This window comes from Clostridium sp. LS3 (assembly GCF_055330225.1).
In genome coordinates this window covers 1,963,328-2,078,670 of the sequence record NZ_CM143921.1, presented here as the reverse complement: position 1 = coordinate 2,078,670, position 115,343 = coordinate 1,963,328, and the positions used below count along the sequence as shown (strand labels likewise).

Sequence of the window (115,343 nt, the reverse complement as noted above, 5' to 3'; positions counted from 1 at the left end):
ATAAAGTAAGAGTATGCTGTTTTGTAATTTGTTGAAATATAGAGTAATAGTGGGTATAATGTATATTGTTTGAAATTAGAATAATTTATTCTGAAAAGTTGTAATAGTTTGATGCATAATTAATCTTCAAATATATTGATTTGAGTATGAAATTAAAATTAAATATAGAGGGGACAGTTGGAATGGAAAAAATATTAATCGGTAGTATAGTCATAGTTTTAAGCTTCATTATGAGTTTTATAACTCCGGTAGTTATAGGAACACAAATGAGTGATGAGAAAAGTATGAAAGAGGGGATTTTAGGAAGGATTTTAAATGGTATATTTAAGAAGTTTGATAATTTAGGAAGTATATTTAGCAGAGTACATACTTTTATAAAGGATATTATTAAAAGATTTTATGCGTATAATGATGATGAGAAATCTTTTAAATCATTAATAACTATATTTATTACTATAGGCATATTAACAGGAGTTTATTTTCTAATAGGAAAAATAATGTTTAATGAAATATATGATGAAATTAAGAATATAATATTAGACAATTTAGCTAATAATACTTTATCAATAAAATTACTATTATCAATTATTATTGATGGTTTATCGACGTTCATTGAGCTATTTAAAATAGAATATTGGTATATTAAAATACTTATGTTTATATTTATAAGTATTTTATACGTAGCTATAATTTATTATGGGTTAAACGAAGAGAATCAAATTTACCAGGGGAGGAAAATTTCTAAGTTTAATCTTAAAGTACTTACAATAAAGAATATAATTATATTAAGTCTATTTGTAAGCGTATTTTTCCTAATAACAAGTAATATTCCAGTAATTGATATAATTTCTACTGTGCTATTAGTATTGAGTATATTTAATATTGAAATAAGTATTACAACTACTGCAATTACAGTAGGTACAATATTAACAGAGAGAGCAGTAAAAAAAGTAATTGCTAGTAGAAGAAAAAGTAGTAATCTTAAAGAGTCTCATATATTCAAATAATAATTTTTTTATTATTTATTGAAATTAACAGTATCGTAATTTTAAGGCGTGATAAGGAAGAGAGAGCCTTATAATGTTAGATGAAATAAGATGGATTAAACAGCTTCAGTTAGATAACTATTAGGATCTCAGTAAAAATCTATGGGGGAGTGAATGATAACTAGAAGTAAGATAAATAAAAACAATCACATTTGCAGCCAAAGCTATAAAGCTAACTAAAAATAATACTGTTTCATTATAAGAAGATTTTTATTAAAAAAGTAGGTTTAGTACATGAAATTAATAGTGATGATCCTACATATAATGCTTTTAATAATTCAATATGGAAAAGTAGATTTATTTTACACTTTCCTTACCTTCAGTTTGTATATGGACATATGTAAGTTTACGTTGACTTAGAACAGATCAACGAAATAAGTAAACTTACATATGTCCCTTTTTTATTTCCTAATCAAAGGGAAACAAATAGATATTCTTTAATTCATAAATTAAATATATTATTATATTAAGAAGAACAATAAAGGGGGAAACAAAATGATTAAAGATTTAAAGGTTAAGATTTATGCAGATGGAGCTGATTTAAATTCTATGTTAAATGAGTATAATAAGGGAATTGTTAGTGGGTTTACTACTAATCCATCCTTAATGAAAGCTGCAGGAATTAAAGATTATAAAGAGTTTGGAAAAGAGGTTTTAAGTAATATTAAAGATATGCCAATATCTTTTGAAGTATTTAGTGATGATAAAGAATCTATTATAAATGAAGCAAGGGAACTTTACACCTGGGGTGAAAACGTTTATGTGAAAATTCCTGTTGTAAATACTAAGGGTGATTTTAATGGAGATATAATAAAAGAACTATCAAAAGATAAGGTTAAGTTAAATATTACTGCAATTTTTACTACTAAGCAAGTGAAGGAAGTTTTAGATTGTTTAGAAAAAGATAGTACAGCTATAATATCAATTTTTGCAGGAAGAATTGCTGATGCAGGGGTAAATCCAAGTAGTATTATTGCTGAAGCCATTAACATAGCAAAGGATTATCCAAATGTTGAAATATTATGGGCAAGCTGTAGGGAGTTATACAATATTATTGAAGCAGACAATTTAGGATGTCATATTATCACAGTTCAAAATAGTATTTTAAATAAATCAAATTTATTAGGAAAGGATTTAACTGAGTATTCAATAGATACAGTAAAGGACTTTTTTAAAGATGCAAATAGTTTAGGTTTTTCAATTTTATAGTAGTGAGGTAAAAGACATGATAAAAAAACTATTAACAGAAGATTTAGTTAAATTTAATATTAAGGCTAGCAATTGGGAAGAGGCAGTAAGGGAAGCTGGTGAACTTTTATATATAAATAATAAAGTAGAGAAGTCATATATAGATGCCATGGTTAAAACTGTGGAATCTATGGGACCTTATATTGTTATGGCACCAGGTATAGCTATGCCTCATGCAAGACCAGAGGATGGAGTAAAGGATATTGGATTAGCAATTATATCTCTTGAAAAACCAGTTAATTTTGGTAGTGATGATTTTGATCCTGTTAAGCTAGTTATAGCCTTATGTGCATCTGAAAGTAAGGTTCATATAGAACTACTTAAAGATTTAAGTAATGTTTTAGATGATGAAGATTTAATAAATAAAGTTGATAATTGTAAAACTAATATAGATCTTAGAAATTTAATTATTGAAACTTATATGAAGAACAAATAAAAGGAGGTATTTTTTATGAAGATAATTACTGTTTGTGGAAATGGGATAGGAAGCAGTTTGATGTTAGCTATGAAAATACAAGAAATATGTGATGAGGAGGGGATAAAAGCAGAAGTAGAATCTTGTGATGTAGGTGCAGCAGGCGGAAAAAATTGTGACTTATTTGTTACTGTAAAAGAACTTGCACCAAATTTTGATAAAGATAAAACTCTTATTGTTAGAAGTTACATTAATAAAAAGAAAATTAAAGAAGATGTACTTGATAAGATAAAGAATAAATATGAAGAATTAAATAAATAATTTATTAAGGGAGTGAGGGTATTATGGAAATTATATTATCATTTTTTAAAGATATTTTAAAAGAACCAGCATTATTAATGGGTTTAATGGCATTTGTAGGTTTAATAGCTTTAAGAAGACCAGCTCACAAGGTTATGACAGGAACATTAAAGCCTATACTTGGTTATCTAATGTTAGGGGCTGGGGCAGATTTTATTGTATCTAACTTAAATCCACTAGGAGAAATGATTCAAAAGGGATTTAATATTAGTGGAGTTATACCAAATAATGAGGCTATAGTTTCAGTGGCTCAAAAAGTTCTTGGTGTTGAAACTATGTCAATACTTATTACAGGATTAATTGTAAACCTTTTAATAGCTAGATTTACTAAGTTTAAATATATATTCTTAACTGGTCATCATAGTTTCTTTATGGCATGTTTATTATCTGCAGTATTACAAACTGCTGGATTTGAAAGTTGGACATTAATATTAATAGGTGGAGCATTCTTAGGTTTAGTAAGTTCAATTTTACCAGCAATAGGACAAAAATATACTTTAAAGGTTACAGATGGTGATGACGTTGCAATGGGTCACTTTGGTAGCTTAGCTTATTATATTTCTGCTTGGATAGGTGGAAAAGTAGGTAAGCCAGAAAATAGTACAGAAAAAATGGACATCCCTGAAAAGTGGAGTTTCTTAAGAGATACTACAATATCAACAGCTTTAACAATGATGGTTTTCTATTTAGTTGCAGCTATAGCTTCAGGTTCTGAATTTGTTTCTACTTTATCTGGTGGCCAAAATATGATTTTATTTGCACTTATGTCAGCAATGAAATTTGCAGTAGGGGTTACAATAGTTTACGCAGGTGTTAGAATGATTTTAGGAGATTTATTACCAGCATTCCAAGGTATTGCAACAAAGGTTATACCAGATGCAATTCCTGCAGTTGACTGTGCAGTATTTTTCACATATGCTCCAACAGCAGTAGTTATTGGATTTGTAGCTAGTTTTATAGGTGGAGTAATTGGAATGTTACTTTTAGGAGTAGCAGGTGGAGTTTTAATTATTCCAGGTCTTGTACCTCATTTCTTCTGTGGAGCAACAGCAGGTATATATGGTAATGCAACAGGTGGTAAGAGAGGAGCTGTAGTTGGAGCCTTTGTAAATGGATTATTAATTACATTTATTCCAGCTTTATTACTTCCAGTACTTGGTCAATTAGGATTCCAAAATACTACATTTGGAGACTTTGACTTTGGTGTAATAGGAATTGCTATAGGTAAGTTATACACATGGTTAGGATCTATTGGGGTAATTGCTTTATTAGGGGTTTTAATAATTGCAGTTATAGTTCCAAATTTTATGAAAACTAAAACAAAAGTAATAAACAATGTTACAGATGATGGTGAATCTGTATAGATAAAGAACAATGCTTAAGCAAGGCAACTTAGCCTTGCCTTAGGCATTTTGGAGGAGATTTAGTGAATACAAGGTGTGTGGAAATTTTAAATTTATTTCTAAACTCTAATAATGATATAAAGGTAGATGATTTAGCAAATAGATTTTCTATTTCTAATAGAATGATTAGATATGATATTGATGAAATAAATAGCTTCTTAAGAGGAATAAATTTTAAGGAAATAGATAAGAAGCCTAATTCACCTTTAAGGTTTCCTTTATCAAAAGTGGAAAAGGAAGTTTTAAGAAATCATCTAAATGATATTAATTTAAGTAATTACATTTATTCTACAGAAGAAAGAGTAGCAATTTTGCTATATGAATTATTAAGCTCTAAAGGTGAATGTAATTATAAAATATTGCAGGATAAGTTGTTAATAAGTAAAACTACTTTATTTTCAGATATAAAAAGGGTAAAGCTTTGGCTTGAAGAATATTATATTAAGATAATTAAGGTGTCTAATAAGGGCTTTAAAATTCAGGGTAAAGAAAGCAATATTAGAAGAGCCATGACAGATTTATTAATAGATAGCAATAAGTACAATATTAATACGACTTTAGAAAAAATTTATAATAATAATAGCAAAAATATTTATGATAACTTAACTAGGTTTGATATAAGTATAGAAAATATTGATTATATAAAAGAACTTATTAATGGTCTTGAAGAAGAGTTTGGAGTTTTTTCTGAGGAAGATTATACAAATTTAGTTATTGTAATATTTGTTATTGTAAATAGATCTTATAAAAATGATGAAATAATAGATGAATTGCAAGTTGACTTTAACAAAGCTTATCAAAATGAATATAAAGCAGCTAAGAAATTATCAGAAAACCTTAATGATAAATATGGAGTAGTATTAAATGAGAATGAAATTAACTTAATCACTAGTAAGATTCTATCTGGAAGTAAGAATAAAAAAAATCTATTTGAATCAGCAGATTATTTTAATGCTTGCCATATTACTGATAGGTTAATTAAGAATGTAAAAATTGCTTTAGATAAAGAATTTAAAATGGATAATAATTTACTTGAAAGCTTAATAAATCATATGAAGAGCCTTATTTTTAGATTAAAATATAACATTTTAAGTACAAATCCTATAATAGATACTATTGAAAGTAATTATGCAAAGGAATTTCAAATAGTTAAAGAAGCATCTAAATTTATTGAAGATAAGTTTCAGTGTAAATTACCCATAGATGAAATAGGATATTTAGTAATGTATATAGTAGCTGCAATAGAGCAAGTTAAAAAAGAAGATGAAGAAAAGATTAAAAATGTTTTAATAGTTTGTTCTGCTGGATTTGCAACAGGTAGGTTGTTAGAAACAAAAATTAGAGATAACTTCAATGTTAATATTGTAGCTGTAACATCTATTCATGGAATAAACAAATATTTAAGTAATAATAATATAGATTATATAATTTCTACAATTAATTTAGATGATAATATTGAAGTGCCAGTAGTAAAGATCTCACCAATATTATTTAATAAAGATTTAGATAGATTTAAAAATATATTTCCTAAAAGAATAGTTGAAGAATCAATACCTTCAGTAGATGGGATTATTGAAATAGTTGAGAAATATTCTGAGATAGTTGAATATGACAAATTGAAAGTTGAATTAAGTAATTATATAAAAGGTATAAGAGAAGATTTTAGTAATTTAAATGAATTTATTCCTTTAGAAAATATACAACTAAACTTAGAAGTATCAGATTGGAAGGAAGCAATAAGGTTAAGTGCAAAGCCTCTATTAATAAATAAAGACATAAGTAAAGAGTATATAGATGCAATGATAGAAAATGTTGAAAAGCTAGGAGCATATATAGTAGTTGATGATGGAATTGCAATACCTCATGCTAAACCAGATAAATACGTTAATAACTTTGGAGTAACTATAAATACATTTAAAGATCCAATTACTTTAGGGGAACATAACAATGTACGAATCTTTATAACTATTGCTAGTGTAAATAATGAAAATCATATAAAACTAATAACTCAAATAATGAAGCTAATAGAAAATGAAAGCTTTATTAATGGGCTAATTAATTCTAAAGAAAGAATTGAAGTTAAAGAGTTATTAGATAATGTAAATACTTTATATATGAATATTTAGTGATAAAGTAATCTCCATATGAACTATCATTTTGTGAACTACTCGCACTTATAGAAGTGTGAGCTTCCTGTTTCAAAGACCTCGTAACCTACTATCTCCACAGGCTTGAATTTGGATTGTTCCAATCCTATTTTTAATATATTTAATGCAGCATTTATATCTCTGTCATTGTGTATATAATGACAACTTGGACATTCCCATGTTCTAACATTTAGATTCTTAGTATCTTCATTTTTGAATCCACATTTAGAGCATATTTGACTTGATGGGTAGTAAGTATCTATTATTGATATTTCCCTACCATACCAGTTAGCTTTATATTCTAGGAATTGTCTAAGTTTATACCAGCTTGCATCACTAATTAATTTTGATAATTTATTGTTTTTAAGCATACTTTCTACTTTAAGATTTTCAAGACATATTACTTGGTTTTCGTTAATTAGTCTTGAACTTAACTTATGAAGAAAGTTACTTCTACAGTTAGCTATTTTCTCATGGATCTTAGCTAACTTAATTCTAGCTTTATAATAATTACTACTACCTTTAGTTTTGCTTGATAATCTCCTTTGAGCTTTAATAAGTTTTTTATAATATTTATTAAGAAATTTAGGATTATCAATTACTTCACTATTGGAAGTAACACAAAATGATTTTATTCCTACATCTAAACCAATAGCAGTATTAAGCTTTGGAAGTTTTTTAATTTCATCAACTTCACAACATAGAGAAACATAGAATTTATTTGTATTAGTCTTACTTATAGTAGCATTTAGAATTATACCTTTATGTTGTCTATGGTACTTAATACTTACTGTACCTACCTTTGGAAGTTTGATTTTATTATCTACTATCTCAATATTGCTATTAACCATTTGAGTTCTATAACTATGAAAGTGGTTGCGCTTACTTTTAAATTTAGGAAATCCGTAACCTTTAAAGAAAGTCTTATATGCTCTATCTAAATCTCTTAAGGTTTGTTGCAATGATATACTATCTATTTCTTTAAGCCATTCATAACTAGACTTTAGGCTAGTTAATAAGCTTGAACATTCTTTATAAGAAACTGATTTTTTAGTTTCTTTATATTCTTCAATTTTATGGTTTAAGAAATAATTAAAAATATATCTATTACACCCGAAGGTTTTATTTAGCATTATAGTTTGTTCTTTATTTGGATATATCCTATATTTGAAAGCCATCTGCAAATTTATCACTTCCTTTCAATTATAGTATTTACTAAAGTTAAGTAAATTATAACCATATAGAATGATTATAATTTATTGCTATCCATCACCACCTTATAGAAGGTGGTGTATTTCGCAATATTTAGATAAAATAATAAAGCAAAAGGTTAGTAAAATCGCTGACCTTTTTTATTTTTGGCCATGCTTTAAATTGATGTTGAAGTATCAGATTGGAAAGAAGCAATAAGGTTAAGTGGAAAGCCTATACTAGTAAATAAAGACATAAGTAAAAGCAGAAAATGGCTAATGATAGTCTTAAATAATATACTCGTAAATGATTATAAACTAATAAAAAATATATGAAAGTATTTATTTAAAGAATCTATAGGAGTATAAAAAATTAAAAATTTCAGAACATAAGTTCGCATATAAGTTTTGTTAAGGGATATAATATTAATATAGTTGCAACTAAAAATATAAAGTGGATTTTTGCAGTTTACTTTATTATAATAGAGGTGTAAAGTTGAGAAAAAATATGAATAATATTCATGATAAAGGCTACAAAGATTTGTATTCTAATAAATATGTTTTTGTAAATCTTGTTAAAGATACATTGAAATTTTCTTGGGCAAGTGAGATAAAACCAGAAGATTTAATACTAGTAGATAAGTCATACATATTGCCAAATTATCATGACAAAGAATCAGATATAGTTTATAGAGCAAAGATTGAAGATGAAGAGGTAATATTTTTTACTTTACTTGAATTTCAATCTACTGTAGATTACAGCATGCCTATAAGATTATTTTTCTATATTAGTGAAATATTAAGACGAGAAATTGATCCTAAAGAAATTAAAGCCAAAAAGAAAAATATAAGTGTTCCAGCAGTAGTGCCAATTGTATTATACAATGGTAAAAGAACTTGGGATGCTAAGGTATCTTTTAGAAATATGATATCTAAAGAAGAGATATTTTCTAAAGGATTAATTGATTTCACATATGATTTAATAGACGTTAATAATGGTTATTCAAAAGAACAGTTGCTTAATTTAAAGAATATAACTGGTGCTATATTTTTACTAGATCAAAAGGTAAACGAAGAAGAATTTTTAGAGAGAATAAAACTTATTGCTCTAACCTTTGATAAAATTTCTAACAGGGAACGTAAAGCATTAATACATTGGATAACACAAACCACAGAAGATACAATTGCAAAAAGTTCAAAAGAAGTTTTACTAGCAAATAAAGAGGAGGTTATTGAAGTGGTTGCTAACAATTCTAATCTTATAAAAGAAATGAAAGAAAAAGCAGAAAATAAGGGAAAAGTAGACATTATTATAAAATTGCTTTCCAAAAAATTTAATAAAATACCAGATTATTATAAGGAAAAATTATTACAGTTAGACGAGTCTGTTATAGATACAATTGCAATTGAAATCTTTGACATGAATTCAATTGAAGATTTAAATAAATATATTAGTAATTAATATAATATAATTTTAAAGGATGTCCAGTGGGCATCCTTTTGCTTATCCTTATTTACACATTAGTTTTTAAAAAAGCTAAAATATATTATTTTTATAAATTTATCTTCTACATATAAGAAAGTTGTAGGAGATGATAACATGGCATTTTGCCACTTACAGAATAATTAATTTTAAAATTTATACTTCGAGCCCATAAAAATATATGACAGACATCGATTATTTTCTGTTTCGTAATGGTTTAGTAATTATTGTGAGAATTGCAAATATAAATATTAATTTATATGTAAAGAGATATGAAAATGATAGTTATTTTATAATGCTTTTTATAGCTATTTAGTTAGATTAAATTAGCATATTTAATGATGTTTATATTATATAAAATGTAACCAAAGAAAGTAATAAGTAATATATTATTATTAATAGTAATATAAAGGAAAGTTTTATGAGGTATATAGGTGATATAGATTTAAATATTGGACAATCATACTTATCTGACTGGAACGAAGTTTTGGCTGTTAAAGAGCTGATTGCAAATGCAATTGATGAAACGGAAACGGGAGATAAAGATATACTCATTGAAGAAATTTCTAAGGACACATGGAGTATTACAAACTATGGGAGCGAAATAATACCTGATAATTTTCTTATGAATGAAGGAAAGAAATCAATAAAGAAAGGTAAAATAGGAAAGTTTGGAATTGGTTTAAAGGATGCTATAGCTGTTTTGACAACAAGAAATATAAATATTGAAATTGTTACAAGCCAATATATATTTAAGCCTATATATAAAAGTAAATGTAATTTAGTAAAAGAGGTATCCCTTTTTATAGAAGTATATGCTAACAATGGAAGTGTTAAAGGAACACAGATCATTCTAAGTGGATGTAGTAAGGATATTATAAATAAGGCTAAGCATAATTTTTTAAAATATAGATATGGACACTATAACGTTATAGAATTCACAGAATATGGAGAGGTAATATTAGAAGATTCTAAAGTTAATAATGGAACAATTTATTTAAATGGTATGAAAATTGCAAATGATAGTAAGTTGCTATTTTCATATAATATTTTAGTAGAAGATAGGATTCTAAAGAAAAATCTTATTAGAGAAAGGAAAAACATTAGTAAAGAAGTTTATAGTAGTAGTTTGCAACAGATAATAAAGGCAATTAATGGCAATGTAGTTCAAGATAAGTACTTAGATAGATTATTGACGTCAAAACATGGAAGTATGCGGGGGGAACTTATATATAAGGAGACAATAATAAAAACAGTACGTTATGCTTTGAATAATAATTTTAAATTAGTATTTTTCACAAAATCAGATCGTCAAAAATATTACGGACTATATAGTGATTTATCTAAAATAGATAAAATCAAATTGATAATACTAAATGAAAAATACTATAAATATATTAAAGATGATGATGAATTAATGAAAAAGAACATATTTGCTGATTCATATAAATTAAGTTATAGAGAAATATCAGTGGAAGAGCTAAATGATGGTGAAAAGAATGTATTTGATTTAGTTAAAGAACTAATCGTATTTCATAGTGGAAAAATAGGAGCATTTAATATAGTAATTAGTGAAAATAAAGATGTGGCTTATGAGCCTGAAAAAGATAAAATTATTATATCTAGGAAGTCATTGCGTTATGTTCATAAATGTTTCTTAGAAGTAATTAATGCAATAAGAGATTCATGTGAAAATGGAGAAGATTTTAAAGATTATATTTTTATGAAATTTGTTAATAATGAAGTAAATAACATAAAATTTAAAAATAAAGTAATTGATAAAAACAAAAAATAAGTCTAAAGAAAGAATTGAAGTTAAAGAACTATTGAAAATATTGTGTTAGGACAAATCATAAAGAAAAAGGTCAGCAAAACTGCTGACCTTTTTTGTGAGTTTTTAGAATAAAATTTGTATAAATTACATAAAGATTAAAGTAATTGCTTTGAATCAATTGGTAAAAAATGGTACAATTAAAGATGAAATACAAAATATCCTATTTGATTTTATAGTAGATGATTTCTTATCAAACGTTTACAAAAAAAGACTGGGGGAGTTGGTAACAGAATTAAAGTTATATAAACAACTTAATAAAAATAAAGTGAGAATTTTGGGGGAAATATGAAAAGAAGAAATAGTATTATTTCATTAGTATTGGCAAGTACAATAGTATTATCTTTAGTTGATTTAAATGGAGTAACAATTGCATTTGCAGCAGACTCTCAATTTGCTGGAGAAGAATGGTATGATCAAATCAGTACTGTTAAAGTGAATCGTGAAGCTGCAAGATCTATGTTTTTTCCATATGAAACAGCTGAAAAAGCATTAGGAAGTGAAAAGTCAGTATTAGATGATATTGATGAAACAAATTCTAAGTGGTATAAAACTTTAAATGGAACATGGGATTTTAAATGGGCTGAAAAACCTGCAGATCGTGAAAACGCTTTAAGAGGAAGTGGAGCTAAAGATTATGAAGAAAATTGGGATACAAAGGATTGGGATAAAATAGAGGTTCCAAGTAATATTCAAACTCAAAGAGATGAAAATGGGAACTTTAAATATGATAAACCAATTTATACAAATCAAACTTATCCATGGGCAAATTATGAAAATGTAAATTATAATACAAATGGAACAAATAAGCCTGTTGCACCGACAGTAAAAAATAGTGTTGGACAATATAAAAGAAGCTTTACTTTACCTGAAGATTGGGATGGAAGAGAAACTTTTGTATCTTTTCAGGGAGTAGAATCAGCTTTTTATTTATATGTTAACGGAGAAAGAGTTGGTTATGGAGAGGATAGTTATACTGCTGATGAATTTAATATTACTAAATATCTTAAACCAGGAGAAAATACAATTGCAGTTGAAGTTTATAGATGGTCAACAGGAAGTTATTTAGAAAATCAGGATTTTATCCGTTTAAGTGGTATATTTAGAGATGTATTTTTATATTCAAAAGCAGATGTTGAAATACGTGATATTTTTGTAAAAACAGATTTAGATGAAGAGTATAAAGATGCAGTACTTACATTAGATGCAGATATAAGGAGTTTAAATCCAGAAAAGTCAGGTAAGTACACAGTAAAGGCTGATTTATATGAAATAGATAGTGATACAAAGATTTGGAATGAACCACTCTCTTTTGATGTAAAAGTAAATGCAGGGAAATCAACAGTTGAAGAAAGTGCAGAAGATACAGGACGAAGAGGAACAGGTTCTAAAGAAGTTGTAAACCCTAAAAAGTGGTTTGCTGATACACCAAATCTTTATAGGCTATTAATTCAATTAGAAGATGAAGATGGAAATATAATTGAAGTTACCTCTCAAAGAGTAGGGTTTAGAGAAATTGATAAAGTAGATATAAATGAGGCTGGGCAAGAACAAGCACAAATCAATGGGAAAAAGATAATGTTTAGAGGAGTAAATAGGCATGAGTCAGATCTTATTGATGGACGTGCTATTACAAAAGATGATATTAAAGAAGATTTAACAATAATGAAGCAATTTAATGTAAACGCAATTAGAACTTCACACTATCCAAATAATCCATATACTTATGCATTGGCAGATGAATTAGGATTATATATATGTGATGAAGCAAATATTGAATCTCATAAGGGTGCAACAGAGGCAGGAATTCCATCTGCTGAAGCTGAGTGGAATAATTCAGTTATGGACAGAACAATAAATATGGTAGAAAGAGACAAAAACCATCCATCTGTTGTTATTTGGTCATTGGGAAATGAAGCAACTTATAGAACCTATCCTATGGATGAAAATTATCCTTTCTATAATTCTACACAATGGATTTTAAAGAGAGATCCATCAAGATTGAGAAAATATGAAAGAGATAATCGTTATACTAAAGGAAATCCTGAAAAATCTATTGTTGATATTTACTCATCTCAATATTGGTCAGTATCAGGAGTACTTGGTCATGTAACGAATACTGCAAATAAGGCACCATATATTCAATCTGAATATGCACATTCAATGGGAAATGCTCTTGGTAACTTTAAAGAATACTGGGATGTATTTAGGAATTATGAAAATGCGCAAGGTGGATTTATTTGGGATTGGATTGACCAATCTATTTCAACAAAAATTGAAAATGTTACAAAATATTATTTAAAAAATTCTAATGGCTCTGAATCTGAAATAAAGGGAACTTTAGAAGAAGGTAGAGAAGAAGGTGAAAAAGCATTAAGGGGAAGAGCTTTTGTTCCAAGTGTAAATGCTAATAGCAACGAATTAACTTTATCTGCATGGGTAAAGCTTGATGGAATGACAGGAAGCGATCAGGCAATTATTTCAAAAGGCGATAGTGGTTACAATTTAAAAGTTAGCAAATCTGGCAATAAAATTGAATTTTTTGTAGATGGTTGGAGCGCTGGAACACTAACAGTTGATTTCCCAAAAGAAAATATAGGTAAATGGACTAATATTGTTGGGACATATGCAAATGGTAAATATTCTATATATATAGATGGAAAGAAAGCTGGAGAAAAGAATATTTCAAAGCAAAATCCAGTGGATAGCAAAAGTTATAATATTGGAATTGGGGATGATCCAGAATATAATGGTCGTGTTTTCAATGGTTTAATTGATAGTGTACAAGTTTTAAATAAAGCACTTACAGAAAAAGAAATTAGTGAAAATTATAAAGCTCCAAAGGAAAATATAGTATATTCTATGAGCTTTGCAGATAATGAAGTTAGAAAAGAATCAACTAACTATCCAGAGGGAGAGTATTTCTTTGGATATGGTGGTGACTGGGGAGAAAAGGTTACTGATAATGATTTTTGTGGAAATGGTCTAATGAATGCAGATAGGACTCCATCTGCTGAATTATATGAAGTTAAAAAGGTACATCAAGAGGTATCTTTTTATGATGATGGAGAAGCAAAGAATGGAAAAGTAAGAATTGTAAATGAGTTTTTAAATTCAAATTTAAATGAATATGATGTTAATTGGAAGCTATTAATAGATAATGGTATTGAAGCAGAAGGAAAGATTTCAGAAGAAGAAAAAAATATTTTAGCTGGTGAGGAAAAAACAATTCAATTAAAATTACCAGAAATTAAAGTAATAGAAGGTTCTGATTATACATTAGAATTTAATGTTACATTAAAAGAAGATAAACCTTGGGCTGGAGATTATTATGGCCATAAGGGAGATGAAGTAGCATTTGAACAATTAACATTAAATTATACACCTGAAATAGCACGTCCTGCTATTGATGTAAGTGATTATAATGCAATAAATGTAGAAGAAACAGAAAAAGAAACAGTTATTACTGGTGGAAAAGATAAAGAATCCTTTTCGGTTACAATTGATAAAACAACTGGTTATATAACAAACTATGTTGTTAATGGAGATGTACTACTAAAAGAAGGTCCAAAGCCAAATTATTGGAGAGCAAGAGTAAGTAATGATCCTGATTTCACTGACGGTATGAAAAATGCAGCAGATAACTTTAAAGTTGAAAATTATACAATAGATGCTAAGGAAAAAGTAGTATCAGTACGTATAGATGGAAATATTGAAGGTATAGACTCTCCGAATAGCATTGATTATATGATTTATGCAAATGGTGATATTGTAGTAAGTAATAGCTTTACCCCTTCAAACTCAAGTTCTATTGGAGAAATTGCAAGAATTGGTATGAAGATGGTTGTTCCTAAAGGATATGAAAATCTAGTGTATTATGGAAGAGGGCCTCAAGAAAACTATATAGATAGAAAAACAGGTGCTAAGCTTGGTATTTATAAAGATACAGTTACAAATGCCTTTTCTAGTAAATATACTAGACCTCAAGAGAATGGAAATAAAACAGATGTTAGATGGACAGCTTTAACAAATGGAGAAAATGGAAAAGGTATAATGGTAGTTGCTGATGATAAGATGGAAACAAGTGCATTACATTATAGGGCAGAAGATATAAATAATGTATGGAAGAGTTTCGGACATCCATTCCAAGTGCCAACTATTGAAGATACAGTTTTAACAGTAGATTATGCACAAAGAGGTCTTGGTAATGCAAGTTGTGGACCTGGACCTTTAGGGGAATATATACTAAACAAGGGACAAACTTATACACATTCATTTAGAATTACACCTATTGCTACTGAAGCTACTAATGAAGATGAATTTGTAAAAGAAAGAATGGGAAATAGTAAATTAAATGTAAACTCAACAATGCCGATTACTGGAGTTACATTAGATGGCATTAAGTTAGATGAGTTTGACCCTATAAGGACAACTTACAATTATGAGTTAATTAATAAAAAGGATATTGCACTTCCAAAGGTAGAGGCTATTAAAACAGCTGAAAATGTAGATGTAAAAATAACACAACCAACCATTGAAAATCCAGTTGCAGTAATTGAAGCAGTTTCTTCATTTGGTATAAAAAAGGAATATAAAATTCAATTTAATATTGTTGATGAAATTCATGTAAGTGATATGAATTGGATAGTGGATAAGAGTGGATACAGCTCAAATAAAAGGGATTTCTGTACATGCGGTAGCCCACTTGGAGTTTGGATAGATGGAGTAAAAACTCCGTTTACAAAAGGAGTTGGATCTCATGCACCTTCAGAAGTAAAGATTAACGTTAAGGGTAAGAATGCTACAAACTTTACAGCAATTGCAGGAATTGGCATGGAGCAAGGTGGAAATGGTAATGTGAATTATGTAGTTAAAGTAGATGGCAAGGAAGTATTCCGTAAAGATGGTGTAATGTTCAAAACATCTATTCCAGTAAATGTAGATATTCGTGGAGCTGAAACAGCATCTCTTATTACAGAAACTAATGGAGCAGATTCTAATGACCATGCTGTATGGGCTGATGCAAAGTTAATTTATGAAGTTTCAAAGATAGGCTTAGAAGAAGCGATAAGAGAGTATAAAGTAATTGAAGAAAATAAGGAAGATTATACAAAGGGAAGTTTTGAGTTATATACAAATGCATATAATGTAGCAACAGAAATATTTAAAGCAGAAGATGTAACTCAAGACGAAATTGATAATGCAGTTAATGCTTTAGCGTCTGCTAAGAAAGGTCTTGTTTATATTAAGGATTTAAAAGTAACAGTAGGAGAATATAAGGCATTAGATTATACATTATTTGTAGAAGATAGCTTTAATAAATTTAATGATGTATTAGCAAGAGGAGAGGTTTTACTAGCAAATCCACTAGCAACAACAGAAGAAGTAACATCATTAATAAATGAATTAAGAAATGCATTTAAGAATTTAATTCCATTAGATGAAAGTAGAAAATCTTTAATTAATATTATTAATGAATTTAATGAAAAAGATAAAGATTCTTATACAAAATCATCTTGGAGTGCTTATGAACTTAGTATTAAGGAAGCTATTGAAATATTAAATGATGTTAAAGCAACTGATGCAGACATTCAATTAGTAATAGCGAAAACAGACGAAAAGGTAAAATCATTAGTTGATTTGACAATATTAAAAGAAAAAATTAAAAACTTACCTAATTATGATCAGGTAAATTACACTATAAATTCATGGAATGAGTATATGAGTGTAGTTGAAGAAGCAAAGGCTGTTTTAAATAAATCTGATTCAAGTAAGGAAGAAGTTAATAAGGCAGTAGAAGATTTAAGAGATATAGATAATAAATTAGTAGATGTATCAAAATTAAAGCAATTAATTGTGGAAGCAGAAAAGCTTGAAGAAAAATATTATGAAAAAGATGCTTGGAAGTCATTACAAGAAGCAATTAAAAAGGCTAAAGATACATTGATTTCAGGTACAAAGGAAGAGGTTGCTAATATTATAGAAATCTTAAATAACAAAATGAATGATATAAAAACACCAGAAAAACCAGATCCAAAACCACCAGTTGTAACACCAGATCCAAAACCAATTGAAACTCCAAAGCCAGGAACTGGAGGCAATAATGGTAATAGCAATATAAATGGTTCTGATAATAATGGTGGAAAGTTACCAAGCACAGGAGGAACATCATCTTCTGCTGTAGGAGTTATTGGAGTACTAACTTCAATTGCTGGAATATTTATGATGAAGAGAAAAAATAAATAATTAGTATTGAGACAATAGGCGAATTTGTGTAAATTAAAGAGCTTTATTTTAGAATTTTTATTCTAAAATAGAGCTCTTTTTTCTGTTGTATCTAAGATATTACTAAATATAAAATCAGAAGCTGGAGACTTAACAGAAAAGGTTTCAGCTGAAGTAGTTACTAAAAAAACAAATAAAGTAACTACTTAGTAATAAATTAATTTTGGAATAAAGCTGTTGTGGACCATAAAAAATGTGGTTTACAATAGCTTTTATTATTTCAGTAAATACATGCGATTTGTAGTGAAATTCTTTAAAAGAATATTTGGATATGAATGGGAAATGGTTTATTATAATATTAAGAAAATAATATTTATCTATATTAAATTATTTAGTGATTTATATTTAACTAATATATAAATAAGAATTTAGCAATTAGATTAAGAAAAATTGTATCATATTACGAGTTAAGTAGATATATTTTTTTCATTTTATGATAAGTTAATAACATTTATTTATGCCCTACTTGGTATTCTATTTTGCTTTTACTTTGCATATTAATTAGAATGTATATTTATATTCAAAGGAGGTAAGATGAGGGGGAAAAAATATATTGGTATATTAACTGTTGTTTTATTTCTACTTGCTATTATAACTGTGAATATTTTCGGTCAAAATTCTGAAATATTTACAGTTGAAAATATTGTTTCTTATTTATGCTCTGATGAGATTAAAGATAGAGAGTATAAATCTAAGGGAAACGAAAAGGCTACAAATTATATAAATGATTTATATGATAAGTTGAATTTAGAATTTGTTTTTGATGATTCGTATCTAAATGAATTTTCCTGCGATGTATTTAAAGTAAATAATGTTATAGGAAAAATTAGTGGAACCGATAATAAAACAGCAATTGTATTATCAGCTCATTTTGATGCCTGGTACAATGGAGCGGTTGATAATGCATCAGGTGTTGCTACTATTCTTGAAATAGCTAAATTATTAAAAGATACATCCCAAAAAGAAATTCTTAATTGTGATGTTATTTTTCTTATGACTAATGGAGAAATGGCTCTTTTTAGTGGTAGTAGAGATTTTGTAACCAAACTTAAACAACTACAATATCAAAGCGTTTTTAACATAAACGTTGATTGTGTTGGAATGAAAGATTCATATAATTCTAATCCTTTAGGTTTAAAAAACTTAAGTAGAGTCAGTGAGTCACAAATATTATATACAGGCATTAAAGAAGTTTTTAATAATAATAATATAAATTTTGTTGATGATTATCCTACCGAAAAGTCTAAAATAGTCTACGAGCAAAATGGAGGAGTAAGTGATTATTTTGCATTTGAAGAAAATAATTATGCAAATATTCATATATGCCAACAAGGTATTTCAGAGTTTATTTTAAATGAAGAAGATACTCCTAAATTGATAGATTATAAGAAAATAGAGAATCTCGCTTATGCATTATCACTATATATTAAAAATACAAAATTATAAAAGGTTAAAGATTTAATTTTATACGAGTTAGTTATTATAGAGCTCATAGATAGTATTGTGAATATGTTAAGGTAATAATATTAAAATATTGTGCCCGACAAATTCCAGTTTATCGATTAGAATGTTGAAGATATAAAGGGAATAGAACTAAAAATATAATTAAAATACTGTATTATTCAAAAATGAATATGCAGTATTTTTTAGTTTGCAATTCAGAAATATTATGAACAATTTGAAATTATTGCGAACTAACTAAGAGAATTTGTTCTTTGAAAATTGAATAGTACGGCATTTACAAAATATGCAAAAACTAACTCGTAATTGTATTATATTGTGAAATTATATTTATAACAAAGTGTAACTATAAAAACACTCCTTGTTTATAATTGAATTTTTGTGAATAAAATCCATAAATATATTGACAGTCGATAGTAACAAGTGTTATTATTCTAATATAATAACACTTGTTACTATTAAGGAGGACAATATGAATAAGGTAAAATTATCAGATAGTGAATGGTTTATTATGAACGCCTTATGGAATAGACCAGGATTAGAGTTAAAAGACATAACAGCTAATTTAGAAAAAGATACAGGATGGACTAGTGGAAGAATAAGGACAATGCTACTAAGGCTGATTGATAAAGAAGCAGTTTATGTAGATAAGGCTACAGGAGTACATAAGTATTTTCCTGCCATTGCAAAGGAAAGCTGCTTAAAGGAAGAAAGTAGATCATTTTTGAAGAGGATTTATTCAGGCTCTATAAGCGAGTTCATAGCTTCTTTTGCAAAGAGTGGAGAAATTTCAGTTAAGGAACAGCAAGAAATATTAGAAATAATAGCTAATATTAATAATGGTGACAATGATGAGTAGCTATGATTGGCTTATAGATGCCACAATAACATCAACAATAGTAGCTATAATAATTGTCTTAGTAAGACTATTATTAAAAGAAAAATTAACAGGAAAATTAAAGTATTATCTTTGGATAATTTTCTTAGTAAGGCTTATGGTAATTCCACTTCCAGAAAGCCCGATAAGCATTTATAATCTTATACCAGAGAAAAACACAATTCAAGAACAAGATAAAGTTAATAATATATCAACTACAAATGATACTATATCAAGCAATGCAAAATCACCCAATAACAATAATATAAGCAATTCTAGTGATTATAATAATCTAAGCATAGAAGGACAAAAATTAAATATAGAGGATATACTTTTTGGAATATATATGTCAATGTTAATCTTATTTCTTTTAGTTCCTGTAACGAACTATACAATCTTTGTTTGTAAGTCAAAGAGAAATTCTAAAGAAGTTAAAATTGAATATTTAAAAAGGTTAAGTGAAATTAAGAGAAGATTAAAGATTAGAAGGAAAATTACTCTTATTTATGGTGATACAGCTTTTATTTATGGTTTTTTTAAGGTTAAATTAGTAATTCCAGAAGGGATAACATTAGATGACCTTGATGCAGTATTAGTACATGAACTTATTCATTATAAATATGGGGATTTATTAATTAATTGGCTATTAGTGATTTTAAAAGCTATATATTGGTTTAATCCGATAGTATGGTTAGTATTTAAGCAAATAAGAAAAGACTGTGAAGTAGCTTGTGATGAAAGAGTTATTGAAAGTAAATTTGTTGATAAAAAGTCTTATGCTACTGTCTTATTCAAAAATGCTTTAAAGGGAAATAGATATTTAGTAGGAACTTCATCTTTTAGTAAAGAGGGAAGCGATATAAAGGGGAGAATTAAAATGATACAAAAATTTAATAAGAAAAGCACTATATTTGTTATTTTTGGAATGGTAATGTTTTTAGTAGTTGGAGCTATATGTCTAACTGATAGCGTCAGTGCATCAAATAATAGGCCTAATATTTCAGTCAATGAAAAAGATAAATTAGATGAAAAAGATAAATTAGATGAAAAAGATACTGAAAAAACTAATGATAACAGTAATAATATCTCTTCAGAAAATAAGCAAACAGAAGTAAATTTGAATACCGAAGTAAGTTCAAGTAATGTAGAAATTCAAAATAATGATATACCTTCAAATTCTGATAAAAAATTAAATGATATAGCGATAAATGTTAACGATTATATTCTTAATGGTCAAGGTGATAAACCAGAAGCACTAAAGTTAAAATGGAGTAATACATTCTTAGAACAAGTAGATTTTAAAACAATGTATGATAATTATTTAGCAGAGGGTGGCACTTCTGATGATGTTGAAGCGTTTGCTAAGTATATTACTTTATACGCTCCTATTCAAAGTAATTGGGAAGAGTTATTTAAGAAAGACTTATATGATATCTACGGGAAAAAATTAGTTAAAGTAGAACATCTAGAAGGTGATCTATATCAAGCTTATATAAATGTAGATGGGAAAGAAGTTCCATATGTTGTAATTTCATCAAGAACAGGATATTTCCACGGATAGTAAACTAGAATAAAAAACAAGTAGGTTAATGAAAATACAATGTGAAAAATGTGATTATAAGGATGATGCACAAAAATTTTTAATATCAAAAGAAAATAAAATTATAGAAGGTAGAAGGTATACTAAAGAAAAGTACCAATTTCCTAATTGTAATAGCAAAGAGGTAACTAACTGGTTAATAGATGAATAAATGATACATTTTATTAGATAATTTGATACTATTGCGAATTAATTAAGAAAATTTGATCTTTGAAAATTGAATAGCACGGTATTTACAAAATATGTTATAATTAACTCCTAATTGTAAAAAATTCCGACATAATGACATAACAAATTTTCGGGGAGGGATATTATGTATCAATATTATAAGGGTTTGATTATTAGAGAAGGAGCAGATGGGCTTAAATCGGATATGATTAAAAAAATGTACACAGAGGTTGGTTGGGTGGCTTCAAACCAACCACAATGGCAAGATGAAAAGTATGAAATCTGCTTTAAAAATTCATCATGGGTTTTCACTGTATGGGATAAGGAAGACATGATAGCAATGGTAAGGGTTGTATCAGATAGAGTTATGACTGCAACTATACAAGATCTTGCTGTTAAAGAGGCATATAGAGGAAAAGGCATTGGTAAAAAGCTGGTGAACTTATGCTTACAAAAGTTACCTCATGGAAATTGGTGGGCACATACAACTCCTGAAAATTATGATTTCTATAAAAAATGCGGATTTGAGATTCCTCAAATATCTGAAAGTTCAACACTGACATATATGGGGTTCATAAAGGCACGATTAGAAGGACATAGATAATACTTCGTATTTTTCTTATATTACGAAAAATAAATTAAATATTAAATTCTTTAAAACACCGTATTATTCAAAATGAATATGCGGTATTTTTTATTTCGCAATTCAAATAAAGTACGTAAATTGCAGATATTGAGAATTAGATAAATAGCAATTTATCTGATATATTAGATAGAAATATACAGTAATAATATTAAATTAATTAAAATTATATACCAAAAGGATTAAAAACACTTTCGTAGTTAATACTAATTAAGGAGGTGTTAGTATGTCTGAGTTAGATGAATTATTAAAAGATATAGATATATTAAGGGAACAACTAGAGCGTTTAATAAACGAAAAACAGGGGAATTTAGTTGATCAGGAAGTAGTAACAGCGAGCAAGGTATTAAATGCAGCATTAAATCAGTATAATAAGTTTATTGATGAAAAGTTAAATAAGAAATGAGCTCTTAACAGGGCTCTTTTTTAATATATAAAATTAAGGATGGTGAAATTCAATTTTTCTATCTCTTTGAATGCCTAAATCTAATTCACCAAAAGAACTCCTTAAGTTCTTTCCACTATTTTTGTACTAATAGTTATTTCAAATCATTTATCTTTAGTTTCATTGTGGGAGCAAATTAAAACAAATTTTTCACTATTACTGGTCTGATGGCCTAAAATAAAAAAGATAATAAAAATTCTATATGAAAATATTAACAAAACATTTTATAATAAATATGTAAATATTTAAAACTATTTGTAAATTTTTTCGTATAAAGTTATGTACCGGTATTAATAAGAGAGGAGAGCACTAATGATTGATAACGAATTGAAGCTTATTGATAGTATACAGAAAAAGAGAAATAGAGAAGCAGCAAATACTATAATTAAATCATACTACAAGGAAATTTATGTGTATATTTTTAAGCAGCTCTCCGATAAAGAATTATCTTTAGATATAACTCAAGAAGTATTTATAAATATGATGAAGTCAATTGATACTTATGATAAGAAAAAGTGTTCTTTTAGAACCTGGCTATATAAAATAGCTAGCAACAAAATTATAGATTATTATAGATCAAAATGTTATAAGCAATTTATTAAATCGCAATCTATTGATGAATTTGATATGAAATCAGACTTTAGTATAGAAGAGGATTTTATAAAGGGAGAAAGAATTAGAGAAATTTTGAACATAGTTAATGGATTTGAAGCAAATTTACAGCAAATATTTAGATTAAAGATTTTTTCAGATATGACATTTAAAGAAATAGGAAATCTTGTAGAGTTAAGTGAATCTACAGTTAAAACAAGATATTATTCCTTAATGAAAAAAATAAAATCTATAGTTAAGGAGGACAAGGCATATGAGTAAAGAGCGTGATTATATTGAAAGTGATGAAAATTTAATAGAAGATATCATAATTGATGAAAGTTTTCTTGGAAATATTGACGAAAATATTGAAGGAATCTTAGATAAGGGGTTAAAAGAAAAGCCAGGATTTTTTAAATTTTTAATGTCTGCTAATAAGGAATTAGGATTTAACAATATCTTTAATGATAAAAGTGAATTAATATTTATTGGGTTAATATTTGCCATAACAGTAATTTTCTTTGGTTTACATTTTAACAAAAGTAATAGTAGTGCTGTTGACTTTATGTATAAATTTAAAGCGTATAACTTTACTGTGTCGCCTATAATATATTTTATCATTTGTTCTTATAGTTTTATAAATAGTAAACTTAATGGAACTTATGAAATACAAGCCACATGTAAATATAGCTTTTATAATATAACAGCTATAAGAATGTTTGTATTTAGTATTGTATCCGTACTTATAAATATGAGTATTATCTTATCTATGTATTTATTAAAAAGAAATTTTTATGTTATTGATATGTTTATAGTATCTGCAGCTTCATTATTTATTTTTTCAGTGCTATACATTTTAATATTAATATATTTCAAAAAGAGTATGTATAAGTATTTTGCTTTATTAGGATGGTTTCTAGTTTCAATGATTACTATTTTTAAAGTAAATAATTATTGGGTTAAACTTTTCTTAGATATGCCATTATATATACACTTGTTAATTACTATAACTTTCATAGTAGTTTATATGAAAAATATAACTAAGCTTATGAAAGTAAAGAGAGGGGATATTTAAATGCTAATAGTTAACAATTTAAGTAAAAGCTTTGGAAGCTTTTCAGTTTTAGAAGATATAAATTTAGAATTTAAAAATGGAGTTTATGGGTTACTAGCACCAAATGGGGCTGGTAAAACGACTTTAATAAAACTACTTACTACACTAATATTTCCAACTAAAGGAGAAATCATTTTTGATGGAGTTGATATTGTTGCTTTAGATGAGGGGTATAGAGAGATTTTAGGGTATTTACCTCAAGACTTTGGTTATTATAAAAATTATTCACCAAAGCAATTTCTATTATATTTATCAGCTTTAAAAGGTATCGAAAAGTCAAAGGCAAATGAAACTATTGATGAGCTTTTAGAATTAGTAGCATTAAAGGATGTTGCTAATAAGAAAATGAGAAAATTCTCAGGTGGCATGATTCAAAGAGTTGGTATTGCACAAGCTTTATTAAATAATCCTAGAGTACTTATATTAGATGAGCCTACAGCAGGTTTAGATCCAAAAGAAAGAGTTAGATTTAGAAATATAATAAGTGAGCTAAGTAGAGATAGGATAATAATAATTTCTACACATATAGTTAGTGATATTGAATTCATTGCAAATGAAGTAATTATGATTAAGGATAAAAAAATATTATACAAAGATACTATAGAGAATATATGCAAAACCTTAGAGGGAAAAGTTTATGAAACTGAAATAGATTATTCTTTTGCAAAGGAGTTTAGAAGCAACCATATATCTCTTTCTGAGAAACAAGAAGATGGAAAAATGAAAATAAGATTTATAGATGAATCAGAACAAAGTGAAGCTTGGAGGGCTGTTAGTCCTAATTTAGAAGATATCTTCTTATATGAATATAATGAGGGGATATAAATGGATAATAATAATGAAATAGTTCTTTATGAGATAAAGAAAATTATAAAATCACCAATAGTATTATTTTTAATTATAAGCTTTTTAATTTTTGATTTGTTTATAGTATTTAGTAAGTATTATGTTAAAGATGATTTAAAGGTATTAAATAATATAATTGATGAAGTTGGTCATAAAATTAATGATAATATGATGGTTAGCTTTAAAGCCTATTATGAGGAAAATCTTAAAAGTGTAAATGATCTCATATACAAAAATGAAGGTAAAAGATATTCATCAGTAGCAGAGTATTTAAGTACATCTAATATTGGTATTTATGAAAATAAATATTCTGAAGAGGAGAAGAAAGTAATTCATAATACAGCCGTAATTGAATCCTATTACTTATCTATTCCAGAGTTAAAAAAGGAATATGAAAAAATTAATTTTATAAATATGATTGAGCCAACTATAAAATCTATGAGAGCTTCAGGGGGAGCTGCTGAGCTAGTTGAAGATGGGTTAATAAAGTTTGATAAGAGATTTAAATCGTTATTAGAAAATAAGGAACATATGGAGTTATCCTTTAATGGAAAAGCTTATAGAATGCATAAGTTTTTATATAAAGAAATATTAGGAACAATATTATTTCAAATAATGATATTAATAGCTGTAATAGTTAGTTTTCTAGTAAATTATGAAATAGAGAATAGTACAAGCTTAGTAGTGTATTCGTCACGTAGAGGGCGAAAGCTATTATTAGACAAGTTAAAAGCTATAACATATATAGTGATACCAATAAGTACAGGGTTACTAATTATAGTTTTAGCAACTTATTTTAGTATTTATGATTATAGTAGAGTTTTTAACACCTCAATAAGTAGTTTTTTCAATTGGGAAGCGACCTTTCCTAATATAAGTTGGTTTAGCCTTACAGTAAAAGAGTATTTAATATGGATTATAGTATTAATTTATATAGCTATTTTAATATTTATTGGAATTGCCTTTGTTGTCGCTAGGTTTATAAAGAATAGTTACGTATCATTTGTAGTTTGTTGTATATTAAATGGTTTAGGGTTAATTTTACCTTCCTTAATGCCAGCAAGTAATAAGCTATTTATTTATACTACATTCACACCATTTACATTAGTTTATAATTTATCTGGCAGATTCATGCAAAACTCATTCACTAACTTTAAATATTATGAGTTAATGACATTAAGCATTTGGTTAATAATTTCAGGTTATAGTATTTTTTATGCGATTAAAAGTTTTAAAAAATGTAGTATAAGTTAGGAGGATTTTATGAGAATTATACAAAATGAGTTGAAAAAGATATTCAACATTAAAAGTTTATTAGTTCTATGTGTTATTAGTTTTATTATATTTAAAATGTTTATTAGTTTTCATATAAAATATTTCCCCAATGGAAGACCTACAGGTGATATTTATGACATCGCAAAAAGGCTTGTAGAAGAAAAAGGGATTAATGCTTCAGAGGTTAAGCTTGATTATTTTTTAAATTTGAAAAAGGAATATGGGGATGAAGTAAACGATCATCTTAAGGCAAATCCAACAGCACAGGAACTTGGGGTAACAACTTATGAAGAATTTCAAGAAGCTAGTAGAATAGATAAGACCAAAAATGATGAGGATGAAAATGATAGAAAGATGGCTGAACTGCATAATAATATAATGTTTGATGAACAGGTTGACTGCTTTTGGAAATTACAAACAGTTGATCACTTTATTAATAGGTATAATTATAGTAATATAAGTCAGGATAGTAGTTCTCTTTCACAAAAACAAAAAGATAGAATTAATGTAATAAAGAGTAGGAGAGACTATAGAGATATATTACCTGAATTAGCATTTGAAAATTATAATGGATTTATTTTTAACAGTACAGCTTTAATAGTAATTTCTATAATATTTTTATTGGCACCAATTTTTATAAAGGATGAACATAGAAATTTAGAACAAATTCAATACACTACTAAAAGAGGAAGGAAATTATATAAAGATAAAATAGTAACTACACTAATAGCTTCAGTAATAATAGTAACAATTGAACTAGGTATATTATTTTTCTTATATTTAACAAGAGAAAATACAGTAGAGATGTTTTATAATGCAAGTATAAATTCATGGTATTGTATAGGGCTTTACTGGTTTGATTTAACATTTAAACAATATATAATTGCTACTATTGCGCTAGTTTATATATTCTCTTTAGCATTATCATTGATTATTGCATTTATTTCAAGAAAGTGTAGCAGATATATAACTTTAATTGGCATATGTCTTCTTTTAACAATTGCATTATTTAAATTAGTTACTTTAGAGTTCTTACTTTGGTTCGGAATTGGTTGGATTTATAAACCTAAATTTTTAATTCTAGGATTTTTAAGTTTTATGGCTATACTGGGAATTTCACTAGTATCCATAAGAAATAAAAATGAGAAAAAAAGAAGTATTCTAAACTAATAGGATATTATAAGATAATAAATAAAGTGCTCATAGCAATTAATAGATCTATTTACTATGAGCAATATTTCTTTTTTCCATCTCTAATCTTTTAAAATGGAGGTTTATAAATGCCTCATTGACTAGTTTCATAAACTCTATGAAATTTGCAAAAAGTCAATATAACATGTACTTCTAATTATGAGAATGGTATAATTTAATACAGAAGTAAATTAAAGGTTAGTTTTCATGATTTATGAATTTAGTACACTACTAATCAAATCACGGAAGATAAAAAGTTTTCAGTATTATTTCCTAGATTAAAAGAAATAAATTATTATTGAGAGGTCAAATCAGATGAAGAAGTTTAGTAATAGTATAAGTAAGTGTTTTAATTGTATACGCTGGAAGGGGATAGGTATTATAGCCGTAGTATTAAAACCTACTATAAAATATTTAGAGTCTAAAGGTACGCAAGGTTATCCTATATTGGGCATTGTAGGTAATATCTTATTAGCAATACCTAGTATAATATTTTTTATAGTAGCATGCTTGTGTTTAAAATGGGACCTATTCATAGATATACATAGTCATAAAAGAAAGAATAGAAATAAATCAGAGTTTGTAGATGATTCTAAATTTATCAATAATGTTTTACCAGATTTGATAGGATTTATGTTATTTATGGAACTTCTAGATAGAGAGAAAATAGAAAATATAATTAAAGAAAAAGAGGATAAATCTATCTACAACTTTGGGATGGATACCTTTTAAAACAATGTTATTAGAAAATAGGAAATGATAATGAAAGCTTTATTACAAACATTTAGATGTAAAATGATTTAAAATATATTTTATGGAGGCAAATTATGAGAAAAATCTACGTTTTATTTATAGCTTTAATTGTAAGTATAGGCCTTATTTCATGTAGTGATAAAACAAATAACGAGGTCCCAAAGGAAAGTGATACTAAGGTCAGCGATGTAAAAAAAGAATCTACAAATGAAAAGTCTTTAGATGGATTAAAGTACACAGTATTAAAAGTTTCTAAAGAAGCACCTATAGGTGATATGAATGCAGATATGTCATATAATGAAAAGGGAGAATATTTTCAAACAGGATTAACTGCTAAAAAAGTAGCTGATTATGATTATGTTGTTATTGACTTAAAAGTTGAAAATACTACTGATAAAGCTGTAAAGTTATTTCAAACTGGATGGTATGCAACAGCAGCAGATGGTTATGAATTTAAAGACATAATAGTTACAGATAAACTAAACAATGAGCAGGTGCCATCTAAATATTCTTTTGAGGCAAAAGTTAAGATTCCAGTAGAAAAGAGCTTGAATTTAGATAAAATAAATTTAAAATATAATCTTAAAGATTACAGTGATTTAGGAGCTGCAATGGAAGATGCTACAAAAGGTATGTCTAAAAGTGATATACAAAAAAAATATCCACATCTTTATAAAGACAATTTTATAGAGTTTGGTACTTTGGAAATTAAATAATATTTATATAAAACACTTACTCAGGTAGGTGTTTTTAATTTTTATTAAAAATAATTTTTAGCAATTCAATGTTAAAAAGTAGATTTTTTTTATACTGTCCTTACATTTAGTTTATAAGATGACATATATAAGTTTGCGTTGACTTGGGTGGGGCGATAGAATAAGTAAACTTACATATGTCCACTTTTTTATTAGTTATCTATACTTTTTAAAAAATCTTTACTTTTCTTTGCAATATTTTCAGGAGAATATAAATATATAGAATGTTTAGCTTCATAAGTAATTAATTCTCCTTTTTCAAATTTAGATATATAATCATTGTAATATTTAAATCTTCCTTCTATAAAATCCTTCTTTTCTAATCTCTCTTCTTCTGTTAAAGGAGTAGCAAGAAAAATGCAAATAGGCGTTTTGCTAGGTAAATCTAGACTATTGGATTTATTTGAGTTATCTATTAATAAAGCAAATTCATTAATTATATCATTAGAAGATAAATTTTTATATGTTAGAGCTTTATATATTTCTTTATCATCTTCTGAAATAAGATTTGAATTTAAAACGCTCTCATCAAGACTAAGAGAAGGTAAAAACCTATGAACTCCAAGTTTAGCAAAAAGAGATTGGACTTTCATCATAGATAAGTTTGATTTCATTCTTTCACTTTCCATTAAATACCCTTCTGGGAATCCAATATCAAGTCCAATTATAGCCTTAACTTCACTTGGGTATTTTTGTGCCCAATATATTGCTTCTAATCCAGATATAGAATGAGGAAATAAAACATATGGAGGTTTTTCACCAGCTAAGGTTAAAGATTTTCTTGTTTCATCTAAAATAGTATCAATATCTCGAGGACTATTTGAACTTTCGCTAAAGCCATAACCCGATCTATCTACAATAGCTATTCTATAATCTCTAGACATTTCTTTATATAAGGGCTTTAAGTCTATTGCTGGGGCAACGTTACCTAATCCAGACATAAATACACAGGTTAAATCACCTACGCCTTCAGAGTATACATGGATATTTTTATTATTTACTTCTACAAGTTTGCCAGGAGGGTTTAAAATCTTAGATTCTTTCTTTAATTGTATTTTATTATTTATAACAGATACAGAAATAAAAATTATAAAAAGAGCTATAGTAGCAATTATGCTAAACTTAGTAAATTTTAATATCTTTTTTAATATTTTTTTCATTTACTTCACCATCCCAAATATATTAATTTAAATTTTTAATTTAGTCTATCAATAGAATGTTAAGATAAGCTATATACTACCTTAAGGCAATCTTAAATTTCATATAAGCTTAAGTTGTATAAAATTAATATGATATAATGAGAAATATTAAAAAGGGAGATAAGAATTATGTATTCAATTAAGAAAAAAAAGATATTAATTGTAGATGATGAGCCTCAATTGTTAGAAATGCTAGAAACCATATTTAAAAAAGATGGTTTTAATGATATATATACAGCTAAATCCTGTGAAGAAGCAATGAATAAATTAATTAATAATAATCCTGATATTGCAATTCTTGATGTTATCTTGCCAGATGGAGATGGATTTTCACTTTTTAATGAATTTAAGAAGTACTGTGAAATACCAGTATTATTCCTTACTGCAAGAGGAGAAGCAGAGGACAAGCTTTTAGGCTTAGGACTTGGAGCTGATGATTATATAGTAAAGCCATTTTTACCAAGAGAACTTACTTTAAGGTTAAATGCAATATTAAAAAGAACATATTCTAAGAATTTAAAAGAAGAATTGCCAATTATATATCTTAATTCATCAACAATTGATTTAGGAAAAGCTGAAGTAGTAAAAGATAATGAAAAGTTTTATTTAACTGCTAAGGAGCACGCTATTTTAACTGTTTTATATGAAAATACAAATAAAATAGTAACTAGTAATGTGCTTTGTGAAAAGGCTTGGGAAGATGATTCATATGGCTATGAAAATACACTGATGGTACATATAAGACATATTCGTAAAAAGATAGAAGAAAATCCTTCTAAACCTAAAGCTCTTATTACCGTTAAAGGCCTTGGATACAGCTTAATAATAAATAACAGGTGATTATTATGAAAAATAGTTCATTAAAGTTTATTTTAAGATATATAGCTACAATTGTTTTAGTTGTCTCAATAGTAATTGCATTAAATTATGGTAGTATTATTTATTTTACTCGTTATAGTTCATATATAAAAGAGCCCACTAAATTAGTAGAAGATATTGCAAAGGAATTAAGTGAGAACAAAAATGAGTTATCTGATAAAACTTCAGAAATAATAAAAAACAATGATATGTGGGTACAACTTATAAGTGCAAGTGGTGAAGTTATTTATAGCAATAATAAACCAAAAGATATAGGAAATTATTATTCGATAAAAGATATTGCAGTACTATCTAAGAGCTATCTAAATGATTATCCAGTTTTTTTGTGGGAAAGTGATGAGAATTTAGTTATACTAGGATATCCTAAAAATTCTATAGAAAAATATAATTTTTTTATACCATCAAATTTTAAAGACTCTAAATTAACTAGTTTTTTATATATAATTTTACTTAATATAGGGGTTACTGTTATCTTATCTATAGTTTTAGTTAAGGTATTAAATAAGCCACTAACTAAATTAATAAAAGCAGTATTTTCATTAAAGGAAGAAAAAGAAGTATTATTAAATGAAAAAGGAATGTATAAGGATTTAGCAAAAAGTATAAATGAAACATCAAAAATAATCATGGATAAAAATAATAAAATAAAACTTCGAAATAATGCTATTGAAAGCTGGATTGCATCAATTTCACATGATGTTAGAACACCTTTATCTATGATTTTAGGCTATTCAGTAATGATTGAAGAAGACAATGAGCTGTCTAAAGAAACAAGGGAACAAGCAAAAATCATAACTGAAAACTCTATAAGAATAAAAGAACTTGTTACAAACTTAAATCTTGCAACATCATTACAATACAATATGCAGCCATTAAAGATAGAGGAATTAAGAGTAGGCAATTTAGTAAGAGAAGCAATAGCTAATTGTATAAATAGTAATGTTATTAAAAGTTCTAGTATTGATATATTTATAGAAGATGAAGGTGCTACTATTCTTGCAGATAAAGATTTGATTTTAAGAGCCATAATAAATTTAATAATAAATAGTGTAAAGCATAATAAAGAAGGCTGTAATATAACAGTTACTGTTCCAAAGGTAGATAAAGATCATTATGTTACTATAATAATTTCAGATAATGGATGTGGTATCTCAGAGGAAAAAATCAATAAGATAAATAATGAAAATACTTTATATAATAAAGAAAAGAAGAATCATGGATTAGGATTAATTATTGTTAAAAGCATATTAGAGGCTCATAATGGAAGCTTTTTAATTGAAAATGGAAAGGAAAACGGAGCAGTTGTGACATTGAAGATTCCTCAAAAAAGAGATACCTATGCTTAAAAGTTAGTATTTTCAATACGTTAGACATAAAATTAATATTATCTTAATTAGGTTTACCATTATAGAGATAAATGTTAAAATACACATATATAAATTGAAATAAGGTGATAAAATGTTAGATTTTGATTTAATGAATGTATTTAATGGGTTTATAAAAAATTATATAAATTTTAATTTAAAAAAGGATAGTATTAAGTTTTATATAGTCAAGCAAGAAACGAGATATTTTATAATGTTAGGGCAATTATTAGGTTATTCAGTTATTTATAAGGGACTAAATGAAAATGACAAAATAGCTTCTAATAAAATTGAACTTTCATGGAAAGATAATGATTTTAATAAGATGGCATCTGGAGTAACTAAGTTACAGTTATTTAGAGAGAACGATTTAGAAAATGATTTATCTGCAATACAAAATTTATTAAATAAAGTAAAAGAAAATCCAAATTGTGTGTATATACAAATAATAGAAACATCTTCCAAGACAAGAATAGATTATCTTAATAATATAATTGCTACATCAACTACAGGCATAAAAAAAGATATTTTAGCAATTTATATAATTAGGGATATATTAAATGATACAAGTTATTACAATGCATATTTATTTGAAAAAGGGAAAATTACTAAAGATAAGGTAGGTATTTGTTATAGTGATGCAGTTGGAAATATGAAAGGTATCTTTAAAGTTTAATTTATAACAAGTCTTTATAAGGAGATAAGCTATGGAAATACAAAAGGGAAAAATAATAGAGGTATGGAATGATAATCATAATAAGGTATTAAAATATAGGCAAGTAATAAGAAATAATACTTTGAATGAAGTTGCAGAAATAGAAACTAAAAGTCTGAATTCCTTAATGAGTAAAGTAAGACAGCAGCTTAATGAATGGGATAAAATAACTTAATTAGTGAGGGAAATATGGGAATCAAAGCAATAAAAAAGAACGAATTTAACATGGTTATAAAGTTAAAATTTCAAAATATTTTAGAGGGTTTTGATAATTATAAATATGTTGAGCTTTATCCTAGGAAGAATAAAAGCCAAATCAATATAGAAAATGATTTTATTAATACATTAGAAGATTTTTTTCATTTAAATTCTGATAAAGATAAATTAATAATTGATTTTTATAAAAGCAAGTTAAATTCAGATAGTATTAAATATATAGAATCTTATCTTAATTATGATGAAAAGGAGCTATTTCATAATATCTTAAAGGAAGGTAGTGAAGAAGATATATTTTTTGAAATAACTGATAAGAGATATATAAAATTATTAACGAAGCTTTGTATTAAGGAATTGTTTTTTATAACTTTCTACTTTACTAAAGGACCAATAACATTATGGGGAAATTATAATTTAAAATTCCCTTTATTTTATTGTAATGAATATTCAATACAAGAATACTTAAAAATCGCAAGAGATAATGACTTACTATAATTAATTAAAATATTCATTCATAAAAAATGCTTATATATCATAATAATTACTATTATATTATATAAGTGAGGAATCATAATGAATCTCTTAAGGGAATTAATAGAGAAAATTAACATTGAAGATTTTGAAGAGGAAAATACTAATGAGTTATTAGCAAACTGTATATATTGTAATAGTGATATTAATATTAAAGTTGCATATATAAATAAAGATAATTTAAATATATATTGTTGTAAGGAATGTTTTTTAAGGGATTTAAGCTCTAAATATTATTAAGGGTAAATAGATATTTACCCTTAATTTTTTTTGCTTTTTAGGAAATTATATTTCTAAATTTATTATTGATAACTATTTTAAGATATTTAGCTATTAAAGTTATCTCCTAAAGAGTAAAAAATATGAATATAGTGCTGGTGCAAGATTTTTCTCAGGCAAGCTTTGGGCACTGAGTAGTGTAACTTCCACTATTTGGACTCTTAGTTAAATGCATATGTCCACTTTTAATTATTAAAAGCCTTATATAATCACATTTTTAAAGCTTTAAACTTTTATAATTTCTAGGCATTAAAAAATGCTGATTATTTCATCAGCATTTCTATCATTATATCTAAAGTAGATTTAGTTTTATTTAAATTATCAATGTAGTCAGAAATATGATATTTGTAATATTCAATTCCACTATCTGTTATTGAATATATCTTTTTACTTCTTTTATTTAGAAATTCATCTCCTGTCCAATTACTTTTAACATATCCTTTTAACTCTAAATCATAGAGTGTTTCATATATGGTACTTGATGAAACTGGAAATGGCAACGAGGTTTCAGAAAATCTATTTCTAAACTCTTCAAGGACTCTATTACCAAATATAACATTTCCTTTTGATAACTCCTTTAATATATAAAAACTATAAAGCATTTTTGTATTTACTACATTTCTAGGTGCCACAAGTCTATTTCTTTTTTCCATAAAACAACCTCCTAATATGTATTTTATCATAAAAACTATTAAGTGTACATTTAAATAATATACTCGTAAATGATAATAAAAAATATAAAAAATATAACAGAACATAAGCAATATATAATGAATAGAATGTAATAAACCAAAGAGTAGGAGTTGATAAACATGTCAAGAAGATCTTGTTGTACTAGCTGTTGTAGGAGTAATTGTTGTAGTAGAAGAAATTGTTGCTGCGTTAGAAGAAATTGCTGCTGTGACGGATTTGGCGGTGGATTCGGTGGTGGATTCGGCGGTGGATTCGGCGGTGGATTTGGATGTGGCGGCTGTTTCCCATTATTATGGATATTATTGCTAGGCGGCTGTTGGTAGTAAAATAATAATAAAAGGGTGCATTATGCATCCTTTTATTATTATTTGTAAATTGTAACGATACATTTGACTTATTGTGTTAATAAATTTACCATAAATATGAAAGATAAATTAATTCTATTAGGTTATTATAAAAAATAGTTTAAAGTTAGGAGATTTAAATATGAGATTTAATACAAAAAGATTAATAGTAATTTCTTTATTAGCTGCATTATGTTACGTAGGTACATTTATTAATATAAGGATACCTATAGGAACTAGCACATCAATGATTCACTTAGGAACTACAGCCATATTTATAGCTGCAGTGTTAGTTGGAAAAGATGCTGGATTAGCAGGGGGGATTGGATGTGCATTATTTGACTTGTTAAGTGATTTTGCTGTATGGACAATCCCAACATTTATAATAAAGGGTTTAACTGGATATGTAGCAGGTAAAATATCATTTTCAAAGAAAAGAAATGGTGAAAGTTTAAAATGTAATATAATTGCATTTATATCTGGTGGCATAATATCATTAGTGGGATACTTTTTAGCTAATTTATTTATTTTTGGAATGACATTAGGAAATGCAATAGCTTCTTTAGTTACATCAATAACAACAACGACTATAGCAATAATTATAGCAGTACCTTTAGCTACAGCCATAAAAAAAATTGTCTCAAAGACTAATATAATCTAAGATAGGAGGTTTTATTATGAATAAACCTATAAAGAGAGTAGCTGTTATTCATGATTTATGTGTTTTAGGTAAGGCAGCTTTAACTAATATAGTTCCTATTTTAAGTGTTTCAGGTTTAGAAGTATGTCCAATACCAACATTAACTCTTTCTACTCACACTGGTGGGTTTGGAGCACCTGCAATACAAAATATGAATAACTTTTTTTATGAATTAATAAATCATTATAAAAGTTTAGATATAAAATTTAATGGAATATTCATTGGTTATTTAGGAAATGAAGATAACCTACATAATAGTATTAATTTTATAAAGAACTTTGGATATAAAAATGATATTCCGATTTTATTTGATCCAATTTGTGGAGATGATGGCAAATTGTATTCTAATTTTGACAATAGTTATGTAGATAATATAAGAACTTTTATTAAATTTGCTAATATTATAACACCAAATTATACTGAAGCATGTTTATTATCAAGAAATCAATACAGAAATAAAGTAAGTGATAATGATATTTATAAAATTTGTATTGAACTAGCGTCATTAGGTGCAAAAACTATAATAATTACCAGTGTTCCAGTTAATGAAGATAAATTAGGAGTTGCTGTTTATGACTCAGAAAAAAATAAATTTAAATTAATAGTTCATAATAAAGAAACATATAGCTATCCAGGTACAGGTGATATTTTTTCATCCGTTTTGTTTTCTAATATTGTTAATAAAAAAGATATTTTTGAATCAGTAAAATCTTCAATAAATTTTACAAGAAATTGCATAATTGAAAGTTCGAAATACGACTATCCTAGAAGGGAAGGAGTATTACTAGAAAAGTTTTTAAAAGATCTAATATAAGAGTTATATTTTTATTTAACTCTTATATTAGAATTTTTTTTTTATATAAGCTAATAATAATCTAGAAATAATAACATAAGTAAGGTGATACATATGAAAAAATTATATTTAAAAGATATAAAACAAAATCAAACTGTTGAAAGTACTTTTATGATTATAAAAATACTTTCATATGATTTAGAGAATTTAATTGCAGTAATTGGAGATAGCTCTGGAGAAGTAAAAGCATATATAAAAAATATAGGCACTGAACTTAAAGTAGGCGATGTTATTTTAATAAAAGGTAAATTAACTTCAAAGTTTAAGGTTAATTTTATTAAAAAAATTTCAGACATAGATATATCTGATTATTTACCTTCAGTAAAACGTCCAATAAATGAAATAATGAAAGAATTAAATGGGATAAGTGAAAAAGAATTTAAAAGTTTAGAAGCAAAAGCTATAAATGAATATTTTTTCAATAATGAAGACTTTTTAAATAAGTTCACTAGAGCAATTGGAGGAGTTTTTAATCATCATAATTATATTGGAGGGTTAGCAGAACATACTTTAGCTGTAACTTCTCTTGCAAGAGATTTTGCTTATAAATACAATTGTAAAAATAAAGAAATAGCTATATTAGGTGCAAAACTTCATGATATAGGAAAAATAAGAGAAATGAATTATGATGGACCATTTTCATATACTTTAGAAGGAGAACTTCAAGGTCATATAGTTATTGGATTAAATATGCTAGATGATGCCTTTAATAGCAATAAAGAAATTTATTCAGAAAATTTTATAAATAGATTAAAAGCTATAGTAGTTCAACATCATGGTAAAGCAGAATTTGGTTCACCTAAAGAACCTAACACATTAGAGTCTTATATAGTACATTATGCAGATTATGTAGATGCTACATTAAATAAAATAAGCATAATATCAGAAGGATTAGAATCAGGTGAATGGACTGAGTTCGATAGAAGAATTAATGGGAAAATATACATTTAAGAATACTTATAATATAAGAAAATTTCACTTGAATTTTGAGAATCATAGTTTAGTTTATATTATGTTTATCAAATAAAATACAATATAAAGATTATATAATCAGTACTTTCATATGGTACAATATAATAGAGGTGAAATTATGCTAGAAAATAGATGTTTTTGTGAAAAATGTAATAAGATTCAACCAATTGAAGTGAATAGTTATATGGAAACTAAGGATTTTAATATAGGAAAAATAACTTATGAAAAATTATATGGAAATTGTTCAGTTTGTGGAAGTGAAGTTTATTCATCAGATTTATCTAAAAAGAATAAAGATAAATTGAATAAAAAAATAAAGGAATTAGAAGATGAAGTAACAATATTGAAGATACTAGAATCTAACAAAAATGGAGAGTTAAAATTAAAAAAAGGTGATAAAGAACTCCTTAATGAAATAGAAAATATTTTATCAAATAAAAATAAAAAGTAATTTCTTAAGTTATTAAAAATAGTTTAGTCTAATATAATATGGTGTAAAAGTATATAATTGCTTTAGGAGGACGCTAATGTTAGACTTACTAGTATATTTAGATGAAGCACTAATAAAAAATTTGAATTCACTAACATTAAATGGATATATTGATATAAGAACTTTTAGGAGAATTAAAGATAGAACATTTGGAGGAAATGTTAGAATAGGTGATAGAGAGTCCAATGGTTCAGAGTTTAGGTATCAAAAAGATAAAATATTAGGATATAAAAGTAAACATAAAACTTGTGAAGATAATTATGAAAATGCAAGAGATCGAAGCCTAGGATTTGAAGGAAGAGATTTTGATAGAAGTGAGCAAGAAGTAAAGAAGATAAGTACTGTATTTACACTGCATAATGATTTATTGAATAAAATGCATAAGAGTAAAGATGTGAAAAAATTTGGATCCAGGTCCATAGTAAATGGTGAAATTAAAGAGGGAGATTATATACAAATAAATGGGTGTGTTCAAGAAACTTCCATGCCAATATATATAGATACTTTACTTGATAGTATTAACTGTTATGGAGTAGATTTTTTAAATACTTTTTTAGAAAAAAAAGAATTAAAAAATTTAAATTTCGGTATAATTTGTAAACTTTTAGAAGGGCTAAGAAAATCTATAACAGCAAATGGAGCTCATGATTTGTTAATTCAAAATGATAGTGCATCTTTAATACTTACAATAAATGAAAATAACTTTTTAAGTAATCACTCCCATATGTTTGATTTAGTGCATTGTTCTTGTAAAGTATTTGGGAAGGTCATGATGATAAAGGAAGATAATGATAAATGTATAAGTTTATTAAGAAAATCAGCGCAAGAAGAGTACTATCAACAAATAATAGATTCTATTGATCCATATTTAGAAGTATTAAAAGAAAATAATATAATTCTTCCTAAAAAACCTGAATGTAATATAAAAGGAAAAATAATAATGATATTACCTATAAGCATATGCATATGAATAAAAATATGCATATGTTTTTTATATAATTTAATATAGAAAGAAAAAAATTTTTGATGTATAATTAATACTTAATGAAAAACATAAAGAAAATAAAGAAAAGAGGCAATAGGATGAAAGTAGGATTTGACCATAAGAAATATTTAGAAGAACAATCTAAGTATATTTTAGAAAGAGTAAATAACTATGATAAACTATACTTAGAATTCGGTGGAAAACTTATGTTCGATTTACATGCAAAAAGAGTTTTACCTGGATTTGATGAGAATGCTAAGATAAAGCTTCTTCAAAAGTTAAAAGAAAAGGTTGAAGTAGTAATTTGTGTTTATGCAGGAGATATAGAGAGAAACAAAATAAGAGGAGACTTTGGTATTACATATGATTTAGAAGTTCTAAGATTAATAGATGACTTAAGAACTTATGAGTTAGATGTAAATAGTGTTGTTATAACAAGATATGATGGACAACCGGCTACAACTGTTTTTATAAATAAATTAGAACGTAGAGGAATAAAAGTATATAAGCATGAAGCTACCAAAGGTTATCCAACAGATGTTGACACTATAGTAAGTGATGAAGGATATGGAAAAAATCCGTACATAGAAACTACTAAGCCTATAGTAGTTGTTACTGCGCCAGGACCAGGAAGTGGGAAGCTTGCAACATGTTTAAGTCAATTATATCATGAACATAAAAGAGGAAATGTTGCAGGATATTCTAAATTTGAAACATTCCCTGTTTGGAACGTTCCACTAAAGCACCCACTAAATATAGCTTATGAAGCTGCAACTGTAGATTTAAAAGATGTAAATATGATAGATTCATTTCATTTTGATGCCTATAATAAAGTAGCTGTAAATTATAACAGGGATATAGAGAGCTTCCCTGTACTTAAAAGAATAATTGAAAAAATTACTGGAGAAGAATCAATTTATAAATCACCTACTGATATGGGAGTAAATAGAGTAGGTTATGGAATAGTAGATGATGAAGTTGTTAAAGAAGCATCAAGACAAGAAATAATAAGAAGATATTTTAAAACTGTTTGTGAATATAAAAAAGGTTATGTAGATAAAGAAACTTCTGATAGATCAAAATTAATAATGGAAGAACTAAATTTAAAGGAAACTGATAGAAGTGTAGTAATACCAGCTAGAGAATATTTATTAAAACAAAGAAGTTTAAAAAAGAAAAGTGAAGGATATTCATCAGTTGCTTTAGAATTAGAAGATGGAAAAATTGTTACAGGAAAAAGTTCAGATGTAATGGATGCTTCTGCAGCAGTTATTTTAAATTCTATTAAATATCTTGCAAATATATCAGATGATATGCATTTATTATCTCCTGTTATATTAGAACCTATTAAAAATCTAAAATTAAAAACTTTAGGAATAAAAAATACAGTTTTAAATTGCGAGGAAATATTAATAGCTTTAAGTATATGTGCAGCAACTAATCCAACAGCTCAAGTTGCACTTGAAAAATTAACTATGCTAAAAGGATGTCAAGCACACTCGACAACAATAATACCTACGAATGATGAACAAACATTTAGAAGACTTGGAATAGATATAACTTGTGATCCTGAATATCAAAGTGAAAATCTATATTATAATAATTAATACTAATTTAAACTATCTTTAGATTATTCTAAAGATAGTTTTTTTACTCTATAGGAAATTATATTTTTGAAATCTGTAGATAAATTATTTATAGCATATAAGTTATTAAAATTTAATCTTATACTATAATTTAAAATTAATATTTTGGAAATACTATTCTTAATTAGAATAGGAGGTTTTTTAAAATGAGTGAAGATTTATCTGTTAAGATTATTCCTTTAGGTGGAGTTGGAGAAATAGGAAAAAATATTACAGTAATTGAGGTTGAAGATGAAATAATAGTAGTAGACTGTGGTATTGGTTTTCCAGATGAAGAAATGTACGGAGTTGATTTAATCATACCTGATATAAGTTATTTAATGCAAAATAAAGAAAAGGTTAAGGGTATTTTTATTACTCATGGACATGAGGATCATATTGGCGCTATTCCATATATATTAAAGCAATTTAATATGCCTATATATGGAACAAAAATAGCACTTGCAATTATTAAAAATAAACTTATAGAGCATGACTTACTAGAAAAAAGTAACTTAATAAGTGTTGATCCAGGCCAAACAATTCATTTAGAAAAAGTAAGCGTTGAATTTATTCAAAGTACACACAGTATTGCTGAATCATGCTGTTTAGCAATAAGAACTCCAATTGGAGTAATATTTCACACTGGTGACTTTAAAATCGATTTAACTCCTATAGATAATAAAGTTATAGATATTGATAGAATTTCTACTATAGGAAAAGAAGGTGTTATCCTATTATTGGCTGATAGTACTAATGTAGAAAGATCTGGACATACGATGTCAGAAAAATCAATAGGTAATACATTTAAAAGAATTTTTACAGGAGCAAAGGGAAGGATAATTGTAGCAACATTTGCATCTAATATTCATAGAATGCAACAAATTATAAATGCTTCTTTGGATAATAACAGAAGAGTTGCATTTTCAGGAAGAAGTATGGAAAGTATTTCAAAGCTTGCAGTGGAACTTGGATATCTTCATATTCCAGAGGATATGTTGATAGAAATTGATGATATAAAGAATTATTCTAATGAAAATATAACTATTATTACTACAGGAAGCCAAGGGGAGCCTATGGCAGCTTTAGCGCGAATAGCTTTTGAAAATCATAGAAAAATAAAGATAGAGAAAGATGATTTATTTATTATTTCTGCTGCCCCAATACCTGGTAATGATAAATTAATATCTAAGGTTATAAATCAGTTATTTAAAAAAGGAGCAAATGTCATATATGAAGATTTAGAAGAGGTTCATGTTTCAGGTCATGCATATAGTGAAGAACTTAAACTTATGCATAGATTAGTAAAACCAAAATACTTTATGCCTGTTCATGGAGAGTATAGGCATTTAAAACACCATAAGGATTTAGCTTTAAGACTTGGAATGGACTCAAAAGATGTCTTTATAGTTGAACGTGGAGAAGTGTTAGAGATAAATAATGATTGTGCTACGATATCAGGTAAAGTTGATAGCGGAGTTGTTTTAGTTGATGGCTTAGGTATTGGAGATGTAGGAACATTAGTTTTAAGAGACAGAAAACATTTAGCACAAGATGGATTAGTAAATATAGTTGTTACAATAGAAAGAGAAAGCTATAGTATAATTGCAGGGCCTGATATAATAACTAGAGGCTTTGTATATGTGAAAGAATCAGAAGAACTAATACATGAGTTAAAGGAAATAGCTACTGAAGAACTTCAAAATTGTTTAGATAAGAATATTTTAGAATGGTATTTAATAAAAACTAATGTCAAAAAGTCTTTAGAAAGATATATATATGATAAAACAAAAAGAAGACCAACAATAATACCAATAATTATGGAAATTTAGAAAAAATACGATATAATAGATATAAAAATAAAATGGAGGGGTTTCATGAAAAACGTAGCAGCATTTTTTGATATTGATGGAACAATATATAGAGAGGGACTAATTACTGAAGTATTTAAAAAAATAATAAAATATGAATTAGTTAGTGAAAACAAGTGGTATAAAGATGTAAGACCAGCATATATAAAGTGGGATAAAAGACAAGGGGATTATGATACATACTTATTAAAAATGGTTGATGTGTATTTAGAAGCAATAAAAGGAATAGATAAATATCATATTGATTATATTGCTAAAAAAGTAATAGAACAAAAAGGTGATAGAGTATATACATTTAGTAGAGAGAGAATTAAATGGCATAAAGAGCAAGGGCACATAGTAATTGCCATATCAGGGTCACCTAGTGAGTTAGTTAGGGAAATGTCTATGAAATATAATATGGACGATTATAAAGGAACAATATACAAGTTAGATGAAAATAATAAGTATAGTGGAGAAGTTATACCTATGTGGGACCACGAAAGTAAACTAAGTTCTATAAATGAATTACAACAAAAATATAATATAGATTTAAGCAAAAGTTATGCATATGGAGATACATCTGGTGATATCACGATGTTTAAGTCAGTTGGTATCCCTTATGCAATAAACCCAACAAAAGAACTTTTAGATAAGGTTATGAATGATAAAGAAATAAGAGAAAAAATAAAGGTTATAGTAGAGAGAAAAGATGTAACATATAATTTAGATATAAATTATATCAATATATTATAGTGATTTTTACTCTTTAGGAAATTATATTCTTAATTTAATAATACATAGACAATGGAGTTTCTAGGTTATATAATAATTAATGGATTACAAAGGAGAAGTATTTAATTTAAGGAGAAGGTATGTTAACTATTGATAATAAAACTTTAGAAGAAAAAATAAAACAACTTAGAAAAGCTATTGAAATAGTTGGAGGAAATGAATTATTAGCAAATATAAAAAATGATAATGAATTAGCACTTTTTATATTACAAAGTTCTTTTCAAGATGAATATGCTTCAATAGAAGTTTTAGAAAGAAAGTATTCTATTTCAGAACTTCTTAAAATAAAATTAGAATATGAAAAAAATTATATAAAAAATAAGAAGAAATATATTGAAAAAATAGTATATAAAATAAAAGAATATAATACTTATTTAGATTCTCTTACTAGAAAATATAAAAAAGATGGTGGCATTGAGTCATTTAGGGCTATTAAAAGTGAAATAGAAACTAGATATTCTAATGATATAGACGCTTTTATACTATCAAAATTAAATGAGTTAAATATAGAAAATTGTAATGACTTTTATGGAAATTACTTAAATTCAAAAAAAGAAGATTTTATAAATTCTATAATTAATGCAATAATGTAATTAATTTATAATAAATTTTTATCTTAAGGGAAAGCTATAGAATGTATAGTATAATCTTAGGAGGTATTACAAATGAATAAACTTACAAAAAGATTTCAAAAGAATTCTAAAAGAAGGAAGATTAAAGGTAATTTATTGCTAGAAATGGCAGATGATTTTATGGACATAATTCACAATGCAAGACTATACAAGAGAATTAATAAAAATAAAAAATAATATAAAAAATAATGCCTAATATTATTGAAATATTGGGTATTATTTTTTATATTGTCAATAATTATCATTTATATATAGAATGTATATTATATAATTATATTTAATTTGAGGGAGGTGTATTAATGCAAGAAGAAATAAAAAATATCGTAGATGAAATAAAAGAAGAATTGATTAATATTAGAAGGAAACTACATTCTAATCCTGAATTATCTTTAAAGGAATATGAAACTAGTAAATATATATATGAAAAATTAAGAGAGTTTGGAATAGAGGAAATTAGTAATAATATTTATAAAACCACTATTTTAGCAATAATAAGAGGAAAAAATCCTGGGAAAACTATACTTTTAAGAGCTGATATGGATGCATTGCCAATTGAAGAAATGAATAATTGTGATTATAAGTCATTAAAAAGAGGAGTCATGCATGCTTGTGGACATGATGGTCATGTAACATGGATGTTAGGAGTTGCATATGTATTAAATAAGTTAAAAGATAAAATAAGTGGTAATATAAAAATATTATTTCAACCAGCAGAAGAAGAAGTTGGTGGAGCAGAGGAATTACTAAAAACTATAGATATATTAAATTTACCGCCAAAAGTAGATTTCGCAATTGCAGGTCATATATGGCCAGAGTTAAATTCAGGAGAATATGGAATTGTAAATGGAAGTGCAATGGCTGCAGCTAACAAGTTCATTTTAGAAATAGAAGGAAAAGGTGGACATGGAGCAGAGCCGCATAAAACTATTGATCCAATAGCAATAGCAAATCAAATTTATATGACTAGTCAGCAAATAATAAGTAGACATACATCACCATTTAGTAATGCAGTTTTAACTATAGGTAAGTTTATAGGGGAAGGAGCTTATAATGTAATCCCAGATAAAGTTTTAATGGAAGGAACAATTAGAGCAGAAAGTTATGATAAGGTTATAGAGATGACTAAATTATTAGAAGATTTAACAGAAGGAATAACGTTAAGTCAAGGAGCAAAGTATAAATTGACATCTTTAAAACCAATTAAAGCAGTTATAAATGATGAAAATTTAATTTATAAAGCTAATGAAATATTAAATAAAACAAATTATAAAGTTAATATTTTAAAGCATGGATCAATGACAGGTGAGGATTTTTGCTATATTAGTTCAAGGGTGCCATCATTATTTATATACGTTGGAACTAGAAATATATCTAAAAATATAATTTATCCACTTCATAGTCCTAAGTTTAATTTTGATGAGGATATATTAGGAAATACAGTAAATGTTTTTTCCTATTTAGCAATAAATTTAATTAGCGAATAAAATAAAAATAACTTAGAGTACCAATTTAAGTATCTAAGTTATTTTTATTTTTTGAAGATGCCTTAATACATTTGATTTATTTTAAAACCCATATTTGTAAAGTATTCTTTAATTAAATTTATATGTTCAAATCCATTAGTTTCAACAGTAACTTCTACTAATACATTTTTTATTCTATTTAGAGCTTTAAAGTGATTATGTTCAAGTTGAACAACATTTGCATTTAATTCAGAAAGTATTCTAGATATCTCAACTAATTGACCTGGAGTATCTGGAAGCTCTACTGAAAAGCAAAATAACCTTCCTCTTTCAACTAATCCATCATTAATTAAAGATGAAATAGTTAGCATATCTATATTTCCACCACTAATTATAGAGACTACTTTTTTATTTTCAATATTAAGTTTTTTTAGTGCAGCAAGAGAAGCGGCACCAGAAGCTTCAGCCAATAATTTATGCCTTTCGCACAATATTAAAAAAGCCTCTGCTATGTCCTGATCTGAAACTGTAATAATATCATCAACATATTCTTTTATTATGTTATAAGTTAAATCTCCAGGACTTTTAACTGCTATTCCATCTGCAATTGTATTAACTGAATTTAATGAAATTAGAGAGCCGCTTTTAAAGCTTAATTCCATTGCATTTGCACCTTCAGCTTGAACGCCTATTACTTTTATTGATGGATTAATTTCTTTTGCAGCTAATGATATACCACTTATTAATCCACCTCCACCAATAGGACATAATATTATATCAACATCTTTAATTTCTTCCAGTATTTCTAAAGCTATAGTTCCTTGACCGTATATTACTTTCATATCATTAAAAGGATGAATAAATACTGAATTATTGTTTTCTTCAATACTTTTAGCTTTTATAAAAGCATCATCATAGCAAGAACCATGGAGTACAACTTTACCACCTAAATCTCTTGTAGATTGAACTTTTAAGTAAGGAGTAGTTTCTGGCATAACTATAGTAGAGTTAACACCTAAAAGTTTAGCAGCATAGGCTACACCTTGAGCATGGTTTCCAGCAGATGAGCATACAACTCCTTTATTTTTTTCATCTTCATTTAATGAACGTATTTTATTAAGGGCTCCTCTTATTTTGTAAGCTCCTGTAATTTGTAAGTTTTCACATTTCATATAAACAGAACAATTTGAAATTTTTGAGAAAATTGGACTGTATAAAATTGGAGTCTTATTAATTACGTCTTTGATATTTTCTTTAGCCTTCTCAATTTCTTTTAAATGCATACGTTTCCACCTCTAGTATTTTTTATTCTTTAGGAAATTATAAAAATATTATATCACTGCTTAATAAATATATGAAGATTTTAAATTTAATAAAAAGTATATTTTATATTAAATAACAAAAAATATAGATATATATTCACTGAAAGGAGTAATTAATATGGAAAAAACTTATGGAAATATGCATAAAGTTGGTAACTTTACTAAAAATGCTGTTGAAAATTTCGAAGAAAATATAGTTAATAAAACTAACTTTTTAGAAAGTGTAGATAATGCTAAGGCTGAAAATAATAATTTTAATACTAAGGAGAAGTCAAATGAATAATAATTTTCCTAAGGAGTTTCCTCCTCAACATCAAATTGTTCAACCTGGAATAGAAGGAAATATGAATCCTAAACCAATATACAAAGCAGAGGGATATAGTACAGGATCTAATAGATTAAAAGATAAAGTAGCAATAATAACAGGTGGAGATAGTGGAATAGGAAGAGCTGTGGCATTAGCTTATGCTACAGAAGGTGCAAAAATAGCTATAATTTATTTAAATGAAGATAATGATGCAAACGAAACAAAAAAATTAATTGAAGATAGTAATGGAGAATGTCTATTGATAAAGGGTGATATAGGAGATGAAGCTTTCTGCATATCAGCTGTAAATTCTGTAATAAGCAAATTTAATACTATTAATATATTAGTTAATAATTCAGCAGAGCAACATGTATGTAATACTTTAAATGAAATTACTAAAGATCAGCTTGAAAGAACATTTAAAACAAATGTATTTGGAGCTTTTTATATAACAAAAGAAGTTTTAAATCACTTAAAGGCTGGAGATTGCATTATTAATACTACGTCAGTTACTGCTTATCATGGACATAAGACTTTAATAGATTACTCAATGACTAAAGGTGCTTTAACAACATTTACAAGATCATTAGCATTAAACTTAGCAGATAAAGGAATTAGAGTAAATGCAGTTGCACCAGGTCCAGTATGGACACCTCTTATTCCATCTTCTTTCGGTATAAATGAAGTTTCAAATTTTGGCAGTAAAACACCGATGAAAAGAGCTGCACAACCAGTGGAATTAGCAGAAAGTTATGTCTTTTTGGCATGCAATGGAGCATCATATATAACAGGAGAAACTATTCATGTTAATGGAGGAGAAGTAGTAAACTCATAAAAATAAAAAAGATATTATTTCGCATCGCTAGATACGAAATAATATCTTTTTTTATTGTTTACATCAGCTTAATATATTTATTATATCCTATAACTGCAGCACCAATTGCCCCTGCATACTGACTTAATGGGTGAGTTATAACATTTTTATTTAAGTACCCTTTTAAAATTTCTTTAAAGGCTTTTGAATTTGCAAGTCCACCAGTAAAAAAGATATTTTCTTGCAAATTTAGCTTTCTAGAGAAATTAGCAGTTCTTTGTGCAATGGAGTGAAGTATCCCCAATGCGATATCTCCTCTATCAACATCTTTTGAAAGAAGGCTAATAATTTCACTTTCAGCAAAAACAGTACACATACTAGAAATGTTAACTTTATTCTTTCCTTTTATAAAGGAATCTATGTTGTTTATATTTTCTTCAAGAATTCTCATCATAACCTCAATAAACCTACCAGTTCCTGCAGCACACTTGTCATTCATTATAAAGTCCACTATATTTAAAGAATTATCTAGTTGTATAGCTTTACAATCCTGCCCACCTAAATCTATAACAGATCTAGTTGTACTATTTAAAAAGGCAGCTCCTCTAGCATGGCATGTTATTTCAGTGACTTTTTTGTCAGCTTCAGATAACAAATCTCTACCATAACCTGTAGTTATGACATATTTAACATTACTTGAGTATAATTCATTATAAACTTTATAAATGCTGTCTTTAGGCTTTGCTGAAGTTCTTATTTTATACTTAGCGACTATATTATCTCCGTCAAATAAAACTCCCTTTGTATATGTTGATCCTGAATCTATTCCTAATGTATATATATTCATTAATAACCTCTTTATGAAATTAAAGCATTTCTATAAAGGCAGCCATTCTTGTATTCAATTGACCAATATCACTAGTAGAAAAATCAGTTTCAACACTCATATATGGAATTTTCTTTTCGTTATTTGTGAACCTCTTTATAGAAAGTGTCTCAATATTATAAGTATGGCAAGCTGTTAAAATAACATCTACAACAGCATCAACTTTATAATCTTCAATCATCCTGTCAAGAAGCTTTATGCGATTTGGATTAGGAGTCATGCAAGAACATCCAATAGATAAATATTTACGAGCTAGTGCATCATAAACATCAGGATTTTCTTCATCAACTAGGTCCTCAACAGCTTTAGCTCCAGTACAATTTTCAAAAGCTACAACATATGCACCATTATCTTCAATAGCTTTTATAACTTTTTCAGTTGCAGCTCCTAAAGGGCAACCAGTAATTAGTATTCTAGGTTTAGATTCATATTTTTCATTGCTATCATATTCAGATTTAATTTTTTCTATTAAACCATATAATTGATTTGGAATAGCTTCTTTATCAAAAGAGAAGGTTGTCCCATTTAAAACTTTAAATATATCTTGTCCCTTTAAAGGTACAGGATCTAACTTTCCTAATTCATAAAACTCCTTAAGAGCTTTTCTTTCATTATTTTTTATTTTTATAGCTTTTCTTATGTTTTCTTCACTAATAGTTGTTTTAAATTGATTTTCTAAGGTATCTTTCAATCTTATAATTTCATTTTTCCAAAGTTTAAGGCCATCTTCACTTTGAGAGTTTGGTAATTCCATAACATGAACAGGTTTAAACTCTGAAAGATATTCATACATTTTCTTTTTTCCATCACAAGTAGTTTCTCCAACAACTAAATCTGAAAAATAGAAAAATGGACATTTATCTGTCTTTCCAAAACCATAGCTAGATTTAATCAATGGGCATAGATTACGAGGTAAATCCTGTTCAGCATCTGGGATGGTTTCATCAGAAGAAGCACATAGTGAAACTGTTGAAGCTCCCATAGCTAAAGCTATTTCTTGAGGAAAGTATGTGCAAAATACACCGATTAAAGGAATATCTTTTTCTTTAAGTTCTTTGGCTGTAAGAAATGAGTTTCTTCTTATTTCTCCAAAGGTCTCGAAAATTTCTGGTAATTCTTTTTGTAGTTTCATAAATCTCAATCTCCTTTTGAGTTAGTCAATTATATAAAAACAAGAAATAAAAAACTTGTTTATATATCTAAAGAGTTAAAACCATAGTAGAATTTAAAATATTAAAAATGTAATATGTATTTTTAATTAACATATTTTATTTATAGTAATATTTTACCATAAAATTACTAAGATAGTAAATTATTTTACATTATATACAAATTTAAACAAAAAAATCGCAATGATAAATAGAAATAATAGTATGAAATTACAATTTAATAAAGGATTCAGAGATGAATTTCGAGATAAAATGGCGATGACAATAGCATATTTAAAAAAGAAATTTTGTTATTATTTCTGCTTTTCATCTAGATTTGATATTAGTAATAAAAAATAATATTTTATTAATCTTAACAATAAATTTTAAGTTATTAAAATTTTTTACTATATAATAGTAACAAAGTCAATGTTAGATCATATCATATAGATATATATCAATATAATGTTTTATAATATAAGTAATAACAAGCTATATATTGACAATATATAGATAATCTTCTATATTGATATATAGAAGGTTATCTATATAAGGAGGATTAGTATGAATAATAATTATGAAGTAAATGCAAAAATTTTTAAAGCACTAGGAGATCCTAATAGATTAAAAATACTAGATATTTTATCTTGTGGTGAAAAATGTGCTTGTGATTTACTAGAAAACTTTAATTTCACTCAACCTACATTATCTCATCATATAAAAGTTTTAACTGAATGTGGGTTAGTATTATCGAGGAAAGAAGGAATATGGAATTATTATAAATTACATACCACTAATGCTAACAGATTAATATTAAATTTAATGAATATAGTTACTGATACAGAAGAATGTATTTGTAAGCAAAAGGAATGCGTATGTAAAAATGATTAAAAATTTAAAGGAGTGTGTATTATTATGAAAAAAATGATTATCTTTGATCCAGCAATGTGTTGTTCCACAGGAGTTTGTGGACCATCTGTAAATCCAGAACTTTTAAGGGTTTCTACAATAATAAATAACTTAAACAGTAAGGGAATATTAGTTGAGAGGTATAACTTAACAAATAATCCTCAAATATTTGTTGATAACAAAACAATAAATGAAGTTTTAATGAAAAAGGGAGTTGATGTGCTTCCAGTAACAATGGTTGATGGTGAGATTGTAAAAGTAGGTAGTTATCCTACTAACGATGAATTTTATACTCTATTAGGAATATCTGCGGAGCTATTAAAAGCAGAATCTAAAAAAACTAACAATTGCTGTTGTAAAGGTGGATGCTGTTAAATTTAAAAGGAGTGATATAGGTGTACAAAGCATTTGATATAAAAGAGATAAACTTAACTAAATATTTATTCTTCACTGGAAAAGGTGGAGTAGGTAAGACTTCAACAGCTTGTGCAACAGCAGTATCTTTAGCTGATGAAGGTAAGAAGATAATGTTGATTAGTACAGATCCAGCATCTAATCTTCAAGATGTTTTTAATACAAAGTTAAATAATAAAGGAGTTCAAATAAAGGATGTTCCTAATCTAGTAGTTGCTAATTTTGATCCTGAAGTAGCAGCAGAAGAATATAAAGAAAGTGTTATAGCGCCATATAGAGGAAAATTACCAGAAGCTGTGTTAAATAATATGGAAGAACAACTTTCGGGTTCTTGTATTGTAGAAATTGCTGCTTTTAATGAGTTTTCTTCATTTATTACTGATGAAAAAGCAGCTAATGAGTTTGATCATATAATTTTTGATACTGCTCCAACTGGCCATACATTAAGAATGCTTCAGTTACCATCAGCTTGGAGCAATTTTATAAGTGAAAATACTCATGGAGCATCATGTTTAGGACAATTATCAGGACTTGAAAGTAAAAAAGAAGTTTATAAAAATGCAGTTTCTAATTTAGCTGATGACAAGAAGACTACACTTATTCTAGTCTCAAGACCAGAACCATCACCATTAAAAGAAGCCGAAAGAGCATCAAATGAACTTAAAGATATTGGTGTTAAAAATCAAATATTAGTTATAAATGGAGTTTTACAAAATTATGATGACTCTTTATCTACCTCTTTATATAATAAACAAAAAAGTGCATTAGAAGAAATTCCAAAAGGATTAAAAAATCTTATAACTTATGAAATACCATTAAGACCTTATAATATAACAGGGCTTAAAAACGTAAGATCATTATTGAAAGATAATAATATTAAGGTAAGCACAGATTTAGTAAATGCAACATCTATTCCAAGATTAAATAATGTTATAGATAATTTATTCAATACTAATAAAAAAGTTATTTTTACAATGGGAAAAGGCGGAGTAGGTAAAACAACTATTGCAGCAGCTATAGCAATTGGATTAGCTAAAAAGGGGAAGAAGGTTCACTTAACGACAACAGATCCAGCAGCTCATTTAAACTTTGTTATAGATGAAGGTTATGGAATAACTTTGAGTAGTATTGATGAAAAAGAAGAACTAGAAAAGTATAAGGAAGAAGTTTTAAGTAAAGCAAGAGAAACAATGAGTGACGCTGATATTGAGTATATTGAAGAAGATTTAAGATCACCTTGTACTCAAGAAATTGCAGTTTTTAGAGCCTTTGCTGAGATAGTTGAAAAGTCAGAAAATGAAGTTGTAGTTATAGATACTGCACCTACTGGTCATACCTTATTACTTCTAGATTCAACACAAAGCTATCATAGAGAGATTCAAAGATCAGAAGGGGATATACCAGAATCAGTTAAAAAGCTTTTACCTAAACTAAGAAATGAAAAAGATACAGAAGTTATAATTGTAACTTTAGCTGAAACAACTCCTGTTTATGAGGCTATGAGATTACAGAAAGATTTAAACAGAGCAGGTATAAATAGTAATTGGTGGGTTATAAACTCAAGCCTTTATGCAACTAATACAAGTAATGATATATTAAAAGCTAAAGCTAGCAATGAAATAAAGTGGATTAACAAAGTAGATGAAATATCAAATGGAAACTTTGCAGTAATAGAATGGAAAGCAGAAGAAGTAAAAGGAGACAAATTGTTAGAAATAATTAAATAGAAGGAGATATTAAAGATGAAAAAGAAGGTAGCATTTATATGTGTTCATAATTCATGTAGATCACAAATGGCAGAAGCATTAGGTAAACTATATGGAAGCGAGGTTTTTGAAAGTTATTCAGCTGGAACTGAAACTAAACCTGAAATTAATCAAGATGCAGTAAGAATAATAAAAGATTTATATAAATTAGATATGAATGAAACTCAAAAATCTAAATTACTTACTGATATACCAGATGTGGATATTGTTATAAAAATGGGATGTAATGTTGTATGTCCTGTTATATCAGCTAGCCATGTTGAAGATTGGGGATTAGAAGATCCTACTGGTAAGAGTGATAAAGAATTTATTAAAGTCGCAAAAATTATAGAGGAAAAAGTAAAAGATTTAGCAAGAAGATTTAAAGATAATGAAATATAGGAGGTAATTATGGGAGAAGAAAATAAAGGAAAGGGACTGGGAGTCTTCGAAAAGTACCTAACATTATGGGTTGCTGCTTGCATAGTTGTAGGAATATTAGTTGGTCAATTTTTACCTATTATTCCTGAAACATTAAACAAGTTTGAATATTACAATGTATCAATACCAGTAGCTATTTTGATATGGCTTATGATATATCCAATGATGTTAAAAATAGATTTCTCAAGTATTTTAAATGCTACAAAAAAGCCAAAAGGACTTATTGTGACTTGCGTGACAAATTGGTTAATAAAGCCATTTACAATGTATGCAATAGGAGCATTTTTCTTATTTGTAGTATTTAAGGGAATTATTGCACCTGAGTTAGCTAAGGAGTACTTATCAGGAGCAGTTTTATTAGGAGCAGCACCTTGTACAGCTATGGTATTTGTATGGAGTCACTTAACTAAAGGAGATCCAGCTTATACTCTAGTTCAAGTAGCAGTAAATGACTTAATTATTTTAGTAGCTTTTGCACCTATAGTAGCATTTTTACTAGGTGTAAGTGATGTATCGATACCATTTGAAACTCTAATAGTATCAACTGTATTATTTGTTGTAATTCCTTTAGTACTAGGTTTTGGTACAAGAACTTTAGTAATTAAAAGCAAGGGGAAGGACTATTTTGAAAGTATATTTTTAAAAAAGTTTGATAATGTAACTATAGTAGGATTACTTTTAACTTTAATAATAATATTTTCATTCCAAGGGGATACTATATTAAACAATCCAATTCACATATTATTAATTGCAATTCCGCTTACAATTCAAACTTTTTTAATTTTCGGATTTGCATATGTTTGGGCAAAACTTTGGAAGTTACCTCATAGTATTGCAGCACCAGCAGGAATGATAGGAGCAAGTAATTTCTTTGAACTCGCAGTAGCAGTAGCAATTTCACTTTTTGGCTTACAATCAGGAGCTGCACTTGCAACGGTAGTTGGGGTTTTAGTTGAAGTTCCGGTAATGTTAACTTTAGTTAAAATTGCAAACAAAACAAGAAAGTGGTTTCCTATTGAAAAGTAGAATAATATTTTATGTATTAATATTAATAATAGAAAGGAGGTCATATGATTTATGAAGTGGGAATACAAAGTTATTGAAATAAACTCCATAAAAGGATTAGGTGATTCAGAAGAATTACAAAAAGAGCTTAACAATTATGGAGAAGCAGGATGGGAATTAGTAGGGGGATTAACAAAGCCTCATGAAGGTGTAGGCTGGATTCCAAAGTCAGATGAAGGTTCAGTAATATTTAAAAGGGAAATTGTTTAATCATTAAAAATGTTCTTAAATTGATTAATAAAATAGAGAATTACGTAATAAAGGTGAGTATATGATTTTAAATATAAAAATAGCCAGTATAGAAATTAATTAATTAATGGTCCGCTAAAACACATAAATTAAATTTTATATACCAGCTAGTTTGATTATATAATATATAAAGGAATAGAGTAAAGTATTATCTTTACTCTATTTTTATGAAATAGAAGTATAAAAATAATAGATGAATCATAAAAAAGTGGTTCCTGAATTTCAATAAATGATAATCTTTTTATTAAATTATTTTATGGTATGCTTTAAATAGTAATATTTATATAAAGTGATATAATTATATTATTTGGAGGGATACGATATGGATGAAAAAACAAATGTAATGAGAATTTTAGATAAAAAGAAAAGTAATTATAATAGTTATTGTTATGTAGACACTGATGCTATAAGTGGATTGGAAGTTGCTAATGCATTAGGACAAGATCCTAAGCAGGTCTTTAAAACACTTGTAACAGTTGGAAAATCAAAGAATTACTATGTTTTTGTAATACCAGTAGAAAAAGAATTAAATTTAAAAAAAGCAGCCAAAAGTGTTGGTGAGAAATCTATTGAAATGATAAAATCAAAAGAATTATTACCATTAACAGGATACATTCATGGAGGATGTTCACCTATTGGAATGAAGAAATCTTTCGTTACTACAATTGATGTATCTGTTGAGGAGCTTGAAACATTTATTTTTAGTGCTGGTAAAATAGGATATCAAGTGGAACTAAGTTTAGATGAATTAAGTAAAGTTATCAGATTTCAGCTAGCTGACCTAGTATAAGGAATCTGAATATATAAGCTTCATTTATAATATAAGTATAACTTACTATTATACACTAGGTGTAATTTTCTTTATAGAATTCAGGGAAAGCTTTAGACTTTACATATGAAGATGTAATAAAATAAAAAACTCCACAAAGGGAGTTTTTTATTTACTGATTAAGTTTTCTATCCAACCAAAAATTTCAGAAAAAAAGTTACCTATTGCATCAAAAAGACCTTGAAAGAATCCACTATCTTGAATATCCTTGCCAGACTTTTTAAGTGCGTCTGATATCTGATTACCTATATTTTTCAAAGTATCTTTAACATTATCATAATCTATATCTAAGTCATTTATATTAACCATTAAAGCTTTTATTTCTTCTTTTTGTTCATCTGATATTTGAACTGTATAATTCTTTGTAACATTATCAACTATTTTAGAAATTTCTTCACTGTTTTTTGGTGCTTCTTTTATAACTTTTGTTTTTACATCATTTATAACTTTAGCAGCTTCGTCATATCCAATTTCTTCTCCAAGCTCTGAAGTAGTTTCTATTTCTTCTTGTGCTGTCTTTTTATTTTTTAATGATAACTCTTCACCTTTAGCACTTTCAAAACCCTTTAATATTCCTGATAAAGCAGAGGTTCCTGTAACAGGAAATGGTGAACTTGCTTTAATTTCAGCATTAGTTACTCCAGATGTAACTAGAGCATTTGAAAGCATAAGGGATGTTACTTCAGTTAAATTATTAGATTTTACTTGTATTCCACCATTATTAGTAAGTTTAACGTAAGAAGAAGAGTAGCATCCTCCTTGATAATTTGATTTATCATTAGCATCTAGACCTAATTGTTTGATTATATCATCATTAGTTATTCTATCTATACTAACTTGATTTTCTGAAACTCCAAACTCTTTTAACATTTGAGCTTCCTGAGCATCTGTTAAGTCAATACCAAAAGTTACTCTTTCCTTATTTTGAGCTTGTACAGTAAAACTAAATAAAGAAAGAGCAACAGTACAAGCTGTAATTAGCTTTAGTATATTTTTTTTCATAATAAAACTCCTTTTTAAAATATAATATTACTTTACTTTAATATTATTAAAGAAACTACAAAAATAGAAGGCTTTTAAGATTTATTTAAGAATTTACTAACAAAAATTTAAAATATAAAAGGAAGTCTAATAAAATAGACCTCCTTGATTGATATTAAAAAGCACCAGAATCTCCGCCACCACCACCAGAGAAACCTCCTCCAGATGAAAAATCATTAAAACTATTGTTACTAAAATCCATGCTATTATTAAAGTTTGAATTATTGTTGTAATTATTATTTGTTGAATTGTGTATTTCATTAAATAAAAATGCATTAGTCATATAATAACTATAAAAAGAAGTATTAAAATTATTATCAAAAAGAGAGTTTTCCTTAATGTCTTTTGGATCTATCTCCAAATCATAATAACTTATTCCTAATGCAGAAGCATATATAATTGATTCTTTTATATTAGATATATTTTTACTATTTATTAGCGACAATAAATATTTTTTATAAGCAAACCACTTAAGATATTCGTTATAAGCATCGTTAGTCAATACTTCTTTATCTTTAATATTTATATAATAATTGTTAGATCTTCCATTTAATCTAATTTCGTTTATAAAGTCCCAATAGGAGTTATGAAAGTTTTTAGCTATATTTTTACTGACATCAATTTTTGTTTTTATAGAGTTTAATGAAAATTCATTATTACTATCTTCATACGTCTTAAACCAATCCATTAAAACCTTTAAATGCGAATATTCACATTTTGAACTATCCTTTATTCTTTTAAACTTAACATTAACAAGTTCATTTTCATCTGATAGATCACTGCTTAACTCATAAAAACCTTTATTTGCAAGGTACATAAGTGTAGAAGGAACTATAGACCATTGAATATTATTCTTATCATATAAATATGCAACTAAAGTAGGACTTAAATTAGAAGGAGGAGAAGTTAATACATTCTCTTCTATAAAAACAAAATTTGATCTATATTCATTTAAAGCTTCATTGAAGATCTTTTTTGAGCGTTTGCTTGAAAGATAGAAAGTTAAAACTATTAATAAAATTAATGAAGATGGAATTAGTATAGGTACTAACATATTAGAAGAATTTTTTGCTACATGTTTATTCATATTGTTGTCTATAATATTTGTATTACTATGTTTGTCTACTGATGGTGTTGTAAGAAATTCTGGTTGAAATCTTAAATCAATACCTAAATCAGAAGTTAAGTTTTCTCCATTAATTTTAATTTTATTTTCTGTAGTTTCCGTAATAAAGCTACCATCACCATAAACTGTATAATACAGATTATTAGCATTAAAATTAGCTGAATTTAAATTTATATTTAGTTCAATATCATTAACTGGATGTTCTTTTGAGGCAGTGTAAAAGCTCCAGTTTAATGAACTAAAATCTTCATACTTTACAGCAGCAGAGTTTACTAAATACTGAATTTTAAATTTCTTTTTTTCATTGCTACTTTTAGAATAAATTTTTACTTGAACTTTATCACCAGTATTTATAATTTCATAGCTATTATTTGATTTATCATCTTTGTTTTCTAAATTATATAATCCATCATTATCTTCTATTGTTACATTGTAAATTGAATATCCTTTAGAACCATTTAAATTTAAGTTCAAATAAATACCATTAAAATCTCCATTAAAAGTATAAGTAAATTCATCATTTACTAAAATATCTCCATTGCTTTGTATCTCTGCATTTACCAATAAATTATCAATTGAATAATATTTATTGTCTGCATATACAATAACAGGAATTGTTAATGAAAATAATAAAGTTAAAAAGAAAATTAGTTTTTTCATTATTTTTTACCCCCTTATATTTATTAGGATAGCATATAATATGTATTTTCTCCATATTGCTAAATAGTATTTAGATAGAATTAATGTTCCTTTTGATTAATGTTTTTATTTAAAAACAAAATACTGTATAATAGAATATATGGGAATTATTAGGAGGGTAGATTGATGAAAAGAATATTTGAATTAACAACAAGTGACATTGAAGGGCTAAATAAAAATACGCTTAAGGATATAATAAAGAACTCAGAGGGTAGAACTGTTATGTCAGAAACTATTATTAGTTATACTCCATATATAAGAGAAGTATCTAATTTAGAACTTGCTGCAAGTTTTGGAGCCGATATGATAACATTAAATACATTTAACTTTGAAAAACCATTTATTTTTGGAATTGATGGTGGAGCTAATTTACTTTTAAGTATTGATAACTTAGCTACTAAAATAGGAGATAAAATTAAGTATAATTTAACTAACAAAGATTATATAAAGAATGTAAGAAAGCTTGTTGGTAGAATGATAGGCGTAAATTTAGAACCTGTACCAGAAGGAAGTACTTATGAAAGAGGATATAGATTAAATAAAGAAAATCTTGAAAAAGTTAAGGAATATGGATTTGATTATATAGTTATAACTGGAAATCCAAATACAGGTGTTAATGAAAATACTATTTGTGAAGGAATAAAGCTTGCTAAGGAAATATTAGGGGATAGTACTTTAATAATAGCGGGAAAAATGCATGGAGCTGGTAGTGGGAATATATATGATGAAAATGCTATAAAAAGGTTTATAGATTGTGGTGCAGATGTTATATTAATTCCAGCACCAGGAACTGTTCCAGGGTATGATTTAGATTTAGCAAAGAAAATAATAACTCTTATTCATGAAAATGAAGCTCTTGCAATGACTACAATAGGAACTTCACAAGAAGGTTCAAGTAAAAGCATAATAGAACAAATAGCTTTAAACTCTAAGATGGCGGGAGCTGATATTCAACATATTGGAGATTGTGGAACTTTTGGAATAGCATTACCTGAAAACATAATGGCACTTTCAGTTACAATAAGGGGAGTTAGACATACTTATAGAAGAATGGCACAATCAATATTAAGATAAAAATATTAATTATTTACAATAAAGCTTTAATGATATTTTATATTGCTAAAGCTTTATTTCTTATCAAAATAATAATTAATTCTCAAAATGATATTAAATTAGACTAGAAATTTAGTCAGTATAACCAAATATCATTTGGCATATTCATTGCTAATATATAATAAGTAATGTAAGCGGTATTGTATATTATAAATTCATGTAAGAAAGAGAAGTGAATCCAATGTCATTACTAATAAAAAACGGGACAATTGTGACAGCTAGTGATACATATATAGGAGATATATATATTGAGGATGGTATTATAAAAGAAATTGGAATAAATATAAATAGATTTAGTGAAGAAATAATAGATGCTAAAGGCAAGTATGTTTTACCAGGCGGGGTAGATGTTCATACTCATTTAAATTTAGATGTAGGAATTGCTATTGCTAATGATGATTTTTACACTGGAACAGTAGCAGCAGCTTGTGGAGGGACAACTACCATAATTGATCATATGGGTTTTGGACCAAAGGGATGTAATTTAAAGCATCAAGTTGATGTATATCATGGATATGCTAATAAAAATGCAGTAATAGATTACAGTTTTCATGGAGTTATACAGCATGTAAATGAAGAAATACTTAATGAAATGGAAGAGATAGTTAACGAAGAAGGGATACCAAGTTTTAAAGTTTATTTAACATATGATTATATGGTTAATGATGAAGAAGTTTTAAAGGTATTAAACAGACTTAAAGACCTTGGAGGAATTACAACTGTTCATTGTGAAAACCATGGAAGTATAAAACTCTTAAGAGAGTATTATGTGAAAAATGGATTAAAGACTCCTAAGTATCATCCATTAAGTAGACCTGTAGAAGCGGAAGGTGAGGCTGTAAATAGAATGATCAACTTAGCATCTATTGCGCAGGATGCCCCCCTTTATATAGTTCATCTATCATCAGCTTTAGGGTTAAGTTATATAAAAATGGCAAGAGATAGAGGGCAGAATATATATGCTGAGACATGTCCTCAATATCTAGTTTTAGAAAATAGCAAATACGATTTAGAAAATAATGAAGGGTTAAAATACATTATGAGTCCTCCATTAAGGAAAGAAGATGATATAAACTCTTTATGGAGAGGTATTAATGATGCGTATATACAAACTATAGCAACAGATCATTGTCCATTTTCATTTAGCAAGGATAAACAACTTGGAAAAGATGATTTTACAAAATGTCCAAATGGAGCTCCAGGAATAGAAGAAAGAATGCCTTTAATTTTTTCAGAGGGAGTAATGAAAGGAAAAATCACTATAAATAAATTTGTTGAAGTATGCTGTACAAATCCAGCTAAAGTATTTGGATTGTATCCTAAAAAGGGATCAATACAAGTAGGAGCAGACGGAGATATAGTTATAATTGATCCTAATATAGAAAAAATCATAACAAATAGCGATTTACATTCAAATGTTGATTATACGGCTTATGAAGGAATTAAAGTAAAAGGATATCCTATATACACTATATTAAGAGGTGAAATTATAGCCAAAGATAATAAGTTTATAGGAAAAAAAGGATTTGGAAAATTTATAAAGAGAAAAGATTTATTTAAATCTTTATAATAGAAATAGGAGATAATTATTCTTATCTCCTATTTCTATTATAGAGGTATTATTTAAAATAGTGTGTCTAATACATAAATATATAAATATAATAGCTATTATTAATAAATTTTTGAGAGGCTATATGAAAAGAAAAAAACATAAAAAAGAAAATAAAAAGAAAAATATTAAAAATAGGGACTTTTACTTGTATCCAGCTCTTACTAATACTATAAATGGTAAGAGATATGGATATATAAATAAAGATAAAAATATTATAATTCCATTTAAATTCAATAGCGCATACGATTTTAATAATTATGGGGTAGCAATAGTTTCAGAGGATAGTATTTTTAGGCTAATTGATACAAAAGGAAATTATATATCTACTGAGAAATATGAAAGTATAAATCCTTATAAAGAAAATAGAGCAGTTTATGTACAAAATTCAAAAATGGGAGTATTAGATGAAAAAGGATATAAAATAACAGAAGCAAAGTACGACTATATAGGAAATTATAATAATGGACGTGCTGTAATAGAGAAAAAAATTGATAACAATTATAAATACGGATATATAGATTTAGATGGGAATGAGATAGTCGAATATAAGTATATGGAAGCTTCTGATTTTAATGATGGATTTGCCATAGTGAAAGTTAAGGATGAAGAATTCGCTTTAATAGATTTAAATGGAAATGTGGTTAACACTTACAATTATCAGTACGTTGGCCCATATGGGGAAGGCTTAATGACATTTTCCAGACTTCTAGGTGGACCTTATGGATATATAAATAAAGATGGTGAAATAGTTATATCACCTAAATATGCATATGCTGATAAATTTAATGATGGAGCAGCTATAGTTAGTTTAGAATTTAAAGCAAATGGGACATTTGGAGTTATTGATAAATTAGGTAAACCTATTTATGGTGAAATATATAATGACATCAAATACTTAGGAGAAGAAAAATTAGCATTAGGCTTGCCAATAGGAAAAGATAAACTCGTAACTAGAAGCATTTATGCTATTGCAGATACAAGTGGAACACTTTTAACAAAATTTATATATAGAGAAGTAGGCAGTTTTTTTAATGGTTTATCCTATTCATCAGATGAGAAAAAAACATTTTTTATAGATAAAAATGGGGTAGTAGTTAAGGACTTACCAATAGTTGAAGGTAGTGGAGAATTAAGACTAAAGGGAGATTTAATATATGCAGATATAGATTATTCACCATATTATTTAGATAAAAATAAAAATATAGTATATGAACCAAATAAAGAAATTAAATTAAGTAAAGATTACTCAATTTTTATTAATAAATATAAACCTAATATTAATTATTTAATATATATACCTAGTGTAACTGGATTGAAAAGTAAAGAGGTAGAAGAGAACATAAACTTAAAATTAAAAGAGATGTCTTTATTTAGACCTTATGATGAAGATAAAAAAGTAGAAAATATAATTATAACTAGTGAAGATGTATTAACTTATGATTACTATGGAAATTTTACTATTCTATTCTATAAAAATAATATATTAACACTAGATTTAGTTGGATACTATTATCCATTAGGTGCAGCTCATGGAATGCCTACAAGGAAAACACCTACTATAAATTTAATTACAGGTAATTTTTATAAATTAGAAGATTTATTTAAAGTAAGTTCAAATTGGAAAGATGAATTAAATAAAATAATAGATGAAATGATAAAAAAAGATCCTAATTATGAATATGTATTTAAGGATGCATTTAAAGGTATAACAGAAAATCAAGATTTTTATATAGACGAAAACAATTTATATATTTACTATCCTCCATATGAAATAGGACCTTATTCTGCTGGATTTATTACATTCAAGATACCTTTTAGCAATATTGATATGCTTTTAAATAAAGAAGGGGATTTTTATAAATATTTAAAATAATAATTATGGAATCTATTACTAAAATTATTTATAATAGTTATAAATAAGATGATATATTTATTAGTTATACTAAATATTATATAATTAAAGAAAATATATATTAAGTAAGGTGATAAAAATGATAATAGAGGTTAGCAATGAGTTGTTTGAGAAGCTTACCCCTACAGAAAAATCTGTAGTTGATTATATAAATTCAAATACAAATAAGTTATCTAATATGTCTATTGTAGACGTAGCAGAAGAATCCTTTACTTCACCAGCAACTGTATCAAGAACAATTAAAAAGTGTGGGTTTGAGGGATTTTCAGAGTTAAGATATAAGATTTCAGCTAAGGAAGAGCATAATTATGATTCTAAAAAAGTAAATGAAATACTAGGGAAATCTTTAATAGAAGTAACTAAAACTATTGAAAATATCTCCATAACAAATGTTTTAAATATAGTTAAAATAATAAAAGAATCTAAACGTATTTACATATTAGCAAGAGGTCTTACAGAGCTAGTGGCACAGGAGTTTAATTTAAAGCTTCAACTTTTAGGTTATAATACCTTTCTAATTGTAGATCCTAATATAATGATGAAAATTTGTAAAACAATAGATAGAGAAGATGTAGTTATTGCTTTTTCATTAAGATCAGAAACAAAAGAAATATTAGAATCAGTTAAAAGTGCAAAGAAATCAGGGGCAAGGGTGGTTACATGTTGCTGTGTAAGAAAAGGTATTTTAGAAGAGTATTCAGATGTAACATTAATTGGATACAAGCAATCTAGAACATCAATTAAAGAATTTGAAGTAACATCAAGGCTACCACTATCTATTATTTCAAGAGCAATAATAGATTATTTAATAATATAGATAAAAAAGTATTTTGAAAATCAGATTAAAGCAATTTTCAAAATACTTTTTTTATTATAATCAAGTAAAATAGCCAAACTTGCAGAGTAGCTTGAAAAATAACTTTGATTTTTGTGAAAACATTTTCTTAATATAAGTGATAAAATTAAATCATAGAAAAGAAAATTGGAGGTACATTATGAAAAGTATAATATCAACAAGAGAAATGTTAAAGAAAGCTCAAAGAGAAGGATATGCTATACCAGCATTTAATATTCATAACTTAGAAACATTACAAGTAGTGGTAGATACAGCAGCTGAATTAAAATCACCAGTGATTTTAGCAGGTACACCATCAACAATAGCTTATGCAGGTGGAGAGTATATAGTAGCTATGGCAGAAGTTGCAGCTAAAATGCATAACATTCCAATAGCAATACATTTAGATCATTATGAAGTAGTTGAGGAAATTAAGCATTTCGTAGACTTAGGCTTTAAATCAACAATGATAGATGCATCACATTCAGATTTTGAAAACAATGTAAAAACAGTAAAAGAAGTAGTTGGATATGCACATAAATTTGACGCAACAGTAGAAGCTGAACTTGGAAGACTAGGTGGACAAGAAGATGACTTAGTAGTAGATGAAAAAGATGCTATGTACACTAATCCAAAACAAGCAAAAGAATTTGTAGAAAGAACAGGAATAGATTCATTGGCAGTAGCTATTGGAACAGCTCATGGATTATATAAAGGTGAAGCAAAGCTTGACTTTGATAGATTAAAGGAAATAAGAGATATGGTAGATGTACCACTAGTTTTACATGGAGCATCAGATGTACCAGATGAATTAGTTAAAAAGGCTATTTCACTTGGAATATGCAAAGTTAATGTAGCAACAGATTTAAAAATACCATTTTCTGATGCAGTAAAGAAATACTTTATTGAAAATCCAGATGCTAATGACCCAAGAAAGTATATGGCTCCTGGTAAAGAAGCTATGAAGAAAATAGTTGCTCATAAGATAATGGTTTGTGGAAGTAATGGACGAGCTTAATAGGAAAGGGGGAGAGTTTAATGATATATACACTAACAACTAATCCAGCAATAGATATGAATTTTACAGCAGAAAGTTACGAACCATTTAAGGTTAATAGAACAACTAACTTAAATTACTCTCCAAATGGTAAAGGAGTAAATGTATCTCTTGTATTAAATCATTATGGAGTAGAAAGTAAAGCTTTAGGATTCTTTGGGGGATTTACAGGTAAGTTCATAGTAGATGAACTTGAGAAATTAGATATACAAGTAGGATCATTTTGGATTGATGAAGCAACTAGAATCAATGTTTTTATAGATACAGTAGATAGTAAAGAATTTAAATATGTTAATAAAGGGCCTTTTGTACCAAGAGAGATTCAAGAGAATCTATTAAGCTATTTAGAAAAATCTGATGATTGTAGTTATTTGATTATAAGCGGAAGCTTACCTTTGAGTATAAATGAAGATTATTATGATGAGTTGCTACAGATATGTAGCAAAAGAAAAATTGATTTGATTTTAGATATAAGTTCAAAAAAATTAAAAGATTTACTAAAATATAATCCTTTATTAATTAAGCCAAATGATGAGGAAGTTAAAGATATATTTGGATTAGATATAAATAATGAAAAAGATGCTTTAGATGTATTAAAGTATTTAAAAAATGAAGGAGCTCAAAATATTCTTTTAACTTTAGGAGAAAAGGGAATGTATTTTTATAATGGTGAGAAAGCATATTATTGTACAGCACCTAAAATAAAACTTTTAAGCTCTGCTTGTGCAGGTGACTCATCATTAGCAGCATTTCTAAGTGAGTGGCTAAAAGGTAATAACATCGAATATGCATTAAAGAAATCTTCAGCAACAGGAGCAAATGTTGCTGAATCAAGTGGACTTGGGACTTTAAGCAAAGTTAATGAATATATAAATTTATTAGAGGTTAGGGAGGTAATTTAAATGAAAAAAATTATTGCTGTTACAGGATGTCCAACTGGTATTGCTCATACTTTTATGGCAGAGGAATCATTAAAAAAAGCAGCTAGAGAAATGGGTGTTGAAATTAAAGTTGAAACTAATGGTGCCATTGGTGTTGAAAATGAGTTAACCAAAAAAGATATAAAAGAAGCTGATGGTGTAATAATAGCTTCAGATAAAGATGCTAGAGTTGATAGATTTGTAGGGAAACCAATTATAGAAACTTCAGTGCAAGATGGAATACGTAAACCAAAAGAGCTTATTCAGGCTATATTAGATGGAAAGGCTCCTATAAAAAAGTCAATGATAGATGAAAATAAAAATAGTAATCAAAAAATAGAAAAGAAAGATGAAGTTATAGGGAAAGAATCATTTGGTAGAAGTATATATAAGCACTTAATGAATGGCGTTTCTCATATGTTACCATTTGTTGTTGCTGGTGGAGTATTAATTGCAATATCTTTTTTATGGGGAATATATTCAGCAGATCCAGCTTCAGATCAATATAATAAAATTGCAGCAATGCTTAAAGGAATAGGTGGAACAGCATTTTCCATGATAGTTCCAATATTTACTGCCTTTATAGCATCATCAATAGCAGGTAGGCCAGGTATGGTTGCAGGTTTTGTAGGTGGATTGATAGCAGCTTCAACAGGAGCTGGATTCTTAGGGGGAATAATTGCTGGTTTCTTTGCAGGATACTTAATGCTTGGATTAATTAAATTGTTAAAGGGACTTCCAAGACAATTCGAAGGTTTAAAATCAATTTTTTTATTACCTATACTTGGAATACTTGCAACAGGTATTTTAATGACTTTACTTGGTGAACCAGTAGCATATTTAAATAACTCAGTTATGAGTTGGCTTGCATCATTAGAATCTGCAAATCCAATACTCTTAGGACTAGTTATTGGTTGTATGGCAGCGTTTGATTTTGGTGGACCTGTAAATAAAGCAGCATATATTACTGGAACAATGCTTTTAGCACAAGGAAATTATTACTTTATGGCTGGTGTTTCAGCAGCGTGTATAACTCCTCCATTAGTAATAGCATTAGCGACAACAATATTTAAAAAACAATTTAATGAAGAAGATAGAGCAGCAGGTTTAGTTAACTATATCTTAGGGTTCACACATATAACAGAAGGAGCAATACCTTTTGCAGCTAAGGATCCATTGAGAGTTATTCCTATATTAATGGCAGGATCATCTGTATCAGCTATATTAACTTATTTAATGAAAGTTCAAGTTCCTGCACCACATGGTGGATTCTTAATACTTCCAATAGTAGAAAAACCATTTGTTTGGGTAGGATGTATTTTAATTGGTTCATTAGTTGGAGCTATATTATATGGATTATATAAAACAAACTTAAATAAAAAATTATCATAAATAAAAAGCTTTAAAGGAGATTTTTACTATGGAATTAAAAGATTTAATTAAAGAAAGTACAATAAAACTAGAACTTGTTTCTACAGATAAAAATTCAGTTTTAGATGAAATGATTGAACTATTAGAAGATGATAAAGTAGTTACTGATAAGAATAAGTTTAAAGAAGATATATTGGCAAGGGAAGAATTAAGTAATACAGGCATTGGTTTTGAAATAGCTATTCCTCACGCAAAATCAAAAGTAGTAAAAGAACCAAGAATAGCAATTGGATTAGCTAAAAATGGGATAGATTATGGTTCAATAGATGGACAAGATATAAAAATGATTTTTATGATTGCAGTTAATGAAGAACAAAGTGATTTACATTTAAGGGCTTTAGCAAATCTCTCAAGAAAGTTAATGCATGCGGAATTTAGAGAAGGTATATTAAATTGTAAATCTAAAAAAGAAATAATTGATATGTTATAGAGTGAAAAGGGGCTATTTTAAATAGTCCCTTTTCATAATAAATTATATAAAGATAATTTATTATAGATATGTTTTATTTAGGTTATTTTATTTATTTAATCTTTTTTAGATAGTAATTGCTTCCCATTTAAATACAAATTCATCAAGTATCTTACGAATTGTTTTGCCTATAATAGAATAGTCTTCATCTCTTAAATTTGCTAATGAAATTCTTATAGACCATTCTGGTCCGTCAAATCCAGCTCCGCTTAATAGTACTATTGATGACTCTTGTGCTAATCTATAGAGTACTTCAACAGGCTTATAATTATCTTCAAGATATTTTGCAAATTTTTTACCGTAATTAGAATTTGCCCATTCTAATAAATCAAATTCTGTGTAGTATGATGCATCATAGATGTCTTTTCTTAAATCTAAACCAAGTCCATCAAATAATAATTTTTGACGCCTATGACAAATTTCTATAGTTTGATTTTTATATTTATTTTTATCATCCAACAAGGAAAAAGCACAAAAAAATGCCATTTGAACTTGTTGAGGTGTAGAAAGTCCAGCTGTATGATTTAAAGCAACTTGCCTACTATCAGCAACAATTCTATCTATAAAAAGAATATTTTCTGGATTTAATTGCATGGCACTATATCTTCTATTTAAGATCTCCTTGTTATCTTTAGATAGATTATTAAGAAGTTTATCAAATACATTTTCTTCATGAATTGCTATTGTACCTAACCTCCACCCAGTAACTCCAAAATATTTAGAAAATGAATAGACCCCTATAGTATTATAAGGTAAATCTGCCATTAGTGATCTAAATTGAGGAAGAAAGGTTCCATAAACATCATCAGATATTATCATTAAATTCTTATTATATTTTGTTACAATAGAAACTAAATTTTTTCTACATTCATTACTTAAAGAAACAGAAGGTGGATTACTTGGATTAACTATAAATAATGCTTTTATAGAAGTATCTTTAAGTTTTTCAAGCTCTGATAAAGGATATTGCCAAGTATGTGTTCCATTAGCTGTTATCTCAGAGGCTTTTATTGGAATTATTTCTAAATCATATCTAGGTAAATGAGGTATTTCTAAATATGGAGTAAAAATAGGCACCATTATAGCTATTTTATCTTTAGGATTTAATAGCATATTTGAATTTAAAGTGTCAAATATATAGCACATTGCAGCAGTAGCACCCTCTACCGCAAAGATATTAAATCTACCAGCTGGAGGTTTATTGTAGCACATTTCTTGAACTAAGTAGTCATGGACTATTTGTTCTATATGAAATAGAATTCTATCTGGAAATGGGTAGTTATCTCCAATAATGGCATCTGTTAATTCATATAAATAATTATCAGCATCAAATTTTTTTTCTTTTACACCATATTCAATTATACTTTGTAGTAATTCAATTCCAGGTAAGCTTTTATTTTTAATTGCGAATTTATTGAATCTATCATAAATTCCCTGTTTTTTAGGTATTCCTGCTAAATCATTATGTCTAAAATCTCTTTTTGTTTCTTCAACGGCAAAAAGTCCAAAGGTAAAAAATGACTCTCTAGGAGTAGAAGCGGTCCAATTTGGATTCCCCCTACCAGCATCTAAAAGTGCACGAGTTGTTTTTTTATTTTCCCCCTTAGCTAACTCTATTAATTTATTTTTAAACTCAAATGGACTTATTTTACCATAGATTTTTTCAATTTCTTTACGTTGTAAATTTTTGTCCATATATTTTCTCCTTAATAAAAAATTTTATTTTAGTTTTTGTAGATAAGATAAATATTATTCCTTAAACATAATAATTTATTGAAAAATATTTACAATAAATAATAAAAAATATATATGATTCTAATTCACTATTAAACTTGCATTTTGACTTTTAACTATTGATTTTAATTTAAACATAGATAATGTAGAATATTAATTAGAACATATATAATAGCTTAAACTTTATTTTAAGTAAGAAAAATAGCAGAGTAAAAGGGGAGTATATAATGAATCTGAATTTTGAAATAGTTAAGGATTTAGAAAAAAGAATATTAGTTATTGATGGGGCAATGGGAACTAATATTCAAAAATTTATGTTAAAAGAAGAAGATTATAGAGGAGAACTTTTAAAGAACTTTAAATTTAATCAAAAGGGTAATAATGATTTATTAAGTATAACTAATCCTAAGATTATTGATTCAATACATAGAAAATTTTTAGATGTTGGTGCAGATATAATTGAAACTAATACACTAAATTCCAATAAAATATCACAAAAGGACTTTGGTCTTCAACACTTAGTTTATGATTTGAATTATAGGAGTGCTAAACTAGCAAAAAAAGCTTGTGATGATTACCTAAAAAAGGACGGTAAGAAAAGATATGTTGCAGGCGCAGTAGGACCAACAAATAAAATGGTTTCTTTATCTTTAGATATTGAAAATTCTAAGGGTAGTAATATTTCTTTTAATGAATTGAAAGATGCTTATAAAGAACAAATAGGCGCTTTAATGGATGGAGGAGTAGATTTAATTTTAATAGAAACTATTTTTTCTTCATTAAATGCTAAAGCTGCCGTTATTGCGTCTAATGAAGTTTTTAGATTTAAAAATAGAGATCTTCCTATAATGATATCAGGAACAATATCAAATGAATCTGGAAAACTCTTCTCTGGAGAAAAATTTTCAGACTTTGCTAAGTCTATAAAAGATGAAAATGTAATTTCAGTGGGATTAAATTGTTCATTTGGATCAAAAAATTTAAATCCCTTTATAAAGGAATTATCAGAAATACAGGATTTCTTTGTATCTGTATATCCAAATGCAGGATTACCAGACAAATTAGGACTTTATGAAGAATCTCCAGAGATAACATTAAAATATATTGAAGAAATGCTAAAGGAGTGCTACTTAAATATGGTAGGTGGTTGCTGTGGTACTACTTATGAACATATAAGATTAATTTCAAATGTATCTAAAAAATACAAGCCAAGAATTATAAGAAAATTTTCAAGTTCAAATATATAATAAATTAAAACGATTAAATTTAAAAATAAGAGGGATAAAAATTTCAGTAAAATAGAGAAAAGTGCTAAATACATAACCTTGTTTAGTTTTATTATAAATTTTTATAGAAAAAAGGATAATCAATGAATTTGAATATATAGATTTTTAGTGTATTATATAATTAATGAAACAAATGAATGTGAGGGAGATTATTTATGAAAACTTTAGTAATCAATTGTGGAAGTTCATCTTTAAAGTATCAATTAATTGATATGAGTACAGAAGAATCATTAGTTCAAGGACTTGTAGAGAGAATTGGAATTGATGGCTCTATATTAACTCAAAAAGTAGAAGGAAAAGATAAATACATAATTAAAGAATCAATGCCAAATCATAAAGCAGCTATTAAATTAGTTTTAGAAGCTTTAGTAAATAAAGAACATGGTGTTATTAAATCTATGGATGAGATATCTTCTGTTGGACATAGAGTTGTTCATGGTGGAGAAAAATATTCAGAATCTGTAGTTATAGATGATAAAGTTTTAGATTCAATTAGAGACTGCATATCTCTTGCACCACTTCATAATCCACCAAATATAGTTGGGATTGAAGCTTGTAGAGAGCTTATGCCGAATACTCCTATGGTAGCAGTATTTGATACGGCTTTCCATCAAACTATGCCAAAGGAAGCATATATTTGCCCATTACCATATGAACTTTATGAAAAATACGGAATAAGAAAGTATGGTTTCCATGGTACATCCCATAAATACGTTTCTGAAAAAGTTGCAGAGGTTATGGGGAAAGACATAAAGGATTTAAAAATAATAACATGTCATTTAGGAAATGGTTGTTCTTTAGCAGCTGTAAAGGGAGGAAAATCAATAGATACATCTATGGGATTCACACCTTTAGCTGGAGTTATGATGGGAACCAGATCAGGAAACATAGATCCATCTGTAATCAGTTTTCTTGTTGAAAATCAAGGATATACTATTAAGGAGATAGGTGACTTATTAAATAAAAAGTCAGGTGTCTTAGGAATATCAGGAGTATCTTCAGATTTTAGAGATGTTATCTCAGCAGCTGAAAATGGTAATGAAAGAGCAAAACTTGCTTTAGATATATTCCATTATAAAGTGAGAGCACAAATTGCTTCTTACGCTGGAATAATGGGTGGGGTTGATGTTATAGTATTTACAGCTGGTATAGGTGAAAATTCATCATTAACAAGAAAAGAATGTTTAAGAGGATTAGAATTCCTAGGATTTACTATAAATGATGAAAAAAATTCAATTAGAGGTGAAATTCAAGAAATTTCAAATGAAGAATCAAAAGTTAAGGTTTATGAAATTCCTACAAATGAAGAATTAATGATTGCAAGAGATACTTTTAAATTAGTAAATAATAAATAATATAAAAAATAGTCTATATGTAGCAAAAGCATATAGACTATTTTTATACTTATATTAGCTATAAATATGCTTTATATAGAAGAAATATTAATTGTACTTAGATTTTTCTTTTAAAAACAATTTATACTTTAGAAAAATTTATTGTATATTGAGACTAGGAAAATGACTTTGGATTAGATGTATATACTAATAGACTATAGGATACAATTACATATAAAATTCATATAAGTTCTTATTAAAAACGATTGATGAAAATTTAATTTTATAAAACCATAAAAATTCATATATTATTTAGAAATTTGAAGATTTTAAAAGATAAATAAATCTTATTTAAATAATTAGAAGTTGTAAATAATAATCATTATTTGTATAATTACATTATAAGAAATTTAAATATAAAGGAGAAAAGTTATGATATCAGTTTGTCCAACATGTTCAGGAATAGAAATAGAAAAGTTAGAAGAAAAGTTTGGAAAAGATAATATAGAAGTAAGTTGTATTGGAGAATGTGGAGGTAGAGATGGGTTAATCATTGCTTATGCAAATGGAAAATATATCGAAGCTGAAACAGAAGAAGAGTTTATAAAACAAATAGAAGAATAGAATGCTTAACACCTTAGGGTAATATAACTCTAGGGTGTTAAATTTTTATAATTAAAATAGTATATAATGTATTAATAAAGGAGTGATAATAGTGAATAACTTAAGTAACAGGAATAAGGGGATAATATTTTTAATATTCTCAGCCTTTGGATTTGCAGCAATGTCTGCCTTTGTAAAGCTATCAGGAGATTTACCATCCTTTCAGAAGACTTTCTTTAGAAATATAGTATCCTGTGTTATAGCATTAGTGTTTATTATAAAAAATAAAGAAAGTTTTTTTGGAAAGAAAGAAAGTCAAAAGTTATTAATATTAAGATCTGTATTAGGAACTATCGGTATAGTTTTAAACTTTTATTCAATAGATAAGCTTGTTTTATCAGATGCAAATATGTTGAATAAGTTAAGTCCTTTTTTTATAATAATATTTTCAGCTTTATTTTTAAAAGAAAAAATTAACTTAAAGCAAATTTTGGCTATAATTATAGCTTTTATAGGAGCTCTTTTTATAATAAAGCCAAGCTTCAATTTAGATATGATTCCATCAATTATGGGATTTTTAGGAGCAATTTTTGCAGCTGGTGCATATACTTGTCTTAGAGTTTTGGGGGGAAAGGAAAAACATTATACAGTAGTATTCTATTTTTCATTATTTTCATCAATAGTAATTCTTCCATTTATGATGGCTGTATATACTCCTATGACTATAGAGCAACTAGCTTATTTAATAATGGCAGGGGTTTTTGCAAGTATAGGACAATTTGGAATAACTATTGCATATAAATATGCTCCAGCAAGGGAGATATCAATATTTGATTATTCAAATATAATATTCTCAGCTATAATAAGCTTTTTTGTTTTTGGAACATTACCAGATTATTTAAGCTTTATTGGTTATTTCATAATTTTTTTAGCCTCTTACTATATTTTTAGTTATAATAAAAGATTAGACAAGCTTGAGAGAAAATAATTTGCAAAAAGTTAAATTATTTTAATTATATTATATATATAAACATAGAATAGTATTATATATTATAATTAAGAGGGTTGGTGATTAATAATTGATAGGTTTTATTATTGTTGGTCATGGAAAATTTGCAACAGGGCTATATAGTGCTTGTAAGCTTTTTGATAAAACTTATTCAAATGTTAAAGCAGTTGATTTCCTTGATGGTGATACTTTGTATGAATTAGATAATAAAATTAAAGTAGCATTAAATGATTTAGAAGTATATGAGGATATAATAGTGTTTTGTGATTTGTTTGCAGGAAGTCCATTTAAGATGGCTTTAATGAATTCTATATATGATTATAATAGATTCACTGTTTTATCTGGTGTAAACTTACCAATAGTTTTAGAGGGGATTATGATAGGACAGAACTCCACTTGTGATCCAATAAAACTTATTAAAACACTAAAAAATGAATTCCCAAGTACATTGGTTCATACAGTAGATGAAAAGAAGGTAAAATAACCCCTCCCATTAGTTGAGAGGGGTTTTATTTAGCCTAATATTTTCTTTACCATAGGATTTATTTTTGATCTATCGAACTTTCCATTAACTTTTGGCATAATTTCTTTCATTATTTTTCCCATATCTGAAACTCCATAGTTGCCATTTGTAATTATATCTTTAAGCATAGACTCAACTTCTTCTTCACTTAATTGTGCTGGAAGATATGGTGTTAATAAATTAATTGCGAAATTTCCTTCAGCAATTTTATCATTGTCATTTAATTGAATAGCATATTGAAGAGCTTCTTTAATTTGTTTAATTTGTTTTTCTATGATTCTTATAACATCTTCATCAGAAATATCTTTTCTTTCATTAACTTCAAAAGCTTTAATTTCTGAATTTACTAATCTTAAAACATTAACTGTTTGCTTATCTCTAGCTTTCATTGCAGCTATTTCGTTCTTTTTTAATTCTTCTTTTAACATATTTACTCACCTCACTGGTAATACTTACAATAAACCATATAGTTTATCCCTGTTAAAATTATATACTTTAAGGAATATTATTGCAAGGAATCTAACTAAGAGTAGTTTATTAATCTAAATTTATATATCTGCCAATAGGTAAACATTTTGAATTTGCTCCATGACCAATCTCACTGGTTTTAGCTATTGGAATATTAGTATCTTTAAGTTTTTTAATTATAATATCCTCAACTCTAATAGAGTTTTGAGATTTTTCTAATTCTGTAAAGCTACCTAATAAAATACCATTAAGGTTATTAAATGCACCAATTTGTTGATATTGCGTTATAAATGTAGAAATTTTATTAATATCTCCACTTAGAGCTTCAAGAAAAAGTATCTTATTATTAAAATCTGGCATATATTCTGTTCCAGCTAATTTTAAGAAACATCTGATATTACCACCAATAACTACTCCATTCATAGAATTGCCTTGAATCCATTTATAATTAAAGTCATATAAATTGTTTTCTCCATCTATGATACTATTTTTAAAATTAGAAATTTGGTTTATGCTATCTTCTCTTATAAGATTTCTAAGTTGGTAGTTGTAATTTATAGTTTTAGACTTTTTATATAGTGCATTTAAAATCACTGTTAAGTCACTATACCCAAAAAAAGGTTTGTTAGCTTCAGATATATTATCGTAGTCTAAGTAATCTAAAATTTCATTACACAAGTCTCCACCAGATAAATCAAAAATAGCTTTTATATCTTTATTTAGATAAAAGTTCATAAGCTCTTTTGCTCTAATCTCAGCATCATAAGAAATACTCTTATCATTTTTATATAGTACATTGGAACATATAACATTTATTCCAATGGAAGATAAAATATTAATTAAATTTTCTATATTAACTTTCATATTCTTATCTAGTCCATTTGAACAAGAAATTAACCCTATTGTGTCATTAACATTCAATATATTTTCCATAAAAATCCTCCATAAATATTTATTAATTTAATTTTAAGTATAAGAAAGAAGAAGAAAAAAATCAAATAAACTAAAAATTTAGCTTGTTAAAGTTTTATATTATGTATATTTAATAAAGAATATTAACATTATAGGATGAATATTTTTATAGTATAGAAGTTTATAAGTGGAGGATATATGAAGTATAGACTTTATGTAAATGGGAGATGTAAAAATTCAAGAAACTTTCAAAGTGATATTGGTATTGGTGGAGTAATTTTAAGTGATGAAGGGAAAGAAATATCATTTTCAAGAAACATAGGGATTGGAACTTGCTGTGAAGCTCAAATTTATGCTATATTTTATGGAATCGATGAAATATTAAAGCAAAATAATGCAACTAGTATAACAGTTTATTTATCTAATTTGATGCTTGTTAATTATTTAAACGGTAATAAATTATATCTAAACCCTAGTACAGAAATTTTAGTAAACAAATTAATTAACTTTATAGAAACGTTAGAGATTTGCATATATTTTAAGTATTTTGAAGTAAATGAGTATAATTATGTTAGAACATTGGCTGAAGATGCAATAAATTTATAGAGAGCCTTTGTAAATAATACCAATGTATAGTAAGATATAATTGTAATGTAGTAAATAAATAAAAGGGAGTGATTTTATGGTTAAGAAATTACAAGTTTATAAATGTGAAATATGTGGCTCTATGGTTGAAGTTTTAAATGAAGCAAAAGGAACTTTAGTATGTTGTGGTAAACCAATGACACTTTTAAATGAAAATACTGTAGATGCAGCTGTAGAAAAACATATTCCAGTAGCAGAAGAAAAAGATGGACAACTTTTGGTAAAAGTTGGAGAAGTTGAACATCCTATGATAAATGAGCACTTCATTCAATGGATAGAAGTTATAACTAAGGATGGAGAAGTTGTAAGAAAAGATTTAAATCCAAATGAAAAACCAGAGGCCAAATTTACAATAAATGGAGAAGTGGATAGAATTAGAGAATATTGTAATTTACATGGATTATGGAGTACTAAATAATATAAAAATAAAATGCTATCTTAGAAATCTAGGATAGCATTATTTTTTATTTACTTTATTATATACAGGTGATAGAATTACACATGGTAATAAAAAAATGGAGGTAATACAGATGAAAAAGTATTATAGTATCACTACTTTTTTGACTTTTGGTATTTTTAGTATATTGACTACATTCTATTTTCCTTATTTAAACCAACAAATTGGTTTGAATTTATTAGAAGTTGGACGAGTAGTATCTATAGGAGCGTTATTTACATTAATTGCGCAACCTATATTATCAAATAAATTTTCAAAGGCAAAAAATAAAAATAGATTTATATTAATTTACTTAGCCATTGTATTTATAGCTATAGTAGGATTAATGTTTATAAATAAGGATTTGTCTATAATATTTGCTCCAATATATGGTTCAGTTTTAGGCTCTGTAGCTGGAATATTTGAAATATATATAGAGGAGTTATCAATAAAAAATGGATATGAATTTTCAGATATAAGAAAATGGGGATCTATTGGATATGCATGTATAGTATTTATAGCAGGAGGAATTATTACTACCTTTGGTTATAGAATATTACATTTGCTTGCACTAGCTATGATTATTGCTATGATGCTTACTATTGTATTTAAACTTAATGATAATGTAGAAATTAAAGAAGTTGCGAACAATACAAAAATAACAGATTTATTTAAGAATAGAAATATTATTTTGCTTGTAATAGTAGTTTTCTTAGGTATGGGCAGCTACATGGGGCTAGATTTTGCTTATTCATCATATTTAGTTGATATAGTTGGAGATGTAGATAAAGCAAATAAAATTTATAGTACCTCAATAAGCTTTAGAGTAGTAATTGAGTTTTTCTCATTTATGCTAGTTGCTAAGTATATAAGTAACGCAAATAGTAAAAAATGTCTTACTATAGCATTATCAATAGCAGCAATTAAGGTACTAATGTTTTCAAGTAGCAGCGTAGTACTTATAGTCCTTGGAGATCAGCTTCATGGAATAATGTATGGATTATATTTAAGCTTTTTATTTAAATATTTAAGAGAAATATTAGATGAAAGTTTAGTTGCAACTTCCTTTGCAGTTCTTTCTGTTTTAAGCACAGGAGGCTCTAACTTTATATATCCATCTATATATAGTTTAGTCCAAGGGAAATTTGGATATAGTGGAATGTATATAGTTGGATTCATATTATTAGTTTTATCTGTAATAATATTTTTTACTTTTCTACCTAATTCAAAAAGTAAGATTAAATTGAACGCATAAACTATTTTGAGGTATTTATGAAAAGAAAAGTAAATATTAATAATTTAGAAATTGAATATAATTTAATATTTAAAAACAAGAAAAATATTTCAATAAAAATAGATGGTGAAGGAGAGATACACGTATTTTCACCAAAAGGCATTAGCTATGAATATATTAATAAAGTTATTATAGAAAAAAGTAATTGGATATTAAAAACCCTAAAAAAAATAAATAAAACTAATCTAATAAAAGAAAATAAGATATTATTTTTAGGTGAATACTATAATTTGGTTATAAAAGAATCAAAGCTTCATAATATTTATATAGATAATAAAAATTTAGTAATAAATAGTTTATGCTTAGAGGATGAATATATAAGAAATGAAATAATGAATTGGTATAGAAAATTAGCAACAGATATTATTGGTAATAGAGTAATGGAAATTTCTAATAAAATTTTGTTAAAGCCATCTAAAATTATTATTAAAAATCAAAAAAGTTTATGGGGGAGTTGCAACTATAAAAAAGAAATTAGGTTAAATTGGAGATTAGTGTTAATGCCTTATTTCGTAATTGATTATATTATAATCCACGAGTTATGTCATATTATACATATGAATCACTCAAAAGATTTCTGGGACTTAGTTAAACAGTATTGTCCTAATTACAAAGAAAGTAAAAATTGGCTAAAAGAAAATGGAGCTATGCTAATGAATTTAGTATAGCTCCATTTATATTATTTAAAATTATAAATAGTTATTTTATAACATTTATAACATTATTTTTATAAAATTAGTATTTCATATTTTTTAATATAATTATATAATGGTAATTAATCATCTAAATCTGTGTCATAACAAAAGGATAAAATCAGTTATTTAAAGTTTATTTTTATCTTTCTTTATTTTAATATATAATTTCCTTAAAAATTAGTATTTTAAATTTATTAATTCAATTTATCATAAGATTCACTTTGAAAATTATCATTTCAATAATTATCAAAATATTTCTTATATTTATTTAAAGTCTTAATAATTTTCTTTTTAAAATTCAATTGTTTATTAAATTTTATAGATAAAAAAGTTATTATGTATTTAAAATAATATTTAATATATAGCAATTTTTGGGAAATAGTTTAAAGTTTATCTTAGAAATATAGATTTTGAATTTGTTTCAGTAATTTAAATTATAATTTTTATATAATTTATAAGTTTTTTATAATGAAGATTTGGAATACTAATTTTATCAATAAAACTTAGGAGAAAACATATGAAAAAAGTTATTATTTTATTACTACCAGCAATTTTAATTCTTTATGCTTGTACAAATACAAGTAAAACAGATATTAATGAAGAAGAAACTAAGAAACAAGAACAAAGTGATTCAAATGAAAGAAGGATAGAAAATAAAGATGATACTATTATTTTTAGAGCCACATCTAAAGAAAGCAATGTAGATATAAAGTCTCTTATAAAAAAGGTAGAGAAGGATCTTAACTCTAAAGGATTTTCATCAAAAGTAATTACTAGAGATGGAAACTCATTATATATAATGACTACTGGCTTGGAAGTAAAAGATATAAGAGTTCATAAACTTAATATAGAAAATAAAAGTAAATTTAATGTTCATGAATATATAACTAAATATAGAAATGAAAATTATGAAGCTTTATCTAAATCATTAGAAAATGAAGAATATTTAATTATTCCAATTAATATAAAAAAGGATTTTGAGGAAGAAGCAATATCATGGATTACTAGTGATGGAACTATTAAAGTATATGAAATAACTGAAAGCGAAACTTATGAAGAATAAATATTTTAATTAGGAGGGGTGTTATGAAGAGAATTATAAAATATTTATTAAAAGAAAAAAAAGCCTTAACTATTGGTACAATTTCTATGATATTAATTATATCTATAGATCAAATAACACCTATGTTGCAAAAAATAATAGTTGATAATGGAATAATAAATAAGAATTATTCTATTATTTTACCAATATTATTTGGATTTTTAATATTAACATTGATAAAGGCAATATTAGGTTATTTAAAAGAATATTTATACGATTATATAGGTGCAAAAGTTCATTTTGATTTAAGAACAGAATTATTTTCGCATATACAAAGCTTTGAATTTAATTACTTTGATAATACTAATACAGGAGAATTAATGTCCAGAATAGGGGAAGATATTGAGAATATATGGCAAACTATTGGATTTGGACTTAGACTTTTTGTTGAAAATATATTATATTTTATATTTAGTACAATAATATTATTTTATTTAAACTGGAAACTAACATTAATTTGTTTAATTATATTAGCACCTATAGGAATTATAGCTTATAATTTAGAGAAAAAATTAAATAAAGGATACGAAGAAATTAGTGATAAAACGGCAGAAATAAACACAATGGCACAAGAAAATATAGCTGGAGTTAGATTAGTTAAAGCATTTAGTAGAGAAAAGTATGAAATAAAGAGATTTTTATCATTAAATAAGGATTATTATGATCTTAATATGAAACAAGCAAAAACAATTTCTAAAAACTTTCCTTTTGTGGAGTTTTTGACTAATATAAGTCTGGTTGTAATGATAATATTAGGAGGATATTTTGTATTAATAAATGAAATATCATTAGGAACTCTTATTGCATTTTCAGGATATATATGGAATCTTATTTGGCCTATGAGAATGATAGGATGGCTTATGGATATACTATCAAAAAATAAAGCTTCTGCCTTTAAAATATTCAATATACTAGATAGGAATACTAAAATAGATACTGAAATAGGGGAGAAAGTTCAAAATATAAAAGGTGATATTGAGTTTAAAAATGTATCTTTTAAATATAATGATGACCTAGTATTAAAAGATATAAACTTAAGTATAAAGTCAGGAAGTACAGTTGCTATTATGGGAGCTACAGGATCAGGAAAGTCTACTTTATTATCTCTTATAGGAAGGTATTATGATGCAACTAATGGAGAAATAAAGATAGATGGAATAAATGTAAAAGATATTAACTTAGGTGCTCTTAGAAATAACATGGCAGTTGTACAACAAGATACATTCTTATTTTCAGATACAATTAAAAATAATTTAACATTTGGAAATAGTAGTGCATCAACTGATGAAGTAAAAGATGGAGCAAAAAAAGCTTGTGCTTTAAATTTTATTGAAAATTTAGAAAGTGATTTTAAAACTGAAGTTGGGGAAAGAGGAGTAGGGCTTTCTGGAGGACAAAAACAAAGACTATCGATTGCAAGAGCAATAATTAGACAAGCTCCAATACTAATATTAGATGATTCAACTTCGGCATTAGATATGGATACTGAGCATGAATTATTAAAAAATCTTAATTATATTAAGAAAAATAAAACAACTTTATTAGTTGCTCATAGGATATCAGCTGTTAAAAATGCAGATTTAATAATATTTATGAAAGATGGTTGCATAATAGAAAAGGGAAATCATAATGAGCTTTTAAAGAGAAAGGGATACTATTACAAAGTGTATCAAGAGCAATTTAAAGATTTCAATAATTTGGAGGTTATTTAAAATGCCTAAAGATAATGAAATGATTAGAAGCAAAAAAGAAGTTATTTTCAGGCTATTTTCATATTTAAAAAAGTATAGGCGAGAAACTATAATTTCAACAATACTTATGGGATTGATTACTATTTCAAATAATTTAAATCCTTATTTAATGAAAATAGCTATAGATGACAACATAAAAAATAAAGATATAAAAGGATTAGTTATAATTGGAATATTTTTGATTATACTAAATGTATTTACTCTTATTTTTTCTAAAATAAAATGGAAAATAGTTAGTTATGTGACAAATAATATATTAGTTAATATAAGGATGGAATTATATACTCATATTCAAAAGTTACCATTTACCTTTTTTGATAGTAGACCTGTTGGAAAAATATTAGCTAGGGTAATGGGAGATGTTAATTCATTAAAAAATTTATTTGATCAAAGCATACAATCAGTTATACCAGAATTGATTAATTTGTTATCAGTAATTATTTTCATGTTAATGTTAGATGTAAAGCTTGCAATAGCATGTATTTTATTACTTCCTATTTTAGGTTTAGGAATGTTTTTCATAGAAATAAACTCAAGAAAAAGATGGAGTGAATATAGAAGTAAAAGATCTATATTAAATGGTTTTACACATGAAGATATCTCTGGAATTAAAGTAGTTCAATCATATGCCAAAGAAAATTCTACGGATTTAAAATTTAAAGATTTAGTTTGGGATCACTTAGAAAGTTTTTTAAAGGCTGTAAAAATAAATGATTTTATTTGGCCATTAGTAGAACTTTCATGGGGAGCAGGAACTATTGTAGTTTTTTTTGTAGGTTATAGGTTAATAAAAACCGGTAGTATAGAAGTAGGAACATTAATTGCCTTTACAATGTATATAGGTATGTTCTGGAGACCTATAATGAATTTATCTAACTTTTATAATACATTAATAACAAATTTATCAGCAGGAGATAGAATCTTTGAAATTTTGGATATAGAACCATTTATAAAGGATGATTTAAATAAACCTGACATTGGATCTATTAATGGTGAAGTAAAATTTAGAAATGTATCTTTTGGATATGAAGATAGCTTAGTTTTAAAGAATATATCTTTTAATGTTAAGAAAGGGGAAAAGATAGCACTAGTAGGTGAAACTGGCGCAGGTAAAACAACAATAGTATCATTATTAAGCAGATTTTATAATCCTAATGATGGAGAAATATTAATAGATGATAAAAATGTAATGGATTATAATTTACATTCATTGAGAAGTCAAATGGGAATTATGCTTCAAGATACCTTCTTGTTTTCTACTACAATAAAAGAAAATATTAGATATGGAAAGTTAGACGCTACAGATGAGGAAATAATTGAGGCAGCAAGAGCTGTGAATGCTCATGAATTTATATTATCTTTAGAAAATGGATATAATACAGAAGTAAATGAAAGAGGTTCAAGGCTTTCATTAGGCCAAAGGCAACTTATATCTTTTGCTAGAGCATTATTAGCAAATCCTAGGATATTAATATTAGATGAAGCTACATCTAATATAGATACTCAAACTGAAATAATAGTTCAAAAAGGTATAGAGAAACTTTTAGATAATAGAACATCTTTTGTTATAGCTCATAGACTTTCTACAATTAGGGATTGTGATAGGATAATTGTAATAGAAAATGGTGAAATTCAAGAAGTTGGTTCTCACGATGATTTAATTAAAATTAAAGGAATATATTATAATTTATTTAAAGCACAATATAGCTTTTTAAATGAAGGTGCATAAAACAAGGTATATTTTTAAAATAATACTAGAAAAATATCAATATAGTATTTATAATAAATTTATAAAACTTTTAGAAAAGTAATAAGGAGAAAAACATGAGAGCTGTATATAGAAACCCAAAGGAATTAGCAACTTGCTTAAAAGATTTAGTCGATAATTATTTAGAAGGTTTATTAACTTATGATGACTTAGAAAGTAAAGTAAAAAAAATAGTTTCTGCAAATGGAGATAGAGTTTATAAGGAAGGTAAAATTTCATTGAAAATCTATCCTTATCTTGGTGATGAAAGAGTTGAAATAATTGATAAAATAATTAAAAGCTAAAACAAATAAAAGCCTCCATAGTTAACTATGGAGGCTTAATTTTAAATATAATTATATATTAAGAATATTGAGTTTCTTTTCTTCGTATTGAATTTTATCAAGCGAATGTTTTAGCGTTAAAAATTCCATTTCAACTTTATCAATTTTTTTGGATATAATTTCTCTATCTTTTTCTGAAGTAGAGTTTTGATTTTGATCTAATAATAGACTTAGCTCTTCAGAAAGTTCAAACATTCTTAGCGCTGCTTCATAGCAACTATTTATTTTCATTGAATCACCTCAAAACAATAATAACAATATTATACAATAAATGTAATAAATAGTCAAATGTTATAAATGTTTTAATATTATATATTTAAAAAATATAATATTATTAAAGATAATATATTAAAATATATTTAAATGCTTATAGTATAAATGTGTTAAATTACGAGGAGTATGCTTATGATAAATAAAATTATTAAAGACTTTAAAGAATATAGACCTTATATAAATGGTTGGAAGGAGATGAAAAGGGCGTCTGTTGTTATTTTGCTTGCAGAAATAAATAATAAATTAAATATAGTTTTTGAGGTAAGAGCTAAACACATGAGAAGTCAACCAGGAGATATAGCATTTCCTGGAGGAAAAATAGATGATAATGAAAATGAAAAGGAAGCAGCTATAAGAGAAGTATGTGAAGAGCTAGGGTTAAATAAAGAAGATTTTGAGATAATATCTCCACTTAACTTATTAATAACACATTATGATCTATTAATACATCCATTCTTAGGATATATAAAAAATTTTGAAAATATTGAAATTAATAAAGATGAAGTAGACCATATATTTCTAGTTCCACTAGAGTACTTAATAAATACAGAACCTCGTGAAGAGATTAATAAAATATTAGTTGATAGAACCAGTGATTTTCCATTCCACTTAATTAATGGTGGCGAAAGATATAAATTTAAAGAAGGTAAATATAAATCTTTATTCTATGTATATAATGATTATGTTATTTGGGGAATTACCGCTAGAATTCTTCAAGACTTTTTATATTGTCTAAAAAATAAAGGCTAGAAAAATTTTTCTAGCCTTTTATTTAAATACTATGAAGTATAAAATACACTATAAATATAAATGAAATTATGTACATAGTAATTGAAAGTTGATCTTTCTTTTTAGTTATAAATTTCATTATCGTATATGAAATAAAACCAAATGCTATACCGTCTACTATGCTAAAAGTTAATGGAATTAATACTATAATTAAAAATGCAGGTATAGCCTCTGAAATATCATTAAAATCAATATGAACTATTCCTTTAATCATTAAGCTTCCTATGATTATTAAAATTGGTGCAATTACTTCATTAGGAATTAAGCTAATAAATGGAATAAATAATAATGAAATTAAAAGAAGTAGTCCTGATATAAATGATGTTAATCCAGTTTTTCCACCAGCAGCAATACCAGCAGCTCCTTCAACTGTAGAAACTGAGGGACTAGTTCCCAATAAACCACAAGCTATTGTAGAAATAGCTATTGCATTTAAAGCTTTATTTTGTTTTTCAGGAGATTTCAGCAATCCATTAATTTGTCCATGTAGTAATCCTATATTTTCAAAAATTAATACTAGTGTTAAAGAAAATGTAGAAATCCAAAATGGAATAGTGAAAAAGGCACTTAAATCTATATTAAATAAAATTCCTTTATATTCACTAAAGTTAGGAAGAGTAAATCTTAATCCAGTTGTATCAATAAAATTTAATGCTATAGCTGCTATTGTTCCTATAACTATGCTTATTAAAAAACCTCCAGGGATATTTTTTGCAAATAGTATTACTGTTATTAAAAACATAACTATAAAAAATATTACTCTAGGATCTGAAAGAGATCCTATTTTAACCATAGTAGAAGGATCAGAAACTATTAGTCCTCCTTTTTGAAAACCTAAAAATGTAATAAATAAACCTATTCCTATGGTTATTGATTCCTTTAAAGAGTTTGGTATAGATGTATCTAATATTTTAGCTAGTGGAGTAATAGCGACAATCAAAAATAATACTCCTGCAACAACTACACTTGCTAATGCTTGGTTGAATGAAAGTCCCATACTTAAAACTATTGTATAAGTAAATAATGCATTAATTCCCATACCAGGCATAATTACAAGGGGCGCATTGCTCATTAAAGATACTAATAAGCATCCAATAAATGAAGCAAGCACTGTTGCTATTATGAGGGGCTCTTGTGATATTCCTCCATCGCTTAAAATACTAGCATTAACTACAATAATATATACTGCAGCAAAAAAAGAAGTTAACCCAGCAACGAGCTCGGTTTTAAAATTTGTTTTGTGTTCTTTGAGTTTAAATATTTTGTCCATCCTTTCGTTAAAAACCTCTTTTCTTCATCCCTCGCCCGCCCACATCCATCGATGCCTAGATTATTATACCATTTAATTTTTAATATTAAAGAGTTTAAACAAATCAAAGTCAAATTTTATACATAAAAAGACAAAATTTTACCTTTAAATATACTTTTATAAAATTACAGTAGATTTATTCATTAAAGCATATTATATAAAATTAAACATGTTGACAAATATCTTTTTAATATTATAATTAAATTATAGTACACCCCTAGAGGGTGGGGGAGGTATAACATGAACGATGAAAGAAAAAAATCATTACAATCTTTAAAAACTGCTAAGGGACAAATTGAAGGAATTATTAAAATGATTGAAGAGGATAGGTATTGTATTGATATTTCTAACCAGATTTTTGCAGCACAATCATTATTAAAAAAGGCTAATTTAATAATATTAGAAAATCATTTGTCTCACTGTGTTAAAGATGCATGTATAAATGGTCAAGGTGATGAAAAAATTGATGAGATAATGAAAATTTTAGATAAGATTATAACAAGATAAAATATATTATTAGGAGGACAATGATATGAAAAAGAAAATAAATATTGAAGGAATGAGTTGTGGTCATTGTGTCGCTCACGTAAAAGAAGCTTTACAGGAATTAAAAGGAGTTTCTTCAGTTGAGGTAAGCTTAGAAGAAAAAAATGCTACAATAGAAACAACATTAGATAATAATACATTAATTTCAGCTATAGATGAGGCTGGATATGATGTTATCTCTATAGAAGAAATATAGTATTAATATAAAAAGATAAATGTTTACATAGAAACATTTATCTTTTTATATTTTATTTTAATTTAGATATTATCTCATTCATATCTTTAATTGATAGATTTAAATTTTCTAAATCGTCTACATCCAATGAGGATATTTTATTATATAAGTTTGCCTTAATATTTTTTTCTCTTTCCTTTATAAAATCATATGCTTTATCTGTTAGTTTTACTTTTATTTTTCTTCTGTCATCAGGATCAGTATACCTGCAAACAAAATCTTCAACGATAAGTTTATCAATTATAGGTGTCATATTCGGCTTTGAAATACACAAATGTTCTGCTATTTCAGAAACAGATGAGGATTCTTTTCTAGAAAGAAAATAAATAACTTTAGCATGGGAAGGGGGGATATGAAGCCCTTTAACCATTTGATTTGCATTAAAAAGTTTATTATGTATGTGCATTAATAAACCAAATAAATTATTTGATACCTCCTCAATATTATTATTAGTATTATTACTCATGGATATCCTCCTTTATTATTACTTATTATAAGTATAAACTATTTTTTTTAGTTATACAATAATAAAAGTTATTGACATATAATAGTTATGAAAATATAATTAATATATATTCATAATTAACCATACATACAATGAAATTTGAAAGGAGAAAAATTAAATGATAAAACTGACAAAATACTTAAAACCATTTATCGGTTCTATCCTTGTTGTGATAGCTTTATTATTCATTCAAGCTGTTTGTGAATTATCACTTCCAGATTATATGTCTAATATAGTAAATGTAGGTATTCAACAAGGTGGGGTAGATAATGCAGCCCCTAATATAATACGTAAAAGTGAATTAGATAAGCTTTCTATCTTTATAAATGGGGATGACCTTAAATATATAGAAGAAAGCTACACATTAATAGATAAAGATAATCTTTCAAATGACGAGCTTAGTAAATATTTAAAAAAATATCCAATATTAGATGAGGAGCCTTTATATGAGCTTAATACAAAAGATAAAGACTCAATATCTAGATTAAATAGTATATTAGCAAAGCCTGAGCTTATAGTTTATGGAATTGAAACGGGATCTTCTGATACAAATATGATGGGGGATATGTCAAATAATATGAATATTCCTGCAGGTACAGATCCATTTTTAGTTTTAAAAAATATTCCAAAAGAACAGTTAAATAGTCTTTTAGGTCAAATAAATGAAAAATTTGATGAAATGCCTGATAGTATGATAGAACAAGCAGCAGTTTCATATGTAAAAAGTGAATACCAACAAATAGGAATTGATACAGATAAGCTTCAATCAAATTTTATTATTTTTGCTGGTCTTAAAATGTTAGGTATCGCACTTATTAGTATGGCAGCTGCAGTTATTGTTGGACTTATATCAGCTAGAATTGCAGCTGGTTTAGGTAAGACATTAAGAGGAGATGTATTTAGAAAAGTAAGTGAATTCTCAAACGCTGAATTTGATAAATTTTCTACTGCGTCCTTAATTACCCGTAGTACAAACGATATTCAACAAATACAAATGCTTATGGTAATGTTGTTTAGAATAGTCTTTTATGCACCAATATTAGGTATAGGTGGAGTTTTAAAAGTAATAAAAACTGATACTTCAATGACTTGGATTATAGCTGTAGCTGTAGTGTTAATTTCATTACTTGTAAGTATTTTATTTGGATTGGCTATTCCAAAATTTAAGTCAGTTCAAAAGCTTATTGATAAACTTAATTTAGTTACAAGAGAAAGTTTAACTGGTATGTTAGTTATTAGAGCTTTTAGCACTCAAAAGCATGAAGAAGTTAAATTTGATAATGCGAATAAAGATTTGACTAAAACAAATTTATTTGTAAATAGAATAATGTCTTCAATGATGCCTGCTATGATGCTTATAATGAATGTAATAACATTATTAATCGTATGGGTTGGGTCTCATCAAGTAGATATTGGTACAATGCAAGTTGGAGATATGATGGCATTTATGCAATATGCTATGCAAATTATAATGGCATTCTTAATGATATCTATGATTTCTATAATGTTACCACGTGCTTCAGTATCAGCTCAACGTATTAGTGAAGTATTATATACTGATATAAGTATAGAAGATAAAAAACAAACAAAGAAATTTATAGAATCAAAAAAAGGTTATGTAGAATATAAAAATGTAAGCTTTAAATATCCAGGTGCAGAAGATTATGTTTTAAACAATATTAGTTTTACAGCAAAACCAGGTGAAACAACCGCAATAATAGGAAGTACTGGTAGTGGTAAATCTACGTTAATTAATTTGATTCCTAGATTTTATGATATTTCAAAAGGTGAATTACTTGTTGATGGAATAGATATAAGAGAATCAAATCAAAAAGATTTAAGGGAAAAAATAGGATATGTTCCTCAAAAGGGAGTACTTTTCTCTGGAACCATAGAAAGTAATTTAAAATATGGTTATCCAAATGCTACAGAAGATAATTTAGTAAAATCTTCTGAAATAGCACAAGCTTTAGAGTTTATAGAAACAAAACCAGATAGATTTAATACAGAAATCTCTCAAGGTGGTACAAATGTTTCAGGTGGACAAAAACAAAGGTTATCTATAGCAAGAGCTTTAGTTAAAAAACCAGAAATATATATTTTTGATGATAGTTTTTCTGCTTTAGATTTTAAAACAGACGCTGCTCTTAGAAAATCACTAAAGAAAAATATTAATGACGCAACTATGATTATTGTTGCTCAAAGAATAAGTACTATTAAGGATGCAAATCAAATTATAGTACTAGATGAGGGAAGCGTTGTAGGAATTGGAACTCATAAAGAGCTTTTAGATAATTGTGATGTTTATAAACAAATAGCCTTATCACAGCTTTCAAAGGAGGAACTTATGTCATGAGCAATAATGTAAAAGATAGAAGATCTGGTGGCTTTGGTGGCCCAATGGGTGGAATGCACGCAGGAGGGAAGGCTAAGGATTTTAAAGGAACTATTAAAAAATTAATGAAATATTTAAAACCTTATAGTCTTTCAATTATTATAGTTTTAATATTTGCAATTGGTAGTGCAGCTTTTTCAATTATAGGTCCTAAGGTATTAGGTAAGGCTACTACTAAATTGTTTGAAGGATTAGTAAGCAAAGTATCTGGTGAAGCAGGTGCAGCAATTGATTTTTCGTATATAGGAAATATTATTGCGATACTGCTAGTATTATATATAATTAGTGCAGTATTTGCATTTATACAAGGATTTATAATGTCTGGAGTGGCTCAAAAGGTTTCATATAACCTTAGAAAGGAGATTTCAGAAAAAATAAATCGTATGCCATTAAAATACTTCGATAAAATGACTCATGGAGAAGTTTTATCAAGAGTAACTAATGATGTTGATACAGTAAGTAATACTTTAAATCAAAGTATGTCTCAAATTTTAACATCTATAACAACAATAATAGGTGTTTTAATAATGATGTTATCAATAAGTATAACTATGACACTAGCATCACTATTAATAATCCCTTTATCAGGAATATTAATTACATTAGTAGTAAAAAAATCTCAAAAATACTTTAAAGAACAACAATCATTTTTAGGTCATGTAAATGGTCATGTTGAAGAAGTTTATAGTGGTCATAATATAATGAAAGCTTTTAATGGTGAAGAAAAAGCTGTAGAAGAATTTGATAAGTTAAATAGTACTTTATATAATTCTGCATGGAAATCTCAATTTCTATCAGGTATGATGATGCCTATAATGACCTTTATAGGAAATATAGGATATGTTATAGTATCTATTTTAGGTGGATGGCTTGCTATTAGAAAAGCTATAGAAGTTGGAGATATTCTTTCTTTCGTTCAATATACTAGATCCTTTACTCAACCTATAGCACAAACAGCTCAAATTGCTAATGTATTGCAATCTACAGCAGCATCAGCAGAAAGAGTTTTTGAATTCTTAGAGGAAGAAGAACAAGTATTAGATGTTGAAAATCCTTTAAGTATTGATGCTATTAAAGGTGAAGTTGCATTTAAAAATGTTCACTTTGGATATAATGAAGATAAAACAATAATTAATGATTTTTCTAGTAAAATAAAACCTGGCCAAAGGGTTGCTATTGTGGGACCTACTGGTGCAGGTAAAACAACAATCGTTAAACTATTAATGAGATTTTATGAGTTAAATAGTGGAGAAATTTTATTAGATAATCATAATATAAATGATTTTAAAAGAAATGATTTAAGGAAAGTTTTCGGAATGGTATTACAAGATACTTGGTTATTTAACGGAAGTATAATGGAAAATATTCGTTATGGTAATTTAAATTCTAGTGATGAAGAAGTAATAGAAGCAGCAAAAGCAGCTCATGTTCACCACTTTGTAAAAACTTTACCAGATGGATATAATATGGAATTAAATGAAGATGCAAGTAATGTATCTCAAGGTCAAAAGCAGTTATTAACAATTGCTCGTGCAATATTAGCTGATCCTAAAATATTAATACTAGATGAAGCTACAAGTTCAGTTGATACAAGAACTGAAGTACTTATACAAAAAGCTATGGATAACTTAATGAAAGATAGAACTAGCTTTATAATTGCTCATAGATTATCAACTATAAAAGATGCTGATTTAATATTAGTAATGAAAGATGGAGATATTGTAGAGCAAGGTAGCCACACAGAATTACTTGGAAAGAAAGGATTCTATGCAAGTTTATACAACAGTCAATTTGAAAATAATGAAGTATCTTAGATAGTTCACAGTTCACAATCTACAGTTGTGAAATAGTTGATAGGTTATAGTTATTTATTAAACTATTATAAAAGCTCTAATTGGGTTTTTATAATAGTTTTTTTATTTATTAGTAATTTTAAATAACATGGAATATATTGACAATAGCGATGCTCGATATTAGAATTAGAGTATAAATAACGATAAACGATATTGGAGGAAAAATAATTGCCTAGAGAACAGTTTCAAAATTTGACAGAGCCTATGTATTATATTTTAATGTCCTTAATAGAGGAGAGATGCGGAGTAGATATTATGACTGCTGTAGATGAGATTTCAAAAGGAAGAGTAAAAGTAGGTCCAGGAACTTTATATGCATTGCTTGGAAAATTTCAAAAGGAGAATATGATAAAGGAAACTGAGGTAGAGGGTAGGCGAAGAAGTTATATAATTACTGAAAAGGGTATGAATAGTTTAAAAGAAGAATATGAGAGAATAATGATTATTCTTAGAGATGGAGAGAAAATTTTAGGAGGAATGGTTAATGATAATAGGTAATACTAAATGGGTATATTTAGGCTTTATGCCCTATGAATTTAGGGCAATAGAAGAATATCTAGACAAAGAAGCACTTAGAGGATGGAAGCTTGAAAAGATAAAGGGTAATTTTTTAAAGCTTAAGAAGACTGAACCTAAAAGTTTAAAATATACAGTAGATGTATTAGATGAAATAGCTTTTATAGATGGCGAGAATACTGAAAAGTCTATGGAGTACAGAGAGTTTTGCAATATGGCTGGGTGGGAGTTTATCTGTGAAAAAGATAAGTTTCAAATATACTGTAGTGAAGACCCTAATGAAAGCATACCTATACACACAGACGAAGGAGAAAGGTTTGAAATAGTTAAAAAAGCTACTACTAAGTATGAATTTTCAGTATTGATAATAAATTTATTTCTTTTATATATTGCATATACCTGTATCACTAATGGAAACTTTTTAGCTGATAATTTAATCTTATTATATTTAGGTTGCATAAGTGTAAGAGTTGTCCTTGAGGTGATTCAGTTTATAGATTTCATGAGGTGGAAAATTAAAGCTCAAAAGAGCTTGGAAAAAGGAGAAGAAGTTTCTTATAATGGACGAAAAAATGTAGCTATAAAGAGTTTCCTACAAAAAGTAATAGAAGCTACATTAGTAGCCTTAATTATTCTTATGGGTATAGATATGGGGAGATCTTTTGTTAAAATAATGGTACTTTACTTAATAGTAGGAGTTATACCCTACATTATCAAATATTTCATAAATAAAACTGATGGAAATAATATAAAGAGGAGAAATTTATATGGTTCTAGTGTATTTTATTTATTACTAGTAGAAATTGTAGTAATAATTCTTTTATTTGAAAGTGGAATTATGAATTATGATTATAAATCAAAAGATGTAATAAGTAATAAAGTAAATACAATAACTATTGAGGATTTAGGATATGAAATTAAAAATGAAGAAAACACTTATATAAAAGAAAAGAATGGGTTATTTGCAGATAATATTAATTATCATGTAGAATCAAATGCAGGATATATGAGTTATGAACTTTTTACAAGTAAGTATAAGTGGGCAATAGATTATAAGCTTAAAAGTGAATTTAAGAGGTTAAGAAAGCTTGATATAAAATATGAGGAAATAGAATCAAGTTTGTCTGAAGAAGGTATAAAAATATATTCTAATAAGTATGGAAATGAAATAGTTATTGTTTCTGATAAAGTATATTTAGATATTTCATGTTGGGATAAAGAACTAAGAAACAGTGAAATTTTAAATAAGGTCTTAGAGAAAATATTTGAAGTTAAGAAATAAATTTTTTCAATAAAAATGCAAGTAATAATTTTTGAGGTAAAGTTTGTATTTAGCTTTAATAATATTATATAAAAACTTTAGTAAAATAATTAGTAAAATAATTAGTAAAAAATAGTAAAAAATATTGAAAAAGTTTTACTGGTATGATAGTATTAAATTATAAATAAAACAAATTTATAATGATTGGGAGTGTTATTATGAAAAATGAAATTAACGCTACTTTTAAAAAAGTATTTGGAGAAAAGGAAAATTGCAGAACATTTTTTTCACCTGGTAGAGTAAACTTAATTGGTGAGCATACTGATTATAATGGAGGAAATGTATTTCCTTGTGCTTTAAGTTTTGGAACTTATGGAGTTATAAGTTTAAGAAGTGATAAAAAAGTAAGAATGTATTCAAGCAACTTTGAAAATATAGGCATAATAGAATTTGATTTAGAAAATATAAAATATGAAAAATCACATGATTGGGTTAATTATCCTAAAGGTGTAATCGATGTAATGATTAAACATGGATATAATATAAATAAAGGATTCGATGTTGCTATTTATGGAAATATACCAAATGGTGCTGGACTTTCCTCTTCTGCATCATTAGAACTCTTAACTGCAGTGATGATGGACAGCTTATTTAATTTTAATATTGATAGAGTTGACTTAGTAAAATTTTCTCAAGAAGCGGAAAATAAGTTTGTTGGAGTTAACTGTGGTATAATGGATCAGTTTGCAATTGGCATGGGAAAGGAAAATAATGCTATACTTTTAGATTGTAACACTTTAAAATATAATTATTGTCCTATAGAATTAAAGGATGAAGTTATAGTTATATCAAATACAAATAAAAGAAGAGGTTTAGCAGATTCTAAGTATAATGAACGTAGAAGTGAATGCGAAAAGGCTTTAGAGGAATTAAAAACAAAATTAAATATAAACTCTTTAGGAGAATTATCAATAAATAAATTTGAAGAAAATAAGAGTTTAATTAAAGATGATATTAGAATAAAAAGAGCTAAACATGCTGTCTATGAAAATCAAAGGACTTTAATGGCTAAAGATGCCTTAGTTAAAAATGATTTAGTTACATTTGGTAAGCTTATGAATGAATCTCATATTTCTTTAAGAGATGATTATGAAGTAACAGGAATAGAGTTAGACACATTAGTTGAACTTGCATGGAATCATGAAGCTACAATTGGAGCAAGAATGACAGGTGCAGGCTTTGGTGGATGCACAGTTGCACTAGTAAAAAAAGATAAAGTTGATGACTTTATTAAAAATGTAGGACAAGGATATAAAGAAAGAATAGGATACGAAGCTAGTTTCTATATAGCAAATATAGGAGATGGCACTAGAGAAATTTAGGAGGAAGATATAAATGATATTAGTTTGTGGTGGAGCAGGTTATATTGGGAGTCATACTGTTTATCAATTAATTGAAAAGGGTGAAGAGGTTATAATTGTAGATAACTTAGAAACTGGACATATAGAAGCAGTTAACCCTAAAGCAAAATTTTATAATGTTGATATAAGAAATGAAAAAGAGCTTGATAAAGTATTTAAAGAAAATAATATAAGTGAAGTAATTCACTTTGCAGCAAATTCTTTAGTGGGAGAAAGTATGACAAATCCACTAAAATACTATAATAACAATGTTCATGGAACAGAAGTTCTTTTAAAAGTAATGATTGCAAATAATGTTAAGAAAATAGTATTTTCTTCTACAGCAGCAACTTATGGAGAAGCTACTAAAATGCCTATAGTTGAAACAGATAGAACTGAACCAACTAATGCATATGGAGAAACTAAACTTGCTATGGAGAAGATGATGAAATGGGCAGATATAGCTCATGGAGTTAAGTATGTGTCTCTTAGATACTTCAATGTAGCTGGAGCTCATATAAGTGGAAGTATAGGGGAAGATCATAGCCCTGAAACTCATTTAATTCCTTTAATCCTACAAGTTCCTTTAGGTAAAAGAGAATTTATATCAATTTTTGGAGAGGATTATGATACAGAAGATGGCACTTGTATTAGAGACTATATTCATGTAATAGATTTAGCAAATGCTCATATTCTTGCTGTTGAATATCTTAGAAAAGAAAATGATAGTGATATATTTAATTTAGGAAATGGTAGTGGATTTTCAGTTAAAGAAATGATTGAAGCTGCAAGAAAAGTTACTGGACATGAAATACCAGCAAAAATTTGCGAAAGAAGATCTGGAGACCCAGCAAGATTAATTGCATCAGCTGAAAAGGCAAGAAATACTTTAAATTGGAAACCAAATTATACTAATGTTGAAGATATAATTGCTTCAGCTTGGAATTGGCATAAAAATAATCCAACAGGTTTTAATAAGTAGGTGAATATATGATAATTTATGGGGAAATAAAAAGGCTTATTCAATATGGGTTAAAACATGAGCTTTTTACTAAAGGTGATGAAATATTTATAAGAAACAATTTATTAGATGTTTTAAATCTTGATGAGTATGAAGATTGCAAAATAGAGGATGAGAACTTAAATACTCCAACAGATATATTAAATAATATATTAGATTACGCTTTTGAAAATGGAATTTTAGAATCTAATTCCCCTATATATAGAGATTTATTAGATACTAAAATTATGGGGTTATTAATTCCAAGGCCATCAGAGTTTATAAGGGAATTTAATAATCGTTATTCTAAATCAAAAGAAAGTGCTACAGATTATTTTTATAATATAAGCAAATCATGTGATTATGTAAGAACAGATAGAATATCGCAAAATGTTATTTGGAAATCTCCTACAGAATATGGAGAATTAGATATAACAATAAATTTATCAAAGCCTGAAAAAGATCCTAAGGCTATAGCTGCAGCAAAGAATTTGCCACCATCAAAATATCCTAAGTGTTTATTATGTAAAGAAAATGAGGGGTATAGAGGTAGGTTAAATCATCCTGCAAGGCAAAATTTAAGGACAATCCCTATTAGTTTAAAATCAGAGCATTGGTATTTACAGTATTCACCATATGCCTATTATAATGAACACTGTATTATCTTCTCTGGAGAGCATGTTCCAATGAAAATTACTAAAGATACCTTTGATAGAATACTAGAATTTGTAGAAAAGTTCCCTCATTATTTTGCAGGTTCTAATGCAGACTTGCCTATTGTTGGAGGATCTATTCTTACACATGATCACTATCAAGGTGGTAACTATGAATTTGCAATGGATAAAGCAGAGGATGTTTATAAATTTGAACTAGATAATTATGAAAATATCGAATTATCTATTATAAAATGGCCTTTAACTGTATTAAGATTAAAGGGAATGGATAGATTAAAGCTAAGTGAACTATCAGATAAAATTTTATCTCATTGGAGATCTTATACTGATAAAGCTGTAGAAGTTTACTCTCATTCTAATGAAATTTCTCATAATACAATAACACCAATAGCCAGAAGAAAGGGCGAATTATACGTATTAGATTTAGTTCTTAGAAATAATAGAACTAATGAAGAATACCCAGATGGAATTTTTCATCCGCATAAAGAACTTCATAATATTAAAAAAGAGAATATAGGGCTAATAGAAGTTCTTGGTTTAGCTGTTCTTCCTGCCAGACTAAAAGATGAATTGGAGATTATAAAATCCTATTTACTTGGTGAAAAAAATGATATATATAGTGATGAATCTATGAAGATTCATTTAAATTGGTATGAAGAAATAAAAAGGAAAAGCTCTTTAATATCTAAAGAAAATATTGATACAGTTATAGAAAAGGAAGTTGGAGAAGTATTTTCTAAGGTATTAGAACATTGTGGTGTATTTAAATGGAATGAAGAAGGTAAAGAAGCTGTGGGAAGATATATAAATAGCTTAAAGACAACAATTAATTAAACTATACAAGGTGAGGCATTATTAAGTATGTCTCATCTTTAGTTATTATTTATATAAATAATTGAGGTGATTATAAATGGCAACTATAAAGGATATAGCAAGTGAAGCTTCAGTGTCTATATCAACAGTTTCTAGAATTTTAAACTTTGATAAAACTCTAAATGTTTCAGAGGAAACAAGAAAAAGAGTTTTAAGTATAGCTGAAGAAATGAACTATGTAACTATAAAAGAAAGAAAAAATAAATTGAAAAAATATACTGTGGGAATAATTTGTTCTTTTACAGAAACTAAAGAATTAAATGATCCATACTTTCTATCAATTAGAATGGCCATAGAAAAAAAATGTGTTGAAGAAAATATTGACTTTAAATCACTATATCTTACAAAGATATTAACCGATGATAATTCTAACTATAAAGAACTTGATGGGATAATTGCCATAGGAATATTTGAAAATAATGAAATTCAAAGACTTAAAGAAATATCTCCTAATATAGTTTTTATAGATTCATCTCCAGAAGAATGGGAATTTGATTCTATTGTTGTGGATTTAAAATATGGAGCTAGAAAAGCATTGGAATATTTACATAGCCTAGGTCATAAAGATATAGGCTACATAGGAGCAAAGGTAGTTCCTCATAATAATACTGAAAGTATAGAGCTTATTAATTATAGAGAAGCGACCTATAAAGATTTTATGTTGGAAACAAATAATTTTAAGGAAGAATGGATATTTAAAGGCGATTTTACTCCAGAAGATGGCTATAATCTTATGAATAAAGCATTAAAGTTAACTAAAGTTCCATCTGCTTTCTTTATAGCCAGTGATCCAATGGCTATAGGAGCGTATAAGGCTATTCAGGAAAATGGATATAAAATTCCAGAGGATATAAGTATAGTTGGATTTGATGATATAGCTACAGCTCAATATTTATCTCCATCTTTAACTACAGTTAAGGTCTTTACTGACTTTATGGGAGAAACTGCATTAGACACTTTAATGGAAAGAATAAAGAATGATAGAGTATTAAGTAAAAAAATTGTTTTACCTGTAAAATTAATCATAAGAGATAGCTGCACCTTAGCATAATTTAATTACCCTATAAGTAATATATTACTTATAGGGATTATTTTTTATATGGGGAGAGGTAGTTAAAATGATATATAAACTTGGAATAGATTCAGGTTCCACTACAGTAAAATTAGTTATATTAGATGAATATGATAAAGTTATATACAAGGCTTACAAAAGACATCTTACTAAAGTAAGGGAAATGATTTTAGAAGAAATCCAGCATGCAAAGAATATACTGAAAAATAATGATTTTAAAGTTTCTATAACTGGATCATCAGGTTATGGAGTTGCTAAGGAATCAAATATTCCATTTGTTCAAGAAGTTTTTGCTACAACTATAGGGGTTAAGAAAACATTTGATAATATTGATGTAGTTATTGAACTTGGTGGTGAAGATGCTAAAATAATATACTTAACTAATGGATTAGAGGAAAGAATGAATTCAAGTTGTGCTGGTGGAACTGGTGCATTTATAGATCAAATGGCAAGTCTAATGGGAATAACAGTAGAGGAATTAGATAAAATTAGTTTAGAATATAAAAACATGTATCCCATAGCATCTAGATGTGGAGTTTTTGCAAAATCTGATATACAACCATTACTAAATCAAGGTGCAAATAAGTCTGATATTGCTGCTAGTATTTATGAAGCAGTTGTAAATCAAACTATTGGTGGTTTAGCTCAAGGTAGAGAAATAAAAGGTAACATACTATTTTTAGGTGGTCCTCTTTATTTTTATAAGGGGCTTAGAGAAAGATTTATTAAAGATTTAAATTTGTCTAGCAAAACTGCTATTGTGCCAGAAGATGCTGAAGTTTTTGTAGCAAAGGGAGCTGCGTTATTTGCTATAAATGAAGAAAAAACATATACATACAACAAACTAATTTCAATATTATTATCTTCAAATAATACAAACTTAGAAATAAGAAAAGAAATTCCTCCCTTATTTAAAAATAAGACAGACTATAATAAATTTATTGAAAGACATAATAGAGCAAAAGTACTTCATAATGATATAAATAATTTTACTGGTAATGTTTATTTAGGAATAGATGCTGGTAGTACAACTACAAAACTAGTTCTTATTGATGAATGTGATAACATACTATATAAATACTATGGACATAATGAAGGGAATCCTATAGAGGTTATAAAAAAACAATTAGACTATATCTATTCTAATTTGGGAAATAAAATAAAAGTTAAAGGAAGTTCTGTAACTGGGTATGGAGAAGAATTAATAAAAAAAGGGTTTTCCATAGATTTTGGAATAGTGGAAACACTGGCTCACTATATAGCAGCAAGTAGATTTAACCCTAATGTTGATTTTATACTTGATATTGGTGGACAAGATATAAAATGTTTTGAAATAGAGAATAAGGCTATAAAGAGTATAATCTTAAATGAAGCGTGTTCTTCTGGGTGTGGTTCTTTTATAGAAAGTTTTGGAAAAGCTATGGGATATGATGTTGAAAGTTTCTCAAAGCTTGGATTATTTGCAAAACATCCAGCCGATTTGGGATCCAGATGTACTGTTTTTATGAACTCATCAGTGAAACAAGCCCAAAGAGATGGTGCTACAATTGAAGATGTTTCTGCTGGTTTATCTATAAGTGTTGTAAAAAATGCACTATATAAAGTTATTCGAACTAAAAATATAGGTAAAAATGTTATAGTTCAAGGTGGAACTTTATGCAATAATGCCATTTTGAGAAGCTTAGAACTTGAATTAAATCAAAATGTAATAAGATCAAATATATCTGGATTAATGGGAGCATATGGGGCTGCCTTATATGCTAAAAGTAAGAATCCAACTACATCTAAAATTATAAATAAAGATGACCTTATAAATTTTAAGCACGAATCTAAAGGGGTTAAGTGTAGACTATGTACTAATAAATGTAATCTAACTATAAATACATTTTCAGGTGGTAAAAAATATATATCAGGTAATAGGTGTTCAAAACCAACAGGAAAATATACTGATAATACTATTCCTAATATGTATGAATATAAAAATAGTAAATTAATTAGTTATGCTAATAATGAGGGAGAAAAAGGTACTATTGGTATTCCAATGGTTTTAAATATGTATGAAAATTTACCTTTCTTCGTTAAATTTTTCAATGAATTAGGAATTAAAGTTGTTTTATCAGAAACTTCATCAAAGAAACTATATTTGAGAGGACAACACACAATTCCATCTGACACTGTATGCTATCCTGCTAAATTAAGCCATGGTCATATAGAGAGCCTTATAAATAAGAATATTAAAAATATATTTTATCCATGTATGACATATAACTTTAATGAAGAAATATCTGACAATTTCTTCAATTGTCCAGTTGTAGCTTATTATCCTGAAGTTATAAAAAATAATATATCAAAACTAAAAGATTCTAATTTTATAAGTCCTTATTTAGATTTAAATTCTGATAAAAGTACAATAGAAAATTTATATAATTCTTTAAAGAATCATTATAGTTGGATAAGCAAAAAGCATATAAAGATAGCTTATTATAAAGCTATTGAAGAATATAAAAAATATAAACAAGAAATTTTAAATAAAGGTCAATTAGCTATTGATTACGCTAGAGAAAATAATTTGCTAATGGTTGTTCTAGCCGGAAGGCCTTATCATGTTGATAAAGAAATAAATCACGGAATAGATAAAATGATAAATTCTCTAAATATAGTAATTCTAACAGAAGACTCTATACCTATAAATAAAGATAATTATAATATAAAAATGTTAAATCAATGGACATATCAAGCTAGATTATTTAATGCAGCAAACTTTGTGTTAGAAAATGATGGTATGCAATTAGTTCAACTAGTTTCTTTTGGATGTGGGACTGATGCCATAATTGCTGATGAAACCAAAAGAATCTTAGAGAATAATGGAAAGCTATATACCCAATTAAAAATAGATGAGACTAATAATTTAGGTGCAGCAAAAATTAGAATAAGAAGTATGGTTGAAGCAGTTAAAAGTAGGTGATTATATATGAATTATGATTATAAAGTATTTACAAAAGAAATGAAAAAAAATTATAAAATATTAATACCTAATATGCTACCAATTCATTTTAGAATATTAGATAAGATTTTAAAGGATTATGGATTTGACATTGAATTTTTAGAGGATGATGTTCATGAGATAATAGAAGATGGACTAAAATATTCTAATAATGATATCTGTTATCCAGCAATGATAGTAATAGGGCAATTTATTTCTACACTGAAAAGTGGTAAATATGATATAGATAAGACAGCACTTCTCATGACACAAACAGGTGGTGGATGCAGAGCATCAAATTATATACACCTTATACGAAATGCATTAGAAAATAGTGGTTTTTCAGAAGTACCTGCCATAGGTTTAAGTTTAACAGGAATAGAAAAGCATCCAGGATTAAAATTAAAGCCATCAATTATAATAAAAGCCTTTTATGCAATTATTTATGGGGATTTAGTAATGTACCTATATAATAAAGTTAAACCATATGAAATTAACCAAGGTGAAGTAGATAAAGTTTTAGATAATTTAATTGAGAGTTTAAATAATAAATTTTCTAGTAAAAGATATCTTAGAGTAAATGAAATATCTAAAATGATTGTACAAGCATTTGATAATATAAAAATTATTGATGAGAAGAAGATAAAGGTTGGAATAGTAGGGGAAATATATATGAAATATTCTAGAATTGGTAATAATCACCTTGAGGAATTTTTAATAAAAGAAGATGTAGAAGTGGTTCAATCAGGGCTTATGGACTTTATGAATTATTGTATTCTAAATTCTATAATAGACCACAAATTATATAAAAGGGGATATTTAAAATCTAAACTTGCTAAAATAGCCTATAAATTTATTTTGAAAATACAAAGAAAAGTTAACTTAAATATAAAAAAATACTCTAAATTTAAAGAGCCTACAGATTTTGATGAAGTTAGAAAAATGGTAGATGGCTATATAGGCCATGGAGTAAAAATGGGGGAAGGTTGGCTTTTAGTTGCTAATATGCTTGATCTTATCCATACTGGAACTAATAACATTATATGCGCTCAACCTTTTGGGTGTTTACCAAACCATATAGTCGGAAGGGGAGCTATTAGAAAAATACTAGATAAAAATCACAATGCTAATATAGTTGTTATAGATTATGATCCTTCTCAGTCAGAAATAAATCAGGAAAATAGAATTAAATTGATGCTTTCAAATGCTAAATTAAATGTCTATTTATAATTAAATACTCTAAAAAAATAAGCTATATATATATAATTTATTTCTAAATATGATATAAAAAAGATGATAAATATAAGCTTATATAGTATACTTATTTTAAATAAAGGCTGTGTTAGATGAAAATATCTAACAGAGCCTAAATAATTTTAAAATTACCATCAGGGGATAGAGAGGGTAAAATAATGACAACAACTAAACATTTTTTTGTGATAAATCCTGAAGCAGGGAAAGTTAATATTTCTGAAAAAATAAGTAAGGATATAAATGAAATATTTAAGAATTCAACAGATCAATATAAAATTTATATAACAAAAGGGAAAAATGATGCTACTAATTTTACAAAAAAGATATGTGAAAGTGAAGACGGAAATTTAAGGTTCTATGCTTGTGGAGGAGATGGAACTTTAAATGAGGTTATAAATGGAGTAATTGGCTATGAGAATGCAAGTGTATCAGTTATTCCTTATGGAACTGGAAATGATTTTGTTAGAAACTTTGAGTCAACTATAAATTTTTATGATATAAAAAAACAAATAAACTCTAATATAGAAGAGGTAGATTTACTTAATGTAAATGGATTATACTCAGTGAACCTATGTAATATAGGTTTTGATGCAAAAGTTGCTGAAAATATGGTGAAATTCAAAAAATTTCCTTTTATAAATGGACAAGGTGCTTATACTCTTTCTGTATTTTATTCATTAATTCACAAGATGCATAACACTCTAGATATATTAATAGATGATAAAGAGTTGATTCATGGTGATTTTTTATTATGTGTAATAGCTAACGGTTCATCTTATGGAGGAGGATATGTTGGGGCTCCTTTAGCTGAGATAAATGATGGGCTAGTTGACTTATGTATAATAAAAAAAGTGTCTCGCCTAAAGTTAGTAAAATTAATAAATCTATATAAGGAAGGTAAACATCTAGATAGTAAGGAATTGGAGGGATATGTTATTTATAAAAAGTGTAAGAAAATCAACATAAAATCCAATGAAAATTTTACTGCCTGCGTAGATGGAGAAATATTTATTGATAATAATTTAGATATTTCTTTAGAAAATAAAGCAATTAAGTTTTTAATACCACACAAACATATAGAAGAATAAATAAAAAGAGAGGGATAATTTTGAGTAGCTTTATAGAATTTAAAGATGTGAAAAAAACATATAAAATGGGTGAAGTAAATATAGATGCTTTAAGAGGAGTTTCCTTTCAAATTGAGAAAGGTGAATTTGTAATAGTAGCAGGGGCCAGTGGTGCAGGTAAAAGTACAATTTTAAACATATTAGGTGGAATGGATACTTCAAGTAGTGGAGAAATATATGTAGATGGAAATTTAGTTAGCAAATATTCTGATAAAGATCTTATAACATATAGACGTCACGATATAGGCTTTGTATTTCAATTCTATAATTTAGTGCAAAACCTTACAGCCTTAGAAAATGTTGAACTTGCTACTCAAATATGTAAGAAGCCTTTAGATCCATATGAAATTTTAAATGCTGTTGGATTAGAAGAAAGAAAAGATAATTTTCCAGCTCAGCTCTCAGGGGGGGAGCAGCAACGTGTGGCAATTGCAAGAGCACTAGCTAAGAATCCTAAATTACTTTTATGTGATGAGCCAACAGGGGCTTTAGATTATAATACTGGTAAAGCAATACTTAAGTTATTACAAGATACTTGTAAAAAATATAATATGACAGTAGTTATAATAACACATAATTTAGCATTAACACCTATGGGAGATAAGGTTATTAAAGTAAAAAATGGAACGATTGAGAGTATAACATTTAATGAAAACCCTCTTCCAGTTGAAAGGATTGAATGGTAATGTTAAAAAATGCTTTTATAAAGGATGTATTTAGAGATATAAAAAAGTCAAAGGGAAGGTTTTTTTCTATATTTGCAATAATAGCTTTAGGAGTTGCTTTTTTTTCTGGTATTAAAATATCACTAATTGATATGAAAAAAACTGCTGATAAATATTATGACGATTATAACTTTATGGATTTAACACTATATTCTACATTAGGCTTTACAAATGAAGATATAGATGAAGTAAAGGAAATAGATGGAGTATTAGATGTGTTTCCCACATATTCCTTAGATGTCATAAGTAAGCAGGAGCTTTGGCATTTGTTGTATTATACAATTTAACTAATGTAAATATTAGTGAAAGAATCAGAGAAATTGCTACTATAAAAGTTCTAGGATTTTATGATAATGAGGTATCAGCTTATATTTATAGAGAGAATATAATATTAACTTTAATTGGGATTCTCTTCGGGGAATTTTTAGGTATATTTCTTCATAGATTTATAATGATAACAGTAGAAATTGATAGTAGGATGTTTGGAAGAAGTATAGATTTAATGAGCTTTATAATATCTGCCCTATTAACTATAATATTTGCAGTGTTAGTTAATCTTGCTATGTATTATAAATTAAGAAAAATTCATATGGTTGAATCATTAAAATCAATTGATTAATAAAAATAGGATGGAAAACTAAGGTTTCTATCCTATTTTTAATGTGTAGCCTTGACTTTTTTATTAGAATACCTAATAGAACAAATTTTATAGTTAAGTATATAATATAAGATGTATATAAATCCTTAGGAGAAATATTTATGTCATACAATGAGTTTTATGAAAAATTTGGTTTTAAAAGGGAAATTGAAAGGCTAGAAAAACAAGCATATTTAGGATATGAAAAAGAAATAAGAATGATTAAATTAATGGGAATTGATGGTAATAGTGAAATTTTAGAAGTTGGTAGTGGACCAGGTTTTTTCACTAAAATTTTGTTAGATAACTTTAATGAATGTGAAATAACATCATTAGATAATGATGATAAGTTTCTTGAGTTTGCATATAACAATTTAAAGACTAAATATGGTGATAGAGTCACCTTCGTTAAAGATGATATCACTAAAACATCTATACCCGATAATTATTATGACTGTATAATTGCTCGTTTTGTCTTTCAGCATTTAAGCGATCCACTTTCTGCAGCAAAAGAGATATTTAGAATACTTAAGCCTGGAGGGAAGGTAATTATAATAGATGTTGATAGTGAACTTTGGGGGTTAACCTATCCTAAAAACAATTTAATTAAATTTTTAAATGACAGTTTATCTAAAGTACAATCAAACTTAAAAGGTAATAGAGAAATCGGAAGAGTCTTAATAACACTATTAAAATCAATTGGATTTATTAATTTAGATATTGAAGCAGTAGTTAATCATAGTGATATTTTAGGTAAGGATAATTTTAGATACAAAATAAGTAGTGATATGATAAAAGATCCTAGATTGTCAAAGTTGATAACTGAATATAATAATTTCTTTGATTTAAAGTATTCATCAATAATGCTTCTAAAATTATTCTTTTATGCTGAAAAACCATTATATAACTAATATAAAATTAGGCTTTGTTAGAAGCAAATGTTGATATGAAAGTGACTTCATTACTAATTAGCTAGTTTAAGAATTTCTATTATTTCTTTCGTAAATATTAATGGCAATGTTCCCAGTATATACTCCTTTTATATTACACTTTTATCATAGTATAATTACTTAAAGATAAATTTGTATTCTTAGGAGGAGAAATGCTTTGAACTACGCTGAAAATTTAGCAGTATTAGGCTGTGGAGATATAGGTAATTACATTGCAAGATTTGAAGACAACAAAATATACTCTAGCTTTTACTTAAAAGAAAATATTAATAATTTAAAATATATACTAGATAAATCAAAAGTAGAAATGAAAGCATCTCAGATGAGTGTTGGTGGACAATCTTCTATTCTATTACTTTTTAGATTTGCTGAAAGTAATAAATTTATTTATGGACGAATATATAATTTAGAAATCGATTTTCACAGAGAGCATATGGAAATGCTTATGTTTCAAGAGGAATTGCCAATTTGCTTTGTTGATTCTAACAATATCATTATCTCTACTACATTAGTCAAAAATGACTTCAAAAATGATATTAAAAAATATATTATAAAGAGGAAATTTAAATATAAACCTTCCTATGACTTTAAAGATGATGGATGTAAAATAGAAGATTTATGGATGTATATATAGAGAAGTGGAAAAAACCACTTCTTTTTGTTATAATAAAGAGATAATTAATTTTCAAGGTGACGAATATGATAAAACAAATTTTAGTAGAAAAATTTAATAAAGATACTTGTGGCAAAAATGATTTAGGCGGAAAAAGGATATTAGAAAATGAATTAATATCTGATTTAAAGGTAAAATGTGATGATGATTTAATTTATATAGATTCTAAAATTATATCTGAAAATTATTTTAGTGAATATAATTCTAAAATAGAAGTGGATATAAAAAGTAAAGATATATTATCTACTTTTTGTAGCTGTGATGATTATGAAAGAAATGAGCTTCGTAAACATAATTATTGTTGTAAGCATTTGTTTGCAACTTTTTATAAATTCTTAAATGAATTAGATGAATATAATGAAATTAAATCTAAATTAAATAATGATTTTATCCATAAATCTATTTTCAAAAATAAAAAAGACAATATATTAGATTTATTATTAGAAGATGAAAATAAAACAGAAATTAAAATTGAAGTTTATATAAATAAACAAGGTTTTAAAAATAGATTAGCAGCTGAATTTAAAATAGGATTAAAGGGATTATCATCTAATAAGCTATATGTTGTAAAAGATATAAATCAGCTTTTAATAGCTTATTATAATAAAATTCCAGTTAAGTATGGAAAGGATTTTACTTTAGACTTAAAATATCAAAGACTTGGCCTAAAAGAAAAGAAAATACTAGATTTTATAGAAAAAATAAAAGATATGGAATCAGCATCCTCAAATTTTATAAGAAGACAGGATAAATATATAGATGGTAAAACACTTATAATTCCAGATTTTCTTACTAGAGAATTCTTTAATATAATATCAAAGAATAGAGTTTACTTAAATGAGGGCTTTTTTTATAGACCTGTAGAAACTGAAATTATTTTTGATAAACCAAATATAAAAATTTCTTTAAAAGCATTAGAAAATGAATATATTTTAAGCTTAGATGATGGAATTCCTGAAAAGATTGATAAAAAGGGTACAGTATTTTTATATGGAAGTAGTATTTATGTACCTAATTTTGAGTACTGTTATGATATTTCCACTTATTTAAATATTTTTAATAATACTAAAGCTATAGCTATTGATAAAGATGATGAAATTAGAGTTCTATCCAAGCTTTTGCCTAAATTATATACTCTATCAGATGATATAACTATTAATAAAGCTATAAAAAATAAAATTGTAAAAGAAAAGGTTGAGTTTAAATTTTATTTTGACAAAATTAATAAAGATACAACATTAACATTAAAAGTTAAATATGGAGAGCACGAATTTAACATTTTTCACGAATACACAAATAAAATTATATATAGAGATTTAAATAAAGAAAATGAAATATTATCTTGCTTAAGGGCACTTGGTTTTGAATCATCTGGGGATAAATTTTATTTATTACTTGGAGATGAATATTTATTTAAATTCTTTAAATATGATATAGAGAAATTACAAGATATTGGTGAAGTTTTTTATTCAGAGAATTTTAAAATTATAAAACATATAAATAATAAAAATATAGTAGGTCAAATAAAAAGTGGTAAGCTAGATTATTTTGAGTTAAAGTTTAAAATTGATAATATACCAGAAACTGAAGTTAAGGATATTATACTAGCTCTTAGAGATAATCTTAAATACTATAAGCTTAAAAGTGGAGAGTTTTTAGATCTTGAAGAAATTGAACTTAAGAACTTTTTAAAGCTTTTAGATGTACTATCTTTAGAAAATGATATAGATGGAGATACCGTATTATTTAGTAAGAGTAAGAGTCTTTATATAGATAACTTTATTAAAGATAATTCTATTAGATATATTAAGGGTAAAAAAGAATTATCACAAATTCAGAAAAAGATAAAAGACATTAACAAGTTAACTTTTAAAGAACCATTAAATTTAATGGCGGATCTTAGGCCTTATCAAAAGGAAGGGTATAATTGGCTTAAAACTATGGATTACTTAGGATTTGGAGGTATTTTAGGTGATGAAATGGGACTTGGTAAAACAATTCAAGCTATTTCATTTATATTATCTAATTTACCAGCTAAGACACTTATAGTTGCACCAACATCATTAATATATAATTGGAGCAGTGAGATTGAAAAATTTGCCCCAACTATAAAATATGCCATTATAAATGGATCTAAAGATGAGAGAATTAATATATTAGGAAATATTGAAAATTATGATGTATTAATTACTACCTATAATCTAATAAAAAGAGATATAGAAGAATATGAAAAAATACAATTTGATTATTGCTTTATAGATGAAGCTCAATATATTAAAAACTGTTCTTCTCAAAATGCAGTAGCTATGAAAAAAATTAAAGCTATTAGAAAGTTTGCATTAACAGGTACTCCTGTAGAAAATTCATTAATGGAGCTATGGTCAATTTTTGATTTTATAATGCCAGGATACTTATTTGATGAAAAGCGATTTAGTGTAAGATATCATAAAAAGCTAAATGAATCTGAAGAAGTATTAAAAGAATTAAATATGCTTACAAAACCTTTTATATTGAGAAGATATAAAAAAGATGTAATAAAAGAACTTCCTCTAAAAATAGAGAAAAAACTTTTAGTATCTATGTCAGAGGAGCAAGAAAAGATATATTCTATTTATGCTAATCATGCTAAAAGCTTAATTGAAAAGAAAGTTAAGGGTGATGACTTGAAAACCAGCAAAATAGAAATTCTATCCTATATAACTAAGTTAAGACAAATATGTCTTGATCCATCTGTTTTAATTAATGATTATCTTGGTACTAGTGGTAAAATAGATGCACTTATTGAAATTTTAAATCAAGGAATAGAAGAGGGGCATAAAATATTAGTCTTTTCACAATTTACATCAGTCTTAAAAAATATTGCTACTAGGTTTAATTCTGAAAACATATTGTATAGCTATTTAGATGGATCTATACCAGCAGAAAAGAGATTAGAATTAGTAAATGAATTTAATGAAGGTAATAATTCTGTATTCTTAATAAGTTTAAAGGCAGGAGGAACTGGTTTAAACTTAACATCAGCAGATATAGTGATACACTTTGATCCTTGGTGGAATCCTGCTGTAGAGGATCAAGCCACAGATAGAGCACATAGATTTGGGCAAACTAATATTGTTGAGGTAATTAAGCTAATATCTAAAAATTCAATAGAAGAAAAAATAGTAGATCTTCAAGATGAAAAAAGAAAACTAATAGAAAGAATAATTGATAATGAAAATGATATAACGAGTATTAATACTTTAAGCGAGGAAGATATATTAAATCTTTTTTCAATTAACTAGTAGCTATGTATGATACTTATTAAGAATTTTATACAAATACTTATTATATAAGAATTATGAAAATATCGCATTATTTCAAGATGAATATGCGATATTTTTTATTTTATAACTTTAAAGCCTTAAGAGATACTAATGAAATGTAACCTTCTAAAGTAAGCTTTTTATTAATAATATAACATATAATTATCCATTATAAGTTTTCACTTCTAGTTTTACTAATATTTCTATAGGTTATTATGCATTAACTATGGTTAACATATTATTGTAAAAGAAAACAATATATAAAGGAGGTGGAATACATGGCAAACTATAATAGAAGTTTAGTACCAGAAGCAAAAAATGGTTTAAGCAGATTAAAAAATGAAGTTGCATCTGAAGTTGGATTAAACAATTATGAAAACACAGATAAAGGAAACCTTACTTCAAAGCAAAACGGAAGTGTTGGCGGAGAAATGGTTAAAAGAATGGTAGAACAATACGAAAACCAAATCAAATAATTATAAATGATAATTATTAAAAATTAGAGATAATAAACTTATATAATAAAGAAATAAAAAAGATAAAGCTTTCTAATAAAAGTTTTACTAGTACTATAAAATAAAAAGCATTTACATTAGTAAGTGCTTTTTATTTTATAAATATTATCGAAAATTTAAGAAAATTAAATATATATGCCGAATTTAACAAACAATTAACAATGAATTAACAATCATTTAATAAAAACTCTCTATATTAATTCTTATTAAGATAAATATTTTAAATCATTTTAATAGTAAATAATAATTTATAATAACCAGCAGGAAATAATATTAAGTTTTGGGGGATAATGATGAAAATAGTAAAAAAGATTACTGTTGTTTCTGAGGCAACAGGAGGCAAAATAATTGATAAATATATATGTAATAAATGTAGTAAGGTAGTAAAAAGAGTACCTAGGGTTGAGACAGAAAGAGAACTTAAGTACTCTAGATTAATTTATTGTATTTGTAATGAATGTAGTAAATAATTTAGTTTATGATAAAGATTTAATTATTTATAAGTAGTATTGCAGTGACTGCTTATTAACTAAATTTCATAATTATAAGTAAGGGGAGAGGTTATGGATTTATATCACTATACAGATGTTCATGGGTTAGAAAATATATTAAAAAGCAGAAAAATAAGATTTACTTCTTTAAAATATGTAGATTGTAAAAGCGAAAATTTATCTAGCAACTTATTTGATTATGGATCTAATATTTTTGTTTCATGTTTTACAATAAAAAATGAAGAAAGTGTAGAGCTTTGGAATACAAACAGCGAATATGGACAAGGAGTACGATTAAAATTTCAAAAAGATTTAATTAATGGATTTACAAAGAAATATAAAAGAGAAGATATAAAATATATAGTTCATGGAGATGGAAAAATATATAAAGTTGAGTATACAAATGATCAAGAAAAAATATATCCTAAAATTTTTCAAAAGAATAATATAGGTAAGGGAGTATTTCTCCAAAATATAGGAAAATATAAAAACTTATCTTATAAGCTTGAAGAAGAGTGGAGATATAAATTAATAGTTTGTAGTTACTTAGAAAGAAATAATGGTAACTACTGTATGCTAGAAAAAGTACCTATTGATCACTATGATGTAGATATAAACAAAGAAGCTTTATATAATATGGAGGTAACCATAGGATACAATGTAAACATAAAGGAGAAAGATAGAATCTGTAAATTGATTAATGAATATAATAATGAAAATTTTGCTCAAATAATTTGTAAAGAAAGTGTATTAAAATAATTAGATTATTTTTCAGCAAAGAGTCAACAGTTTTTTGGATGTCTAATTCTGTAATATCACTTAATTCCTTATTATCTAATGAATTAAATGTTCTAGGCACTAGATTATATGTTTTACAATTACTAGACATAAAGTTCTTAGGGGTTGTACTAATTTGAATATTAATGAGTAGAGGATCAATTTTTATACATGATTTATTAGTAAAAATAACAAATATAAAAACAAAGTAGCATTTGGGAGTAATTGTCCTAGGTGCTACTTTTTTTATAAGAGTTTTTATTTATACTATTAATGATGACTATTATAACTTGCTTTAGAATAAGTTGTTAGTTTTTTTGTGAACTAATCATGGAATCCTTACTAATGTTAGTTATTTTGTTTTTCATAAACATATGACACGTTACATAAAAAAAATAATATAATATATTATCCTTGAATTATAGTAAGGTGAGTAACAAAAGAATAATAGAGGCACAAAGGAGATAATCAAATGAAAAATCAAATTTATGACTATATAATTGTAGGGGCTGGTACAGCAGGTGCTACTATTGCAAAAACCCTTACAGATAACAGAGAAAATTCAGTATTGGTTTTAGAAGCAGGAGAAAATAATGATAATGATGAACCAATTCGTAACTCTACCTTTGCACCTGTACTACAAAGTCTCTTTTTCCCACAATACTTTTGGCAGGGTCAAGGAGTACCTCAAGACGAGCTCAATAATAGAACATTCCCTTGGACCACAGGAAGGTTATTAGGAGGTGCTTCTTCAGTTAACCGTCAACTATGGGTAAGACCTACAACTGCAGTAATAAAAAAATGACAAGGGCTACTTGGTCCACTTTGGTCTCCAGAAGAGGTAATTGAAAGATTCAAAGAATTAGAAAAATACAATGGACGTACAAATAATCCTGAGGCTCGTGGCTTCAGAGGGCCTATAGATGTTAGACAAGCTCCTGTTAATCCGACTAGAATGGCTCAAAAACTTGCTTTGGCTATTGAAAGAGCAACAGGCTTTGAAGAAATACTAGATTACAACAATCCGGATACACCAATAGGGCCGTATACGCGTAATCAATACACTCAAGAACCGGATGGCACTCGTGAAAGCTCTTCAACTGCATTCCTTTCAAGAAAAATAGTAGATAAAGAAGGCTGCGGAGTAAATGGAAGAAATTTAATGTTGCTGACTAAATCTACTGCTCTTAATATAATTTTTTGTGATAATATTGCTATTGGCGTTGATTTTCTAAGAGAGGGTCTCTACTTTAGCGCATTTGCAAGAAAGAAAGTTATAGTATGCGCAGGTGCTATTAAAAGTCCTAAGCTGTTAATGCTATCAGGAATCGGTCCAGCAAATGAACTTAGAGCAAAAGGAATTTCTGTTATATTCGATAATCAAAATGTTGGTAAAAACCTTGCTAATCACTCCATAATAGCTGCTATATTTTCTACTAATCCGAATGATAAACCAGTACCACCTGATGATCCAAATGCTCATTTGATAGCAGGAGCTTTCTTACCAAATCCAGCGCCAGGATCAAATCCAAAGTTGAGAGCGGTACAGATAGAACCATTTTTCTCCAACAATACTTTAATTGTAGGAATATCTCCTATACAACCTAAGAGCCGTGGCTTTGAAATGATACAGGCAAATGATCCACTTAAAATTGAACTTGGAGATGAAGAATTCTTAGAAAATGAGGATGACATGAAATTATTAAAAGATACTTTTAAAGTGTATGTTAAAAACATTGCAGCTAATCTTAGAGCTATTGATCCTAGGTATCAACTTCTTTCACCAACACTTGATGTAATTAATTATGATACAAAACTTAAAAACTTTATCAGACAAAATCTAAGTTTGACGTTCCATGAGGAGAGTACGCTTAGAATGGCACGTTCTGCTTCGGATGGTGTTGTAAATTTCAAAGGAGAAGTTTTTGGTGTTAATAATTTGGTTGTTGCTGATAATTCAATAATCCCATTTGTTGCAGATGGTAACACTTCTGCACCAGCATATCTTATAGGACTAACAATTGCCCAACAATTATTGAAAGAGGATAACACAAATCAAAATAAATGCTAATAATATAGAATAGGAATCCGCCAAGAATTTAGGTGGATTTCCCTTTTTCTTTATATAAATTAAATAAAAAGTAAACAGAAGCTTGAAGAGATCAATAATGAGTATTAAAATTAATTTGTTATAAAAATATAAATACATACATATGATGTGAGGTTGAAAATGAAAATACGAAAACCAGGTTACTTTGATGAATTTAAATGTATAGCTTCTGAATGTGAAGATACTTGTTGTGCTGGATGGGGAATAGTTATAGATGAAGAAACTCATAAGCGTTATTTATCTGTAGAAGGTAAATTTGGAGATGAATTAAGAAGTAAAATACTTAATGAAGATGGAGAAAATATTTTTGCTTTACAAGGAGATAGATGTTCATTTTTAAACGAAAATAATTTCTGTGATATATATAATGAACTAGGAGCAGATAGTCTTTGCTATACATGTAGACAATATCCACGTTACCTAGAGGAATTTGGTAACTTACGTGAAATTGGAATATCTTTATCCTGTCCTGAAGCTGCAAGAATAATACTAAGAACAACTAAAAAAGTTGAATTTGAATTAACAGAAAATGCTGAAGAAGTTAATAGCTACAATGATATAAATCCAATGGTTTATATTAATCTTATGCAGTGTAGAAAAATAGTTTTTGATATTTTACAAAATAGAAATTTAGATTTAAAAATTAGAGGCTCCTTAGTACTTATTTTTGTAAATGAAATTCAAGAGAAGATAGATTTAAATGATATACAATCAATTAAAACTGTTAAGGATAAATATTTAGATAACGACTTTATTAATGAAACTATCAATAAACTTGAAAAATTTAAAGAAAAGAGAAATGAAAAATATCTTAATATAAATGAAGTTATTAAAGTCTTTAGAGATTTAAAACATATAAAACCTAATGATATTTTAGGCTTAGAAGATGCATTAAGATACTTTTGGCAAAATGAAGATGATAAAGCTATTTATTTAGATATTCATAAAAGCTTTAATGAATATTATAAGGGTAAAAGCTATCACTTTGAACAAATCTTAGTTTATTTTGTATTTAGATACTTTATGAAGGCTGTTTTTGACTATGATGCTTTAGCTAAAATTAAAATCGCATTAGTAAGTTATATAATGATTAAAGAATTATGTGTAGTAAGGTATTTAGAAAATAAAGATTTTACAGAAACAGATATGGTTGATATAG

The 115,343-nt window shown here is 26.9% G+C and carries 108 protein-coding genes and 2 pseudogenes (1 of these 110 cut by a window edge); 96 read left to right on the top strand and 14 right to left on the bottom strand.

The features are described from left to right. Positions 1-182: 182 nt before the first annotated feature. The 6 genes from ACZJV1_RS09620 to ACZJV1_RS09595 all read left to right on the top strand — a co-directional run bounded on the left by ACZJV1_RS09620 (position 183) and on the right by ACZJV1_RS09595 (position 6,598). On the top strand, positions 183-1,007 hold the full coding sequence (locus ACZJV1_RS09620; RefSeq protein ID WP_463649981.1) for a hypothetical protein: 825 nt from the start codon (positions 183-185) through the stop codon (positions 1,005-1,007). Between the two features lie 534 nt (positions 1,008-1,541). Beyond that, the gene (locus ACZJV1_RS09615) at positions 1,542-2,255 is read left to right on the top strand and encodes a transaldolase (protein WP_463649980.1); all 714 of its coding nucleotides are present in this window, start codon (positions 1,542-1,544) and stop codon (positions 2,253-2,255) included. 16 nt (positions 2,256-2,271) lie between these two features. Further along, positions 2,272-2,730: a PTS sugar transporter subunit IIA gene (locus ACZJV1_RS09610; RefSeq protein ID WP_463649979.1), complete on the top strand. Its 459-nt coding sequence runs from the start codon at positions 2,272-2,274 to the stop codon at positions 2,728-2,730. A gap of 15 nt (positions 2,731-2,745) precedes the next feature. Next, entirely contained in the window at positions 2,746-3,030 is a 285-nt protein-coding gene (locus tag ACZJV1_RS09605; protein ID WP_463649978.1) for a PTS sugar transporter subunit IIB, read from the top strand. 23 nt (positions 3,031-3,053) lie between these two features. Next, positions 3,054-4,433: a PTS ascorbate transporter subunit IIC gene (locus tag ACZJV1_RS09600; protein WP_460287118.1), complete on the top strand. Its 1,380-nt coding sequence runs from the start codon at positions 3,054-3,056 to the stop codon at positions 4,431-4,433. Positions 4,434-4,495: 62 nt separating this feature from the next. Beyond that, on the top strand, positions 4,496-6,598 hold the full coding sequence (locus ACZJV1_RS09595; RefSeq protein WP_463649977.1) for a BglG family transcription antiterminator: 2,103 nt from the start codon (positions 4,496-4,498) through the stop codon (positions 6,596-6,598). A 38-nt stretch (positions 6,599-6,636) separates the two neighbouring features. On the opposite strand, the gene tnpB is transcribed toward ACZJV1_RS09595, so the two are convergent. Then, entirely contained in the window at positions 6,637-7,797 is a 1,161-nt protein-coding gene (gene tnpB / locus ACZJV1_RS09590; RefSeq protein WP_463649976.1) for an IS200/IS605 family element RNA-guided endonuclease TnpB, read from the bottom strand. Between the two features lie 508 nt (positions 7,798-8,305). Between tnpB and ACZJV1_RS09585 the strand changes: the two genes are divergently transcribed. The 16 genes from ACZJV1_RS09585 to ACZJV1_RS09510 all read left to right on the top strand — a co-directional run bounded on the left by ACZJV1_RS09585 (position 8,306) and on the right by ACZJV1_RS09510 (position 29,088). Beyond that, positions 8,306-9,271 carry an Rpn family recombination-promoting nuclease/putative transposase gene (locus ACZJV1_RS09585; protein ID WP_463649975.1) on the top strand — a complete coding sequence of 322 codons (966 nt, stop codon included), beginning with the start codon at positions 8,306-8,308 and terminating at the stop codon, positions 9,269-9,271. Positions 9,272-9,713: 442 nt separating this feature from the next. Next, positions 9,714-11,087 carry a hypothetical protein gene (locus ACZJV1_RS09580; protein WP_463649974.1) on the top strand — a complete coding sequence of 458 codons (1,374 nt, stop codon included), beginning with the start codon at positions 9,714-9,716 and terminating at the stop codon, positions 11,085-11,087. A 324-nt stretch (positions 11,088-11,411) separates the two neighbouring features. Beyond that, entirely contained in the window at positions 11,412-17,369 is a 5,958-nt protein-coding gene (locus ACZJV1_RS09575) for a glycoside hydrolase family 2 TIM barrel-domain containing protein (RefSeq protein WP_463649973.1), read from the top strand. A gap of 573 nt (positions 17,370-17,942) precedes the next feature. After that, positions 17,943-18,854: a M28 family peptidase gene (locus tag ACZJV1_RS09570; RefSeq protein WP_463649972.1), complete on the top strand. Its 912-nt coding sequence runs from the start codon at positions 17,943-17,945 to the stop codon at positions 18,852-18,854. A gap of 487 nt (positions 18,855-19,341) precedes the next feature. Beyond that, the gene (locus ACZJV1_RS09565) at positions 19,342-19,728 is read left to right on the top strand and encodes a BlaI/MecI/CopY family transcriptional regulator (RefSeq protein ID WP_463649971.1); all 387 of its coding nucleotides are present in this window, start codon (positions 19,342-19,344) and stop codon (positions 19,726-19,728) included. Further along, complete coding sequence (locus tag ACZJV1_RS09560) at positions 19,721-21,307, top strand: M56 family metallopeptidase (protein ID WP_463649970.1); 1,587 nt, start codon at positions 19,721-19,723, stop codon at positions 21,305-21,307. The genes ACZJV1_RS09565 and ACZJV1_RS09560 overlap by 8 nt, the downstream gene beginning before the upstream one ends. 28 nt (positions 21,308-21,335) lie before the next feature. After that, positions 21,336-21,497, top strand: a complete 162-nt coding sequence (locus tag ACZJV1_RS09555; RefSeq protein WP_463649969.1) for a hypothetical protein — start codon at positions 21,336-21,338, stop codon at positions 21,495-21,497. Positions 21,498-21,659: 162 nt separating this feature from the next. Next, complete coding sequence (locus ACZJV1_RS09550; protein ID WP_463649968.1) at positions 21,660-22,118, top strand: GNAT family N-acetyltransferase; 459 nt, start codon at positions 21,660-21,662, stop codon at positions 22,116-22,118. A gap of 265 nt (positions 22,119-22,383) precedes the next feature. Then, a complete protein-coding gene (locus tag ACZJV1_RS09545) occupies positions 22,384-22,563 on the top strand; it encodes a Spo0E family sporulation regulatory protein-aspartic acid phosphatase (protein ID WP_463649967.1) in 180 nt (59 codons plus the stop codon). Between the two features lie 351 nt (positions 22,564-22,914). Then, positions 22,915-23,475 carry an RNA polymerase sigma factor gene (locus tag ACZJV1_RS09540; RefSeq protein ID WP_463649966.1) on the top strand — a complete coding sequence of 187 codons (561 nt, stop codon included), beginning with the start codon at positions 22,915-22,917 and terminating at the stop codon, positions 23,473-23,475. Beyond that, positions 23,468-24,268: a hypothetical protein gene (locus ACZJV1_RS09535; RefSeq protein WP_463649965.1), complete on the top strand. Its 801-nt coding sequence runs from the start codon at positions 23,468-23,470 to the stop codon at positions 24,266-24,268. Before ACZJV1_RS09540 ends, ACZJV1_RS09535 begins: the two co-directional genes overlap by 8 nt. Next, positions 24,269-25,132: an ATP-binding cassette domain-containing protein gene (locus tag ACZJV1_RS09530; RefSeq protein WP_463649964.1), complete on the top strand. Its 864-nt coding sequence runs from the start codon at positions 24,269-24,271 to the stop codon at positions 25,130-25,132. Next, positions 25,133-26,407, top strand: coding sequence for a hypothetical protein (locus ACZJV1_RS09525; RefSeq protein ID WP_463649963.1), 1,275 nt, complete (start codon positions 25,133-25,135; stop codon positions 26,405-26,407). A 9-nt stretch (positions 26,408-26,416) separates the two neighbouring features. Then, on the top strand, positions 26,417-27,598 hold the full coding sequence (locus ACZJV1_RS09520) for a hypothetical protein (protein WP_463649962.1): 1,182 nt from the start codon (positions 26,417-26,419) through the stop codon (positions 27,596-27,598). A 336-nt stretch (positions 27,599-27,934) separates the two neighbouring features. Further along, a complete protein-coding gene (locus tag ACZJV1_RS09515; RefSeq protein ID WP_463649961.1) occupies positions 27,935-28,351 on the top strand; it encodes a hypothetical protein in 417 nt (138 codons plus the stop codon). A gap of 95 nt (positions 28,352-28,446) precedes the next feature. After that, positions 28,447-29,088 carry a hypothetical protein gene (locus ACZJV1_RS09510; protein WP_463649960.1) on the top strand — a complete coding sequence of 214 codons (642 nt, stop codon included), beginning with the start codon at positions 28,447-28,449 and terminating at the stop codon, positions 29,086-29,088. A gap of 191 nt (positions 29,089-29,279) precedes the next feature. On the opposite strand, the gene ACZJV1_RS09505 is transcribed toward ACZJV1_RS09510, so the two are convergent. Then, positions 29,280-30,287: an alpha/beta fold hydrolase gene (locus ACZJV1_RS09505; RefSeq protein WP_463649959.1), complete on the bottom strand. Its 1,008-nt coding sequence runs from the start codon at positions 30,285-30,287 to the stop codon at positions 29,280-29,282. 168 nt (positions 30,288-30,455) lie between these two features. Here ACZJV1_RS09505 and ACZJV1_RS09500 point away from each other — a divergent pair, with 168 nt between their 5' ends. From ACZJV1_RS09500 to ACZJV1_RS09475, 6 genes are all read left to right on the top strand, one after another. Beyond that, the gene (locus ACZJV1_RS09500; protein ID WP_463649958.1) at positions 30,456-31,166 is read left to right on the top strand and encodes a response regulator transcription factor; all 711 of its coding nucleotides are present in this window, start codon (positions 30,456-30,458) and stop codon (positions 31,164-31,166) included. Positions 31,167-31,171: 5 nt separating this feature from the next. Further along, complete coding sequence (locus ACZJV1_RS09495) at positions 31,172-32,551, top strand: sensor histidine kinase (RefSeq protein ID WP_463649957.1); 1,380 nt, start codon at positions 31,172-31,174, stop codon at positions 32,549-32,551. Positions 32,552-32,663: 112 nt separating this feature from the next. Next, a complete protein-coding gene (locus tag ACZJV1_RS09490; RefSeq protein WP_460287100.1) occupies positions 32,664-33,245 on the top strand; it encodes a hypothetical protein in 582 nt (193 codons plus the stop codon). A gap of 31 nt (positions 33,246-33,276) precedes the next feature. Next, entirely contained in the window at positions 33,277-33,459 is a 183-nt protein-coding gene (locus tag ACZJV1_RS09485) for a hypothetical protein (protein ID WP_411167732.1), read from the top strand. Positions 33,460-33,473: 14 nt separating this feature from the next. Next, positions 33,474-33,995: a hypothetical protein gene (locus ACZJV1_RS09480; protein WP_463649956.1), complete on the top strand. Its 522-nt coding sequence runs from the start codon at positions 33,474-33,476 to the stop codon at positions 33,993-33,995. A gap of 78 nt (positions 33,996-34,073) precedes the next feature. Next, a complete protein-coding gene (locus ACZJV1_RS09475) occupies positions 34,074-34,271 on the top strand; it encodes a hypothetical protein (RefSeq protein ID WP_322379306.1) in 198 nt (65 codons plus the stop codon). A gap of 302 nt (positions 34,272-34,573) precedes the next feature. Here the strand turns inward: ACZJV1_RS09475 and ACZJV1_RS09470 are convergent, their stop codons facing one another. Then, on the bottom strand, positions 34,574-34,963 hold the full coding sequence (locus tag ACZJV1_RS09470) for a PadR family transcriptional regulator (protein WP_411167730.1): 390 nt from the start codon (positions 34,961-34,963) through the stop codon (positions 34,574-34,576). Positions 34,964-35,122: 159 nt separating this feature from the next. On the opposite strand from ACZJV1_RS09470, the gene ACZJV1_RS09465 reads away from it, so the two are divergent. The 12 genes from ACZJV1_RS09465 (at position 35,123) to ACZJV1_RS09410 (ending at position 45,733) form a co-directional block, all read left to right on the top strand. Beyond that, positions 35,123-35,326 carry a ground-like protein gene (locus ACZJV1_RS09465; protein WP_460287095.1) on the top strand — a complete coding sequence of 68 codons (204 nt, stop codon included), beginning with the start codon at positions 35,123-35,125 and terminating at the stop codon, positions 35,324-35,326. 163 nt (positions 35,327-35,489) lie between these two features. Beyond that, entirely contained in the window at positions 35,490-36,008 is a 519-nt protein-coding gene (locus ACZJV1_RS09460) for an ECF transporter S component (RefSeq protein ID WP_463649955.1), read from the top strand. Positions 36,009-36,024: 16 nt separating this feature from the next. Then, complete coding sequence (locus ACZJV1_RS09455; protein WP_463649954.1) at positions 36,025-36,861, top strand: pyridoxamine kinase; 837 nt, start codon at positions 36,025-36,027, stop codon at positions 36,859-36,861. A gap of 93 nt (positions 36,862-36,954) precedes the next feature. After that, entirely contained in the window at positions 36,955-37,851 is an 897-nt protein-coding gene (locus ACZJV1_RS09450; protein ID WP_463649953.1) for an HD domain-containing protein, read from the top strand. A gap of 139 nt (positions 37,852-37,990) precedes the next feature. Then, the gene (locus ACZJV1_RS09445; protein ID WP_460287091.1) at positions 37,991-38,323 is read left to right on the top strand and encodes a hypothetical protein; all 333 of its coding nucleotides are present in this window, start codon (positions 37,991-37,993) and stop codon (positions 38,321-38,323) included. A gap of 76 nt (positions 38,324-38,399) precedes the next feature. After that, entirely contained in the window at positions 38,400-39,332 is a 933-nt protein-coding gene (locus tag ACZJV1_RS09440; protein WP_463649952.1) for a hypothetical protein, read from the top strand. A gap of 113 nt (positions 39,333-39,445) precedes the next feature. Beyond that, complete coding sequence (locus ACZJV1_RS09435; protein ID WP_463649951.1) at positions 39,446-40,954, top strand: DUF1846 domain-containing protein; 1,509 nt, start codon at positions 39,446-39,448, stop codon at positions 40,952-40,954. Positions 40,955-41,139: 185 nt separating this feature from the next. After that, the gene (locus ACZJV1_RS09430) at positions 41,140-42,804 is read left to right on the top strand and encodes a ribonuclease J (protein WP_411167722.1); all 1,665 of its coding nucleotides are present in this window, start codon (positions 41,140-41,142) and stop codon (positions 42,802-42,804) included. Positions 42,805-42,849: 45 nt separating this feature from the next. After that, positions 42,850-43,578 (top strand): HAD-IB family hydrolase, encoded by a 729-nt coding sequence (locus tag ACZJV1_RS09425; RefSeq protein WP_463649950.1) that lies wholly within the window; start codon positions 42,850-42,852, stop codon positions 43,576-43,578. Between the two features lie 119 nt (positions 43,579-43,697). Continuing rightward, the gene (locus ACZJV1_RS09420; RefSeq protein WP_463649949.1) at positions 43,698-44,210 is read left to right on the top strand and encodes a hypothetical protein; all 513 of its coding nucleotides are present in this window, start codon (positions 43,698-43,700) and stop codon (positions 44,208-44,210) included. A gap of 72 nt (positions 44,211-44,282) precedes the next feature. Continuing rightward, on the top strand, positions 44,283-44,426 hold the full coding sequence (locus ACZJV1_RS09415; RefSeq protein ID WP_411167719.1) for a hypothetical protein: 144 nt from the start codon (positions 44,283-44,285) through the stop codon (positions 44,424-44,426). 122 nt (positions 44,427-44,548) lie between these two features. Next, complete coding sequence (locus ACZJV1_RS09410) at positions 44,549-45,733, top strand: M20 metallopeptidase family protein (protein WP_463649948.1); 1,185 nt, start codon at positions 44,549-44,551, stop codon at positions 45,731-45,733. Between the two features lie 62 nt (positions 45,734-45,795). Here the strand turns inward: ACZJV1_RS09410 and ilvA are convergent, their stop codons facing one another. After that, positions 45,796-46,995: a threonine ammonia-lyase gene (gene ilvA, locus ACZJV1_RS09405; protein ID WP_411167717.1), complete on the bottom strand. Its 1,200-nt coding sequence runs from the start codon at positions 46,993-46,995 to the stop codon at positions 45,796-45,798. Positions 46,996-47,152: 157 nt separating this feature from the next. Here ilvA and ACZJV1_RS09400 point away from each other — a divergent pair, with 157 nt between their 5' ends. Then, positions 47,153-47,317, top strand: a complete 165-nt coding sequence (locus tag ACZJV1_RS09400) for a hypothetical protein (protein ID WP_463649947.1) — start codon at positions 47,153-47,155, stop codon at positions 47,315-47,317. Continuing rightward, entirely contained in the window at positions 47,310-48,176 is an 867-nt protein-coding gene (locus ACZJV1_RS09395; protein ID WP_463649946.1) for an SDR family oxidoreductase, read from the top strand. The genes ACZJV1_RS09400 and ACZJV1_RS09395 overlap by 8 nt, the downstream gene beginning before the upstream one ends. Before the next feature lie 58 nt (positions 48,177-48,234). On the opposite strand, the gene ACZJV1_RS09390 is transcribed toward ACZJV1_RS09395, so the two are convergent. After that, positions 48,235-49,002 (bottom strand): acyl-CoA dehydratase activase, encoded by a 768-nt coding sequence (locus tag ACZJV1_RS09390; RefSeq protein ID WP_463649945.1) that lies wholly within the window; start codon positions 49,000-49,002, stop codon positions 48,235-48,237. 19 nt (positions 49,003-49,021) lie between these two features. Next, the gene (locus ACZJV1_RS09385) at positions 49,022-50,173 is read right to left on the bottom strand and encodes a double-cubane-cluster-containing anaerobic reductase (protein WP_463649944.1); all 1,152 of its coding nucleotides are present in this window, start codon (positions 50,171-50,173) and stop codon (positions 49,022-49,024) included. A 580-nt stretch (positions 50,174-50,753) separates the two neighbouring features. On the opposite strand from ACZJV1_RS09385, the gene ACZJV1_RS09380 reads away from it, so the two are divergent. The 7 genes from ACZJV1_RS09380 to ybaK all read left to right on the top strand — a co-directional run bounded on the left by ACZJV1_RS09380 (position 50,754) and on the right by ybaK (position 55,802). Then, positions 50,754-51,080 (top strand): ArsR/SmtB family transcription factor, encoded by a 327-nt coding sequence (locus tag ACZJV1_RS09380; protein WP_411167712.1) that lies wholly within the window; start codon positions 50,754-50,756, stop codon positions 51,078-51,080. Between the two features lie 24 nt (positions 51,081-51,104). Continuing rightward, entirely contained in the window at positions 51,105-51,473 is a 369-nt protein-coding gene (gene arsD, locus ACZJV1_RS09375) for an arsenite efflux transporter metallochaperone ArsD (protein WP_463649943.1), read from the top strand. Positions 51,474-51,493: 20 nt separating this feature from the next. Then, positions 51,494-53,239 carry an arsenical pump-driving ATPase gene (arsA, locus tag ACZJV1_RS09370; protein ID WP_463649942.1) on the top strand — a complete coding sequence of 582 codons (1,746 nt, stop codon included), beginning with the start codon at positions 51,494-51,496 and terminating at the stop codon, positions 53,237-53,239. A 15-nt stretch (positions 53,240-53,254) separates the two neighbouring features. Continuing rightward, the gene (locus ACZJV1_RS09365; RefSeq protein WP_463649941.1) at positions 53,255-53,659 is read left to right on the top strand and encodes an arsenate reductase ArsC; all 405 of its coding nucleotides are present in this window, start codon (positions 53,255-53,257) and stop codon (positions 53,657-53,659) included. A 9-nt stretch (positions 53,660-53,668) separates the two neighbouring features. Continuing rightward, positions 53,669-54,724 (top strand): ACR3 family arsenite efflux transporter, encoded by a 1,056-nt coding sequence (gene arsB / locus ACZJV1_RS09360; protein WP_463649940.1) that lies wholly within the window; start codon positions 53,669-53,671, stop codon positions 54,722-54,724. 51 nt (positions 54,725-54,775) lie between these two features. Then, positions 54,776-54,973, top strand: a complete 198-nt coding sequence (locus tag ACZJV1_RS09355) for a DUF4177 domain-containing protein (RefSeq protein ID WP_411167708.1) — start codon at positions 54,776-54,778, stop codon at positions 54,971-54,973. Between the two features lie 361 nt (positions 54,974-55,334). Then, a complete protein-coding gene (gene ybaK, locus ACZJV1_RS09350; protein WP_463649939.1) occupies positions 55,335-55,802 on the top strand; it encodes a Cys-tRNA(Pro) deacylase in 468 nt (155 codons plus the stop codon). A 147-nt stretch (positions 55,803-55,949) separates the two neighbouring features. On the opposite strand, the gene ACZJV1_RS09345 is transcribed toward ybaK, so the two are convergent. After that, the gene (locus tag ACZJV1_RS09345) at positions 55,950-56,843 is read right to left on the bottom strand and encodes a DUF1002 domain-containing protein (protein WP_463649938.1); all 894 of its coding nucleotides are present in this window, start codon (positions 56,841-56,843) and stop codon (positions 55,950-55,952) included. Positions 56,844-56,997: 154 nt separating this feature from the next. Continuing rightward, positions 56,998-58,668, bottom strand: coding sequence for a DUF2207 domain-containing protein (locus tag ACZJV1_RS09340; RefSeq protein ID WP_463649937.1), 1,671 nt, complete (start codon positions 58,666-58,668; stop codon positions 56,998-57,000). Between the two features lie 165 nt (positions 58,669-58,833). Here ACZJV1_RS09340 and ACZJV1_RS09335 point away from each other — a divergent pair, with 165 nt between their 5' ends. From ACZJV1_RS09335 to ACZJV1_RS09300, 8 genes are all read left to right on the top strand, one after another. Continuing rightward, a complete protein-coding gene (locus tag ACZJV1_RS09335) occupies positions 58,834-59,781 on the top strand; it encodes a DUF7916 family protein (protein ID WP_463649936.1) in 948 nt (315 codons plus the stop codon). Positions 59,782-60,001: 220 nt separating this feature from the next. After that, positions 60,002-61,390 (top strand): dihydropyrimidinase, encoded by a 1,389-nt coding sequence (gene hydA / locus ACZJV1_RS09330; protein ID WP_463649935.1) that lies wholly within the window; start codon positions 60,002-60,004, stop codon positions 61,388-61,390. 124 nt (positions 61,391-61,514) lie between these two features. Continuing rightward, entirely contained in the window at positions 61,515-63,305 is a 1,791-nt protein-coding gene (locus tag ACZJV1_RS09325; RefSeq protein ID WP_463649934.1) for a WG repeat-containing protein, read from the top strand. Between the two features lie 118 nt (positions 63,306-63,423). Continuing rightward, complete coding sequence (locus ACZJV1_RS09320; protein WP_460287067.1) at positions 63,424-64,161, top strand: MurR/RpiR family transcriptional regulator; 738 nt, start codon at positions 63,424-63,426, stop codon at positions 64,159-64,161. A 178-nt stretch (positions 64,162-64,339) separates the two neighbouring features. Then, entirely contained in the window at positions 64,340-65,197 is an 858-nt protein-coding gene (locus ACZJV1_RS09315; protein WP_463649933.1) for a tagatose bisphosphate family class II aldolase, read from the top strand. A gap of 20 nt (positions 65,198-65,217) precedes the next feature. After that, entirely contained in the window at positions 65,218-66,138 is a 921-nt protein-coding gene (gene pfkB, locus ACZJV1_RS09310; protein WP_463649932.1) for a 1-phosphofructokinase, read from the top strand. Then, positions 66,139-67,548: a PTS fructose transporter subunit IIC gene (locus ACZJV1_RS09305; RefSeq protein ID WP_460288610.1), complete on the top strand. Its 1,410-nt coding sequence runs from the start codon at positions 66,139-66,141 to the stop codon at positions 67,546-67,548. A gap of 28 nt (positions 67,549-67,576) precedes the next feature. Continuing rightward, positions 67,577-68,017, top strand: a complete 441-nt coding sequence (locus ACZJV1_RS09300; protein ID WP_463649931.1) for a PTS sugar transporter subunit IIA — start codon at positions 67,577-67,579, stop codon at positions 68,015-68,017. A 105-nt stretch (positions 68,018-68,122) separates the two neighbouring features. Here the strand turns inward: ACZJV1_RS09300 and aspD are convergent, their stop codons facing one another. Next, entirely contained in the window at positions 68,123-69,751 is a 1,629-nt protein-coding gene (aspD, locus tag ACZJV1_RS09295; protein ID WP_463649930.1) for an aspartate 4-decarboxylase, read from the bottom strand. 266 nt (positions 69,752-70,017) lie between these two features. On the opposite strand from aspD, the gene ACZJV1_RS09290 reads away from it, so the two are divergent. The 5 genes from ACZJV1_RS09290 to ACZJV1_RS09270 all read left to right on the top strand — a co-directional run bounded on the left by ACZJV1_RS09290 (position 70,018) and on the right by ACZJV1_RS09270 (position 74,506). Next, complete coding sequence (locus ACZJV1_RS09290; RefSeq protein WP_463649929.1) at positions 70,018-71,037, top strand: homocysteine S-methyltransferase family protein; 1,020 nt, start codon at positions 70,018-70,020, stop codon at positions 71,035-71,037. Positions 71,038-71,231: 194 nt separating this feature from the next. Continuing rightward, on the top strand, positions 71,232-72,431 hold the full coding sequence (locus ACZJV1_RS09285) for an acetate/propionate family kinase (protein WP_463649928.1): 1,200 nt from the start codon (positions 71,232-71,234) through the stop codon (positions 72,429-72,431). 411 nt (positions 72,432-72,842) lie between these two features. Beyond that, complete coding sequence (locus tag ACZJV1_RS09280) at positions 72,843-73,034, top strand: YuzB family protein (RefSeq protein WP_411167693.1); 192 nt, start codon at positions 72,843-72,845, stop codon at positions 73,032-73,034. Positions 73,035-73,119: 85 nt separating this feature from the next. Beyond that, on the top strand, positions 73,120-74,001 hold the full coding sequence (locus ACZJV1_RS09275; protein WP_411170691.1) for a DMT family transporter: 882 nt from the start codon (positions 73,120-73,122) through the stop codon (positions 73,999-74,001). 91 nt (positions 74,002-74,092) lie between these two features. Next, positions 74,093-74,506, top strand: a complete 414-nt coding sequence (locus ACZJV1_RS09270; RefSeq protein ID WP_460288615.1) for a PTS sugar transporter subunit IIA domain-containing protein — start codon at positions 74,093-74,095, stop codon at positions 74,504-74,506. 29 nt (positions 74,507-74,535) lie between these two features. On the opposite strand, the gene ACZJV1_RS09265 is transcribed toward ACZJV1_RS09270, so the two are convergent. Both ACZJV1_RS09265 and ACZJV1_RS09260 read right to left on the bottom strand, forming a co-directional pair. Beyond that, positions 74,536-74,973 (bottom strand): GatB/YqeY domain-containing protein, encoded by a 438-nt coding sequence (locus tag ACZJV1_RS09265; protein WP_463649927.1) that lies wholly within the window; start codon positions 74,971-74,973, stop codon positions 74,536-74,538. A 109-nt stretch (positions 74,974-75,082) separates the two neighbouring features. Then, positions 75,083-75,946 (bottom strand): S66 family peptidase, encoded by an 864-nt coding sequence (locus tag ACZJV1_RS09260; RefSeq protein WP_411167690.1) that lies wholly within the window; start codon positions 75,944-75,946, stop codon positions 75,083-75,085. Between the two features lie 177 nt (positions 75,947-76,123). Between ACZJV1_RS09260 and ACZJV1_RS09255 the strand changes: the two genes are divergently transcribed. The 8 genes from ACZJV1_RS09255 (at position 76,124) to ACZJV1_RS09220 (ending at position 83,900) form a co-directional block, all read left to right on the top strand. Then, entirely contained in the window at positions 76,124-76,531 is a 408-nt protein-coding gene (locus ACZJV1_RS09255; protein WP_463649926.1) for a hypothetical protein, read from the top strand. Positions 76,532-76,607: 76 nt separating this feature from the next. Beyond that, a complete protein-coding gene (locus ACZJV1_RS09250; RefSeq protein WP_411167688.1) occupies positions 76,608-76,988 on the top strand; it encodes a desulfoferrodoxin in 381 nt (126 codons plus the stop codon). A 112-nt stretch (positions 76,989-77,100) separates the two neighbouring features. Next, on the top strand, positions 77,101-78,261 hold the full coding sequence (locus ACZJV1_RS09245; protein ID WP_463649925.1) for an MFS transporter: 1,161 nt from the start codon (positions 77,101-77,103) through the stop codon (positions 78,259-78,261). Between the two features lie 17 nt (positions 78,262-78,278). Continuing rightward, positions 78,279-78,968: a M48 family metallopeptidase gene (locus tag ACZJV1_RS09240; RefSeq protein WP_463649924.1), complete on the top strand. Its 690-nt coding sequence runs from the start codon at positions 78,279-78,281 to the stop codon at positions 78,966-78,968. Between the two features lie 544 nt (positions 78,969-79,512). Beyond that, positions 79,513-80,058, top strand: a complete 546-nt coding sequence (locus tag ACZJV1_RS09235) for a hypothetical protein (protein ID WP_463649923.1) — start codon at positions 79,513-79,515, stop codon at positions 80,056-80,058. Between the two features lie 23 nt (positions 80,059-80,081). Then, complete coding sequence (locus tag ACZJV1_RS09230; RefSeq protein WP_463649922.1) at positions 80,082-81,809, top strand: ABC transporter ATP-binding protein; 1,728 nt, start codon at positions 80,082-80,084, stop codon at positions 81,807-81,809. 1 nt (position 81,810) lies between these two features. After that, a complete protein-coding gene (locus ACZJV1_RS09225; RefSeq protein ID WP_463649921.1) occupies positions 81,811-83,577 on the top strand; it encodes an ABC transporter ATP-binding protein in 1,767 nt (588 codons plus the stop codon). A gap of 95 nt (positions 83,578-83,672) precedes the next feature. Further along, positions 83,673-83,900: a TIGR04540 family protein gene (locus ACZJV1_RS09220; RefSeq protein ID WP_463649920.1), complete on the top strand. Its 228-nt coding sequence runs from the start codon at positions 83,673-83,675 to the stop codon at positions 83,898-83,900. A gap of 51 nt (positions 83,901-83,951) precedes the next feature. Here ACZJV1_RS09220 and ACZJV1_RS09215 read toward each other — a convergent pair whose 3' ends face one another. Continuing rightward, the gene (locus ACZJV1_RS09215; RefSeq protein WP_463649919.1) at positions 83,952-84,170 is read right to left on the bottom strand and encodes a hypothetical protein; all 219 of its coding nucleotides are present in this window, start codon (positions 84,168-84,170) and stop codon (positions 83,952-83,954) included. 174 nt (positions 84,171-84,344) lie between these two features. Between ACZJV1_RS09215 and ACZJV1_RS09210 the strand changes: the two genes are divergently transcribed. Further along, entirely contained in the window at positions 84,345-84,962 is a 618-nt protein-coding gene (locus ACZJV1_RS09210; protein WP_411167681.1) for an NUDIX hydrolase, read from the top strand. A gap of 22 nt (positions 84,963-84,984) precedes the next feature. Here the strand turns inward: ACZJV1_RS09210 and ACZJV1_RS09205 are convergent, their stop codons facing one another. Continuing rightward, complete coding sequence (locus ACZJV1_RS09205; protein WP_463649918.1) at positions 84,985-86,271, bottom strand: NCS2 family permease; 1,287 nt, start codon at positions 86,269-86,271, stop codon at positions 84,985-84,987. 279 nt (positions 86,272-86,550) lie between these two features. Here ACZJV1_RS09205 and ACZJV1_RS09200 point away from each other — a divergent pair, with 279 nt between their 5' ends. Both ACZJV1_RS09200 and ACZJV1_RS09195 read left to right on the top strand, forming a co-directional pair. Continuing rightward, positions 86,551-86,817 (top strand): metal-sensing transcriptional repressor, encoded by a 267-nt coding sequence (locus ACZJV1_RS09200; protein ID WP_411167679.1) that lies wholly within the window; start codon positions 86,551-86,553, stop codon positions 86,815-86,817. 25 nt (positions 86,818-86,842) lie between these two features. Continuing rightward, on the top strand, positions 86,843-87,052 hold the full coding sequence (locus ACZJV1_RS09195; RefSeq protein WP_463649917.1) for a heavy-metal-associated domain-containing protein: 210 nt from the start codon (positions 86,843-86,845) through the stop codon (positions 87,050-87,052). Between the two features lie 52 nt (positions 87,053-87,104). Here the strand turns inward: ACZJV1_RS09195 and ACZJV1_RS09190 are convergent, their stop codons facing one another. Then, entirely contained in the window at positions 87,105-87,557 is a 453-nt protein-coding gene (locus ACZJV1_RS09190) for a MarR family winged helix-turn-helix transcriptional regulator (RefSeq protein ID WP_411167677.1), read from the bottom strand. Between the two features lie 157 nt (positions 87,558-87,714). On the opposite strand from ACZJV1_RS09190, the gene ACZJV1_RS09185 reads away from it, so the two are divergent. The 23 genes and pseudogenes from ACZJV1_RS09185 to fliB all read left to right on the top strand — a co-directional run. After that, entirely contained in the window at positions 87,715-89,952 is a 2,238-nt protein-coding gene (locus ACZJV1_RS09185) for an ABC transporter ATP-binding protein (RefSeq protein WP_463652131.1), read from the top strand. Next, positions 89,949-91,805 carry an ABC transporter ATP-binding protein gene (locus ACZJV1_RS09180; protein ID WP_463652130.1) on the top strand — a complete coding sequence of 619 codons (1,857 nt, stop codon included), beginning with the start codon at positions 89,949-89,951 and terminating at the stop codon, positions 91,803-91,805. The genes ACZJV1_RS09185 and ACZJV1_RS09180 overlap by 4 nt, the downstream gene beginning before the upstream one ends. Positions 91,806-92,012: 207 nt before the next feature. Then, positions 92,013-92,342: a PadR family transcriptional regulator gene (locus ACZJV1_RS09175; RefSeq protein WP_460288629.1), complete on the top strand. Its 330-nt coding sequence runs from the start codon at positions 92,013-92,015 to the stop codon at positions 92,340-92,342. Then, a complete protein-coding gene (locus ACZJV1_RS09170; protein ID WP_463652129.1) occupies positions 92,329-93,642 on the top strand; it encodes a DUF2812 domain-containing protein in 1,314 nt (437 codons plus the stop codon). Before ACZJV1_RS09175 ends, ACZJV1_RS09170 begins: the two co-directional genes overlap by 14 nt. Positions 93,643-93,839: 197 nt before the next feature. Continuing rightward, positions 93,840-95,003, top strand: a complete 1,164-nt coding sequence (locus ACZJV1_RS09165; protein ID WP_463652128.1) for a galactokinase — start codon at positions 93,840-93,842, stop codon at positions 95,001-95,003. A gap of 13 nt (positions 95,004-95,016) precedes the next feature. Beyond that, positions 95,017-96,003 carry a UDP-glucose 4-epimerase GalE gene (galE, locus tag ACZJV1_RS09160; protein WP_463652127.1) on the top strand — a complete coding sequence of 329 codons (987 nt, stop codon included), beginning with the start codon at positions 95,017-95,019 and terminating at the stop codon, positions 96,001-96,003. A gap of 8 nt (positions 96,004-96,011) precedes the next feature. After that, positions 96,012-97,529, top strand: coding sequence for a UDP-glucose--hexose-1-phosphate uridylyltransferase (gene galT / locus ACZJV1_RS09155; RefSeq protein WP_463652126.1), 1,518 nt, complete (start codon positions 96,012-96,014; stop codon positions 97,527-97,529). Between the two features lie 76 nt (positions 97,530-97,605). Beyond that, complete coding sequence (locus tag ACZJV1_RS09150; protein ID WP_463652125.1) at positions 97,606-98,619, top strand: LacI family DNA-binding transcriptional regulator; 1,014 nt, start codon at positions 97,606-97,608, stop codon at positions 98,617-98,619. A 67-nt stretch (positions 98,620-98,686) separates the two neighbouring features. Continuing rightward, positions 98,687-101,605 (top strand): acyl-CoA dehydratase activase-related protein, encoded by a 2,919-nt coding sequence (locus ACZJV1_RS09145; protein WP_463652124.1) that lies wholly within the window; start codon positions 98,687-98,689, stop codon positions 101,603-101,605. 6 nt (positions 101,606-101,611) lie between these two features. After that, positions 101,612-102,853, top strand: a complete 1,242-nt coding sequence (locus ACZJV1_RS09140; RefSeq protein WP_463652123.1) for a 2-hydroxyglutaryl-CoA dehydratase — start codon at positions 101,612-101,614, stop codon at positions 102,851-102,853. A 182-nt stretch (positions 102,854-103,035) separates the two neighbouring features. Continuing rightward, on the top strand, positions 103,036-103,965 hold the full coding sequence (locus ACZJV1_RS09135) for a diacylglycerol/lipid kinase family protein (protein WP_460288637.1): 930 nt from the start codon (positions 103,036-103,038) through the stop codon (positions 103,963-103,965). Between the two features lie 20 nt (positions 103,966-103,985). Then, complete coding sequence (locus ACZJV1_RS09130) at positions 103,986-104,690, top strand: ABC transporter ATP-binding protein (RefSeq protein ID WP_411167667.1); 705 nt, start codon at positions 103,986-103,988, stop codon at positions 104,688-104,690. After that, positions 104,690-105,016 carry a hypothetical protein gene (locus ACZJV1_RS09125; RefSeq protein WP_463652122.1) on the top strand — a complete coding sequence of 109 codons (327 nt, stop codon included), beginning with the start codon at positions 104,690-104,692 and terminating at the stop codon, positions 105,014-105,016. The genes ACZJV1_RS09130 and ACZJV1_RS09125 overlap by 1 nt, the downstream gene beginning before the upstream one ends. Next, positions 104,980-105,348, top strand: a pseudogene (locus ACZJV1_RS09120) (ABC transporter permease); the annotation flags it as partial. The gene ACZJV1_RS09125 and the pseudogene ACZJV1_RS09120, both read left to right, overlap by 37 nt. Positions 105,349-105,488: 140 nt before the next feature. Further along, a complete protein-coding gene (locus tag ACZJV1_RS09115; protein ID WP_411167665.1) occupies positions 105,489-106,277 on the top strand; it encodes a class I SAM-dependent methyltransferase in 789 nt (262 codons plus the stop codon). 196 nt (positions 106,278-106,473) lie between these two features. After that, complete coding sequence (locus tag ACZJV1_RS09110) at positions 106,474-106,950, top strand: hypothetical protein (protein WP_460288638.1); 477 nt, start codon at positions 106,474-106,476, stop codon at positions 106,948-106,950. Positions 106,951-107,015: 65 nt separating this feature from the next. Beyond that, positions 107,016-110,270 (top strand): DEAD/DEAH box helicase, encoded by a 3,255-nt coding sequence (locus ACZJV1_RS09105; protein ID WP_463652121.1) that lies wholly within the window; start codon positions 107,016-107,018, stop codon positions 110,268-110,270. A gap of 299 nt (positions 110,271-110,569) precedes the next feature. Beyond that, positions 110,570-110,767 carry a small, acid-soluble spore protein, alpha/beta type gene (locus ACZJV1_RS09100; RefSeq protein ID WP_411167662.1) on the top strand — a complete coding sequence of 66 codons (198 nt, stop codon included), beginning with the start codon at positions 110,570-110,572 and terminating at the stop codon, positions 110,765-110,767. A gap of 332 nt (positions 110,768-111,099) precedes the next feature. Next, complete coding sequence (locus ACZJV1_RS09095; protein WP_411167661.1) at positions 111,100-111,276, top strand: hypothetical protein; 177 nt, start codon at positions 111,100-111,102, stop codon at positions 111,274-111,276. A 93-nt stretch (positions 111,277-111,369) separates the two neighbouring features. Next, positions 111,370-112,056: a hypothetical protein gene (locus ACZJV1_RS09090; protein ID WP_463652120.1), complete on the top strand. Its 687-nt coding sequence runs from the start codon at positions 111,370-111,372 to the stop codon at positions 112,054-112,056. Between the two features lie 490 nt (positions 112,057-112,546). Next, positions 112,547-113,476 (top strand): annotated as a pseudogene (locus tag ACZJV1_RS09085) (GMC family oxidoreductase); the annotation flags it as partial. An 81-nt stretch (positions 113,477-113,557) separates the two neighbouring features. Continuing rightward, entirely contained in the window at positions 113,558-114,145 is a 588-nt protein-coding gene (locus ACZJV1_RS09080) for a GMC family oxidoreductase (protein WP_463652155.1), read from the top strand. A gap of 159 nt (positions 114,146-114,304) precedes the next feature. Continuing rightward, positions 114,305-115,343 carry the 5' portion of a flagellin lysine-N-methylase gene (fliB, locus tag ACZJV1_RS09075; RefSeq protein ID WP_460288643.1) on the top strand. 119 nt of this gene lie beyond the right edge of the window, so only the first 1,039 of its 1,158 coding nucleotides appear in the window; its start codon is at positions 114,305-114,307; its stop codon lies beyond the right edge, outside the window.

What these genes read in the sequence shown, in the direction of transcription:
- ACZJV1_RS09620 (WP_463649981.1), top strand. Translation starts at nt 183, where the DNA reads ATGGAAAAAATATTAATCGGTAGTATAGTCATAGTTTTAAGCTTCATT.
- ACZJV1_RS09615 (WP_463649980.1), top strand. Translation starts at nt 1,542, where the DNA reads ATGATTAAAGATTTAAAGGTTAAGATTTATGCAGATGGAGCTGATTTA.
- ACZJV1_RS09610 (WP_463649979.1), top strand. Translation starts at nt 2,272, where the DNA reads ATGATAAAAAAACTATTAACAGAAGATTTAGTTAAATTTAATATTAAG.
- ACZJV1_RS09605 (WP_463649978.1), top strand. Translation starts at nt 2,746, where the DNA reads ATGAAGATAATTACTGTTTGTGGAAATGGGATAGGAAGCAGTTTGATG.
- ACZJV1_RS09600 (WP_460287118.1), top strand. Translation starts at nt 3,054, where the DNA reads ATGGAAATTATATTATCATTTTTTAAAGATATTTTAAAAGAACCAGCA.
- tnpB (WP_463649976.1), bottom strand. Translation starts at nt 7,797, where the DNA reads ATGGCTTTCAAATATAGGATATATCCAAATAAAGAACAAACTATAATG.
- ACZJV1_RS09580 (WP_463649974.1), top strand. Translation starts at nt 9,714, where the DNA reads ATGAGGTATATAGGTGATATAGATTTAAATATTGGACAATCATACTTA.
- ACZJV1_RS09575 (WP_463649973.1), top strand. Translation starts at nt 11,412, where the DNA reads ATGAAAAGAAGAAATAGTATTATTTCATTAGTATTGGCAAGTACAATA.
- ACZJV1_RS09570 (WP_463649972.1), top strand. Translation starts at nt 17,943, where the DNA reads ATGAGGGGGAAAAAATATATTGGTATATTAACTGTTGTTTTATTTCTA.
- ACZJV1_RS09565 (WP_463649971.1), top strand. Translation starts at nt 19,342, where the DNA reads ATGAATAAGGTAAAATTATCAGATAGTGAATGGTTTATTATGAACGCC.
- ACZJV1_RS09560 (WP_463649970.1), top strand. Translation starts at nt 19,721, where the DNA reads ATGAGTAGCTATGATTGGCTTATAGATGCCACAATAACATCAACAATA.
- ACZJV1_RS09555 (WP_463649969.1), top strand. Translation starts at nt 21,336, where the DNA reads ATGAAAATACAATGTGAAAAATGTGATTATAAGGATGATGCACAAAAA.
- ACZJV1_RS09550 (WP_463649968.1), top strand. Translation starts at nt 21,660, where the DNA reads ATGTATCAATATTATAAGGGTTTGATTATTAGAGAAGGAGCAGATGGG.
- ACZJV1_RS09545 (WP_463649967.1), top strand. Translation starts at nt 22,384, where the DNA reads ATGTCTGAGTTAGATGAATTATTAAAAGATATAGATATATTAAGGGAA.
- ACZJV1_RS09540 (WP_463649966.1), top strand. Translation starts at nt 22,915, where the DNA reads ATGATTGATAACGAATTGAAGCTTATTGATAGTATACAGAAAAAGAGA.
- ACZJV1_RS09535 (WP_463649965.1), top strand. Translation starts at nt 23,468, where the DNA reads ATGAGTAAAGAGCGTGATTATATTGAAAGTGATGAAAATTTAATAGAA.
- ACZJV1_RS09530 (WP_463649964.1), top strand. Translation starts at nt 24,269, where the DNA reads ATGCTAATAGTTAACAATTTAAGTAAAAGCTTTGGAAGCTTTTCAGTT.
- ACZJV1_RS09525 (WP_463649963.1), top strand. Translation starts at nt 25,133, where the DNA reads ATGGATAATAATAATGAAATAGTTCTTTATGAGATAAAGAAAATTATA.
- ACZJV1_RS09520 (WP_463649962.1), top strand. Translation starts at nt 26,417, where the DNA reads ATGAGAATTATACAAAATGAGTTGAAAAAGATATTCAACATTAAAAGT.
- ACZJV1_RS09515 (WP_463649961.1), top strand. Translation starts at nt 27,935, where the DNA reads ATGAAGAAGTTTAGTAATAGTATAAGTAAGTGTTTTAATTGTATACGC.
- ACZJV1_RS09510 (WP_463649960.1), top strand. Translation starts at nt 28,447, where the DNA reads ATGAGAAAAATCTACGTTTTATTTATAGCTTTAATTGTAAGTATAGGC.
- ACZJV1_RS09505 (WP_463649959.1), bottom strand. Translation starts at nt 30,287, where the DNA reads ATGAAAAAAATATTAAAAAAGATATTAAAATTTACTAAGTTTAGCATA.
- ACZJV1_RS09500 (WP_463649958.1), top strand. Translation starts at nt 30,456, where the DNA reads ATGTATTCAATTAAGAAAAAAAAGATATTAATTGTAGATGATGAGCCT.
- ACZJV1_RS09495 (WP_463649957.1), top strand. Translation starts at nt 31,172, where the DNA reads ATGAAAAATAGTTCATTAAAGTTTATTTTAAGATATATAGCTACAATT.
- ACZJV1_RS09490 (WP_460287100.1), top strand. Translation starts at nt 32,664, where the DNA reads ATGTTAGATTTTGATTTAATGAATGTATTTAATGGGTTTATAAAAAAT.
- ACZJV1_RS09485 (WP_411167732.1), top strand. Translation starts at nt 33,277, where the DNA reads ATGGAAATACAAAAGGGAAAAATAATAGAGGTATGGAATGATAATCAT.
- ACZJV1_RS09480 (WP_463649956.1), top strand. Translation starts at nt 33,474, where the DNA reads ATGGGAATCAAAGCAATAAAAAAGAACGAATTTAACATGGTTATAAAG.
- ACZJV1_RS09475 (WP_322379306.1), top strand. Translation starts at nt 34,074, where the DNA reads ATGAATCTCTTAAGGGAATTAATAGAGAAAATTAACATTGAAGATTTT.
- ACZJV1_RS09470 (WP_411167730.1), bottom strand. Translation starts at nt 34,963, where the DNA reads ATGGAAAAAAGAAATAGACTTGTGGCACCTAGAAATGTAGTAAATACA.
- ACZJV1_RS09465 (WP_460287095.1), top strand. Translation starts at nt 35,123, where the DNA reads ATGTCAAGAAGATCTTGTTGTACTAGCTGTTGTAGGAGTAATTGTTGT.
- ACZJV1_RS09460 (WP_463649955.1), top strand. Translation starts at nt 35,490, where the DNA reads ATGAGATTTAATACAAAAAGATTAATAGTAATTTCTTTATTAGCTGCA.
- ACZJV1_RS09455 (WP_463649954.1), top strand. Translation starts at nt 36,025, where the DNA reads ATGAATAAACCTATAAAGAGAGTAGCTGTTATTCATGATTTATGTGTT.
- ACZJV1_RS09450 (WP_463649953.1), top strand. Translation starts at nt 36,955, where the DNA reads ATGAAAAAATTATATTTAAAAGATATAAAACAAAATCAAACTGTTGAA.
- ACZJV1_RS09445 (WP_460287091.1), top strand. Translation starts at nt 37,991, where the DNA reads ATGCTAGAAAATAGATGTTTTTGTGAAAAATGTAATAAGATTCAACCA.
- ACZJV1_RS09440 (WP_463649952.1), top strand. Translation starts at nt 38,400, where the DNA reads ATGTTAGACTTACTAGTATATTTAGATGAAGCACTAATAAAAAATTTG.
- ACZJV1_RS09435 (WP_463649951.1), top strand. Translation starts at nt 39,446, where the DNA reads ATGAAAGTAGGATTTGACCATAAGAAATATTTAGAAGAACAATCTAAG.
- ACZJV1_RS09430 (WP_411167722.1), top strand. Translation starts at nt 41,140, where the DNA reads ATGAGTGAAGATTTATCTGTTAAGATTATTCCTTTAGGTGGAGTTGGA.
- ACZJV1_RS09425 (WP_463649950.1), top strand. Translation starts at nt 42,850, where the DNA reads ATGAAAAACGTAGCAGCATTTTTTGATATTGATGGAACAATATATAGA.
- ACZJV1_RS09420 (WP_463649949.1), top strand. Translation starts at nt 43,698, where the DNA reads ATGTTAACTATTGATAATAAAACTTTAGAAGAAAAAATAAAACAACTT.
- ACZJV1_RS09415 (WP_411167719.1), top strand. Translation starts at nt 44,283, where the DNA reads ATGAATAAACTTACAAAAAGATTTCAAAAGAATTCTAAAAGAAGGAAG.
- ACZJV1_RS09410 (WP_463649948.1), top strand. Translation starts at nt 44,549, where the DNA reads ATGCAAGAAGAAATAAAAAATATCGTAGATGAAATAAAAGAAGAATTG.
- ilvA (WP_411167717.1), bottom strand. Translation starts at nt 46,995, where the DNA reads ATGCATTTAAAAGAAATTGAGAAGGCTAAAGAAAATATCAAAGACGTA.
- ACZJV1_RS09400 (WP_463649947.1), top strand. Translation starts at nt 47,153, where the DNA reads ATGGAAAAAACTTATGGAAATATGCATAAAGTTGGTAACTTTACTAAA.
- ACZJV1_RS09395 (WP_463649946.1), top strand. Translation starts at nt 47,310, where the DNA reads ATGAATAATAATTTTCCTAAGGAGTTTCCTCCTCAACATCAAATTGTT.
- ACZJV1_RS09390 (WP_463649945.1), bottom strand. Translation starts at nt 49,002, where the DNA reads ATGAATATATATACATTAGGAATAGATTCAGGATCAACATATACAAAG.
- ACZJV1_RS09385 (WP_463649944.1), bottom strand. Translation starts at nt 50,173, where the DNA reads ATGAAACTACAAAAAGAATTACCAGAAATTTTCGAGACCTTTGGAGAA.
- ACZJV1_RS09380 (WP_411167712.1), top strand. Translation starts at nt 50,754, where the DNA reads ATGAATAATAATTATGAAGTAAATGCAAAAATTTTTAAAGCACTAGGA.
- arsD (WP_463649943.1), top strand. Translation starts at nt 51,105, where the DNA reads ATGAAAAAAATGATTATCTTTGATCCAGCAATGTGTTGTTCCACAGGA.
- ACZJV1_RS09365 (WP_463649941.1), top strand. Translation starts at nt 53,255, where the DNA reads ATGAAAAAGAAGGTAGCATTTATATGTGTTCATAATTCATGTAGATCA.
- arsB (WP_463649940.1), top strand. Translation starts at nt 53,669, where the DNA reads ATGGGAGAAGAAAATAAAGGAAAGGGACTGGGAGTCTTCGAAAAGTAC.
- ACZJV1_RS09355 (WP_411167708.1), top strand. Translation starts at nt 54,776, where the DNA reads ATGAAGTGGGAATACAAAGTTATTGAAATAAACTCCATAAAAGGATTA.
- ybaK (WP_463649939.1), top strand. Translation starts at nt 55,335, where the DNA reads ATGGATGAAAAAACAAATGTAATGAGAATTTTAGATAAAAAGAAAAGT.
- ACZJV1_RS09345 (WP_463649938.1), bottom strand. Translation starts at nt 56,843, where the DNA reads ATGAAAAAAAATATACTAAAGCTAATTACAGCTTGTACTGTTGCTCTT.
- ACZJV1_RS09340 (WP_463649937.1), bottom strand. Translation starts at nt 58,668, where the DNA reads ATGAAAAAACTAATTTTCTTTTTAACTTTATTATTTTCATTAACAATT.
- ACZJV1_RS09335 (WP_463649936.1), top strand. Translation starts at nt 58,834, where the DNA reads ATGAAAAGAATATTTGAATTAACAACAAGTGACATTGAAGGGCTAAAT.
- hydA (WP_463649935.1), top strand. Translation starts at nt 60,002, where the DNA reads ATGTCATTACTAATAAAAAACGGGACAATTGTGACAGCTAGTGATACA.
- ACZJV1_RS09325 (WP_463649934.1), top strand. Translation starts at nt 61,515, where the DNA reads ATGAAAAGAAAAAAACATAAAAAAGAAAATAAAAAGAAAAATATTAAA.
- ACZJV1_RS09320 (WP_460287067.1), top strand. Translation starts at nt 63,424, where the DNA reads ATGATAATAGAGGTTAGCAATGAGTTGTTTGAGAAGCTTACCCCTACA.
- ACZJV1_RS09315 (WP_463649933.1), top strand. Translation starts at nt 64,340, where the DNA reads ATGAAAAGTATAATATCAACAAGAGAAATGTTAAAGAAAGCTCAAAGA.
- pfkB (WP_463649932.1), top strand. Translation starts at nt 65,218, where the DNA reads ATGATATATACACTAACAACTAATCCAGCAATAGATATGAATTTTACA.
- ACZJV1_RS09305 (WP_460288610.1), top strand. Translation starts at nt 66,139, where the DNA reads ATGAAAAAAATTATTGCTGTTACAGGATGTCCAACTGGTATTGCTCAT.
- ACZJV1_RS09300 (WP_463649931.1), top strand. Translation starts at nt 67,577, where the DNA reads ATGGAATTAAAAGATTTAATTAAAGAAAGTACAATAAAACTAGAACTT.
- aspD (WP_463649930.1), bottom strand. Translation starts at nt 69,751, where the DNA reads ATGGACAAAAATTTACAACGTAAAGAAATTGAAAAAATCTATGGTAAA.
- ACZJV1_RS09290 (WP_463649929.1), top strand. Translation starts at nt 70,018, where the DNA reads ATGAATCTGAATTTTGAAATAGTTAAGGATTTAGAAAAAAGAATATTA.
- ACZJV1_RS09285 (WP_463649928.1), top strand. Translation starts at nt 71,232, where the DNA reads ATGAAAACTTTAGTAATCAATTGTGGAAGTTCATCTTTAAAGTATCAA.
- ACZJV1_RS09280 (WP_411167693.1), top strand. Translation starts at nt 72,843, where the DNA reads ATGATATCAGTTTGTCCAACATGTTCAGGAATAGAAATAGAAAAGTTA.
- ACZJV1_RS09265 (WP_463649927.1), bottom strand. Translation starts at nt 74,973, where the DNA reads ATGTTAAAAGAAGAATTAAAAAAGAACGAAATAGCTGCAATGAAAGCT.
- ACZJV1_RS09260 (WP_411167690.1), bottom strand. Translation starts at nt 75,946, where the DNA reads ATGGAAAATATATTGAATGTTAATGACACAATAGGGTTAATTTCTTGT.
- ACZJV1_RS09255 (WP_463649926.1), top strand. Translation starts at nt 76,124, where the DNA reads ATGAAGTATAGACTTTATGTAAATGGGAGATGTAAAAATTCAAGAAAC.
- ACZJV1_RS09250 (WP_411167688.1), top strand. Translation starts at nt 76,608, where the DNA reads ATGGTTAAGAAATTACAAGTTTATAAATGTGAAATATGTGGCTCTATG.
- ACZJV1_RS09245 (WP_463649925.1), top strand. Translation starts at nt 77,101, where the DNA reads ATGAAAAAGTATTATAGTATCACTACTTTTTTGACTTTTGGTATTTTT.
- ACZJV1_RS09240 (WP_463649924.1), top strand. Translation starts at nt 78,279, where the DNA reads ATGAAAAGAAAAGTAAATATTAATAATTTAGAAATTGAATATAATTTA.
- ACZJV1_RS09235 (WP_463649923.1), top strand. Translation starts at nt 79,513, where the DNA reads ATGAAAAAAGTTATTATTTTATTACTACCAGCAATTTTAATTCTTTAT.
- ACZJV1_RS09230 (WP_463649922.1), top strand. Translation starts at nt 80,082, where the DNA reads ATGAAGAGAATTATAAAATATTTATTAAAAGAAAAAAAAGCCTTAACT.
- ACZJV1_RS09225 (WP_463649921.1), top strand. Translation starts at nt 81,811, where the DNA reads ATGCCTAAAGATAATGAAATGATTAGAAGCAAAAAAGAAGTTATTTTC.
- ACZJV1_RS09220 (WP_463649920.1), top strand. Translation starts at nt 83,673, where the DNA reads ATGAGAGCTGTATATAGAAACCCAAAGGAATTAGCAACTTGCTTAAAA.
- ACZJV1_RS09215 (WP_463649919.1), bottom strand. Translation starts at nt 84,170, where the DNA reads ATGAAAATAAATAGTTGCTATGAAGCAGCGCTAAGAATGTTTGAACTT.
- ACZJV1_RS09210 (WP_411167681.1), top strand. Translation starts at nt 84,345, where the DNA reads ATGATAAATAAAATTATTAAAGACTTTAAAGAATATAGACCTTATATA.
- ACZJV1_RS09205 (WP_463649918.1), bottom strand. Translation starts at nt 86,271, where the DNA reads ATGGACAAAATATTTAAACTCAAAGAACACAAAACAAATTTTAAAACC.
- ACZJV1_RS09200 (WP_411167679.1), top strand. Translation starts at nt 86,551, where the DNA reads ATGAACGATGAAAGAAAAAAATCATTACAATCTTTAAAAACTGCTAAG.
- ACZJV1_RS09195 (WP_463649917.1), top strand. Translation starts at nt 86,843, where the DNA reads ATGAAAAAGAAAATAAATATTGAAGGAATGAGTTGTGGTCATTGTGTC.
- ACZJV1_RS09190 (WP_411167677.1), bottom strand. Translation starts at nt 87,557, where the DNA reads ATGAGTAATAATACTAATAATAATATTGAGGAGGTATCAAATAATTTA.
- ACZJV1_RS09185 (WP_463652131.1), top strand. Translation starts at nt 87,715, where the DNA reads ATGATAAAACTGACAAAATACTTAAAACCATTTATCGGTTCTATCCTT.
- ACZJV1_RS09180 (WP_463652130.1), top strand. Translation starts at nt 89,949, where the DNA reads ATGAGCAATAATGTAAAAGATAGAAGATCTGGTGGCTTTGGTGGCCCA.
- ACZJV1_RS09170 (WP_463652129.1), top strand. Translation starts at nt 92,329, where the DNA reads ATGATAATAGGTAATACTAAATGGGTATATTTAGGCTTTATGCCCTAT.
- ACZJV1_RS09165 (WP_463652128.1), top strand. Translation starts at nt 93,840, where the DNA reads ATGAAAAATGAAATTAACGCTACTTTTAAAAAAGTATTTGGAGAAAAG.
- galE (WP_463652127.1), top strand. Translation starts at nt 95,017, where the DNA reads ATGATATTAGTTTGTGGTGGAGCAGGTTATATTGGGAGTCATACTGTT.
- galT (WP_463652126.1), top strand. Translation starts at nt 96,012, where the DNA reads ATGATAATTTATGGGGAAATAAAAAGGCTTATTCAATATGGGTTAAAA.
- ACZJV1_RS09150 (WP_463652125.1), top strand. Translation starts at nt 97,606, where the DNA reads ATGGCAACTATAAAGGATATAGCAAGTGAAGCTTCAGTGTCTATATCA.
- ACZJV1_RS09145 (WP_463652124.1), top strand. Translation starts at nt 98,687, where the DNA reads ATGATATATAAACTTGGAATAGATTCAGGTTCCACTACAGTAAAATTA.
- ACZJV1_RS09140 (WP_463652123.1), top strand. Translation starts at nt 101,612, where the DNA reads ATGAATTATGATTATAAAGTATTTACAAAAGAAATGAAAAAAAATTAT.
- ACZJV1_RS09135 (WP_460288637.1), top strand. Translation starts at nt 103,036, where the DNA reads ATGACAACAACTAAACATTTTTTTGTGATAAATCCTGAAGCAGGGAAA.
- ACZJV1_RS09125 (WP_463652122.1), top strand. Translation starts at nt 104,690, where the DNA reads ATGTTAAAAAATGCTTTTATAAAGGATGTATTTAGAGATATAAAAAAG.
- ACZJV1_RS09115 (WP_411167665.1), top strand. Translation starts at nt 105,489, where the DNA reads ATGTCATACAATGAGTTTTATGAAAAATTTGGTTTTAAAAGGGAAATT.
- ACZJV1_RS09105 (WP_463652121.1), top strand. Translation starts at nt 107,016, where the DNA reads ATGATAAAACAAATTTTAGTAGAAAAATTTAATAAAGATACTTGTGGC.
- ACZJV1_RS09100 (WP_411167662.1), top strand. Translation starts at nt 110,570, where the DNA reads ATGGCAAACTATAATAGAAGTTTAGTACCAGAAGCAAAAAATGGTTTA.
- ACZJV1_RS09095 (WP_411167661.1), top strand. Translation starts at nt 111,100, where the DNA reads ATGAAAATAGTAAAAAAGATTACTGTTGTTTCTGAGGCAACAGGAGGC.
- ACZJV1_RS09090 (WP_463652120.1), top strand. Translation starts at nt 111,370, where the DNA reads ATGGATTTATATCACTATACAGATGTTCATGGGTTAGAAAATATATTA.